The sequence below is a fragment of the Actinacidiphila sp. bgisy167 genome, from assembly GCF_057707665.1.
In genome coordinates, this window is record NZ_JBYIQP010000018.1 from 1 (window position 1) to 94485 (window position 94485).

Annotated in this window: 91 protein-coding genes, 5 tRNA genes, 1 pseudogene and 1 riboswitch; of the genes and pseudogenes, 72 read left to right on the forward strand and 25 right to left on the reverse strand. The window is 72.0% G+C overall.

From position 1 onward, the window contains the following. Positions 1–153 precede the first annotated feature (153 nt). The 12 genes from AC3ET4_RS09725 to AC3ET4_RS09780 all read right to left on the reverse strand — a co-directional run bounded on the left by AC3ET4_RS09725 (position 154) and on the right by AC3ET4_RS09780 (position 15375). Complete coding sequence (locus tag AC3ET4_RS09725; protein WP_431948075.1) at positions 154–1809, reverse strand: WD40 repeat domain-containing protein; 1656 nt, start codon at positions 1807–1809, stop codon at positions 154–156. Beyond that, positions 1806–2603 (reverse strand): nucleic acid/nucleotide deaminase domain-containing protein, encoded by a 798-nt coding sequence (locus AC3ET4_RS09730; RefSeq protein WP_431948077.1) that lies wholly within the window; start codon positions 2601–2603, stop codon positions 1806–1808. Before AC3ET4_RS09730 ends, AC3ET4_RS09725 begins: the two co-directional genes overlap by 4 nt. After that, the gene (locus tag AC3ET4_RS09735) at positions 2600–3181 is read right to left on the reverse strand and encodes an SUKH-4 family immunity protein (protein WP_431948079.1); all 582 of its coding nucleotides are present in this window, start codon (positions 3179–3181) and stop codon (positions 2600–2602) included. The genes AC3ET4_RS09730 and AC3ET4_RS09735 overlap by 4 nt, the downstream gene beginning before the upstream one ends. Before the next feature lie 35 nt (positions 3182–3216). Then, entirely contained in the window at positions 3217–4977 is a 1761-nt protein-coding gene (locus AC3ET4_RS09740; protein ID WP_488175923.1) for a WXG100-like domain-containing protein, read from the reverse strand. A gap of 161 nt (positions 4978–5138) precedes the next feature. Then, complete coding sequence (locus AC3ET4_RS09745; RefSeq protein ID WP_431948083.1) at positions 5139–5717, reverse strand: GTP-binding protein; 579 nt, start codon at positions 5715–5717, stop codon at positions 5139–5141. Further along, on the reverse strand, positions 5698–6264 hold the full coding sequence (locus AC3ET4_RS09750) for a DUF742 domain-containing protein (protein WP_431948085.1): 567 nt from the start codon (positions 6262–6264) through the stop codon (positions 5698–5700). The genes AC3ET4_RS09745 and AC3ET4_RS09750 overlap by 20 nt, the downstream gene beginning before the upstream one ends. A 71-nt stretch (positions 6265–6335) precedes the next feature. Further along, positions 6336–6749, reverse strand: coding sequence for a roadblock/LC7 domain-containing protein (locus tag AC3ET4_RS09755; RefSeq protein ID WP_018562059.1), 414 nt, complete (start codon positions 6747–6749; stop codon positions 6336–6338). Positions 6750–6758: 9 nt separating this feature from the next. Continuing rightward, positions 6759–9899, reverse strand: coding sequence for a sensor histidine kinase (locus AC3ET4_RS09760; RefSeq protein ID WP_431948225.1), 3141 nt, complete (start codon positions 9897–9899; stop codon positions 6759–6761). Between the two features lie 464 nt (positions 9900–10363). Next, positions 10364–10972 (reverse strand): GTP-binding protein, encoded by a 609-nt coding sequence (locus tag AC3ET4_RS09765; protein WP_431948087.1) that lies wholly within the window; start codon positions 10970–10972, stop codon positions 10364–10366. Then, complete coding sequence (locus AC3ET4_RS09770) at positions 10953–11360, reverse strand: DUF742 domain-containing protein (protein WP_431948089.1); 408 nt, start codon at positions 11358–11360, stop codon at positions 10953–10955. Before AC3ET4_RS09770 ends, AC3ET4_RS09765 begins: the two co-directional genes overlap by 20 nt. A 73-nt stretch (positions 11361–11433) precedes the next feature. Further along, positions 11434–11847, reverse strand: coding sequence for a roadblock/LC7 domain-containing protein (locus tag AC3ET4_RS09775; protein ID WP_431948227.1), 414 nt, complete (start codon positions 11845–11847; stop codon positions 11434–11436). Positions 11848–11856: 9 nt separating this feature from the next. Further along, positions 11857–15375, reverse strand: a complete 3519-nt coding sequence (locus AC3ET4_RS09780) for a sensor histidine kinase (protein WP_431948091.1) — start codon at positions 15373–15375, stop codon at positions 11857–11859. Positions 15376–15933: 558 nt separating this feature from the next. Here AC3ET4_RS09780 and AC3ET4_RS09785 point away from each other — a divergent pair. The 11 genes from AC3ET4_RS09785 (at position 15934) to AC3ET4_RS09835 (ending at position 21489) form a co-directional block, all read left to right on the forward strand. Next, positions 15934–16122, forward strand: coding sequence for a hypothetical protein (locus AC3ET4_RS09785; RefSeq protein ID WP_431948093.1), 189 nt, complete (start codon positions 15934–15936; stop codon positions 16120–16122). Between the two features lie 104 nt (positions 16123–16226). Then, positions 16227–17018 carry a fumarylacetoacetate hydrolase family protein gene (locus tag AC3ET4_RS09790; protein ID WP_431948095.1) on the forward strand — a complete coding sequence of 264 codons (792 nt, stop codon included), beginning with the start codon at positions 16227–16229 and terminating at the stop codon, positions 17016–17018. After that, positions 17011–18495 (forward strand): glutamate--tRNA ligase, encoded by a 1485-nt coding sequence (gene gltX, locus AC3ET4_RS09795; RefSeq protein ID WP_431948097.1) that lies wholly within the window; start codon positions 17011–17013, stop codon positions 18493–18495. Before AC3ET4_RS09790 ends, gltX begins: the two co-directional genes overlap by 8 nt. Before the next feature lie 65 nt (positions 18496–18560). After that, positions 18561–19520 (forward strand): pseudouridine synthase, encoded by a 960-nt coding sequence (locus AC3ET4_RS09800; protein ID WP_431948099.1) that lies wholly within the window; start codon positions 18561–18563, stop codon positions 19518–19520. Between the two features lie 9 nt (positions 19521–19529). Further along, a complete protein-coding gene (locus tag AC3ET4_RS09805) occupies positions 19530–20249 on the forward strand; it encodes an HAD family hydrolase (protein WP_431948101.1) in 720 nt (239 codons plus the stop codon). A gap of 87 nt (positions 20250–20336) precedes the next feature. Next, positions 20337–20408 (forward strand) — tRNA-Gln (locus AC3ET4_RS09810). Between the two features lie 17 nt (positions 20409–20425). Next, positions 20426–20498, forward strand: a tRNA-Glu gene (locus AC3ET4_RS09815). A 25-nt stretch (positions 20499–20523) separates the two neighbouring features. After that, positions 20524–20596, forward strand: a tRNA-Glu gene (locus tag AC3ET4_RS09820). Positions 20597–20608: 12 nt separating this feature from the next. Beyond that, positions 20609–20680 (forward strand) — tRNA-Gln (locus AC3ET4_RS09825). An 18-nt stretch (positions 20681–20698) separates the two neighbouring features. Further along, positions 20699–20771: transfer RNA gene (locus AC3ET4_RS09830), tRNA-Glu, on the forward strand. 211 nt (positions 20772–20982) lie between these two features. After that, positions 20983–21489 (forward strand): DUF4188 domain-containing protein, encoded by a 507-nt coding sequence (locus AC3ET4_RS09835; RefSeq protein WP_431948103.1) that lies wholly within the window; start codon positions 20983–20985, stop codon positions 21487–21489. A 16-nt stretch (positions 21490–21505) separates the two neighbouring features. Here the strand turns inward: AC3ET4_RS09835 and ndgR are convergent, their stop codons facing one another. After that, entirely contained in the window at positions 21506–22222 is a 717-nt protein-coding gene (ndgR, locus tag AC3ET4_RS09840) for an IclR family transcriptional regulator NdgR (protein WP_431948105.1), read from the reverse strand. A 160-nt stretch (positions 22223–22382) separates the two neighbouring features. On the opposite strand from ndgR, the gene leuC reads away from it, so the two are divergent. The 4 genes from leuC to AC3ET4_RS09860 all read left to right on the forward strand — a co-directional run bounded on the left by leuC (position 22383) and on the right by AC3ET4_RS09860 (position 25478). Next, positions 22383–23804, forward strand: a complete 1422-nt coding sequence (leuC, locus tag AC3ET4_RS09845; protein ID WP_431948107.1) for a 3-isopropylmalate dehydratase large subunit — start codon at positions 22383–22385, stop codon at positions 23802–23804. Between the two features lie 5 nt (positions 23805–23809). Then, positions 23810–24400, forward strand: coding sequence for a 3-isopropylmalate dehydratase small subunit (leuD, locus tag AC3ET4_RS09850; RefSeq protein WP_431948109.1), 591 nt, complete (start codon positions 23810–23812; stop codon positions 24398–24400). Positions 24401–24533: 133 nt separating this feature from the next. Then, complete coding sequence (locus AC3ET4_RS09855) at positions 24534–24767, forward strand: SCO5555 family protein (protein ID WP_431948111.1); 234 nt, start codon at positions 24534–24536, stop codon at positions 24765–24767. A 123-nt stretch (positions 24768–24890) separates the two neighbouring features. Further along, positions 24891–25478 (forward strand): HU family DNA-binding protein, encoded by a 588-nt coding sequence (locus AC3ET4_RS09860; RefSeq protein ID WP_431948113.1) that lies wholly within the window; start codon positions 24891–24893, stop codon positions 25476–25478. A 66-nt stretch (positions 25479–25544) separates the two neighbouring features. On the opposite strand, the gene AC3ET4_RS09865 is transcribed toward AC3ET4_RS09860, so the two are convergent. Next, positions 25545–25772, reverse strand: a complete 228-nt coding sequence (locus AC3ET4_RS09865; RefSeq protein WP_431948115.1) for a hypothetical protein — start codon at positions 25770–25772, stop codon at positions 25545–25547. Between the two features lie 10 nt (positions 25773–25782). After that, positions 25783–26496 carry a 2-phospho-L-lactate guanylyltransferase gene (gene cofC, locus AC3ET4_RS09870; protein WP_431948229.1) on the reverse strand — a complete coding sequence of 238 codons (714 nt, stop codon included), beginning with the start codon at positions 26494–26496 and terminating at the stop codon, positions 25783–25785. A 286-nt stretch (positions 26497–26782) separates the two neighbouring features. Here cofC and AC3ET4_RS09875 point away from each other — a divergent pair, with 286 nt between their 5' ends. The 3 genes from AC3ET4_RS09875 to AC3ET4_RS09885 are packed head-to-tail and all read left to right on the forward strand — an operon-like array spanning position 26783 to position 29670. Continuing rightward, entirely contained in the window at positions 26783–27508 is a 726-nt protein-coding gene (locus AC3ET4_RS09875) for a lysophospholipid acyltransferase family protein (RefSeq protein ID WP_431948116.1), read from the forward strand. Beyond that, positions 27505–28506, forward strand: coding sequence for an NAD(P)H-dependent glycerol-3-phosphate dehydrogenase (locus tag AC3ET4_RS09880; RefSeq protein WP_431948118.1), 1002 nt, complete (start codon positions 27505–27507; stop codon positions 28504–28506). Before AC3ET4_RS09875 ends, AC3ET4_RS09880 begins: the two co-directional genes overlap by 4 nt. 27 nt (positions 28507–28533) lie before the next feature. Next, on the forward strand, positions 28534–29670 hold the full coding sequence (locus AC3ET4_RS09885; RefSeq protein ID WP_431948120.1) for a D-alanine--D-alanine ligase family protein: 1137 nt from the start codon (positions 28534–28536) through the stop codon (positions 29668–29670). 30 nt (positions 29671–29700) lie between these two features. Here the strand turns inward: AC3ET4_RS09885 and AC3ET4_RS09890 are convergent, their stop codons facing one another. Beyond that, entirely contained in the window at positions 29701–30189 is a 489-nt protein-coding gene (locus AC3ET4_RS09890; protein WP_431948231.1) for a DUF3515 domain-containing protein, read from the reverse strand. A gap of 23 nt (positions 30190–30212) precedes the next feature. Continuing rightward, on the reverse strand, positions 30213–30446 hold the full coding sequence (locus tag AC3ET4_RS09895; protein WP_018562083.1) for an Lrp/AsnC family transcriptional regulator: 234 nt from the start codon (positions 30444–30446) through the stop codon (positions 30213–30215). 155 nt (positions 30447–30601) lie between these two features. Between AC3ET4_RS09895 and AC3ET4_RS09900 the strand changes: the two genes are divergently transcribed. Together AC3ET4_RS09900 and thiD are read left to right on the forward strand one after the other, a co-directional pair. Continuing rightward, positions 30602–31561: a thiamine-phosphate kinase gene (locus tag AC3ET4_RS09900; protein WP_431948123.1), complete on the forward strand. Its 960-nt coding sequence runs from the start codon at positions 30602–30604 to the stop codon at positions 31559–31561. A gap of 22 nt (positions 31562–31583) precedes the next feature. After that, positions 31584–32372 carry a bifunctional hydroxymethylpyrimidine kinase/phosphomethylpyrimidine kinase gene (gene thiD / locus AC3ET4_RS09905; RefSeq protein WP_431948125.1) on the forward strand — a complete coding sequence of 263 codons (789 nt, stop codon included), beginning with the start codon at positions 31584–31586 and terminating at the stop codon, positions 32370–32372. A 127-nt stretch (positions 32373–32499) separates the two neighbouring features. Here thiD and rpmB read toward each other — a convergent pair whose 3' ends face one another. Continuing rightward, positions 32500–32685: a 50S ribosomal protein L28 gene (rpmB, locus tag AC3ET4_RS09910; protein WP_014628431.1), complete on the reverse strand. Its 186-nt coding sequence runs from the start codon at positions 32683–32685 to the stop codon at positions 32500–32502. A 267-nt stretch (positions 32686–32952) separates the two neighbouring features. Here rpmB and AC3ET4_RS09915 point away from each other — a divergent pair, with 267 nt between their 5' ends. From AC3ET4_RS09915 to smc, 14 genes are all read left to right on the forward strand, one after another. Then, entirely contained in the window at positions 32953–34626 is a 1674-nt protein-coding gene (locus AC3ET4_RS09915) for a DAK2 domain-containing protein (RefSeq protein WP_431948128.1), read from the forward strand. A 588-nt stretch (positions 34627–35214) separates the two neighbouring features. Further along, entirely contained in the window at positions 35215–37413 is a 2199-nt protein-coding gene (gene recG / locus AC3ET4_RS09920; protein ID WP_431948130.1) for an ATP-dependent DNA helicase RecG, read from the forward strand. Between the two features lie 94 nt (positions 37414–37507). After that, positions 37508–38050, forward strand: coding sequence for a hypothetical protein (locus AC3ET4_RS09925; RefSeq protein WP_431948233.1), 543 nt, complete (start codon positions 37508–37510; stop codon positions 38048–38050). A 70-nt stretch (positions 38051–38120) separates the two neighbouring features. Continuing rightward, positions 38121–38702, forward strand: a complete 582-nt coding sequence (gene rsmD / locus AC3ET4_RS09930; RefSeq protein ID WP_431948132.1) for a 16S rRNA (guanine(966)-N(2))-methyltransferase RsmD — start codon at positions 38121–38123, stop codon at positions 38700–38702. A 35-nt stretch (positions 38703–38737) separates the two neighbouring features. Further along, entirely contained in the window at positions 38738–39217 is a 480-nt protein-coding gene (coaD, locus tag AC3ET4_RS09935) for a pantetheine-phosphate adenylyltransferase (RefSeq protein WP_431948235.1), read from the forward strand. Between the two features lie 10 nt (positions 39218–39227). Further along, the gene (locus AC3ET4_RS09940) at positions 39228–40310 is read left to right on the forward strand and encodes a F0F1 ATP synthase subunit B (RefSeq protein ID WP_431948134.1); all 1083 of its coding nucleotides are present in this window, start codon (positions 39228–39230) and stop codon (positions 40308–40310) included. Positions 40311–40401: 91 nt separating this feature from the next. Then, entirely contained in the window at positions 40402–41025 is a 624-nt protein-coding gene (locus AC3ET4_RS09945) for a YceD family protein (protein ID WP_431948135.1), read from the forward strand. 2 nt (positions 41026–41027) lie between these two features. Next, entirely contained in the window at positions 41028–41201 is a 174-nt protein-coding gene (gene rpmF / locus AC3ET4_RS09950) for a 50S ribosomal protein L32 (RefSeq protein ID WP_026251550.1), read from the forward strand. A 19-nt stretch (positions 41202–41220) separates the two neighbouring features. Further along, complete coding sequence (gene rnc / locus AC3ET4_RS09955; protein ID WP_431948138.1) at positions 41221–41970, forward strand: ribonuclease III; 750 nt, start codon at positions 41221–41223, stop codon at positions 41968–41970. 93 nt (positions 41971–42063) lie between these two features. After that, positions 42064–42963: a bifunctional DNA-formamidopyrimidine glycosylase/DNA-(apurinic or apyrimidinic site) lyase gene (gene mutM / locus AC3ET4_RS09960; protein ID WP_431948140.1), complete on the forward strand. Its 900-nt coding sequence runs from the start codon at positions 42064–42066 to the stop codon at positions 42961–42963. Positions 42964–43199: 236 nt separating this feature from the next. Then, positions 43200–43499 (forward strand): hypothetical protein, encoded by a 300-nt coding sequence (locus AC3ET4_RS09965; protein ID WP_431948142.1) that lies wholly within the window; start codon positions 43200–43202, stop codon positions 43497–43499. Between the two features lie 204 nt (positions 43500–43703). After that, a complete protein-coding gene (locus AC3ET4_RS09970) occupies positions 43704–43985 on the forward strand; it encodes an acylphosphatase (protein ID WP_431948144.1) in 282 nt (93 codons plus the stop codon). Between the two features lie 410 nt (positions 43986–44395). Further along, on the forward strand, positions 44396–44584 hold the full coding sequence (locus AC3ET4_RS09975) for a hypothetical protein (protein ID WP_431948146.1): 189 nt from the start codon (positions 44396–44398) through the stop codon (positions 44582–44584). 179 nt (positions 44585–44763) lie between these two features. Further along, positions 44764–48321, forward strand: coding sequence for a chromosome segregation protein SMC (gene smc / locus AC3ET4_RS09980; RefSeq protein WP_431948148.1), 3558 nt, complete (start codon positions 44764–44766; stop codon positions 48319–48321). Between the two features lie 55 nt (positions 48322–48376). On the opposite strand, the gene AC3ET4_RS09985 is transcribed toward smc, so the two are convergent. Next, positions 48377–49366 (reverse strand): LLM class flavin-dependent oxidoreductase, encoded by a 990-nt coding sequence (locus AC3ET4_RS09985; protein WP_431948150.1) that lies wholly within the window; start codon positions 49364–49366, stop codon positions 48377–48379. A gap of 100 nt (positions 49367–49466) precedes the next feature. Between AC3ET4_RS09985 and ftsY the strand changes: the two genes are divergently transcribed. Next, positions 49467–50693 (forward strand): signal recognition particle-docking protein FtsY, encoded by a 1227-nt coding sequence (gene ftsY / locus AC3ET4_RS09990; RefSeq protein WP_431948152.1) that lies wholly within the window; start codon positions 49467–49469, stop codon positions 50691–50693. An 83-nt stretch (positions 50694–50776) separates the two neighbouring features. Here the strand turns inward: ftsY and AC3ET4_RS09995 are convergent, their stop codons facing one another. Beyond that, positions 50777–51451, reverse strand: coding sequence for a bifunctional DNA primase/polymerase (locus AC3ET4_RS09995; RefSeq protein ID WP_431948154.1), 675 nt, complete (start codon positions 51449–51451; stop codon positions 50777–50779). 297 nt (positions 51452–51748) lie between these two features. On the opposite strand from AC3ET4_RS09995, the gene nsdA reads away from it, so the two are divergent. The 7 genes from nsdA to ftsH all read left to right on the forward strand — a co-directional run bounded on the left by nsdA (position 51749) and on the right by ftsH (position 62203). After that, entirely contained in the window at positions 51749–53197 is a 1449-nt protein-coding gene (gene nsdA / locus AC3ET4_RS10000) for a transcriptional repressor NsdA (RefSeq protein ID WP_431948156.1), read from the forward strand. Between the two features lie 452 nt (positions 53198–53649). Beyond that, positions 53650–55008, forward strand: a complete 1359-nt coding sequence (locus AC3ET4_RS10005) for an ammonium transporter (RefSeq protein ID WP_431948158.1) — start codon at positions 53650–53652, stop codon at positions 55006–55008. Then, a complete protein-coding gene (locus AC3ET4_RS10010; RefSeq protein WP_431948160.1) occupies positions 55005–55343 on the forward strand; it encodes a P-II family nitrogen regulator in 339 nt (112 codons plus the stop codon). The genes AC3ET4_RS10005 and AC3ET4_RS10010 overlap by 4 nt, the downstream gene beginning before the upstream one ends. A gap of 91 nt (positions 55344–55434) precedes the next feature. Then, complete coding sequence (locus AC3ET4_RS10015; RefSeq protein ID WP_431948162.1) at positions 55435–57912, forward strand: [protein-PII] uridylyltransferase; 2478 nt, start codon at positions 55435–55437, stop codon at positions 57910–57912. A gap of 83 nt (positions 57913–57995) precedes the next feature. Further along, positions 57996–59531: a signal recognition particle protein gene (gene ffh, locus AC3ET4_RS10020; RefSeq protein ID WP_431948164.1), complete on the forward strand. Its 1536-nt coding sequence runs from the start codon at positions 57996–57998 to the stop codon at positions 59529–59531. A gap of 73 nt (positions 59532–59604) precedes the next feature. Continuing rightward, entirely contained in the window at positions 59605–60153 is a 549-nt protein-coding gene (locus AC3ET4_RS10025) for a GNAT family N-acetyltransferase (RefSeq protein ID WP_431948166.1), read from the forward strand. 100 nt (positions 60154–60253) lie between these two features. Further along, positions 60254–62203 carry an ATP-dependent zinc metalloprotease FtsH gene (gene ftsH / locus AC3ET4_RS10030; RefSeq protein ID WP_431948168.1) on the forward strand — a complete coding sequence of 650 codons (1950 nt, stop codon included), beginning with the start codon at positions 60254–60256 and terminating at the stop codon, positions 62201–62203. Positions 62204–62225: 22 nt separating this feature from the next. Here the strand turns inward: ftsH and AC3ET4_RS10035 are convergent, their stop codons facing one another. Further along, positions 62226–63011 (reverse strand): class I SAM-dependent methyltransferase, encoded by a 786-nt coding sequence (locus AC3ET4_RS10035; protein ID WP_488175925.1) that lies wholly within the window; start codon positions 63009–63011, stop codon positions 62226–62228. Positions 63012–63309: 298 nt separating this feature from the next. Between AC3ET4_RS10035 and proS the strand changes: the two genes are divergently transcribed. The 18 genes and pseudogenes from proS (at position 63310) to AC3ET4_RS10125 (ending at position 77749) form a co-directional block, all read left to right on the forward strand. Continuing rightward, a complete protein-coding gene (proS, locus tag AC3ET4_RS10040; RefSeq protein WP_431948172.1) occupies positions 63310–64722 on the forward strand; it encodes a proline--tRNA ligase in 1413 nt (470 codons plus the stop codon). A 201-nt stretch (positions 64723–64923) separates the two neighbouring features. Then, positions 64924–65514 (forward strand): hypothetical protein, encoded by a 591-nt coding sequence (locus AC3ET4_RS10045; RefSeq protein ID WP_431948174.1) that lies wholly within the window; start codon positions 64924–64926, stop codon positions 65512–65514. A 293-nt stretch (positions 65515–65807) separates the two neighbouring features. Then, positions 65808–66239 (forward strand): 30S ribosomal protein S16, encoded by a 432-nt coding sequence (gene rpsP / locus AC3ET4_RS10050; RefSeq protein WP_431948176.1) that lies wholly within the window; start codon positions 65808–65810, stop codon positions 66237–66239. A 2-nt stretch (positions 66240–66241) separates the two neighbouring features. Then, positions 66242–66481 (forward strand): RNA-binding protein, encoded by a 240-nt coding sequence (locus AC3ET4_RS10055; protein ID WP_018562958.1) that lies wholly within the window; start codon positions 66242–66244, stop codon positions 66479–66481. A gap of 91 nt (positions 66482–66572) precedes the next feature. After that, positions 66573–67097, forward strand: coding sequence for a ribosome maturation factor RimM (gene rimM, locus AC3ET4_RS10060; RefSeq protein ID WP_431948178.1), 525 nt, complete (start codon positions 66573–66575; stop codon positions 67095–67097). Between the two features lie 4 nt (positions 67098–67101). Further along, positions 67102–67911 (forward strand): tRNA (guanosine(37)-N1)-methyltransferase TrmD, encoded by an 810-nt coding sequence (trmD, locus tag AC3ET4_RS10065; protein ID WP_431948180.1) that lies wholly within the window; start codon positions 67102–67104, stop codon positions 67909–67911. Positions 67912–68042: 131 nt separating this feature from the next. Then, complete coding sequence (gene rplS, locus AC3ET4_RS10070; protein ID WP_431948182.1) at positions 68043–68393, forward strand: 50S ribosomal protein L19; 351 nt, start codon at positions 68043–68045, stop codon at positions 68391–68393. Between the two features lie 42 nt (positions 68394–68435). After that, positions 68436–69074, forward strand: coding sequence for a signal peptidase I (gene lepB / locus AC3ET4_RS10075; RefSeq protein ID WP_431948184.1), 639 nt, complete (start codon positions 68436–68438; stop codon positions 69072–69074). Beyond that, positions 69067–70140: pseudogene (lepB, locus tag AC3ET4_RS10080) on the forward strand (signal peptidase I); the annotation flags it as partial. The gene lepB (AC3ET4_RS10075) and the pseudogene lepB (AC3ET4_RS10080), both read left to right, overlap by 8 nt. Then, complete coding sequence (gene lepB / locus AC3ET4_RS10085; RefSeq protein WP_431948237.1) at positions 70058–71002, forward strand: signal peptidase I; 945 nt, start codon at positions 70058–70060, stop codon at positions 71000–71002. The pseudogene lepB (AC3ET4_RS10080) and the gene lepB (AC3ET4_RS10085), both read left to right, overlap by 83 nt. A gap of 146 nt (positions 71003–71148) precedes the next feature. Continuing rightward, the gene (gene lepB, locus AC3ET4_RS10090) at positions 71149–71910 is read left to right on the forward strand and encodes a signal peptidase I (RefSeq protein WP_431948186.1); all 762 of its coding nucleotides are present in this window, start codon (positions 71149–71151) and stop codon (positions 71908–71910) included. Between the two features lie 5 nt (positions 71911–71915). Further along, entirely contained in the window at positions 71916–72395 is a 480-nt protein-coding gene (locus tag AC3ET4_RS10095) for an NUDIX hydrolase (RefSeq protein WP_431948239.1), read from the forward strand. A gap of 39 nt (positions 72396–72434) precedes the next feature. Beyond that, on the forward strand, positions 72435–72761 hold the full coding sequence (locus tag AC3ET4_RS10100; RefSeq protein WP_018562949.1) for a DUF2469 domain-containing protein: 327 nt from the start codon (positions 72435–72437) through the stop codon (positions 72759–72761). Positions 72762–72896: 135 nt separating this feature from the next. Then, positions 72897–73268, forward strand: coding sequence for a YraN family protein (locus AC3ET4_RS10105; protein ID WP_431948189.1), 372 nt, complete (start codon positions 72897–72899; stop codon positions 73266–73268). Next, entirely contained in the window at positions 73268–74875 is a 1608-nt protein-coding gene (locus AC3ET4_RS10110; RefSeq protein ID WP_431948190.1) for a YifB family Mg chelatase-like AAA ATPase, read from the forward strand. Before AC3ET4_RS10105 ends, AC3ET4_RS10110 begins: the two co-directional genes overlap by 1 nt. Beyond that, positions 74875–76107, forward strand: coding sequence for a DNA-processing protein DprA (dprA, locus tag AC3ET4_RS10115; RefSeq protein ID WP_431948192.1), 1233 nt, complete (start codon positions 74875–74877; stop codon positions 76105–76107). Before AC3ET4_RS10110 ends, dprA begins: the two co-directional genes overlap by 1 nt. 164 nt (positions 76108–76271) lie before the next feature. After that, positions 76272–77108, forward strand: coding sequence for an RNA polymerase sigma factor WhiG (gene whiG / locus AC3ET4_RS10120; protein ID WP_431948194.1), 837 nt, complete (start codon positions 76272–76274; stop codon positions 77106–77108). Positions 77109–77188: 80 nt separating this feature from the next. Then, positions 77189–77749 (forward strand): TetR/AcrR family transcriptional regulator, encoded by a 561-nt coding sequence (locus AC3ET4_RS10125; protein WP_431948241.1) that lies wholly within the window; start codon positions 77189–77191, stop codon positions 77747–77749. Here AC3ET4_RS10125 and AC3ET4_RS10130 read toward each other — a convergent pair. Beyond that, positions 77718–78206: a murein hydrolase activator EnvC family protein gene (locus AC3ET4_RS10130; protein WP_431948196.1), complete on the reverse strand. Its 489-nt coding sequence runs from the start codon at positions 78204–78206 to the stop codon at positions 77718–77720. The genes AC3ET4_RS10125 and AC3ET4_RS10130 overlap by 32 nt on opposite strands. Before the next feature lie 446 nt (positions 78207–78652). Here AC3ET4_RS10130 and rpsB point away from each other — a divergent pair, with 446 nt between their 5' ends. The 6 genes from rpsB (at position 78653) to AC3ET4_RS10160 (ending at position 83859) form a co-directional block, all read left to right on the forward strand. Beyond that, entirely contained in the window at positions 78653–79525 is an 873-nt protein-coding gene (rpsB, locus tag AC3ET4_RS10135) for a 30S ribosomal protein S2 (RefSeq protein WP_431948198.1), read from the forward strand. Between the two features lie 115 nt (positions 79526–79640). Continuing rightward, the gene (tsf, locus tag AC3ET4_RS10140; RefSeq protein WP_431948200.1) at positions 79641–80477 is read left to right on the forward strand and encodes a translation elongation factor Ts; all 837 of its coding nucleotides are present in this window, start codon (positions 79641–79643) and stop codon (positions 80475–80477) included. 163 nt (positions 80478–80640) lie between these two features. Further along, entirely contained in the window at positions 80641–81405 is a 765-nt protein-coding gene (gene pyrH / locus AC3ET4_RS10145) for a UMP kinase (RefSeq protein WP_431948202.1), read from the forward strand. Between the two features lie 134 nt (positions 81406–81539). Further along, the gene (frr, locus tag AC3ET4_RS10150) at positions 81540–82097 is read left to right on the forward strand and encodes a ribosome recycling factor (RefSeq protein ID WP_431948243.1); all 558 of its coding nucleotides are present in this window, start codon (positions 81540–81542) and stop codon (positions 82095–82097) included. 133 nt (positions 82098–82230) lie between these two features. After that, positions 82231–83232 (forward strand): phosphatidate cytidylyltransferase, encoded by a 1002-nt coding sequence (locus tag AC3ET4_RS10155; RefSeq protein ID WP_431948204.1) that lies wholly within the window; start codon positions 82231–82233, stop codon positions 83230–83232. Between the two features lie 249 nt (positions 83233–83481). Continuing rightward, a complete protein-coding gene (locus AC3ET4_RS10160) occupies positions 83482–83859 on the forward strand; it encodes a DUF6233 domain-containing protein (RefSeq protein ID WP_431948206.1) in 378 nt (125 codons plus the stop codon). Positions 83860–84119: 260 nt separating this feature from the next. Here the strand turns inward: AC3ET4_RS10160 and AC3ET4_RS10165 are convergent, their stop codons facing one another. The 3 genes from AC3ET4_RS10165 to AC3ET4_RS10175 all read right to left on the reverse strand — a co-directional run bounded on the left by AC3ET4_RS10165 (position 84120) and on the right by AC3ET4_RS10175 (position 87526). Then, entirely contained in the window at positions 84120–84830 is a 711-nt protein-coding gene (locus tag AC3ET4_RS10165; RefSeq protein ID WP_431948208.1) for a hypothetical protein, read from the reverse strand. 488 nt (positions 84831–85318) lie between these two features. Continuing rightward, positions 85319–86215 (reverse strand): RNA polymerase sigma-70 factor, encoded by an 897-nt coding sequence (locus tag AC3ET4_RS10170; protein WP_431948210.1) that lies wholly within the window; start codon positions 86213–86215, stop codon positions 85319–85321. Positions 86216–86326: 111 nt separating this feature from the next. Beyond that, positions 86327–87526 carry an NAD(P)/FAD-dependent oxidoreductase gene (locus AC3ET4_RS10175; protein ID WP_431948212.1) on the reverse strand — a complete coding sequence of 400 codons (1200 nt, stop codon included), beginning with the start codon at positions 87524–87526 and terminating at the stop codon, positions 86327–86329. 287 nt (positions 87527–87813) lie between these two features. On the opposite strand from AC3ET4_RS10175, the gene AC3ET4_RS10180 reads away from it, so the two are divergent. The 6 genes from AC3ET4_RS10180 to AC3ET4_RS10205 all read left to right on the forward strand — a co-directional run bounded on the left by AC3ET4_RS10180 (position 87814) and on the right by AC3ET4_RS10205 (position 94255). Further along, the gene (locus AC3ET4_RS10180; protein ID WP_431948214.1) at positions 87814–88251 is read left to right on the forward strand and encodes a hypothetical protein; all 438 of its coding nucleotides are present in this window, start codon (positions 87814–87816) and stop codon (positions 88249–88251) included. 252 nt (positions 88252–88503) lie between these two features. Next, on the forward strand, positions 88504–88821 hold the full coding sequence (locus tag AC3ET4_RS10185) for a hypothetical protein (protein WP_488175926.1): 318 nt from the start codon (positions 88504–88506) through the stop codon (positions 88819–88821). Positions 88822–89186: 365 nt separating this feature from the next. Beyond that, positions 89187–90293 (forward strand): dual-specificity RNA methyltransferase RlmN, encoded by a 1107-nt coding sequence (gene rlmN, locus AC3ET4_RS10190; protein WP_431948218.1) that lies wholly within the window; start codon positions 89187–89189, stop codon positions 90291–90293. Between the two features lie 67 nt (positions 90294–90360). After that, a riboswitch (TPP riboswitch) is annotated at positions 90361–90465 on the forward strand. Further along, positions 90457–91548 carry a thiamine ABC transporter substrate-binding protein gene (locus tag AC3ET4_RS10195; RefSeq protein WP_431948220.1) on the forward strand — a complete coding sequence of 364 codons (1092 nt, stop codon included), beginning with the start codon at positions 90457–90459 and terminating at the stop codon, positions 91546–91548. It overlaps the preceding riboswitch by 9 nt. A gap of 68 nt (positions 91549–91616) precedes the next feature. Then, positions 91617–93230 (forward strand): ABC transporter permease, encoded by a 1614-nt coding sequence (locus tag AC3ET4_RS10200; RefSeq protein WP_431948245.1) that lies wholly within the window; start codon positions 91617–91619, stop codon positions 93228–93230. Continuing rightward, positions 93230–94255 carry an ABC transporter ATP-binding protein gene (locus tag AC3ET4_RS10205; RefSeq protein ID WP_431948222.1) on the forward strand — a complete coding sequence of 342 codons (1026 nt, stop codon included), beginning with the start codon at positions 93230–93232 and terminating at the stop codon, positions 94253–94255. The genes AC3ET4_RS10200 and AC3ET4_RS10205 overlap by 1 nt, the downstream gene beginning before the upstream one ends. Positions 94256–94485 lie beyond the last annotated feature (230 nt).

Here is a 94485-nt window from a genome sequence, read left to right on the forward strand (position 1 = left end):
CCCCCCCCCCCCCCCCCCCCCCCCCCCCCCCCCCCCCCCCCCCCCCCCCCCGCCGTGTGAAGGGGCGGCACCGTCGCGGCGCGAGTGACGGGCGTCGTGAGGCGCTGCCCCGCGGGGCGGTGGGGCCGTGGGGCGGGAGTGGGGACCGTGCCGTTACGACGCCTCCTGTCGCGTGCGCAGCGCGGCGATCCCCGCCGTTCCGGCGACGAACAGCGTGCCGTCGCCGGCGAGGGCGAGCGCCGCGGCGCGGTGCGGCGGAGTGAGAACCCGGCGCGTCGCCTCGAACAGGTTCCACAGGTGCAGTTCACCGTCGGACCAGGCCGCGGCGACCACGGGTCCCGCGGGGGTGTCGCAGGCCGCGAGAGCGGTGACCACCGCCTCCCGCCGGTCGACGGGTTCGGGCATCGGGTCTGTCCCCGTCTCCCACAGGCGCAGTCTTCCGTCGGCTCCGCCGCTCAGACAGAAGCTCAGGTCGTGCGCGGGCACGTCCAGGAGAGCCAGAGCCGTGACCGGGGCGGGATGCAGTGTGCGACCCGAGGCGCCCCGGTCGGGGGCGTCCACGTCCCACAGATGGACCCGGCCCCCCGCGTCGCCCACGACGACGTGGCGGCCGCATGCGGCGAGGGCGGTGGGCGTGGCGGCGGCCGGGTTGTGGACGTGGGCGATCCGGGAGAAGGCGACTGAGAGGTCACCCGCAGGGTGCAGGAAGTCGTTGCCGTCCAGGAGGAGCATGCTCCCCTCACGCATGACCGCGGCGACCGGCCGCACGGCGGGATCGGCCGGGACGCCCCGGCGGACGCCGCCGGTCGCAGGGTCGAGGAGCCGCAGCCGGCCCACCGGGTCGGCGGTGAGCAACGCGTCGGCGCCCAGGGCCAACGCGGTGACCGGATCGGGTGATGCCCACCGCGCGGTCCAGGAGTGCTCGCGGGCCAGGGGCGCGAGGTAGGCGGCGAGCTTCGGGTCGCCGGCGAGCGCGGCCGCGTGCAGGACGGCGGCCCGTTCGGGGCCGGTGAGGCCCAGGCTGGTGAGGGCGGGAGCGGCGCGGCGCCACACGGCCCGCAGCCCCGGCGGGGCGGGGGTGCGGGGGTCCGCCAGCGCGGCCGTGATCGCGGGAGCGGAACCGTGGACGAGGAAGCCCGGGTCACTGGTGAGCCGGCCGGCGGTGCCCGTTGCCAGGGCGAGGGCGAGAGCCCGGGCACGCACCGCCTCCGGTGCCCGTTCCCAGTCGGGGCTGCCGGCGGGCGCGGCCGGTAGCGAGGCCGCCGGCCAAGCCGACCCCTCGCCGTCCCTCGCCGGTTCCGTCGCGGAGAGGGCGCCTGGGAGCGCCACCTCCCGGAACGGCGCGGGCCAGCCGACGGCGCCGGAGTCCGCCGCTTCCACGATCAACCGTACGTGGGGGAGGCCCAGCAGCGGTGCGAGGAGCCCGCTGACGATCTCCGCGGGAGCCGTCCCGGGCGCCTGGTGCAGGTCGGGGACCGCGAGCAGGACCGGCCGCGCGTCGCGGGCCAGCCTGCGCAGGATGCCCGGTGCGTCGAGCGGGCCGTACCCGAGTTGGCGGCCCATCTCCCAGGCGAAGACCTCGGCCGTGAGCCCCGCGGCGGGAACCAGTGCGTGTACGCGCACCGCGGGATGCGGACCGGAGCCGGTGACGTACCAGGCCAGGACCCTGCTCTTGCCGGTGCCGCGCCCACCGGTGACCAGACAGAGCCGGGGGGCCTCCCCGTCGGACGCCCAGTCGAGCAGCGCGCGCCCGGACGGCAGCAGCGCGTCGTCGAGCAGCGGCCGGGCCGAGTCGCCGGGCGTGGTCACGACTCCGCCTTCCCGCTCAGCCGGCGCAGGCCCTCCGCCCGGGACTCCGCGTCCTCGCCGTACGGGAAGGTGTGGGTGAGCCGCGCGTCCGGGAAGACGTCGCCGAGCCACATCGAGCAGTAGTGCCCGGGCAGGAAACACGCCTCCAGATCGGTGTGGATGGCCGTCACCTGTTCCGGCTCGACCCCGGCCGCCCGCAGGGACGCCCACAGCCGCTCCTCCGGGTGAACGCAGATGCCGCTCGCCTGGGTGAAGATCTTCTTCTCCCCGCCCGCGTCCACGACCTCCATCGCCGCGAACCACCGCACGCTCGCGGTGTCCCGGATGTCGTCGAGCACCAGCGGCCACCAGTTCTCCCGGTCGGCGAACGCCGCTTCGTCCAGCGCGTGCAGCCGCTCCTCCAGCCGGCCGAAGGCCGTCCGGGCCTCGGCGGGGTCGTCCGTCCCGGCGATCGCCCCCAGGGCCAGATCCAGTTCGAGGAGGCCCTCAGCGAAGGCGGCGGCCGAGCCGCCGACGAACCGGGTCGGTTCGTCGTAGCCGAGCAGGACCGCCCGCACGGCGCCCTGCGCGTCCACGCACAGTTCGTAGCCCCTGTCGTCGCCCAGCCGGGTCCAGGTCTCCTGACCGTCCCCCCGGACCTCCGCGCCGACGGCGCGCGCGAATTCGCCCAGCGGGACGGGATCGGCGGTACCGGTGCGGAAGTACGGCCCGACCTGCAAGGGCAGGACGAGCTCTCCCAGCCGGCGCACGCCCTCGGGCCCGAACCGCCCGGAGGCCCTTTCGCCCGTGCTCACCACATGCCTCCCGCGATGTCCTCGATCACCGTGTGCCACAGACCCTCGGAGCGGGCGAAGGGCAGCGGGTCGGCCTCGGAGACCTCCCGGCGCACCTGTGCGGCCGCGCGTCGTACGGCCTCCAGATCCTGGTTCGCGCCGCCCTTGGTGGTGAACTCCGGTCGCCGGGTGGCGAGGACCTGCATCGCGTACGCCATGCCCGCCAGGTCGGTGTGCACGGGCTCGGCCTCGCCGATCTCACCGTGCAGCGCGAGGACACGGCCGGACCCGCCGTCCAGGGCGAGGGCGCTCCAGGCGGCCTCGCCCAGGAAGAACCAGTGGCGCACGGCGTCCGGGCCGAGCCCGAACGCGGCGAGTTCCTCCTCGCCGTACTCGTCGAGCAGGGGGGTGAGCCCGCTGCCGAGGTCGTCGACGACCTCGAACAGAGCGCCTGCGACGAGCGGCAGGCCGATGTCCGCCAGGAAGGTGCGCGTGGGGGTGTGGGAGAGCTCCGGTGCCTGTGCCTGCTCCGGCAGGCGCACCACGGCGTCGGCGCCGAAGGTCCGCACGAGCGTGTCGTGGGTGACGGTGGTGATCATGTCTCCTCTGAGCGGCCGTCGCGGCGGCGGTGACGTCAGCGCCGGTGTCGGCCGAGCCGGTTGGTGTAGTCGTTGAGGGCGTCGTTCCCGCGGGCCTGAGAAGCCTCTCGCTGCTGCTTCAGAGCCTCGGGCGTCGCACCCGTCGCGTTCTCACCGTATTCGAAGCTGTGCGACACCTGGACATCCTCCGGGAGATGGCGTTGGAGCCATTCGCCGCAGTAGTACGGGTACGTCCGGCAGGGCGCGCGCTCGGTGTAGGCCTCGGTCACCCCGCCGCCTGTCCCGCCGCGTATGAGGGGGATGCCCAGCACGCGCTCCGAGTGCCGTGAGTCGGTGCTGTGGCCGACCAGGATGAACTCGTTGTCACCGTCCTTGATCCGGAACGCCGCGTAGTTGCGGTTGCCGTAGTCCCCGAGAGCGTGCCGCGCCATCTGCGTGGCACGGGACAGATCGGTGCTCCCGGCCTCCACCGGCTCGGAGCGCTTGCGGGGTCCCTCCTTGCCGGGGGGAGTGCGGCCCAGCGGGACCGACTTCTTGCGGTGCCCGGGGAGAGGGTTGCCCCCGTCGATGAGCCTGCCGACCAGCGGGTCGTTCGCCGAGTCCGCCTTGGTCCGGGAGATGCCGGTCGGATCGTGGTCGTCGAAGCCGAGCCGGTGCACGGTGCCGTGCTCGTCCACCAGGTACACGGGCGTCTTGTCACCGAGGTTCTGCAGTTGCCCGGCCGAATGGGTCTTGTGCAGGCCGATGAGGTCGGCGGCGGTGCGCTCGTCGTTGTCCTTGTGGTTGCTGTGCATCTGGCGCACGCCGCGCCGCATGTCCCCCGTGATGTGCGACGTCGCGTTGTCCAGGCCGTTGTGCACACCCGTGATGACGGTCTCGATGAACTGTTCGGCGGCCTGCGTCAGTTCCCCGCCCCTGCCCTTCGTCCTCGAGTGGTGCCCCCGGGCGCGGGCAATCTTGTCGCGGCCCCGGGACCTCATCTCCTCGCCGTGGTCGCCGACGGAGGCGTCGAAGTCGTCGTAAGCGCTCTCGTCGTGGCGGATCCGGCTGCCGCCTCCGCCGCCTCCGCCGCCTCCGCCCCCAGCGCCCCCGCCCCCGGCGCTGGCCAGCACGAAGCCGCCGTCCTTGCCGCCGGTCACCTGGTGCTCGGCGTCCTCCACGCCCTGCTGGAAGCCGTCCTTGCCCGCGTCGGCCGCACGGCCGAGGTCCACGCCGTGCTGGACGCCCAGCGCGTTGGCGCCGAGCTGGATGGCCAGGTCGCCCGCCATGTTCCCCAGCGCCGCGTACACCGGGCCCGTCGCCAGGCCGATGACCTGGTCGACCGCCTGCTGGGCGGCCTCCTTGAAGAGGCGCTTGACGATGATCCGGGTCGCCTGCGTGGCGCCCGCCGCGCCGAGTTCGGACAGGCCCAGGGTGAAGGGCGCGGCGGCCTGGGCGGCGATGAGCTCGGTCGCCAGGATGCCGAGCTGGACCACCGCCCCGATCTTGGCGCCCTCGATCACCAGGGCCACCCCGTCGAGCGCGGTCGCACCGAGCCGGCCGGCGTCGGCGAGGTTGCCCAGGTGCGAACCGACCTTGCTCCAGTGCGCGTCGAAGGCATCGATGGCCGGGCCTTCGGTCGCCCCGAGCAGGCCGGCCACGGCCTCGTGCAGACCGCCGCCGCCGTGGTCCACGTCATCGGCGAACTCCCGCAGGGCCGTCGCCATCTCGCGGTAGTCGTCCTCGTCGACGTTCGGCCACATGATGCCGATCAGGTCGAGGAACCAGGCCAGTTCGTCCGGCAGGACCACGCCCATGAGCAACCCCCGTCGACTCCGGCGCACAGAAGCTCTTCTTCCGCCTCCCTTTTATCAAACGCCTTACGGGTAGGGGTGGTTGCATCTCGAAGACGAAGGAAGCGCGAAGGCCCCGCACATGCCGTGCGGGGCCTTTCGCGTCGTATGGGAAGCGGGAACCGCTACCGCAGGCGCGCCATCAGGGCGTGTTCGACGAGCGTGATGAGCGCGCTCTTCGCCTCGGCGCGGTGCCGGGCGTCCGTGGTGAGGATGGGCGCCTCGGGACCGATCTGGAGGGCCTCGCGGACCTCGTCGGGCGTGTACGGCTGGTGGCCGTCGAAGCCGTTGAGGGCGATGACGAAGGGCAGGCCGCTGTTCTCGAAGTAGTCGACCGCGGGGAAGCAGTCGGCCAGTCGGCGGGTGTCGACGAGGACGACGGCGCCGATGGCGCCGCGGACCAGGTCGTCCCACATGAACCAGAAGCGGTCCTGACCCGGCGTACCGAACAGGTAGAGGATCAGGTCCTCGTCCAACGTGATACGGCCGAAGTCCATGGCCACGGTCGTCGTGGTCTTGTCCGGCGCGTGCGTCAGATCGTCGATCCCCGCGGACGCGGAGGTCATCACGGCTTCGGTACGCAGCGGGTTGATCTCCGATACGGCACCGACGAACGTGGTCTTGCCCACGCCGAAGCCGCCCGCCACCACGATCTTCGCCGAGGTGGTTGAGCGAGCTGGACCGCTAGAGCTTGCGAAGTCCACTGAGCACCCTTTCGAGCAGTGTCACGTCTGGCTGTCCGCCCGAGGCACTGTCGCCACCGGGCTGGTGAATGGCGACGAGCCCGGCCTCCGCCAGGTCGGCGACGAGGATTCGGGCGACGCCGAGGGGGATGGAGAGGAGCGCGGAGATCTCCGCGACCGACTTGATCTCCCGGCAGAGAATGCAGATCCGCTGGTGCTCCGGCAACTGGCCCCGCAGCTGCACCGGATCGGCTGTCGTACTGACCAGCGCCTCGATGGCGAGTTGGTAGCGCGGCCGGGTTCGGCCACCGGTCATGGCATAGGGGCGTACCAGACCGGACGGCTGCCTGGCCGGCCCGGTCTGCGCTGTCCGAGGCGGTGGCGCCTGCGGAGGTTCGTACGGCTGGATCCTCGGCTGCCGGTGCGGTGGCATGGGCCTGGGACCGTGATTCCCGCCGCCATGGGAGGCGGGCGGTTCCGGGCTCGGCGCCGAGGGGAAGTCAAACCGCTGGAAGGGCGGCTGCTGTTGGTGATTGCCGTACTGATCTCCGCCTGAGGGCGTTGCCACGGTTCCTCCTCCAGCTGGGTAACGCGTCTGAAAACCCTACGGGTCCCCAGACGCGCCCGCAGGCCTGTCGGTCAGTTGAGCAGGCTGCCCTGCAACTCCGCACGCAGATCAGGAGTCAGCACGTTGCCCGCCCGGTCGACCAACAGGGCCATCTCGTAGCCCACGAGGCCGATGTCGCACTCCGGGTGCGCCAGTACGGCCAGCGAGGAGCCGTCCGAGACGGACATGATGAAGAGGAAGCCGCGCTCCATCTCCACGACGGTCTGGTTCACGTGGCCGCCCTCGAAGATGCGCGAGGCACCCGCGGTCAGCGAGGTCAGACCGGAGGCCACCGCGGCCAGCTGGTCCGCACGGTCCCGCGGGAATCCTTCGGACATAGCCAGCAGCAGGCCGTCGGCAGAGACCACAACCGTATGGGAGACCCCTGGGGTCTGGTCCACGAAACTGGTGATCAACCAGTTCAGGTTCTGTGCCGCCTGGCTCATCGGACTCAACTAACGCTCCTGGTGCTTGGGGCCGAAGCCCTGGCCGTTCGTGTCAGTTCCCGCAGTGCGTCCCTGCTGGACGCCGCGCCGGAGATTGCTCAGCCGGCCGCGGACGTCCTCGGGTGCACGGGAGACCATCGGTCCGCCCTGCGGAGTCTGTTGTGCGGTCCCCGGGACCAGGTTGGCCTTGGGGACCCGCCGGGGCAGGCCGGAGGGGGTGACTCCGCCCGCCTTGGGCTTGCGGGCCTGTTCGGCCCGCTGCCAGTTGTCGTCGTTCGTGGAGTGCCACTCGGTTTCCCCGTCCGACGCCGGCGCGGAGGACGCCGGCTGCGCCGGGAAGCCGTCCGCCGGCTGGGGCTCCGGCTGTGCCGCCGCCCCCGGGCCGGACTGCTGCCGCCCGCGCTCCCGACGCGGCAGGCCCGCGTCGGTCATCGAGGAGTGCAGCGGGCCGGCGGCCGGACCCGGTCGGTCGAAGCCTACGCGCTCCGCGGCCTCGAAGGGGGCGGCAGTGGCGGAATCGGCCCCTCCCGGGGCGGGGAAGGTCTGCGGCCCGGGAGGCTGCGGCACGTCGTCGGCCGACGTCGTCCAGTGCTCCTGGGCATGGCCGTTCTGCTGCTGCCAGTCGCCCTGGGCGTAGCCGTTCTGCGGGGGGTACCCCAGCGCGGCGTAGGCGCCGTCACTGTGGACCTGCTCCTGGAAGCCGGGCCGGGTGCCGTAGCCCTGCTGCTCCTGGTACGGCTGGGCCTGCGGCTCCTGGTAACCCGGTCCGCCGTAGCCCTGCGCGGGGAAGCCTTCGCCCTGCGATCCGTCGCCCTGGAAGGTTCCGTCCCCCTGGAAGGATCCGTCCCCCTGGGAGGGGGTCTCCTGGAACGCCCCCTCGGCGCCCGGCTCCTGGTAGCCGTCCTGGAATCCCTGCTCGCGCGCTTCCCCCTCGAAGGCCGGGTGCTCCGCGGGGCGGTCGCCGGCCGCAGCCTCGAGTTGGGCGCGGCGCTGGTCACGACCGAGTGAGCGGCTGACGGGGTCGAGCGCGCGGGTGTCCTGCGGGGCCTGGGCCCGCTCGTAGCGCGAGTCGTCGAAACCGAGCTCCGCGGCGGTCGGCCCGTAGGCGGCCTCCTGCGGGGCCTCGAGCTCCGGCACGATACGGGAGACCGTGAAGTCGTTCTCCAGCGGCAGCTCCTCGCCGCCGCCTCCGTGGGTGATCGGTTCGGGAAGCATGACCAGCGAGGTCGTGCCGGCCTGCTCACCGGACGGGCGGAGCTGGACGCGGATGCCGTGCCGGTCGGCGAGGCGGCCGACCACGAACAGGCCCATGCGCTTGGAGACCGACGCGTCGACGATCGGCGGGTCGGCCAGCTTGTGGTTGATGTCCGCGAAGTCCTCGGCGGTGAGGCCGATGCCCTTGTCGTGGATCTCGACCATGACGCGGCCGTCGGGCAGCCGGGTGGCGGTGACCCGCACCCTGGTCTGCGGCGAGGAGAACGTGGTGGCGTTCTCCAGCAGCTCCGCCAGCAGGTGCACGAGGTCGGTCACGGCGGTGCCGTGGATCTCGCTCTCCGGGATGCCGACGAGCTCGATGCGCTCGTACGCCTCCACCTCGGAGGCGGCCGCGCGGAGCACGTCGACCAGCGGGACCGGCTGGTTCCAGCGGCGGCCGGGCTCCTCGCCCGCGAGGACGAGGAGGTTCTCGCCGTTGCGCCGCATACGGGTCGCCAGGTGGTCCAGCTGGAAGAGGTTCTGCAGCTGCTCCGGGTCCGCCTCGTTGTTCTCCAGGTCCGTGATCAGCGTCAGCTGGCGCTGGATCAGGCCCTGGTTGCGCCGGGAGAGGTTGGTGAAGATCGCGTTGACGTTGCCGCGGAGCAGGGCCTGCTCCGCCGCGAGCCGCACGGCCTCACGGTGGATCTGGTCGAAGGCGCGGGCGACCTCGCCGATCTCGTCGTTGGAGGTGATCGGGATCGCCTGCACGCGGGTGTCGACCTTGCCCGGGTCGGTGCGCGAGAGCTGGTCGACCAGGCCCGGCAGCCGCTGTTCGGCGACCTCGAAGGCCGAGGTGCGCAGGCGGCGCATGCTGTTGCTCATGGAGCGGGCGACCATCGCGGCCACGATGAAGGCGATGATCAGCGAGATCAGCACGACGGCGGAGTTGACGACGGCGTCGGTACGGGCGCCGGCGGCGATGTCGCTCGAGTCGGTGTACGCCTGGTCGGCCAGGTGCTGCCCGACGTTCTTGTACGCCTCGAAGGCGAGGGTGCTGGCGCCGAACCAGCTCTCCGGGGTCACGCCCTGGGCCTTGAGCTCCGCGGGGCTCTTGCCGGAGGCGATCTGCTTGATCATCTCCTCGAGGGCCGGCGGGGCCTTGAACGGCCGGTCGGCCCGCTTGGCCGCCTCGGCGGCCTGGGTGAGCTGCTCCTTGCCCTTCTGCTGGGCCGCCGCCAGCTCGTCCTGCAGCCGCTGGTGGTCCGCGGGGCTGCCACCGCCGCGGTACTCCTCGAGGGCGACCTGCTGGAGGTAGGCGTACGAGGTGAAGGCGGTGAGCTGGAGCTGCAGCTCACCGGGCGCCAGCTTGCTGCGGTCCTCGACCAGCAGGTGGGTGCCGATGGAGCGGGTCAGCGACTCGGCCGCCTTGGCCAGTTCCAGCGCGTAGAGCGTACGGCCGTAGGAGGCGACGCGGTTGGTGCCGAAGCCCAGCTCGTTCGTGAGCTCCATCAGCGGGTGCTGGACCTCGACGTACTTCTCCTCGGTCTGCACGCCGGGGAGCTGCCGGGTGAAGGCCGTCTCGCGCAGCTTCGACAAAATCTTCTCGCCCGCGCGGATGGTCGCCACGCGGCGCTGCAGCCGGTCGTTCACGGGCAGCTCGGCGACGGCCGCGTCGAACTTCGCGGCGGCCCGGTCGGTGGCGGCACGGGTGGCGACGACGTTCTTGTCCTCGGCGTCACCGGCCAGCAGGGGAACCACGCTGAGGTCGCGTTCATTGAGGACGGCGTTGGCGTAGTCCACGGCGGCGCGCACGGCGTCGGCGGTCCGCACCGCGTCGTCCGCCTGCTGCCATGTCTGGACGGAGCTCTGTACCCGGAAGCCGCCGAAGACCAGGGCGACCAGCACCGGTATGAGGAGGATGACGTTCAGGCGGGTGCCCACCCGCCAGTTGCGCATGGCGAAGCGGTTGCCCGTACTCGCCACCGGCGTCGGGGCGGTGGCGACCTCGGGAGCAGTGTCCTGCGTGTTGCCGTGTCGCGCGGGCGGCGTGAAATTGCCACGCGGATGGTCCGCGGGATCCGGCTCTGCTCGCCTCGTGTTCCTCACTCGACCAACAACCTCTCGGCGACGGCGCCGCGGCGGCACCGTTCCTACTCTCGGGTTTCGACAGATTCCAGCACGTCATGGGGGTGCTCCACAAACGTCCGGAGAGGACTGCGACCCCATGATCACGCGCCGCGTAAAACGGGCATAAGTGTAAAGCGATGGCAATTCACCGGTAAGTTGAGCGCGCAGTGAAGCCGAATGGGCGCGGGCGGTGTTCGGGTTGTTCTGATTCGCGGTCGAAACGTTATGAACAAAAGGACCGGCCATGTCGGAAGACACGGCCGGCCCCTACGCGAAGTGCCGAGCGGGAATGCCTACTTGAGACGAGCCAGCAGCGCGTGTTCGACGAGCGTGATGAGCGCGCTCTTCGCCTCGGCGCGGTGCCGGGCGTCCGTGGTGAGGATGGGCGCCTCGGGACCGATCTGGAGGGCCTCGCGGACCTCGTCGGGCGTGTACGGCTGGTGGCCGTCGAAGCCGTTGAGGGCGATGACGAAGGGCAGGCCGCTGTTCTCGAAGTAGTCGACCGCGGGGAAGCAGTCGGCCAGTCGGCGGGTGTCGACGAGGACGACGGCGCCGATGGCGCCGCGGACCAGGTCGTCCCACATGAACCAGAAGCGGTCCTGACCCGGCGTACCGAACAGGTAGAGGATCAGGTCGTCATCGAGCGTGATACGGCCGAAGTCCATGGCCACGGTGGTCGTGGTCTTGTCGGCCACGTGCGTCAGATCGTCCACACCCGCGGACGCCGAAGTCATCACGGCCTCCGTGCGGAGCGGGTTGATCTCCGAGACCGCTCCGACGAACGTGGTCTTGCCCACGCCGAAGCCACCCGCCACCACGATCTTCGCCGAGGTGGTGGACCGGGCCGCGGGCGGCGCACCGTACGCCGCCTGCTGCCCCGGCCTAGAGCTTGCGAAGTCCACTGAGCACCCTTTCGAGCAGTGTCACATCAGGCTGTCCGCCGGCCTCGCCGCTGCTCGGCTGGTGGATGGCGACCATACCGGCCTCGGCCAGGTCGGCCACCAGGATCCGGGCCACTCCCAGCGGGATCCCCAGCAGCGCCGAGATCTCGGCGACCGACTTGATCTCCATGCACAGGTGGCAGATGCGCTGGTGTTCGGGGAGCAGTCCCTGGAAGGCGCCCGGGTCCGCGGTGGTGCTGACCAGGGCCTCGATGGCGAGCTGGTAGCGCGGCCGGGTCCGACCACCGGTCATGGCGTACGGCCGCACCAGCGGCTGGTCGCCCTCGCTCCCGTACGGCGCGTGGTGAGACGCGCCGTACGGGCCGGGCGAGGCGGGCGGCGGGGTCATGAATCCTCCGGGTAAGAGCGGACGCGTGTCGCGAGTAGTCATGGGGCGTGCATTCGGCCGGGCTCCGCGGAGCTCAGCCCATCAGGCTGCCTTGGAGTTCTGCGCGCAGGTCGGGCGTGAGCACGGCACCCGCTCGGTCGACGAGCAGGGCCATCTCGTAGCCCACGAGGCCGATGTCGCACTCCGGGTGCGCCAGCACGGCCAGCGCGGACCCGTCGGAGATCGTCATCAGGAGGAGGAAGCCGCGCTCCATCTCCACGACGGTCTGGTTCACGTGGCCGCCCTCGAAGATGCGGGACGCGCCCGCGGTCAGCGAGGTCAGACCGGAGGCAACGGCTGCCAGCTGGTCGGCACGGTCCCGGGGGAACCCCTCGGACATGGCCAGCAGCAGGCCGTCGGCGGACACGACAACGGTGTGGGACACCCCGGGGGTGTTGTCCACGAAGTTGGTGATCAACCAGTTCAGATTCTGTGCCGCCTGGCTCATCTGACTCAACTAACGCTCCTGCTGGTGAGTGGTGCCAAAGCCGCGGCCGTCGGTCATTCCCGTACCGGCCTGACGGCCCTGCTGGATACCGCGACGGAGGTTGGTCAGGCGTCCGCGCACGTCGTCGGGGGCCCGGGAAACCTGCGGACCTCCCTGTGGGGCTTGCTGGGGAGCACCGGCTCCCGGGACGAGGTTGGCCTTGGGGACCCGCCGCGGCAGACCCGAAGGAGTGACCCCGCCGGCGGACGGCTCGCGAACCTGGCCGGCGCGCTCCCACACCTCGTCGTTCGGCGAGGACCGCCACGCCGCGGACTCGCGCCGCGGGGGCAGCGGCGGCTGCGCGGGCTGCGCCGACGGCGCGGGCTGCGCCGGCTGTGCGGGGTACTCGGCACGGGCCCGCTGCGGCTGCTGCGGGGCGGGGCGCTGCGGCGACCGGGTGGGCGCGGCGGCGCTCGGGACGTTGCCGTTGTTCTGCTGCGGGATGACCGGGGCGCCCTCGACGTGCACCTGCTGCATGCGCTCGGCACGGCCGGTACGGAACCAGTCCGACTCGAGCGAGTCGAAGATCGGGCTGGTCTCGTCGTTGCGCATCGGGGCCGGAGGCAGCGCCATCGGCTCGCTGGCGGCCGGCAGCGGCTGCCGCTCGCCCTGCGGGGCTGTGGGCCGCTGCCGCGGCGCGGCATCGGGTCCCTGGGCGTACGACCCGGAGTGCCGCGGGCCGGTCGGGGCCGCCGGAGCGGGCTGCCTCGGCTCCGGAGCCCGCGGGGCCTCCGCCGGCTGGGAGTACTGCGGGTACTGCGGGGCCTCCGCGGGCTGCGCGTACTGCGGTGCCTGCGGGTACTGCTGGGCCTGGGGGACATCCGCCGCCTGCGGGTACTGCTGCGCCGCGGGGCGCTGGAAGACGTCGCTGCGGGTGAACTGCTGCTGCGGCGCCTGGCCGCCGTGCTGCGGCATCTGCGGCGCGCCGTACGCCAGCGGGGTGGGCGGCATGGCGCCGAAGTCCGGGCGCTCGAACTGCGCCGTGGTCTCCAGCTCCTCGTGACCGCGCGGCATGTCGGCCTCGGGGCCGTGGGCGGCGCCCATCGGCTGCGGGGCCGCCGGGCGCTGCGGGGGAGCAGCCTGAGGCTGCTGCTGCTGCTGCGGCGGCTGCTGCGGGCGACCCTGGCCGCCGGAAGCCTGCTCGTTGGCCCAGCTCGGGCCCGAGTGCTGCGGGCCGGGGCCCGCGGGTGCGCCGGGGCCTGCCTGACGGCCGCCCTGCCGGCCCCCGCCGGGACCGGAGTTGAGCGCCGGACGCGCCGCGGCGCCGGGCACCTGGTTGCGCGGGCCGCCGCGGTGCATGCCGGCCAGGCCGGTACCGGCCCCGCCGCCCATGCCCGGTGCGGAACTGCCCGGAGCCGCGGCGGGGGCCCCGCCGGGCTGCTGGCCGCGGTTGCCCGCGCCGGGCTGCGGCTTGGCGCCGCCCTGGGTGACGTCCACCGGCAGCATGACCAGCGCGGTGGTGCCGCCCGAGTCGGACGGACGGAGCTGGATCCGGATGCCGTGGCGCAGGGACAGGCGGCCGACCACGAACAGACCCATGCGGCGGGAGACGGAGACGTCCACCGTCGGCGGGTTCGCGAGCCGCTCGTTGATGTCGGCGAGGTCCTCCGGGGAGAGGCCGATGCCGGTGTCGTGGATCTCGATCAGCACGCGGCCGTCGGGCAGCGCGTGGCCGGTGACCCGGACCTTGGTCTGCGGGGAGGAGAACGAGGTCGCGTTCTCCAGCAGCTCTGCGAGCAGGTGGACGAGGTCGTTGACGACGCGGCCGGTGACTTCGACCGCCGGTACCGATGTGAGCTCGATGCGCTCGTACTGCTCCACCTCGGATGCGGCGGCGCGCAGGACGTCGACCAGCGGAACCGGGCGGGTCCAGCGGCGGCCGGGCTCCTCGCCCGCGAGGACGAGGAGGTTTTCGCCGTTCCGGCGCATACGGGTCGCGAGGTGGTCGAGCTTGAAGAGGCTGGACAGCTGGTCCGGGTCGGCCTCGCGGGACTCCAGTTCGGAGATCAGGCTCAGCTGGCGCTGGATCAGGCCCTGGCTGCGGCGCGAGAGGTTGGTGAACATCGCGTTGACGTTCCCTCGCAGCAGCGCCTGCTCGGCGGCGAGACGGACGGCCTCGCTGTGGACCTCGTCGAACGCGCGGGCCACCTGCCCGATCTCGTCGCGGGTGTTGATACCGATCGACTCGACCGAGGTGTCGACGTCCTGCGGGTCGGACTCCGAGAGCTGCTTGACCAGTTCCGGCAGCCGCTTCTGGGCGACTTCCTGGGCGGTGTCCTGCAGCCGGCGCAGCGAGCGGACCATGGACCGGGCGACGACGAAGGCGCCGACGACCGAGATGCCGAGCACGAGGAGGATCAGCGCACCGCTGAGGATCGCTTCCTGCTGGGCCTCGTCACGCAGCGTCAGGGCCTTCTGCTGCATCTGCTGCAGCAGGGTCTGCTCGATCTGCCCCATGACCTGCAGCTTGGTCTTGGCGTCGTCATCCCAGTCCAGATAGGTGCCCTGGAAGTTCTGGATGCTCGACTCGGAGCCGATGATGCGGTCGGCCTGGTCGTCGAACTTGGTGACGATGTCGTTGCCGCCGGTGAGGCCCTTGAGGAGGTCCTTGGCGTTCGACCGGCCGTAGATCTGGGTGAACTGCTTGAGCTCCGTGCCCTCGGCGCGGTTGGCGCCCTGGAGGTAGCGGAAGTCGTTGGGGCTGAGGGTGCGGTCGTTGGCCAGGGCGGCGCTGACGACGGCGCGCTGGATGGAGTCGTACTCCTTGGCGGCCGAGAACGCCGCCAGCGCGCGGGTACTGGTGATCATCTCCGAGTTGCCGGTCGCCTCGGCCAGTTCCTGGGAGAGGTCGATCAGCGACTGGATGAGGTTGTTGTACTCGCTGACGGTCTGTGAGATGTAGCCGTCCTGGTCGTACGCGCGCTCCTGGATGCCGCTCAGGGTGCTGAGCTGCTGGTTGATCGTGCCGATCGAGGCGGCGACGCCCGTGAGGTCCGGCGAGACCTGGTTGGCGGCGTTGACAAAGGCCGTACGCGCCAGCTTGGTCTTCTGCTTGGCGTCGACGATGCCGTCGTCGCCCTCGTTACGGGACTTGCTGGACAGCGGGCCGGCCGAGACGTCCCGCTCCTCCTGGAGTGCGGCGGCCAGCTTGGTCGCCTGCTCCGTGAGGTCGGTCAGCGAGGTCATGGCGTCGAGCTGCTGCACGTTCTCCAGCGAGCTCTGGATGCGGAGCGCACCCAGTGTGGTCGCGGCGACCACCGGCAGCGCGAGCAGCGACACCAGACGGGTGCTGATGCGCCAGTTGCGCATGGCTATTCGGGAGCCGTGCTTCGGGCCGGTGCGCACACCGCTTCCCGGCGTGGTGTCGCTCTGCGCACCCGCGGTTCCGGCGTCTGCGGCTTCCTCCCGGCGGGCGGGTCCGGTATCGGCCCCACCGTGCTGCTCCGGGTCGCCCGCAGCGCCGCCATCCCTCTTGAAACGTCCCTGCACTAGCGTCGCAACCTCTGGACCAGGCGTCCCCCGCACGGGCGGCAGGACGGTGTCGAGTCTTCGGAGTCCCGCCTTCCCGGCGGATACCCATTGGCCGCCGCTCGGCGATCGCACGCTCCCCCCGCGCGCCGGTTTCTGTTGATACGGCGGTCCGGGGAATTTCAGCACAGTGCCGCACGTCCAACAAGGGCGGACAGGTTTTGAGGGGAACCCGTGACTCAACGCGTCCAGTGGATCACACGGCGTTCGCGCGCTTTTGTGAATCTTCGGGCAATCCGGGCTTTCCGGGGGCGAGTTCAAGCCTCGCGCTCGACGCCCGGCTGCTGCCGACCAAGGGTGAAGAGTCCGGATGAGCCGTGATGTCGGATTCCCCGTCATCGGCCAGCCGACCGATTCGCCCTGCTTGTCCCGTCGTTCGTGAGGAAAATCACAGGCCGTCAGTTGTATCGAGCATCCGGATCGGGGAATGGCCGCCGATAGATTGACGTTTGACACAAGCGTGCACTACGTCAACCGCGCCCGCCGGCGCCCGGGACACCACGAGGTTCTGACCGCCCCATGAAGACGACCATGATCATGCGACCCATAGCCAACCCGCGCCGCACCACCCTCGCGCACCTCACGGACGCCGAGGACACGCGGACCGCAGAGGTCGCCCCGGACGTCGAGGAAGCGGAAGCCGTCGTGCTGCCCCGGCAGACCGCCAACCCGCGCCGCACCATCCTGAAGGAACTGCCGACCGCCTGAGAGGCAGCGCGGCCTCCGAGGCGCGGCTCGGCGGCGGGTCCCGCTGGCCACCCCCGGGATAACCTGGAGCGTCAGTCTCCGGCCAGTGAGGTGAGCTGCTTCCCGTGCGCATCGCCAGGTTCTCCATCGACGGCAATGTCGCCTTCGGCGTCGTCGAGGGCGACGAGTCCGTCCCGGACGGACTCGTCCTCGACATCATCAAGGGCATCCCGTTCGCCGAGTACGAGCGCTCCGGCACGAAGGTGCCGCTGAGCAAGGTCCGGCTGCTGCCGCCCGTGCTCCCCAGCAAGGTCGTCGCGATCGGCCGGAACTACGCCGAGCACGCGGCCGAGCTGGGCAACGAGGTGCCGGAGGTCCCGGTCGCCTTCTTCAAGCCCTCCACGTCGGTGATCGGCCCCGGTGACCCGATCGTGTACCCCTCCTTCTCACAGGAGGTGCACTACGAGGCCGAGCTCGCCGTCGTCATCGGCCGGATGTGCCGCGAGGTCCCCCGCGACCGTGTGGCCGAGGTCATCCTCGGCTACACCTGCGCCAACGACGTCACCGCTCGGGACGCCCAGAAGGCGGAGAAGCAGTGGGCGCGCGCCAAGGGCTTCGACTCCTCGTGCCCCATCGGCCCCTGGATCGAGACGGACCTCGACCTCGCCACCGCCAACGACCTCGCCGTCACCGCGACGGTGGGCGGCGAACTGCGCCAGGCCGGCCGCACGAGCCAGATGATCCGCTCCATCGAGGACCTGATCGTCCACATCACCGAGGCCATGACGCTGCTCCCCGGCGACGTCGTCCTCACCGGCACCCCGGCGGGCGTCGGCCCGCTCCACGTCGGCGACGAGGTCGCCGTCACCATCGAAGGCATCGGCACTCTCACCAACAAGGTGATCAAGCGTGACTAGCGCAGCTCCCGTACGCGTACGTTTCTGCCCCTCGCCGACCGGCAACCCCCACGTGGGCCTGGTCCGAACCGCCCTGTTCAACTGGGCCTTCGCCCGCCACCACCAGGGCGCCCTGGTCTTCCGCATCGAGGACACCGACGCCGCGCGCGACTCGGAGGAGTCGTACGAGCAGCTGCTGGAGGCCATGCGCTGGCTCGGCATCGACTGGGACGAGGGTCCCGAGGTCGGCGGCCCGCACGCCCCGTACCGGCAGTCGCAGCGGATGGACGTCTACAAGGACGTCGCCGCGAAGCTGCTGGAGTCCGGCCACGCGTACCAGTGCTACTGCACCACCGAGGAGCTCGACGCGCGACGCGAGGCCGCCCGCGCCGCCGGCCGCCCCTCCGGCTACGACGGCCACTGCCGCGAACTGTCCGCCGAGCAGGTCGACGCCTACGAGCGCGAGGGCCGTGAGCCCATCGTCCGCTTCCGCATGCCCGACGAGACGATCACCTTCACCGACCTAATCCGCGGCGAGCTGACCTTCACCCCGGACAACGTGCCCGACTACGGCATCGTCCGGGCCAACGGCGCCCCGCTGTACACGCTGGTCAACCCGGTCGACGACGCGCTGATGGGCATCACGCACGTGCTGCGCGGCGAGGACCTGCTGTCCTCCACCCCGCGCCAGATCGCGCTCTACCGCGCGCTCGCCGAGATCGGCGTCGGCGGCGGCGCCACCCCCCTCTTCGGCCACCTGCCGTACGTCATGGGCGAGGGCAACAAGAAGCTCTCCAAGCGCGACCCGCAGTCCTCCCTCAACCTCTACCGGGAGCGCGGCTTCCTCCCCGAGGGCCTGCTGAACTACCTGTCGCTGCTCGGCTGGTCGCTCTCCGCCGACCGTGACGTCTTCACCATCGAGGAGATGGTGGCCGCTTTCGACATCGGCGCGGTCAACGCCAACCCGGCGCGCTTCGACCTCAAGAAGGCCGAGGCGATCAACGCCGACCACATCCGCATGCTCGACGTCAAGACGTTCGTGGAGGCCTGCGGCCCGTGGCTGAAGGCCCCGTACGCCCCCTGGGCGCCCGAGGCGTTCGACCAGGCCGCGTTCGAGGCGATCGCGCCGCACGCGCAGACCCGCCTGACCGTGCTCTCGGACATCACCGCCAACGTCGACTTCCTCTTCCTGGAGGAGCCGGTGGAGGACGAGGCGTCGTGGCAGAAGGCCATGAAGGACCCGGCCGCCGCCTCGGCACTGCTCACCACCGCCCGCGAGAACCTGGCGGCCGCCGACTGGAACGCCGAGGCGCTGAAGAACGCCGTCCTCGCCGCCGGGGAGACGCACGGCCTCAAGCTCGGCAAGGCCCAGGCGCCTCTCCGGGTCGCCGTCACCGGCCGCACCGTCGGGCTGCCGCTGTTCGAGTCCCTCGAAGTGCTCGGCCGCGAGCGCACCCTGGCCCGCGTCGACGCCGCCCTGGCGAAGCTGGCCGGCTGACCGCGGCGCCGATCCGCCCCGGACCCCGCCAGGAGCCCGGGGCGGCACGCTTCCCGCGCCACGTCATGCGCCGCCGGACCAGACCACCGAACCCCCCGCTGCCCCAGCGCCGCGGGGTCGACCCTGTGCGTGTGCGCCTGCCCGGCACCGGGAACTGGGCGACGGTCCGCGACCACCTGGTGGAGCGCCTCGGCGCGGCGGTGCCCGCGACGCACGTGGACGCCATGTTCGCGGCGGGGGAGGTGCACGGCGTCGACGGCCCGCTCGCACCCGACGCCGCCTACCGCCCGGGCGGCCACGTCTGGTTCCACCGGGAGCTGCCGGACGAGGTCCCGGTGCCCTTCGCCATCGAGGTGCTCCACCGGGACGACCGGTTGCTCGTCGTCGACAAGCCGCACTTCCTCGCCACCATGCCGCGCGGCGGGCACGTCGTGCAGACGGCGCTGAGCCGGCTGCGCCACGACCTGTCCCTGCCCGAGCTCAGCCCGGCCCACCGGCTCGACCGGCTGACGGCGGGTGTGGTGATGTTCGTGATCCGCCCCGAGCTGCGCGGCGCCTACCAGACGATCTTCCGCGACCGGCTGGTGGGCAAGGAGTACGAGGCCGTGGCCCGGTACGACCCCGACCTGGTGCTTCCCCGCACGGTGGAGAGCCGGATCGTGAAGGAACGCGGCGAGACGGCGGCCCGCGAGGTCCCCGGCGAGCCCAACGCCCGCAGTCATGTGGAGCTGCTCGAGCACCGTGACGGACTGGCCCGTTACCGCCTGCGCCCCGAGACGGGCCGCACCCACCAGCTGCGGGTGCACATGAACGCCCTGGGGGTCCCGATCCTCGGCGATCCCGTCTATCCGTACGTCCTCCCGCCTGCCGCGCCGGGCGACTTCTCCCGCCCGCTGCGGCTGCTCGCCCGGGTGCTGGAGTTCGACGACCCGGTGACGGGCGAACGGCGCCGTTTCGTCAGCCGCCGGACGCTGTTCACCGGCCCGCCGCCGGGACCCGGGCGCCCGCACGGAGCGCCGGGGTAGCGTCGGTGCATGCCGATCCGCGCCGTGCTCTGGGACATCGACGACACGCTCTTCGACTACTCGGGTGCCGAGCGGGCCGGAGCGCTGCGCCATCTCGAGGCCGAGGGACTGCTCGGTGCGTTCGGTGGGGAGGAGCGGGCGCTGCGGACGTGGCGCGAGGCGATGGAGACGCACTACGAACGCTTCGTCCGCGGGGAGCTGACCTTCACCGAGCAGCGCAGGGCGCGGGCCCGGGTCTTCCTGGGGCCGGACGCGCCCGGCGCCGTGGCCGACGCGTGGTTCGCGGCCTACTACGTGCGCTTCGAGGCCGCCTGGGCGGTCTTCCCCGACGTGGTGCCGGCGCTGAACGCCCTCACCCCCGGCTTCCGGCACGGCCTGCTGTCCAACTCCAGCGCCGCCCACCAGGAGCGCAAGCTCACCCGGCTGGGTCTGCGGGACCGCTTCGAATGCCTGGTGTGCTCCCGGGAACTGGGACACGCCAAGCCCGCCCCCCAGGCCTTCCTGGCAGCGTGCGAGGTGCTGGGGCTGCCCCCGCGGGAGGTGGCCTACGTGGGCGACAAGGCCGACACCGACGCGCGCGGAGCGGACGCGGCGGGGCTGTACGGAGTGTGGCTGGACCGTACGGGGTCGGTCCCCGCGCCGGACCTGCGGCGGATCACCGGTCTCGCGCAGCTGCCCGCGCTTCTGGCGGCGGATACTCGTTTTGGAGCCCCGTCACCGATCGGGTAATGTTCTTCCTGCGCCGCTCGGGCGGGCCGAAAGGCCGGCACGGGGCGCGAACCAAACGAAACCCCCCAGCCGGGGGTTGAGTTTTGGTGGGGTATGGTGTAATTGGCAGCACGACTGATTCTGGTTCAGTTAGTCTAGGTTCGAGTCCTGGTACCCCAGCGCAGATCTTCTGCAAAGCCCCCGTTGTGTAGCGGCCTAGCACGCTGCCCTCTCAAGGCAGTAGCGCCGGTTCGAATCCGGTCGGGGGTACTGGTCCCTTCCAGGGATCGCTAGGGCCCCCGTTGTGTAGCGGCCTAGCACGCCGCCCTCTCAAGGCGGTAGCGCCGGTTCGAATCCGGTCGGGGGTACTTGACACACCATGGGGTATGGTGTAATTGGCAGCACGAGTGATTCTGGTTCATTTAGTCTAGGTTCGAGTCCTGGTACCCCAGCGTATTTCCACGAGACTTGCCCCCGTTGTGTAGCGGCCTAGCACGCCGCCCTCTCAAGGCGGTAGCGCCGGTTCGAATCCGGTCGGGGGTACATCGGGGAGAGGCCCTCCGCTTCGGCGGGGGGCCTCTTCTTTTCTCCGACCTCTCCTGGTTCCCCCCGTCTCCGACCGCCGTTCCCCGGCTTCCCCTTCCGCCCGGCGCGCCCCCTACCCGTCACCGAACCGGCGCCGGGACTCCCCGGCCTCGGCGAGGCGGCGCAGGCTCAGCAGCACGGGCTTGCAGAGCACCGTGAGCGTCACGGCATGTCCGCTCCCGTGATTCGGGGCCGCAACACCGCCGCCGCCGAGGGCGTCGTCGTCTTCCTCACCGGTATGCGGATCAACCGCTTCCGGTCCGTGGGCGGCTGGTTCCCGGTGTTCCGGGCCATGCCGCGGATGCTGCGGGAGCTCTCGCGGGACGAGGGGAGCGGCTTTCTGGGGTACCGGCTGCTGTTCGGCGGGCCCCGGGTGATCTATGTCGTCCAGTACTGGAGGTCCACGGAGCAGCTCTTCGCCTACGCCTCCCGCGAGGACGGGCAGCACCGGCCCGCGTGGGCGGCGTTCAACCGCCGTGCGCGGACCGGCAAGGCAGGGGTCGGGCTCTGGCACGAGACGTACGCCGCGCCGGCGGGCGCCCATGAGTCCGTCTCCGTCGACATGCCCGCCTTCGGCCTGGGCGCCGCGACGGGGGTCGTCCCGGTGGGCCGCCGCGGCGAGACGGCGGCCCAGCGGCTCGCAGCCGGAGGGGAGTCGTCCGAGCCGTCCGCCTGACGGCGGTGGTGCGGGCTCAGCCGCTGCGGCGCAGCGCCTCGGACAGCCGGTTGGCGGCGTCCACGACGGCCTGTGCGTGCATGCGCCCGGGGTGGCGGGTCAGCCGCTCGATCGGGCCGGAGACGGACACCGCGGCCACCACTCGGTTGGACGGGCCGCGGACGGGGGCCGAGACGGAGGCGACGCCGGGTTCGCGCTCGCCGATCGACTGCGCCCAGCCGCGGCGCCGTACACCGGAGAGCGCGGTGGCGGTGAAGCGGGCCCCCTGCAGCCCGCGGTGGAGCCGCTCCGGTTCCTCCCAGGCGAGCAGCACCTGGGCGGCGGAGCCGGCCTTCATCGGCAGCGTGGAGCCGACCGGGACGGTGTCCCGCAGCCCGGACAGCCGCTCGGCGGCGGCCACGCAGATGCGCATGTCGCCCTGGCGGCGGTAGAGCTGGGCGCTCTCTCCGGTCATGTCGCGCAGATGTGTGAGCACCGGGCCGGCCGTGGCGAGCAGGCGGTCCTCGCCCGCCGCGGCGGCGAGTTCAGACAGCCGCGGACCGAGGATGAAGCGTCCCTGCATGTCGCGGGCCACCATCCGGTGGTGCTCGAGAGCGACGGCGAGACGGTGTGCGGTCGGGCGCGCGAGACCCGTGGCGCCCACGAGCCCGGCCAGGGTGGCCGGGCCGGACTCCAGTGCGCTGAGCACCAGAGCTGCCTTGTCGAGAACGCCGACGCCACTACTGTTGTCCATGCAACGATACTCGCGTCTCACTCTGTGAAACGCAAGTTCAATTTTCCGGTGGACGCGGCACGCTGGAACGCACAGGCCGCTGCGGCCACTCCCCACAAGGGCGCGGACACGCAGGGCAACGACGAACAGGCCGGCAGAGCGGCCGGTCGGAGGGAATGCGATGGCAAGGACACTCGCGGAAAAGGTCTGGGAGGATCACGTCGTACGGCGCGCCGAGGGCGAGCCCGACCTCCTCTTCATCGACCTGCACCTGCTCCACGAGGTCACCAGCCCGCAGGCCTTCGACGGCCTGCGGATGAACGGCCGACGGGTCCGCAGGCTGGACCTCACCATCGCGACCGAGGACCACAACACCCCCACCCTCGACATCGACAAGCCGATCGCCGACCCGGTCTCGCGCACACAGCTGGAGACGCTGCGCAAGAACTGCGCCGAGTTCGGGGTGCGGCTGCATCCGCTGGGCGACGTCGAGCAGGGTGTGGTGCACGTCGTGGGTCCGCAGCTGGGCCTGACCCAGCCGGGCATGACGGTCGTCTGCGGCGACAGCCACACCTCCACCCACGGCGCCTTCGGCGCGCTGGCGTTCGGCATCGGCACCAGCCAGGTCGAGCACGTGCTGGCCACCCAGACCCTGCCGCTGGCCCCGTTCAAGACCATGGCGATCACCGTCGACGGCGAACTGCCCGAAGGCGTCACCGCCAAGGACCTGATCCTGGCGATCATCGCCAGGATCGGCACCGGCGGCGGTCAGGGCTATGTCATCGAGTACCGCGGCTCGGCCATCGAGAAGCTGTCGATGGAGGCCCGGATGACCATCTGCAACATGTCGATCGAGGCGGGTGCCCGGGCCGGGATGATCGCCCCCGACCGCACCACCTTCGAGTACCTGCGGGGCCGTCCGCACGCCCCGCAGGGTGAGGACTGGGACGCCGCGGTCGCGTACTGGGAGACGCTGAGGACCGACGAGGACGCCGTCTTCGACCACGAGGTCGTCATCGACGCCGCCTCCCTGTCCCCGTTCGTCACCTGGGGCACCAACCCCGGCCAGGGAGCCCCGTTGAGCGCCTCCGTGCCGGACCCGGCCGAATTCGAGGACCCCAGCGACCGCCTGGCCGCCGAGAAGGCCCTGGAGTACATGGCCCTGGAGCCCGGCACACCGCTGCGCCAGGTGAAGGTCGACACCGTCTTCGTCGGCTCCTGCACCAACGGCCGCATCGAGGACCTGCGCTCCGCCGCCTCCGTCGTCAAGGGCCGCAAGGTCGCCGACGGCGTGCGGATGCTGGTCGTGCCCGGCTCGGTCCGGGTCGCGCTGCAGGCCGTGGAGGAGGGTCTGGACACGGTCTTCAAGGAGGCCGGTGCCGAGTGGCGCCACGCGGGCTGCTCGATGTGCCTGGGCATGAACCCCGACCAACTGGCCCCCGGTGAGCGCTCCGCGTCCACCTCCAACCGCAACTTCGAGGGACGGCAGGGCAAGGGCGGCCGTACCCACCTGGTGTCGCCGCAGGTCGCGGCCGCGACCGCGGTCACCGGCCACCTCTCGTCCCCCGCCGATCTGCCCGGCGCCGCCGCCCTGGAGGCCTGAGAACGATGGAAGCTTTCACCACGCACACCGGTCGCGCCGTGCCGCTGCGCCGCAGCAACGCCGACACGGACCAGATCATCCCGGCGCACTGGCTGAAGAAGGTCACCCGCAACGGCTTCGAGGACGGTCTGTTCGAGGCCTGGCGCAAGGACCCCGAGTTCGTCCTCAACCGGCCCGAGCGCCAGGGTGCGACCGTCCTGGTCGCCGGCCCCGACTTCGGCACCGGCTCCTCGCGCGAGCACGCGGTGTGGGCGCTGCAGAACTACGGTTTCAAGGCCGTCATCTCCTCCCGTTTCGCGGACATCTTCCGCGGCAACTCGTTGAAGAACGGCCTGCTCACCGTGATCCTGCCGCAGGAGACGGTCGAGAGGCTCTGGCAACTGACCGAGGCCGACCCGACGGCCGAGATCACCGTGGACCTCCAGACCCGCGAGGTCCGCGCCGAGGGGATCACCGCCCCCTTCGAGCTGGACGACAACGCCCGCTGGCGGCTGCTCAACGGCCTCGACGACATCAGCCTCACCCTGCAGTACGAGGCCGAGATCGCCGCCTACGAGGCCGAACGCCCCTCCTACAAGCCGCGCACCCTGGTCTGAGCGGTTCGGCCGCCCTCGCTGCCACCCGCCGCCCACCCCCGCAGCGCCCCCCGCCCCCACCCGGGCGGGGGGCGCTGCGGCGTGTTCGGGCCCACACCTCGTGACAACTCACCGCAGATGACACAATCGGCACATGGAACACGATGGCCAACTCGAGCTGTACGGGTTCCTCGCTGCCAGGTTGAAGCAGGCCCACACCCGGGTGGCGGGTCTGCAAGTGCCGGAGGACGTCAGGATGCAGTTGACCCGGCGGCTGCTCGTCATCACCGCGGCCGCGAAGCATGATCTCGCTGGTGCGGCAAGGCGTCTGGAGGAACTCATGAGGGACCTCGACGAAGGCCGATTCCCCGATCAAAGGCCTTCCTGAGCCCCGAGTTCGTTGCGGCACAAGGGTGATTCGCCCGTTTCGTATTTGATTTGCGGTATATATCCGCCTAGCGTGCGAAAAAGCCCGAACTTCATCGCCGGGCAAGTTTCCGAAGGGGAAGACGTGAACAAGGCGCAGCTCGTTGAAGCGATTGCCGACAAGCTCGGCGGCCGTCAGCAGGCCGCGGACGCGGTCGACGCCGTCCTGGACGCGATCGTCCGCGCGACGGTGAGCGGGGACCGTGTCTCGGTCACCGGCTTCGGCTCGTTCGAGAAGGTGGAGCGTCCCGCCCGCTACGCCCGCAACCCCCAGACCGGGGAGCGGGTCCGGGTCAAGAAGACCTCCGTTCCGCGCTTCCGCGCCGGTCAGGGCTTCAAGGACCTGGTCAGCGGGTCGAAGAAGCTCCCGAAGGCCGGAGAGGTCTCCGTCAAGAAGGCGCCGAAGGGCAGCCTGAGCGGAGGCGTCACCGCCAAGGCCACCACCAAGAAGGCCGCCGCCAAGAAGACGACGGCGAAGAAGGCCACCGCCGGCAAGGCGGCGGCGAAGAAGACCACCGCGGCCAAGACCACGGCGAAGAAGGCCACCGCGGCCAAGACCACGGCGAAGAAGGCGACCGCCAAGAAGACCACCGCGAAGACCGCCCCCGCCAAGAAGGCGCCGGCCAAGTCGGCGGCCCGCAAGACCGCCACCAAGCGGACCGCGAACCGGTGAGGACGGCGCGGACCCGCACACGCTGACGGGCCGGGTACCCCTGACGCAGGGGCACCCGGCCCGCGGTCATGCGCCCGGGGCCCCCGGATCGGCAAAGGTCTGCAGCGTCACGAACACCACCCGGCGCTCTTCGCCGCTGCCATGGGTGCGGATCCGCACCCGCTGACCGGGCCGCAGCAGTCGCAGCCCACCGGCGTCGAACGCCGCCGCGTCGAACGGCAGCGGGGTCCCGTCGTCCAGCAGCACGCTGCCGGCGCGGGTCTCGGGGTCGTAGGTGTACGCGGTGGCCTGCATGAGCCTCAGCCTATCGGCCGCCGCAGCCCCGGGCGGGTGAGCCCGCGGCCGGGCGCCCGGTGGGCCCGGTGCCGGTGTCCCCGTCCCGCGGGACGGTCCGAAGCCCGGACCGCAGCAGTGCCCGCGTGTGCGGCCCGGCCCCCAGCAGCAGGGCGGCGGCCAGGTCCTCGCCCGTATCCACGTCCCGGCGCACGGAGTCGACATCCGCCAGGACGATCTCGTGGGCGCCGGAGGCCCGGTGGCGGGCCCGCGACCGCCCCCCGAAGGCCGGTGCGAGATCGGCGCCGCCGGTGGCCGCCAGCAGCGTGGTGCCGATCCCGGCCGCGTCGGCCAGGAACGACCGTCCCGGGTGCCGCGCCGCCGCGCTGAGCACAGCCGCCAGTTCGGCGGGCCGCAGGGCCGGGAGATCGGCGTTGAGGGCCGCCACGGCCGCCGCGGGGTCCTGCCGTCGGACCGCTTCGGCGCCGTGGCGCAGCGCGGCGTTGAGACCGGCCGCCGGGGAGTCCGCCAGAACACGCGCCCCGAGGGCCGTCAGCGAGGCCCCGGCGAGCGGATCGTCGGTGACGACCGTCACGTGCCGTACGACCGGGCAGGCCAGAGCGGCGGCCACGGTGTCCTGGGCGAAGGCCAGGGCCAGCCCGCGCCGGCCGGGGCCGACGGCCTCGGCGAGGCGGCTCTTGGCGGTGGCCAGGGGCTTGAGCGGGACGACGAGCGACCATTCCACGGGTGGTGACACCGAACTATTGTGCTCGGGTCCGCCGGTCCCACCGCCACCCGGCGCGGGCCCTGCTTCCCGGCGGGCCGCCCACGGGTGCGCGATCCGGCGGGCGCCCGCCGGGGCCTTCAGGCCGGGCGATGCCGCCGGGCCCCACCCCGAGGGTCTTTCACCCTGGCGTTACGGTGGCCTACCGGCGAGACTTGTGCGGCCGCACCGGGCGCACGGTGCCGCCGACCACAGCAGGCCGCGGTCCGGTCATCCCGGGCCGGCGGCGGAACGAGGAGGAGTTCTGGTGTCCCGCCGCAGAATCGGCTTCTGGTACCGGCTCGCAGCCGCCATCGCCAAACCGCCGCTCGTCCTCCTCTTCAAGCGGGACTGGCGAGGAATGGAGCACATTCCGGCCCAGGGCGGATTCATCACGGCGGTCAACCACAACTCGTACCTCGACCCGTTGTCGTACGCGCATTTCCAGTACAACACCGGCCGGGTCCCCCGCTTCCTGGCGAAGGCGCCGCTGTTCAAGCCCGCCTTCGTCGGCGCGGTCCTGCGCGGCACCGGCCAGATCCCCGTCTACCGGGAGAGCACCGACGCCGCCAACGCCTTCCGCGCCGCGGTCGACGCCATCAACTCCGGAGAGTGCGTCGCCTTCTACCCCGAGGGCACACTGACCCGCGACCCCGACCTGTGGCCGATGGTCGGCAAGACCGGCGTCGCCCGCGTCGCGCTGATGACCAAGGCGCCCGTGATCCCGGTCGCCCAGTGGGGCGCCAACGAGGTCATGCCGCCGTACGCCAAGGAGAAGAAGGTGCGCCTCTTCCCGCGCCGGACCCTGCGGGTCGTCGCCGGGCCGCCGGTGGACCTGTCGGCCTTCTACGGCCAAGAGGCCAGCGCCGAGGTGCTCAGGGACGCCACCGACACCATCATGGCCGCGGTCAGCGAACTGCTCGGTGAACTGCGCGGCCAGAACCCGCCCGCCGAGCGCTTCGACCCCCGCAAGCAGAAGGGAACCGCCAAGTGACGACGCGCTGTGCGGTCTACGGCCCGGGCTCCTGGGGCACCGCCTTCGCGATGGTGCTCGCGGACGCGGGCGCCGAGGTGACCATGTGGGGGCGCAGCCCGGAGGTGGTCGAGGCCGTCAACACCACCCGCAGCAACCCGTACTACCTGCCCGGTGTCGAGCTGCCCGCGACGATCACCGCCACCACCGACCCCGCCGAGGCCGCCCGGGGCGCGGAGTTCGTGATCCTCTCCGTGCCGGCGCAGACGCTGCGCGGCAACCTGGCCGCGTGGCAGTCGCTGCTGCCTCGCGACGCCGTGCTGGTCAGCCTGATGAAGGGCGTCGAGCTCGGCACGGCCAAGCGGATGAGCGAGGTCATCGAGGAGGTGGCCAAGGCGGGCCCGGAGCGCGTCGCCGTGCTGTCCGGCCCCAACCTGGCCAAGGAGATCGCCGCTCGGCAGCCCGCCGCCTCCGTGGTCGCCTGCCGCGACGAGGCTGTCGCCAAGCGGCTGCAGGCCGCCAGCCACACCGCGTACTTCCGGCCGTACACCAACACCGACGTGGTGGGCTGCGAACTGGGCGGCGCGGTGAAGAACGTGATCGGGTTGGCCGTGGGCATCGCCGACGGCATGGGCCTGGGCGACAACACCAAGGGCTCGCTGATCACGCGCGGACTGGCCGAGACCACCCGGCTCGGCATCGCGCTCGGCGCCGACCCGCTGACCTTCTCCGGTCTGGCGGGGCTGGGCGACCTCGTCGCGACCTGCTCCTCGCCGCTGTCGCGCAACCACACCTTCGGCTTCAACCTGGGCAAGGGCATGACGCTGGAGGAGACCATCGCCGTCACCCGGCAGACCGCCGAGGGCGTCAAGTCCTGCGAGTCGGTGCTCGACCTGGCCCGCCGGCACGGCGTCGACATGCCCATCGCCGAGACCGTCGTCGACATCGTGCACAACGGGAAGCAGCCCGCCGTCGCGGTCAAGGAGCTGATGTCGCGGTCCGCCAAGTCGGAGCGCTGACGTCCGGAACGGTAAGGTCGACGCGACATGAGCAATCAGCCTTCTTCCCGCAAGCCGCGCGTCGCCGTCGTCTTCGGCGGACGCAGCTCCGAGCACGCCATCTCGGTGGTCACCGCAGGCGCCGTGCTGCGCGCCATCGACCGCGACAAGTACGACGTGCTGCCGATCGGCATCACCACCGACGGCCGTTGGGCGCTGACCGCCGACGACCCGTCCCGGATGGCGATCGCCGACCGCGCGCTGCCGAACGTCGCGCAGCTCACCGAGTCCTGCGACGGCACGGTGCTGCTGCCGGTCGACCCGGCCAGCCGCGAGGTCGTCTACAGCGAGCCCGGCTCGGTGCCCAAGGCTCTGGGCGACGTCGACGTCGTCTTCCCCATGCTGCACGGACCGTACGGCGAGGACGGCACCCTCCAGGGCCTGCTGGAACTGTCCGGCGTGCCCTACGTCGGCTCCGGTGTGCTCTCCTCCGCCGTCGGCATGGACAAGGAGTACATGAAGCGGGTCTTCACCTCCTTCGGCCTGCCCGTCGGTCCGTACGTCGTGGTCCGCCCCCGGGAGTGGGAGAACGACCCGGCCGCGGCCCGCGCGAAGGTCGTGGACTTCGCCGCCGCGCACGGCTGGCCGGTCTTCGTGAAGCCCGCCCGTGCCGGGTCCTCCATGGGCATCAGCAAGGTGGACGACCTCGCCGGCCTGGACGCGGCGATTGAGGAGGCCCGCCGGCACGACCCCAAGGTGCTCGTGGAGTCGCTGCTGCGCGGCCGTGAGATCGAATGCGGTGTCCTGGAGTTCGAGGACGGGCCGCGCGCCTCCGTCCCCGCGGAGATCCCGCCGGTCACGGCTCACGACTTCTACGACTTCGAGGCGAAGTACATCGACTCCGCGGAGGGCGTCGTGCCCGCTCCGCTGACCCCCGAGCAGACCGCCGAGGTGCAGCGGCTCGCTGTGGCCGCCTTCGACGCGGCCTCCTGCGAGGGCCTGGTCCGCGCGGACTTCTTCCTGCAGGACGACGGCGAGTTCGTGATCAACGAGATCAACACCATGCCGGGCTTCACGCCGATCTCCATGTACCCGCGCATGTGGCAGGAGAGCGGCGTCGGCTACGCGGAACTGGTGGACCGGCTGATCCAGGCCGCGCTGCGGCGCCCCACCGGCCTGCGCTGATCCCGCCCGGCCGGGACCGAGCCCCCTACGTCAGAGTTCGGAGGGGATCGTCGTCCGCACGGCGTGCCCGAGGTCGGTCAGCGGATTGACCTCGGGTTGGTACCGGGCGGGTACGGTCACCTCGACGAAGGCCTTGCGCCCGGTCGTCGTGAAGCGGTAGCCGTCGCCGGTCGGCTCGATGAGCCAGCTCACGCCGTTGACCTCCACCACGTCCGCGGTGGGGTTGTACACCGGATTGCCCGGGGTGAGCATCTCGGGACGCGGTACGCCGCAGCGCAGCACCACCGTAGGATCCCCCCATCCGGTGGTGAGGTCGGACACCGGGCTCAGCGACCGCTTCGACAGGCCGTCGACCTTCTCCGGCAGCGCGTCGTGGAGGGCGCCGCACAGCCGGGCGGCGGAGGCGGAGGGCGACGGCACGGCGACGCCGCCCGCGTCGCCGGAGGCGGAGATCCAGACCGCCGCCGCGGACAAGCACGCGACGGCGGACACGGAGACGAGCGCGACCCGGCGGTACATCACCCGGCGAGCCTACAGGGGGCCTACAGATGGACGACCGGACACGTCAGGGTGCGGGTGATCCCCTCCACCTGCTGCACCTTCGCCACCACGAGTCGACCCAGGTCGTCGACCGTGTCGGCCTGGGCACGCACGATCACGTCGTACGGGCCGGTGACGTCCTCGGCCTGGATGACCCCGGAAATCTTGGAGATCACCTCCGCTACCGCCGAGGCCTTTCCCACCTCGGTCTGAATCAGAATGTACGCCTGTACCACGGAACCTCCAGGGCGGCTACGAGGATCATGTGGGAGGGAACGTCACGGTACCGCGTTGCCGCACGCGGCGGGGAGACCCGCGCGGTACCGGCCGTGCCGAAGCCGCCGCACACGCGCACACAGAAGGGGACCGGCCAGGTGAAGGGGACAGTCAGATGAAGGGCACCGTGGGCGAACTGGGGGAGTTCGGGCTCATCAGGGAGTTGACGGCCCGGCTCACCACCAGCCCGGCCGTCCGGCTCGGACCGGGTGACGACGCCGCCGTGGTCGCCGCCCCCGACCGGCGGGTCGTGGCCACCACCGACGCGCTCGTGGAGGGCCGGCACTTCCGCCGCGACTGGTCCACCGCCTACGACGTGGGCCGCAAGGCCGCCGCGCAGAACCTCGCCGACATCGCAGCCATGGGAGCCGTGCCGACCGCGGTGCTGCTCGCCCTGGTCGTGCCGGCCGACCTGCCGGTGACCTGGCCGGTCGAGCTGATGGACGGCATCCGCGACGAGTGCCAGGTGGCCGGCGCGGCCGTGGTCGGCGGCGACGTCGTGCGCGGCGACACGATCATGCTCTCCATCACCGCACTGGGCGACCTCGGCGACCGCGAACCCATCACCCGATCCGGTGCCCGACCCGGTGACATCGTCGCCGTCACCGGCTGGCTGGGCTGGTCCGCGGCCGGACTCGCGGTCCTCTCCCGGGGCTTCCGCTCGCCGCGCGCCTTCGTCGAGGCGCACCGCCGCCCCGAACCTCCGTACCACGCGGGCCCCGCCGCCGCGGAACTCGGCGCGACGGCCATGACCGACGTCAGCGACGGGCTCGTCGCCGACCTCGGCCACATCGCGGCCGCCAGCGGCGTCGCCATAGACCTGTCCTCCGCGGACATCGACATCCCCGCGCAGATGGCCGACATCGGCCAGGCCGTCGGAGTCGACCCGCTGCACTGGGTGCTTACCGGGGGAGAGGACCACGCGATAGTCGCCGCCTTCCCCCCGGACACGAAACTGCCCGCCCGTTGGCGGGTCATCGGCCGGGTGGCGAAGGCCACCACGGCGCCCCAGGTCACCGTGGACGGCGCACCCTGGGACACGGCGGGCGGCTGGGACCACTTCCGGGCCGAGTAGAGGCGGCGACTAGATTCGCCGTATGACGATCCCACCGCGCGTGCTCACCGTCGCCGGCTCCGACTCCGGCGGCGGCGCCGGCATCCAGGCCGACCTGAAGACCATGCTGGCACTCGGCGTTCACGGGATGAGCGTGGTCACGGCCGTCACGGCGCAGAACTCGCTGGGCGTGCAGGGAGCCTGGGAACTGCCCGCGGAGGCCGTACGGGCCCAGTTCCGCAGCGTCGTGGACGACATCGGCGTGCAGGCCGTGAAGACCGGGATGCTCTCCTCGGCCGCGCTCGTCACCGCCGTCGCGGAACTCCTCGCCCCGCTCGACGTCCCCGTGGTCGTCGACCCCGTCGGCGTCTCCAAGCACGGCGACCCGCTGCTCGCCGCCGACGCCGCGGACGCGGTGCGGACCCGGCTGCTGCCGCTGGCCACCGTCGCCACGCCCAACCTGGACGAGGTGCGCCAGATCACAGGAGTCCTCGTGGACGGCGAGCCGGCCATGCGCGAGGCCGCGGCCGCCGTCCTCACGTGCGGTCCCCGCTGGGTCCTGATCAAGGGCGGGCACCTGAGCGGCGACGCCGTCGACCTGCTCACCGACGGCAGCACCGAGCACTGGCTGCGTGCCCCGCGCCATGACAACCGCCACACCCACGGCACCGGCTGCACCCTGGCGTCCGCCCTCGCCTCGTTCCTGGCGCGCGGGCTGGACGTCCCGGAGGCGGCCGACGCCGCCAAGGAGTACGTCACCGGCGCCATCGCCGCGGGCTTCCCCCTGGGCGGAGGCATCGGCCCCGTGGACCACGCCTGGCGGCAGCGCTGAGGGACGCCCGGCGGGTTCCCGGCAGGTTCGCCGCGGACAGGGGGCGCGGACACAGCAGAAAGCCGGTCCACCACCAGGGGTGGACCGGCTCCGGTAGCCGCAAGGCTGCGCTACGACGTCCTATGCGTCAGCGCGCGACCTTGCCGGCCTTGATGCACGAGGTGCAGACGTTGAGGCGCTTCGGCGTCCGACCGACCACGGCACGCACCGTCTGGATGTTGGGGTTCCAACGACGGCGGGTACGGCGGTGCGAGTGCGAGATGTTGTTGCCGAAGCCCGGCCCCTTGCCGCAGACGTCGCAGTTGGCAGCCACGGGTCACTCCAAAGACTTCAGATGCGCTAACGGATGAATCCCGGCGGCGCCGACGCCCGTCCAAATCATGGATGCGCGACCACTGGTGCCGAGGGATGGCCCGGGACAGCCCCGGGCAACCGGAGCAGCATACTACGTCCGCTCCTGTCCCTCGAAATTACCATGGTCAGCGGTACGGGCGGTCGCCCGGGGGAGCCCGGCCCTCAGTACGCTGCGTGCGGACACCTCCCCACCCCAGGTCCCCGGCCGCCCCGCAGGAGGAAACACGTGCCGCCGACGCTCGACCCGCCCGCGGTGCGCGCATGGTGCCGGCTGTCCCTTCAGGCACTGGGGCGGGCACGCGAGGAGATCGACGCGATCAACGTCTACCCGGTGGCCGACGGCGACACCGGCACGAACCTCTTCCTGACGGTGGAATCCGCCGCCCAGTCCGTGGACGCGGTCTTCGAGGGCCACGCCGCCTCGGGCAGCACACCGGACCTCACCTCCTGCATGCGTTCCATGGCGCACGGGGCGCTCATCGGGGCGCGCGGGAACTCCGGGACGATCCTGGCCCAACTGCTGCGCGGCATGGCCGAGGTCCTTGCCGAGGACGCCGGCGACCTGCGGCCCGCCCTGCGCCGGGCCGCCGAGTCCGCGTACCAGGCGGTCGCGCACCCGGTCGAGGGCACGATGCTGACCGTCGCCACGGCGGCCGCGGAGGCCGCCTCCGCGGCGAGCGGCGACGTCCGCGAGGTGTCCCGCGCCGCGTACGAGGCGGCGCGCCGCGCGCTGGCGGCGACCCCGCGGCAACTGGCCGTCCTCGGCGACGCCGGTGTCGTCGACGCCGGCGGGCGCGGCCTGGTGGCCGTCCTGGGCGCCCTCGCGGACGCGGTCTCGGGCCAGGCCCCGATGGGCCCGCTCGACGACGCCCTGCGGGTGCCGCTGCCCAGGAGCGCCGCCGCCCCGGTCATGCCGTACGGCTGCGCGACCGCCCGGGGGAGTGCGGAAGGCGGTGACCCGCACGCGGTGCCCGGCGGGCCGGGCTTCGAGGTCGTCTACCTCCTGGAGGCGCCCGACCGCGCCGTCCCCGAACTGCGCGCCCGCCTGGACCGGCTCGGCGACTCCCTGGTGGTCGTCGGCGGGGACGGGTTGTGGAACGTGCACGTCCACGTCGACGACGTGGGCGCCGCCATCGAGGCCGGCATCGAGGCCGGACGTCCGTACCGGATCAAGGTGACGCACTTCGGGGATCAGACGCGGACGCAGCGCGGGGCGGACGCCGAGCGGGGGGAACGCGCGCTGCGCGCCGTCGTCGCCGTGGTGCGCGGCGACGGCCTCGCCGGGCTCTGCGCCCGGGCCGGCGCCACCGTGGTGGCCGTCCGGCCCGGGGAACGGCCCGCGAGCGGAGACATCGCGGAGGCCGTCCGCCGCGCGCACGCCCACGAGGTCGTGCTCCTGCCCAACGACGCCGAACTGCTGCACACGGTGGGCGCCGCGGCCGAACAGGCCCGGGCGGAGGGCGTCCGCGTGGCCCTCATCCCCACCCGTTCCCCGGTGCAGGGCATCGCGGCCCTCGCCGTCCACGAGCCCACCCGGCGCTTCGACGAGGACGTCGTCGCCATGACCGCCGCGGCCGGCGCCACACGCTGGGCCGAGCTCGCCGTCGCGCAGGCCCGGTCCTGGACGATGGCCGGCGTCTGCCAGGCCGGTGACGTCCTCGGCCTCATCGACGGGGACGTCGCGGTGATCGGCGGCAACCTCGTCGAGACCGGCACCATCGTCCTGGACCGCATGCTCGCGGCGGGCGGGGAGATGGTCACGCTGGTCATCGGGGCCGGCGCGCCGGCGGATCTGGCGGACCGGCTCGAAGCGCACGTCCGAGACTGCCACCTCGCGGTGGACACGGTCGTGTACGAGGGGGGACAGGAGACGTGCCCCCTGCTCATCGGGGTCGAGTAGGGGTGCGTTGCGGGGGGCGGGTGCTGTTCCCCGCCCTCCCGCGCGGCGCGTTCAGCGGCCGCCTCGCGAGTCTCTTGGGGGCCGGGGCGGGGCCTTGGGGCTGGACGTCCTGGACTGGCGTGTCCACGTGCGTGCGGGCGGCACTTCTCGCACCCGGACACGGCACACGAACATGCCGCACCGTCCAGAACATCCACCCCCAGCCTTCGGCCGTACCCCACCTCCCCGCCTCTCCGTATCGCCAGGCTGCTGACCGGCTGTAGGGGTCGGTAGCGCGACGTCCGCCACCCCGCACCGCAGCCCCACCCCACGTTCGCCGAGCGGCGGACGTCCAGCGGGGTCCATGGAGGCAACCGTGGACACCGGACCGCCCCTCACCCGCCGGCCCCGTCCCGGACTATGCGGTCCGGAATGCCCACCCCCAAGTCCCCGCACCCGGCCCACCGCGCACAGTGCGCCGCCCCGCCCGACCATTCGGGGCGCCGGGAGGGAGGGCGGTGGCGAACAACCGCAACACGAACACACCCGCACACGCAGACGCGGACACGCGCCCCCACATTGTCCGTGGCGTGCGCGAAGATGGACGCGATGTCCGCTGCCCTTGACGAACCGCTCACGAAATCCGTCGGCGGCCGCACCGCGAAGGTGTTCGCCGACCACCTCGGCCTGCGCACGGTCGGCGACCTGCTGCACCACTATCCCCGCCGCTACGCCGAACGCGGCGAGCTGACCCGCCTGTCCGACCTCCCGCTGGACGAGCACGTCACCGTCGTCGCCCGCGTCGCCAAGGCGACGAAGAAGACGTACGGCGCGGGCAAGGCGCGGCTGGAGGTGGTCGTCACGGACGGCAGCGGCTCGCTGACGCTGGTCTTCTTCGGCCGAGGCGTGTTCAAGCCGGAGCACGACCTCCTGCCGGGCCGCCGGGGCATGTTCGCCGGCAAGGTGTCCGTGTTCAACCGGGTGCTTCAGCTGGCTCACCCCGAGTACCAGTTGCTGGACGCCGAGGACGGCGAGGACGCCGTGGACGCCTTCGCGAACCGGCTGATCCCGATCTACCCGGCGTGCAAGCAGGTCAACTCGTGGACGATCGCGAAGACGGTCGACACCGTGCTGACCTCGCTGGGCGCCACGCAGTGGTCCGGCACGGGGGAGCCGCTGCCTGCCGCGCTGCGTGAGTCGCGCGGGCTCGCCCCGCTGCCGGAGGCGCTGGAGAAGATCCACCGCCCCCGCTCCAAGGCCGACATCATGGTCGCCAGGGAACGCCTCAAGTGGGACGAGGCGTTCGTGCTGCAGGTCGCCCTCGCGCGGCGCCGGGCGGCGGACGACGCGCTGCCCGCCGTGCCGCGCGTGCCGGCAAAGGACGGCCTGCTGACGGCGTTCGACGCGCGGCTGCCGTTCACGCTCACCGAGGGCCAGCAGAAGGTGTCGGCGGAGATCTTCGCGGACCTGGCCACGGACCACCCGATGCACCGGCTGCTGCAGGGCGAGGTGGGTTCCGGCAAGACGATGGTGGCGCTGCGCGCCATGCTCGGTGTGGTCGACGCCGGAGGCCAGGCCGCGATGCTGGCGCCGACGGAGGTCCTGGCGCAGCAGCACCACCGGTCGATCACGCAGATGATGGGCGACCTCGCCGAGGGCGGCATGCTCGGCGGCTCGGACCTGGGCACGAAGGTCGTGCTGCTGACCGGCTCGATGGGGGCCGCCGCCCGCCGGCAGGCGCTGCTGGACCTGGTGACCGGTGAAGCCGGGATCGTCGTGGGCACGCATGCGCTGATCGAGGACAAGGTGCAGTTCCACGACCTGGGCCTGGTGGTGGTGGACGAGCAGCACCGCTTCGGAGTCGAGCAGCGCGACGCACTGCGGGGCAAGGCCAAGCAGCCGCCGCACCTGCTGGTGATGACGGCGACGCCGATCCCGCGGACCGTCGCGATGACGGTCTTCGGCGACCTGGAGACCTCCGTGCTGGACCAGCTGCCGGCCGGGCGTTCGCCCATCGCCACCCATGTCGTGCCGGCCAAGGACAAGCCCCACTTCCTGGCACGCGCCTGGGAGCGGGTGCGCGAGGAGGTGGGCAACGGGCATCAGGCGTATGTGGTGTGCCCGCGGATCGGCGACTCGGACGACGAGGCGGACGCGCCGAAGAAGAAGGCCGCGCAGGGCGAGGCGGAGCGGCGACCGCCGCTGGCAGTTCTGGAGATCGCGGAGCAGTTGGCCAAGGGGCCGCTGGCGGGGCTGCGGGTGGAGGTGCTGCACGGGCGGATGCAGCCGGAGGCGAAGGACGACGTGATGCGCCGCTTCGCCGCCGGCGAGGTCGACGTGCTCGTGGCGACCACGGTGATCGAGGTCGGCGTCAACGTGCCCAACGCCACCGCCATGGTGATCATGGACGCGGACCGTTTCGGCGTCTCCCAGCTGCACCAGCTGCGCGGCCGGGTGGGCCGGGGTTCGGCGGCCGGTCTGTGCCTGCTGGTGTCGGAGATGCCGGAGGCGACCTCGGCCCGCGCCCGGCTGGACGCCGTGGCCGGGACGCTGGACGGCTTCGAGTTGTCGCGCATCGATCTCGAACAGCGGCGGGAGGGCGACGTGCTGGGGCAGGCCCAGTCCGGGACGCGCTCGTCGCTGCGGGTGCTGACGGTGATCGACGACGAGGAGGTGATCGCGGCCGCTCGCGAGGAGGCCACGGCACTGGTCGCGGCGGACCCCGAACTGGCGGGCCAGCCGGATCTGCGCAGCGCCCTGGAGAGCCTGGTCGACGCGGACCGCGAGCAGTACCTGGACAAGGGCTGACGACCCGTCATTGTCAGTGCCCCCTGGGAGAATGGACACAGTCCGCGCCGATCCGCTCGGGAAAGGCGTCTTCGGACCCTTGGGGGCTGATTTCATGTCGTTCCGCCATCTCAACGAACTGCCGCTCGGCGAGAAGGTCTTCCGGATCGAACTGTCCAGCGACGACGACTCCACCGTCACCCTGACCCTGGCCGGCTGGTCCGAGGACGACCCGGACACCCTCCTCGCCTCCGGCTCCCTGACGCTGCCGTTGACCGACGTTCCGTCCCTGCGTATCGCCCTCAACCGCGCCCTGCGCGCTCTCGCGCTCGTGGCCGACGTCTCCGAGCCCATCCCCGACCGCGACGTGCTGCGCGAACTGTTCCCGGGGCACGGCGCGCCCTGGGTGCCGCAGCACGAGGAGGAGCTGGTCCGCCGGTTCCACGACGGCGAGTCCATCGCCCGCATAGCCGCCCGCTTCGGCCGCACCCCCGACTCCGTCCGGACGAAGCTGCGTGAACTCGGTCACGACCCGCGCCACCCCGAGCACTGCCCGCCCGACGGGTGCCTGTCCTGGTCGCGTTACGCCTCGCCGGCGCTCGTCGGGGCGGCGGAGCCGCCCCTGCCGGGGGCCGGGGGTGAGCGAGGCAGGGACTGACCTACGTATCGTGGGGGAGCGGCGTCCCGCAGGCGCCGCTCCGCCCGCCCACGAGACGAATGAGTCGCAGATGACCCGCGTGATCGCCGGATCCGCCGGTGGCCGCCGCCTGGCCGTGCCGCCGGGCAACGGAACCCGACCCACCTCGGACCGGGCAAAGGAGGGGCTGTTCTCCACCTGGGAGTCGCTGCGCGGCGCCCTGCACGGGGCGCGGGTCATCGATCTGTACGGAGGATCGGGCGCCGTCGGCCTGGAGGCGCTGTCGCGCGGCGCGGCGCACGTGCTGCTGGTCGAGGCCGACGCGCGGGCAGCCCGGGTCATCCGGGAGAACGTGCGCGTCCTCAGGCTGCCCGGGGCCGAGGTGCGGGTCGGCAAAGCCGAGAAGGTGATCGCGGAAGAGCCCCCGGCAAAGCCGTATGACCTGGTGTTCCTGGACCCGCCGTACGCGGTCACCGACGACGAGGTGCGCGAGATCCTGCTCACACTCCGCACCCGGGGCTGGCTTGACGCGGACGCCGTCGCCACCGTGGAGAGGAGCACCCGCGGCGGGGAGTTCCGCTGGCCCGAGGGGTACGAAGGGATCAGGGCCCGCCGGTACGGCGAAGGGACGCTTTGGTACGGTCGCGCCGCCGACGTCACCGACGTGTCATGAACCACCCGCAGAGCCCTCAGAGCGAGGAGTCACCGTTGCGCCGCGCCGTCTGTCCAGGGTCCTTCGACCCCGTCACCAATGGGCACCTCGACATTATCGCCCGGGCCTCGCGCCTGTACGACGAGGTCTATGTGGCCGTGATGATCAACAAGTCCAAGAAGGGCCTCTTCTCGATCGAGGAGCGCATCGCCCTCATCGAGGAGGTCACCGCCGAGTACGGCAACGTGCGCGTCGAGTCCTTCCACGGCCTGCTGGTCGACTTCTGCAAGCAGCGCGACATCCCCGCCATCGTCAAGGGCCTGCGGGCGGTCAGCGACTTCGACTACGAACTGCAGATGGCCCAGATGAACAACGGTCTGTCCGGCGTGGAGACCCTGTTCGTCCCCACGAACCCCACCTACAGCTTCCTGTCCTCCAGCCTGGTCAAGGAGGTGGCGCAATGGGGCGGCGACGTCGCGCACTTGGTGCCCCCCGTCGTGCTGGAGGCGCTCAAGAACAAGCTCGCGCGGCAGTAGAGTCGGCGACGTGGACGTCCAGAAGAAGCTCGATGAGATCGTGGCCGCCGTGGAGGCCGCCCGGTCCATGCCGATGTCGGCCTCCTGCGTGGTCAACCGAGCCGAGCTGCTCGCCATGCTCGACGACGTGCGGTCGGCGCTGCCCGACTCGCTCTCCCAGGCCCAGCAGCTGCTGGGCGGCCGGGAGCAGATGGTCGAGGAGGCCCGGGCCGAGGCCGGCCGGATCATCGAGGCCGCGCACGCGGAACGCGGTTCGCTGATCTCCGACACGGAGATCGCCCGCCGCTCCCAGCAGGAGGCCGAGCGCATCGTCACGGAGGCGCAGCGCGAGGCCGCCGAGATCCGGGCCGAGGCCGACGACTACGTCGACAGCAAGCTCGCCAACTTCGAGGTCGTGCTGACCAAGACCATCGGCTCGGTGGACCGCGGCCGCGAGAAGCTGCTGGGCCACGGCCCGGCCCTCGACGAGAACGGCTACCCGTACGAGGACGACGACGCGCCGGAGCGCAGCGCCGACCCGGAGACGCTGCGCCGCCGCGCCGACCAGTACGTGGACGCCAAGCTGAGCGCCTTCGAGGCGGTCCTCAGCAAGACCCTGGAGGCCGTCGGACGGGGCCGCCTCAAGCTCACCGGCCACCGCCCCATCGACGAACTGGGCGCCCACCTGGGCCACGACGCGGACGCCGAGGGCCAGGCCCCCGGCCAGTCCGACGCCGAGTACCTCGCGGGACTGGCCGCCCCCGCAGCCCCGGGCGACTACCAGTACGACCCGAACGCCGTGCGCCAGCCCGACTACGGCTACCAGCGGCACGACCCGTACCAGCAGGAGCAGGTAGCGCAGCAGGATCCGTACCAGCAGCAGGGCCAGTACGCCGACCCCTACGCGGCGCAGCCGCAGCAGGCCTACTACGACCCGAACTACGGCTGGCAGCAGCCGCAGCAGTCCGGCTACGAGCAGCAGCACCAGCAGTACGCACCGCAGCAGCACCAGCAGGGTCAGGGCGCCGCGCTGGACGAGACGAGCTTCTTCGACACCAGCATGATCGACCTCAACCGGCTGCGTGAGCTGGAGCAGGAGCGCGGTTTGGGCTGAGGCCGGGGGGCGGGTATCCTGATCCCTCAGCCGTGTGATCCCCGGCGATTTGGCGTGCCCGCCGCCGTACCGACGGGCACGCGCCGAACCGATGAAAGCAGGAGCCCTGAACACCCGCCTCGACCACCGCAACCCGCTCGTGTTCGACACGCATGAGCTGGGTCGTCGTCCTGGGGCGATGAAGAAGGTCTCCCGCTCGGTGCCCGCCCCCAAGGACATGGGCATCGAGGTCATCGGTGTCCGCGAGGGCACGGAGATCACGCTGGACCTCCGCCTGGAGTCGGTGATGGAAGGGGTGCTCGTCACGGGCACCGCCCGCGCACCGCTCTCGGGGGAGTGCGTAAGGTGTCTGGAGCCGATCGAGCGCGAGCTCGAGACGGACTTCCAGGAGTTGTACTCCTACCCCGACGCCGACACCCGGACCGGTGGGCACCATGCCTCCGACGCCGGTGACGACGCCGAGGAGGAGGACACACTCTTCCTCGAGGGCGACCTGCTCGACCTCGAGTCCGTGCTGCGGGACGCGGTGGTTCTCGAACTGCCGCTGCAGCCGGTGTGCCAGGACGACTGTCCCGGTCTGTGCTCCGATTGCGGGGCGCGGCTGGCGGACGACCCGGACCACCACCACGAGGTCACCGACATCCGTTGGGCGGCCCTGCAGGAAATCCAGCTGAGCGGCGCCGAGGACGGCGTCGACGAGAACCAGGAGAAGTAGCCGTGGCTGTTCCCAAGCGGAAGATGTCGCGCAGCAACACGCGCCACCGCCGTTCGCAGTGGAAGGCTGCGCCCGTGAGCCTGGTGGCGTGCGAGCGTTGCCACGAGCCGAAGCAGCAGCACATCGCGTGCCCGAGCTGCGGCACCTACAACCGTCGTCAGGTCCTCGAGGTCTGATCGGCGGGTGAGGGGCTCCATGTCGTCAGACGGCGCAACGTCGACGGACGCCGGTAAGGCAGCCTCGTCCCCCGCGGTTCTGGAAGGGCGGCTCGGGTACACACTCGAACCCGCCCTTCTGGCGCGTGCGCTGACCCATCGCTCGTACGCGTACGAGAACGGCGGTCTGCCCACCAACGAGCGCCTGGAGTTCCTCGGGGATTCCGTGCTCGGCCTGGTGGTCACGGACACGCTCTACCGCACCCACCCGGACCTGCCGGAGGGCACGCTCGCCAAGCTGCGGGCCGCGGTGGTCAACTCGCGCGCTCTCGCCGGCGTCGGCCGGGGCCTCGACCTGGGCAGCTTCATCCGCCTCGGCCGCGGCGAGGAGGGCACGGGCGGCCGGGACAAGGCGTCGATCCTCGCGGACACCCTCGAGGCGGTGATCGGCGCGGTCTACCTGGACCAGGGTCTGGACGCCGCGTCGGAGCTGGTGCACCGGCTCTTCGATCCGCTGATCGAGAAGTCGTCCAACCTCGGGGCGGGCCTGGACTGGAAGACCAGCCTCCAGGAACTCACCGCGGGCGAGGGACTCGGTGTCCCGGAGTACGTGGTCTCCGAGACCGGACCCGACCACGAGAAGACCTTCACGGCTGCCGCCCGCGTCGGTGGTGTCGAGTACGGCACCGGCACCGGCCGCAGCAAGAAGGAAGCAGAGCAGCAGGCCGCCGAGGCCGCTTGGCGCGGCATCCGCGCCAAGCGCGACGCGAACGGCACTGTCGCGAGCTGAAACCGTCAGGCCCGTCCGGCAAGGCCCGAAGCCGACCGGACGGGCCTTGCGGTTCCCCGGGCGGGGAACCGCCGTCCGAGAGGAGCGCACGGCGTGCCGGAGCTGCCCGAGGTCGAAGTCGTACGCCGCGGCCTGGACCGCTGGGTGAGCGGTCGCACGGTCGCAAGCGCCGAGGTGCTGCACGCCCGGTCCGTGCGCCGCCACCTCGCGGGCGGAGCGGACTTCGCCGCCCGGCTGGAGGCGCAGACCCTCGGTCCAGCCCTGCGCCGCGGCAAGTACCTGTGGCTGCCGCTCCAGGACTCCCCGCTGACCCTCCTCGGCCACCTCGGCATGAGCGGTCAGCTGCTCGTCCAGCCCGAGGACGCACCCGCCGAGACCCACCTGCGGATCCGGATCCGCTTCGCGGACGACCTCGGCACGGAGCTGCGCTTCGTCGATCAGCGCACCTTCGGCGGCCTGTCGCTGCACGAGTGCGTGCCCGGCGATCCCGAGCGGCTGCCGCTCCCCCTGTCCCACATCGCCCGCGACCCGCTCGACCCCCGCTTCGACGACGCGGCCTTCCACGCCGCGCTGCGCCGCCGGCGCACCACGATCAAGCGGGCGCTGCTGGACCAGTCGCTGATCAGCGGGGTCGGCAACATCTACGCCGACGAGGCCCTGTGGCGCACCAGGCTGCACTACGAGCGGCCGACCGTGACCCTGACCCGGCCGGTCACCGCCGAACTGCTCACCCACATCCGCGAGGTCATGACCGACGCCCTCGCCGTCGGCGGCACGAGCTTCGACAGCCTGTACGTCAACGTCAACGGGGAGTCCGGCTACTTCGACCGCTCCTTGGACGCCTACGGCCGCGAGGACGAACCCTGCCGCCGCTGCGGCTCACCGATACGCCGCCGCCCCTGGATGAACCGGTCGAGCTACTTCTGCCCGCGCTGCCAGCGACCGCCCCGCGGCCCCGTCGGCGTGTCCGCGCCCGTCGCCCGCCCGTCGTAGTCCGGCTTCACGCCAGGCGCACTTCCTTCACCGCAGGCCCCTCACGAGTCCCGCAGGCCCCGGCAGGTGCCCAGCATCGACCTGGCTCATCGGCGGGCGGCTGCGCCCCCGGACGTCCCCGGCACGGCCGGGCCACCAGACCAGGGTCGGCTGCCCTCGAACACGACGACGGCCGCGCTCAGGGGGCGGGCGACCCCCCAGGGTGTCCCTGGTCACTGGCCTGCTTGGATCAACGCATGACTTCCAGCAGCACCACGGGGCAGACAGGCGGCACACTGGATCTTGCGGTCTGGTTCGGTGGAATGTCCGTGGCCTTCTGGTGCTGCTGTCCGCTGTGGTTGCTGGTCTGGGTCTTCGCCCTTCCGATGGGGATAGCCGGCCTGGCACGAGGCGTCATCGAATACCGGGCGGCGGCACGTGCACAGGCGAGTAGATCTCGAGCCGTGGCCGGGATCGTGCTCGGCCTCATAGGAAGCGGAGCTGCGGTCGCGTACATGATCCTCGTCGTCGCTGCTCCGTATGACGGAATGCTGTGAACCGTCAACGGTGATCATTTCCGGATTCCGTCGAGAACGAGTTCCGGCACGTGCGATGTCGCCGGTCCGGCTCGGGCTGCGGCGGATGTACGGCCGGTCGACGTCTCTCGCCCGAACGGGTGCGTCCTGTTGCGGCGCGACGGTGGCGCATGACGGGCGGGGCCGGTGTGAAGCCCGGGAAGTCGGCGCGTTAGCGTGCTCCCCATGAAGGACGACGTCCGGCTCACGGCCTGGGTGCGGGGGCGCGTGCACCAGGTGGGTTTCCGTTGGTGGACACGAGCGACCGCGCTGGAGATCGGCGGTCTGGACGGTTATGTGAGCAATCTCTCGGACGGCCGTGTGCAGGTCGTGGCCGAGGGCGACCAGTCGCACTGCGACCGCCTGCTCGACTGGCTGCGGGCCGGCGACACGCCCGGACGCGTCGACGGCGTCACCGAGATCTGGGGCGAGCCGCGCGGCGGCTACGAGGGCTTCGCGATCCGCTGAGGCACCGCCCGTCACGGGGCCCCTTCCCCGCAGGTGAGCGACGCGGCGGCAGATCATCGGCAATCCCACCTGGCAAGAGCGGCAAGGAGGTTGCCATTTCGCGCGTCGCATGCAAGGCTGCGGACATCGAGGACGCGGCGATCTTCGGGGAGCGGTTGACGGCCCCGTCCTCCATGCCACGCGGGGCGCGGCGCCCTTCTCCGCGCCGTGTTTTCTTAGGCGCGCCTGACGGCCGGGTTGTGATCGTGTTGACCGTCCCATCATTTGGTGAGACGCTTGAAGCCCCGCGCACCGCGGCTGTACGTATGGAAAAGAGCAGCTGCGGCGCACACGGCGCGGGTGCCTCTAACCCCTCACAAACGATCCGAACCGCTCCCCGGTCGGTCACTCAGCGTGGAGGACCATCCATCATGGCAAAGGCGCTTCTCGGTTACGTCGGCGGCCCCGACCCTCGACTCCTCGCCGAGATGCGAAGGCTGCAGCAGCGTGTCCAGGACCTGGAAACCGAGCTCGTACGGATCCAGGCCGAGAACGATGCGCTGGCCGCCGCCTCGCGCGAGCTCGTCGACGTACCTCACGCGGAGCCGGTTCTCGCCTGATCCGGCCTTTCGGCCGGTCAAGTGGAAACGACTCCGTTTGGGAATGTGCAAGGGACGCCCCGGCGTCCCTTCGTCGTTTGACCGCCCCGTTGTCGCCCTCCCATGATCTCCGCCCTTGCATTGCATGTGCCCCCCGCATTCCTCGGTGAAACCGGGAGCGGAAGGTAGAGTCCAGCGGCGTGCACCTGAAGAGCCTGACCCTGCGCGGGTTCAAGTCATTCGCCTCGGCGACGACGCTGCGGTTCGAGCCCGGCATCACCTGCGTCGTCGGCCCGAACGGTTCCGGCAAGTCCAACGTCGTGGACGCGCTGTCCTGGGTCATGGGCGAACAGGGTGCCAAGTCGCTGCGCGGCGGCAAGATGGAGGACGTCATCTTCGCCGGCACGACGGGACGGCCGCCGCTCGGCCGCGCCGAGGTGTCACTCACGATCGACAACGGCGACGGCGCGCTGCCGATCGAATACGCCGAGGTCACCATCACGCGGATCATGTTCCGCAACGGCGGCAGCGAATACCAGATCAACGGCGACACCTGCCGGTTGCTGGACATCCAGGAACTGCTCTCCGATTCCGGTATCGGCCGCGAAATGCACGTGATCGTCGGTCAGGGCCAGCTGGATTCGGTTCTGCACGCCGATCCGACGGGCCGCCGCGCCTTCATCGAGGAGGCGGCCGGCGTCCTCAAGCACCGCAAGCGCAAGGAGAAGGCGCTGCGCAAGCTGGACGCCATGCAGGCCAACCTGGCCCGCGTCCAGGACCTGACGGGTGAGTTGCGCCGTCAGCTCAAGCCGCTGGGACGGCAGGCCCAGGTGGCCCGCCGGGCGGTGGCCATCCAGGCCGACCTGCGCGACGCCCGGTTGCGGCTGCTCGCCGACGACCTGGTCACGCTGCGGGAGGCGCTACGCGCCGAGGTCGCCGACGAGGCCGCGCTCAAGGAGCGCCGCGACGCCGTCGAGACGGACCTGGCGGCCGCCGTGCGGCGGGAGGCGCTGCTGGAGGAGCAGGTCAGAGCGCTCACCCCGCGGCTCGCCGACGCCCGGGCCACCTGGTACGGACTGTCGCAGCTGGCCGAGCGGGTCCGCGGCACCATCGGACTGGCCGAGCAGCGGGTACGCCATGCCACGGCGCAGCCCGCCGAGGAGCGGCGCGGCCGCGACCCGGAGGACATGGAACGCGAGGCCGCCCGCATCCGCGCCCAGGAGGCGGAGCTCACGGACGCGCTGGAAGCGGCCCAGCGGGCCCTGGACGACACGGTCCGGCACCGCGCCGAGCTGGAGCGACGCCTCGCGGAGGAGGACAAGGCCCTCAAAGTCGCCGCCCGCGCCATCGCCGACCGCCGTGAGGGCCTCGCCCGGCTGCAGGGCCAGGTCAACGCCGCGCGCTCCCGGGCCGCGTCCGCCGAGGCGGAGATCGGCCGGCTGGCCGCCGCCCGCGACGAGGCGCGTGAGCGCGCCGAGTCCGCCCAGGAGGAGTACGAGGAACTCCGGGCCCGGGTCGAGGATCTGGACGCCGACGACCTCGACCTGGACGAGCGCCTCGCGGCCGCCGAGGACGAGCAGACGCGCGCCGACGAGGCCCATTCCGCCGCCCGCGAGGCCGCCACCGCCGCCGAGCGCCGGCGGGCCGCCGTCGCCGCGCGTCACGACGCCCTCGCCCTCGGCCTGCGCCGCAAGGACGGCACCGGTGCGCTGCTCGCCGCCGGCGACCGTCTGGCCGGGCTGCTCGGCCCCGCCGCCGAACTCCTCACCGTCGCTCCGGGCCACGAGGTGCCGGTCGCCGCGGCGCTGGGCGCCGCCGCCGACGCCGTGGCCGTGACCGGACCGTCAGCCGCCGCCGAGGCCCTGCGGCTGCTGCGCAAGGACGACGCGGGCCGCGCCGCACTGCTCCTCGCCGGTGGCACCGCCCCGCAGCAGAGCGCCGAGGCGCCGCCGGGCGCGCGGGCGGCCGCCTCGCTGGTCACCGGCCCGGACGAACTGCTTCCCGCTGTGCGCCGCCTGTTGCGGGACTACGTCGTCGTGGACAGCCTCGCCGACGCCGAGGCGCTGGTCGCCGCCCGTCCGCTGCTGATCGCGGTGACCGGGGAAGGCGACGTCCTCGGCGCGCATTTCGCTCACGGCGGTTCGGCCGGAGCCCCCAGCCTGCTGGAGGTCCAGGCGGCCGTCGACGAGGCCGCCGCGGAGATGGAGGCCCTGGCCGGGCGCTGCGAGGCGCTCGCGGAGGAGCAGGCGGCGGCCGAGGAGCGCAGGGCCGCGGCCACCCGGGTGGTCGACGGGCTGACGCAGCGTCGACGGGCGGCGGAGAAGGAGAAGTCGGCAGTGGCGCAGCAGCTGGGCCGGCTCGGTGGACAGGCCCGTGCCGCGGCGGGGGAGGCGGAACGCGCCGCCGCCGCCGTGGGCCGGGCAGAGGAGTCGCTGGCGGCCGCGAGAGAGGAGCTCGAGGAGCTCTCCATCCGGCTGGGCGAGGCGGAGGCCGCTCCCGCCGACGAGGAGCCGGACACATCCGCACGGGACCGGCTGGCCGCCGACGGGGCCAACGCACGCCAGACCGAGATGGAGGCGCGGCTCCAGGTCCGTACGCACGAGGAGCGGGTCAAGGGCCTGGCCGGCCGCGCCGACGGGCTGGACCGCGCCGCCCGCGCCGAGCGCGAGGCCCGGGCCCGCGCCGCCCGTCGCAAGGCGCGCCTGGAGTACGAGGCGCAGGTCGCCTCCGCGGTGCTGAAGGGCGCGCAGGGCCTGCTGGCCCATGCCCAGGTCTCGCTGGGGCGCGCGGACGAGGAGCGGGGCGCGGCCGAGCGCGCCAAGGCCGAGCGCGAGGCGGAACTGGACACCGCGCGCCGCCTGGGCCGGGAGCTGAAGTCCGAGCTGGACCGGCTGACCGACTCCGTCCACAAGGGCGAGGTGCTGGGCGCCGAGAAGCGCCTGCGGATCGAACAGCTGGAGGGCCGGGCGCTGGAGGAGTACGGCGTCGAGCCCGAGGGCCTGGTGGCGGAGTACGGAGCCGACCAGCTCGTGCCGCCGTCGCCCCCCGCCGAGGGCGAGGTGCTGCCGGAGGACCCCGAGCACCCGCGCAACAGGCCGCGGCCCTACCACCGGGCGGAGCAGGAGAAGCGGCTGAAGGCGGCGGAGAAGGCGTACCAGCAGCTGGGCAAGGTCAACCCGCTGGCGCTGGAGGAGTTCGCGGCGCTGGAGGAACGGCACCAGTTCCTCTCGGAGCAGCTGGAGGACCTGAGGAAGACCCGGGCCGACCTGCTCCAGGTGGTCAAGGAGGTCGACGAGCGCGTCGAGCAGGTCTTCACCGCCGCCTACCACGACACGGCGCGCGAGTTCGAGGGCGTGTTCTCCCGGCTCTTCCCCGGTGGCGAGGGCCGACTGATCCTCACCGACCCCGAGAACATGCTCACCACCGGGGTGGAGGTGGAGGCCCGTCCGCCCGGCAAGAAGGTCAAGCGGCTGTCGCTGCTGTCGGGAGGGGAGCGCTCGCTGACCGCGGTGGCGCTGCTGGTGTCGATCTTCAAGGCCCGGCCGAGCCCGTTCTACGTGATGGACGAGGTCGAGGCCGCTCTGGACGACACCAACCTGCAGCGGCTCATCGGCATCATGCGGGAGCTGCAGGAGAGCTCGCAGCTGATCGTCATCACCCACCAGAAGCGGACCATGGAGGTCGCCGACGCGCTGTACGGCGTCTCCATGCAGGGCGACGGCGTGTCGAAGGTCATCAGCCAGCGACTCAAGGCCTGAGGCCGGCAGCGCCCGGCACGGCGTCCGGGGACGCTCAAGGCCCCCGGCCGTGCGGTCAGCCCGCCAGGCGCGGCAGCACCCGCTCCGCGAACAGCCGCAGACTCCGCCATCCCTCCTCGACCGGCATCCCCCCGCACAGCGGGTGCAGCACGAGGGCGGCGGCCGGGTCGGAGGTCGTCTCCGCGTAGGTGACGCACTCGTCGGGGGTGAGCACGCGGTAGAGGCCCTCGTGGCGCAGTTCCTCCGGGCAGGCCGCGGTGGAGAGCACCGCGGAGCGGTTGCCGGCCGACTGCCAGGAGGCGTAGGCGGCGGCCTCGTGGAACAGGTGCCGGCCGTACTCGGCCCAGGTGCGGTCCGGGTCCTCGGACAGGTGCAGCAGCGGCAGCCGCGGCGGGGGCATCAGGCACCAGCCCTCGGTACCGTGCTCGGCGAGCTGCCGCAGGTAGTACGTCTCCAGCTCCGGCAGGTGGGCGCTGGGGAAGAAGGGGAGGCCGAACCGCGCCGCCCGGCGTGCCGCGGCCCGCGAGCTGCCCCCGACGAGCAGCAGCGGGTGCGGGGAGCTCCGAGGTCGGGGCGTGACCCGGACGGTGCGGCCGCGGAAGGCGAAGGGCTCACCGGTCCAGGCCTTCAGGAGCGTGTCCAGCAGTTCGTCCTGCAGGGCGCCGCGCCTGCGCCAGTCGACCCCGTGGGCCGCGTACTCCTCGGGCCGGTAGCCGATGCCGGCGACGGTGACCAGCCGTCCCTCGCCGACGTGGTCGAGCACCGCGAGGTCCTCGGCCAGCCGCAGCGGGTCGTACAGCGGCCCGATCAGCGCGGAGACGGTGACGGTGATCCGGCGGGTCGCGCCGAGGACGGCCCCCGCGAAGGGGAGGGGCGAGGGCAGCCAGCCGTCGGGGGAGCCGTGGTGCTCCTCGGTCTGGACAGTGGCGACGCCGTGCTCGTCGGCGTAGGCCGCCATCTCCAGGGCCGCGCGATAGCGGTGCGCCGGCGCCCCTGACGAGGCCGCGGGGCCGGCGAGGTTGAAGCGCAGGACGGTGGCGGGCATACCCCGACGTTACCTGATGGAACGTCAGGTCGACGGAGTCGGGGAGGCCCGCCGGGTGGTACCCGGGAGGGCGGGCCGCGTGACCGATACTGGACGGGTTATGGAAACCGTCATTCTTGCCGTAGTCATCGCCCTGGTCGTGATCCTCGCGGCCGGCGGGCTGGTGGTGGGCAGCCGCCGCAGGAAGCAGCTGCCCCCCGCGCCTCCCGCCGAGCAGCCGACGATCACCGCGCCTCCCGCCGAACCGCACGTCGGCGAGGAGGCCGAGGCCCCGCGGGACGAGCCCCGCCGGACCATCGAAGAGGTCGAGCTCCCCGAGTCCGAGGACGCCTCCGCAGGCGGCGTCCTGGTCGAGGAGCGTCCGGCCGCCCCCGAGATCGAGCGGCCCGAGCCCGCCGCAGGCCGCCTGGTGCGGCTGCGCTCCCGGCTCTCCCGTTCGCAGAACGCGCTCGGCAAGGGGCTGCTCACGCTGCTCTCGCGCGAGCACCTCGACGAGGACACCTGGGAGGAGGTCGAGGACACCCTGCTCACCGCGGACGTCGGCGTCGCCCCCACCCAGGAGCTGGTGGAGCGGCTGCGCACCCGGGTGAAGGTGCTCGGCACCCGCACCCCCACCGACCTGCGGCAGCTGCTGCGCGAGGAACTGCTGACCCTGGTCGGCACCGACCTGGACCGCTCGCTGCGCACCGACGGCGTGCCGAACGCGGACGGGGCCGACCAGCCGGCGGTGCTGATGGTCGTCGGGGTCAACGGCACCGGCAAGACCACCACCTCCGGGAAGCTCGCCCGTGTCCTGGTGGCCGACGGCCGCAGCGTCGTGCTCGGCGCCGCCGACACCTTCCGGGCCGCGGCCGCGGACCAGCTGCAGACCTGGGGCGAGCGGGTGGGCGCCCGCACCGTGCGCGGGCCCGAGGGCGGCGACCCGGCGTCGGTCGCCTTCGACGCGGTCAAGGAGGGCATCGCCGAGGGCGCGGACGTCGTCCTCATCGACACCGCGGGACGGCTGCACACCAAGACGGGCCTGATGGACGAGCTCGGCAAGGTCAAGCGCGTCGTGGAGAAGCACGGCCCGGTGAACGAGGTCCTGTTGGTCCTGGACGCCACCACGGGCCAGAACGGCCTGGTGCAGGCCCGGGTCTTCGCCGAGGTGGTCGACATCACCGGCATCGTGCTCACCAAGCTCGACGGCACCGCCAAGGGCGGCATCGTCGTCGCCGTCCAGCGCGAGCTGGGCGTCCCCGTCAAGCTGATCGGCCTGGGCGAGGGACCGGACGACCTCGCGCCGTTCGAGCCCGAGGCCTTCGTGGACGCGTTGATCGGCGCGTAACCGGCGGCCGCCGGCACCCGCGCCCCGTTGCACAGGACATGACAAGGGGCGCACTCCCGGGAGTGCGCCCCTTGCTCGTGGCCTCACGCGTGCGCGCGGTCCCGTTGGCAGACGTACGCCAGTGTGCCGAGCAGCAGCCGGGCCTCCGGGGGCCGGCGGGCGGCGTCGAGAGCCGGCGGCCGCAGCCAGCGGACCGGGCCCAGTCCGCCGAGGTCGGAGGGCGGGGCGGTCACATGGTCGCCCGGCCCCAGGCAGCGCAGGTCGAGGTCGGCGTCGTCCCAGCCCATGCGGTACAGCAGGTGCGGGAGCTCGGCGGCGGCCCCCGGCGCGACGAAGAACTGCGCCCGGCCGTCCGGGGTGGCGACGACCGGACCGAGCCGCAGCCCCATCCGCTCCAGACGCACCAGAGCGCGCACGCCGGATCGTTCCGCCACGTCGATCACGTCGAAGGCGCGCCCCACGGGAAGCATCAGCGCCGCGCCCGGCACACGCTCCCAGGCGGCCACGGCCTCCTCGAGGGTGGCCCCGGCCGGCACCTCGCCGGCGAACTCCAGCACATGGGCGCCCGGCGCCCGGCACTCCGGGTCGCCGCAGGAGCACTGACCGCCCCCGCGGGTGGCGCGCGCGCCGGGCGCCACGGCCCAACCGCACAGCCCGGTGTACTCCGCCACGGTGGTGCACGCCGAGGCGTGCGTCCGGCGGCGCGCGCCGGAGCGGATGTGACGCATCTCCCGCATGCTGCCGATCGTGAAGCCCATGACACCCCCAACGGGTCGCCGTCGCCGATGGTTACGCCCCTGCCTGATCGGCATGTGTCAAGTGAATCGCGCCCCGCGCGCATCGAGTTCATTCATTGGGGTGGCGAATGGTGGCGTTTTCGCTGAAGGCGTCGCCGGACGGGTGATCGTAGGATTACTTTCGGTTCACAAGCCCCGGGAGTGTGCGCGGTCCGGCGGGTATGCCGGAGGCAAGACCCGTAGGACACTGAGGCACATGGGGCCAAGGCAACAGCCCTCATCCCCGGAGGTGTTGGGCGACGGAATGGGGGCGTCACGGTGGGCGGCACACAGGACAAGCAGCCCAACGCGCAGTTGACCTCTTGGTTTGTGCGCAGCGGCTGGTCCAAGGGCGAACTCGCCCGTCAGGTGAACCGCAGAGCGCGCCAGATGGGCGCACTGCACGTCAGCACGGACACCTCACGGGTGCGCCGCTGGCTGGACGGCGAGCAGCCGCGCGAGCCGATCCCGCGCATCCTGTCCGAGCTGTTCTCCGAGCGCTTCGGCACCGTCGTCCCGGTGGAGGACCTGGGGCTGCGCCCCACCCAGCAGCCGCCCGCGTCGACCGGGGTGGACCTGCCGTGGGCGGGGCCGCAGACCGTCCAGCTGATCCACGAGTTCTCCCGCAGCGACCTGATGCTGGGCCGCCGCGGCTTCCTCGGGACCTCCCTGGCGCTGGCCGCCGGCCCCGCACTGGTCGAGCCCATGCAGCGCTGGCTGGTGCCCACCTCCGGGTCAGGGGCCGACGTCCCCCCGCCGCGCGAGCCCGGCGCCAGGGTCCGGCTCTCCGAGCCCGAGCTGCAGCTGCTGGAGGCCACCACGGTGATGTTCCGGCAGTGGGACAACCAGTGCGGCGGCGGTCTGCGCCGCAAGGCCGTGGTGGGTCAGCTGCACGAGGTCACCGACCTGCTCCAGGAGTCCCACCCGCAGTCCGTGGCCAAGCGGCTCTACCGCGTCACCGCCGAGCTCGCGGCGCTCGCCGGCTGGATGTCGTACGACGTCGGCCTGCACCCCACGGCGCAGAAGTACCTGGTCCTGGCCCTGCACGCGGCCAAGGAGGCCGAGGACCGCCCGCTGGGCGCCTTCGTCCTGTCCAGCATGAGCCGCCAGATGATCCACCTGGACCGGCCGGACGACGCACTGGAACTCATCCACCTGGCGCAGTACGGCAGCAGGGACAGCGCGAGCGCCACCACCCAGGCGATGCTCTACGCGGTGGAAGCCCGCGCCTACGCCAACATGGGCCAGGTCGGCAAGTGCCATCGCGCCGTGCGCATGGCCGAGGAGTCCTACGCTGACTCCCGGCCCGCCGAGGACCCGGACTGGATCAGCTTCTTCAACGAGGCGGAGCTCAACGCCGAGAACGCCCACTCCTACCGCGACCTGGCGTATGTGGCCGGCCGCAGCCCCACGTACGCGTCGCTCGCCCACCCGGTGATGCAGGAGGCCGTCAGGCTGTTCGCGAAGGACACCGTCCACCAGCGCGCCTACGCCCTCAACCTGATCGGCATGGCCACCGTGCACCTGCTGCAGCGCAGCCCGGAGGAGGCCGCCCACCTCACCGTCCAGGCGATCGACGTCGCCAAGAACGTGCGCTCCGAGCGGGTGAACACCCGTATCCGCAAGACCGCCGACACCGCTCTGCGCGACTTCGGCGAGGTCGCCGAGGTCGCCCAGCTCAGCGAGCGGCTGGCGGCCGACCTTTCCGAGGTCGCCGCGACCGCCTGAGCGGGCGGTCCGCACCCCCGCACGCCGGCCGCGGCCGGCCATCCCGACAGCCCGACTCGGCTCCCCCATGCCAGGTCAACCGGGTGGCCCGCCGCGGCCGGTCCTCGTCACCGGACCGGCGCCTCGTCGCGCCGCGCCGATGCGTGCCTGTGCGCGCCGATGTGCGCCGGCGTGTCCCTTCGCCGGCGTGGCGAGGTTTGCACACCCCGGCACACGCGGCACGTATACAGCTCGTCGACCGGCCCGAGGGGCGACCGAGTCGTGACGGCGTCGTCATGGGCGGCGCCCAGCGGGGCCGCGGTTCACCGTGACGTAACACGGACGACTTCTTCGTCACGGTCACGAAACACCCAATGGCGTCGACGGTAACCCGATTGGGACAACCTCAAGGCGAAAACCGGCCCATCGAGCCCGCTTCCCGTACGGGCCGTTCGGATGACGAGGAGACGCCGATGGCAGCAGGCTTCATGACGCTTGCCGCAGACAAGCCCACGCTCGACAGCGGTAGCACGGCGTTCATGCTGCTGAGTGCAGCGCTGGTGCTCGTGATGACCCCCGGCCTCGCCTTCTTCTACGGCGGCATGGTGCGGGTCAAGAGCGTGCTGAACATGCTGATGATGAGCTTCATCGCCATCGCCATCGTCACCGTGTTGTGGACGCTCTACGGCTTCAGCGTCGCATTCGACTCCGGGAACGCGTTCTTCGGCGGCTTCGACTGGGCCGGCATGCGCAACATCGGGATCAACCAGCTGTGGGACGGCTACACCATCCCGGTCTACGTCTTCGCGGTCTTCCAGCTGATGTTCGCGATCATCACACCCGCCCTCATCAGCGGCGCCCTGGCGGACCGGGTGAAGTTCACCGCCTGGACCCTGTTCGTGGCGCTGTGGGCCACGGTCGTGTACTTCCCGGTCGCCCACATGGTCTGGGCGTCCGACGGCTTCCTCTTCACCCGCGGCGTGATCGACTTCGCCGGCGGTACGGCGGTGCACATCAACGCCGGTGCCGCCGCGCTCGGCGTGATCCTCGTCATCCGCAAGCGCGTGGGCTTCAAGAAGGACCCGTTCCGGCCGCACAACCTGCCGCTGGTCATGCTCGGCGCGGCTCTGCTGTGGTTCGGCTGGTTCGGCTTCAACGCCGGCTCCTGGCTCGCCTCGGACGGCGTCGCCGCCGTGGCCTTCACCAACACCCAGGTCGCCACGGCCGCCGCGATGCTGGGCTGGCTCGCCTACGAGAAGATCAAGCACGGCTCCTTCACCACCCTGGGCGCCGCCTCCGGCGCGGTCGCCGGCCTGGTCGCCATCACCCCGGCCTGCGGCTCGGTCAGCCCGCTCGGCGCCATCGCCGTCGGTGTCATCGCGGGTGTGGCCTGCGCCGCCGCCGTCGGCCTGAAGTTCAAGTTCGGCTACGACGACTCCCTCGACGTGGTCGGCGTCCACATGGTCGGCGGCATCGTCGGCTCCCTGCTCATCGGCTTCTTCGCCACCGGCGGGGTCGGCCAGACCGCCAAGGGCGTCTTCTACGGCGGCGGCTTCGACCAGCTGTGGAAGCAATTCCTGGGCGTCGGCGTGGTGCTGGCCTACTCGCTGGTCGCCTCGGCGATCCTTGCCAAGCTCATCGACCTGGTGATCGGATTCACCGTCAGTGAGGACACCGAGGTCGCGGGCATCGACCAGGCCGAGCACGCGGAGACCGGCTACGACTTCGCGGGTGTGGCCGGCGCGGTCCGCTCCGCCCTTTCCTCCCTGGACAGCAGCAGCGGTGCCGGCACCGAGGCGGCCGGCGCCCCGTCGAAGAAGGTGGACGCGTGAAGCTCATCACCGCGGTCGTGAAGCCGCACCGGCTGGACGAGATCAAGGAGGCCCTGCAGGCCTTCGGCGTCCAGGGCCTGACGGTCACCGAGGCCAGCGGCTACGGCCGTCAGCGGGGCCACACCGAGGTCTACCGTGGTGCGGAGTACACCGTCGACCTCGTGCCCAAGATCCGCATCGAGGTGCTCGTCGAGGACGGCGACGCCGAGCAGGTGATCGATGTGATCGTCAAGGCGGCCCGCACCGGCAAGATCGGTGACGGCAAGGTCTGGAGCCTTCCGGTCGAGACCGCCGTACGGGTCAGGACCGGGGAGCGCGGCCCGGACGCACTCTGAGGACGCGGGGGCGCGGCCGGGACTCCGGCCGCGCCCCTTCGCATCACCGAACCCGAGCGGTTCCACCGCACAGCCCGCGACTGGAGACAGTGTGACGGAGAACGTCGACGCGAAAGCCCGCGACGGACACGCCCCCGCGGGCTACGCGGCGGCCCGGCTGGCCCTCCTGAACGGCGGAGGCCCGGCCGGGCCGCCGCGGCGCAAGGCGCTGGCGGGCCTCACCGACACCTGGCTCGCCGACCTCGCCCGCGGGGCGGCCGAGCGGACCGGGACGACCGGCTGGTCCCTGGTCGCCGTCGGCGGCTACGGCCGCGGCGAGCTCTCCCCGCGCAGCGACCTCGACCTGCTGCTGCTCCACGACGGCTCCGCCGGGCCCGGGGCCATCGCGGGCCTCGCCGACGGCATCTGGTACCCGGTCTGGGACCTGGGCGTCGCCCTCGACCACTCCGTCCGCACCCCCGTCGAGGCCCGCAAGACCGCGACCGAGGACCTCAAGGTGCACCTCGGCCTGCTCGATGCCCGCCACCTCGCGGGCGACGTCGCCCTCACCGCCTCCCTGCGCTCCGCCGTCCTCGCCGACTGGCGCAACCAGGCCCCCAAACGGCTGCCCGCACTCCATGAGCTCTGCCTGGAACGCGCCGAACGCCACGGCGAGCTCTCCTACCTGCTCGAGCCCGACCTCAAGGAGGCGCGCGGCGGGTTGCGCGACGCCACCGCACTGCGCGCCGTCGCCGCCTCCTGGCTCGCCGACGCGCCCCGCGAGGGCCTGGAGGGGGCGCACACCCGGCTGCTCGACGCCCGGGACGCCCTCCACCTGGCGACCGGCCGCGCCACCGACCGGCTGGCCCTGCAGGAGCAGGACCAGGTGGCCGGCGCACTCGGCCTGCTGGACGCCGACACGCTGCTGCGCCAGGTGTACGAGGCGGCCCGCACCGTCGCCTACGCGTCCGACGTGACCTGGCGCGAGGTCCGCCGGGTGCTGCGCGCCCGCCAGACGCGGCCCCGCAGGCGCGGGCTGCTCGGCCGGTCCCGCCCCGAGCAGGGGAACACGCCGGTGCGCACCCCGCTCGCCGAGGGCGTCGTGGAGCACGAGGGCGAGGCCGTCCTCGCGCTGACCGCACGGCCCGAGCGCGACCCGGTCCTGCCGCTGCGCGCGGCCGCGGCGGCCGCCGAGCACGGTGTGCCGCTGTCACTGTATGCGGTCCGCCGACTGGCCGTGGCCCAGGCGGGCCGGCCGCTGCCGGTGCCGTGGCCCGCCGAGGCCCGCGAACAGCTCGTCACGCTGCTCGGCGCGGGCGAGTCCACCGTGCAGGTGTGGGAGGCCCTGGAGGCCGAGGGCATGATCACCCGATTCCTCCCCGACTGGGAGCGGGTCCGCTGCCGCCCGCAGCGCAACGCCGTGCACGTCTGGACCGTCGACCGGCACCTCGTCGAGTGCGCGGTGCGCGCCTCGCGCCTGACCCGCCGGGTCGGACGTCCCGACCTGCTGCTCATCGCCGCCCTACTGCACGACATGGGCAAGGGCTGGCCCGGCGACCACTCCGAGGCCGGCGAAGTCATCGCCCGGGACGTCGCGGGCCGGTTCGGCTTCGGCCAAGCCGACGTGGAGACGCTGGCCCTGCTCGTCCGCCACCACCTGCTGCTGATCGAGACCGCGACCCGGCGGGACCTGGACGACCCCGCCACCGTGCAGGGCGTCGCCGACGCCGTACGCGACACCGAGACACTGGAACTGCTGCACGCCCTGACCGAGGCGGACGCCCTCGCCACCGGCCCGGCGGCCTGGAGCGCCTGGCGCGCCTCACTCGTCGGCGACCTGGTCAAACGGGTCTCCGCGGTCCTGGCGAACGGGGCGGTGCCCGAGCCCGCCGACCGCGAGCCCACCGCGGAGGAGGAGCGCCTGGCCGTCGAGGCGGCGCGCACCGCGGGCCCGGTCATCGCGCTGCACGCCCACGCCGAGCCGGACCCCGACGGCGCCGCCCCGAGGACCGCGGAGGGCGAGCCCGAACCCGTCGGCGTCGAGCTGCTGCTCGCCGTCCCGGACCGCCCGGGGCTGCTCGCCGCGGCGGCGGGCGTGCTCGCCCTGCACCGCCTCACCGTCCGCGCCGCCGACCTGCGTGCGGTCGACCCCATCGGGGAGGGCCCGGTGACGCTGCTGCGCTGGCGGGTGGCCGCCGAGTACGGCTCGCTGCCCGAGGCGGCACGGCTGCGCAACGACTTCGCCCGGGCCTTCGCCGGCTCCCTCGACATCGAGGCACGGCTGGCCGAGCGCGAGTCGGCCTATCCCCGCCGTCGCGGGGTCACGCCCCCGCCGCCGCGCGTCACCGTCGCCCCCGGCAGTTCCAGCGCCGCCACCGTCATCGAGGTCCGCGCCCATGACGCCCCCGGGCTGCTCCACCGCATCGGCCGGGCACTGGAGTCCACGGGTGTGAACGTCCGGTCGGCCCGGATCAGCACGCTCGGAGCCAACGCGGTGGACGCGTTCTACGTCACCGACACCTCGGGCGATCCGCTTCCCGACGTCAGGGCGGCCGAGGTCGCCGACGAGGTCGAGCGGGCGCTGCGCTGACGCGGTGGAGACCATCGGCGGGTCGTGCGGATACCCTTGAGGACGACTATCACCCGCCCCCGACCTGAGGATCCGCGACCGACGTGTTCGACACCCTTTCCGACCGCCTCGCAGCGACGTTCAAGAACCTCCGGGGCAAGGGCCGCCTCTCCGAGGCGGACATCGACGCCACGGCGCGCGAGATCCGCATCGCGCTGCTGGAGGCGGATGTCGCGCTGCCGGTGGTCCGTGCCTTCATCAAGCAGGTCAAGGAGCGGGCGACCGGGGCCGAGGTGTCCCAGGCGCTCAATCCCGCCCAGCAGGTCATCAAGATCGTCAACGATGAGCTCATCGGCATCCTCGGCGGCGAGACCCGGCGGCTGCGCTTCGCCAAGCAGCCCCCGACCGTCATCATGCTCGCCGGTCTGCAGGGTGCCGGCAAGACGACCCTGGCGGGCAAGCTCGGCCGCTGGCTGAAGACCCAGGGCCACACCCCGCTGCTGGTCGCAGCCGACCTTCAGCGCCCCAACGCCGTCAACCAGCTCCAGGTCGTCGCGGAGCGCGCCGGCGTCGCGGTCTTCGCACCGGAGCCCGGCAACGGCGTGGGCGACCCGGTCCAGGTCGCCAAGGACTCCATCGACCACGCGCGCAGCAAGCAGTACGACGTGGTCGTCGTCGACACCGCGGGCCGCCTCGGCATCGACGCCGAGATGATGCAGCAGGCCGCGGACATCCGGGACGCCGTGCGGCCCGACGAGATCCTCTTCGTCGTCGACGCCATGATCGGCCAGGACGCGGTCAACACCGCCGAGGCCTTCCGCGACGGCGTCGGCTTCGACGGCGTGGTGCTCTCCAAGCTCGACGGCGACGCCCGCGGTGGTGCCGCGCTCTCCATCGCGCACGTCACCGGCCGCCAGATCATGTTCGCGTCCAACGGCGAGAAACTGGACGACTTCGACGCCTTCCACCCGGACCGGATGGCCTCGCGCATCCTGGGCATGGGCGACGTCCTCAGCCTGATCGAGAAGGCCGAGCAGACCTTCAGCCAGGCCGAGGCCCAGAAGATGGCCGAGAAGCTGGCCAAGGGTCCGAAGGAGTTCACCCTCGACGACTTCCTCCAGCAGATGGAGCAGGTCCGCAAGATGGGCTCGATCTCCAAGCTGCTCGGCATGCTCCCGGGCATGGGCCAGATCAGGGACCAGATCAACAACCTCGACGAGCGCGACGTGGACCGCACGGCCGCGATCATCAAGTCGATGACCCCGGGCGAGCGCCAGGACCCCACGATCATCAACGGTTCGCGCCGCGCCCGCATCGCGCGCGGTTCCGGTTCGGACGTGAGCGCTGTGAAGAGCCTGGTGGAGCGGTTCTTCGAGGCCCGCAAGATGATGTCGCGGATGGCTCAGGGCGGCATCCCGGGGATGCCCGGCATGCCGGGCATGGGCGGCGCACGCCAGAAGAAGCAGCAGAAGAAGGCCAAGGGCAAGCGGCAGAGCGGCAACCCGCTCAAGCGGGCAGAGCAGGCGAAGGCGGACGCCGCCCGTCGCGAGCAGCAGGCCGGCGGCGCCTTCGGCCTGCCGGCCGGCCAGGAGGGCCAGAACTTCGAACTGCCCGAGGAGTTCAAGAAGTTCATGGGCTGATCCGGGCCCGGCGAGCTTCGGCGGCGGCACCCCTCGTGAGGGGGAGCCGCCGCCGTACGTGCATGATGGACCCATGCGCGTACACATTCGCCCCCCGGAGCCTGCAGACGCTGCCGCCTACCGGGAGGCGGTGCTGCGCTCCGCCGAGCACATCGGACGCTGGAACCCGGTCGAGCCGGACGGGCTGCCCGAACTGCTGCGGCGCCAGGGGCCCGCGCTGCGGACCTTCCTCGTGCTCGACGAGGAGAGCGGCGGCATCGTCGGCAAGTGCAATGTCGCCAACATCGTCATGGGGCGCTTCCGCAACGCCAGCCTGGGCTACGACAGCTACCTGCCCTTCGCCGGCACCGGGCGGATGAGCGAGGGCCTGCGGCTGGTCGTCGACCGCTGCTTCACCCCCGAACCCCGGGGGCTGGGCCTGCACCGGCTGGAGATCAACGTGCAGCCGGAGAACGAGCGCTCGGTCGCCATGGCCAAGCGCCTCGGCTTCCGCCACGAGGGCTTCACACCGCGCATGCTCTACCTGAACGACGCCTGGCGCGACCACGAGCGCTTCGCGCTCACCGCCGAGGAGTGGCCCGGGGTTCGAGGGAGCTCGGGACCGGAGTCGCCCGGGGCCTGAGGCGCCCAAGTCCGAGGCGGCCCCGGGCCTGAGGGCCCGGAGCCCGAGGCGGCCCGAGGCCTGAGGGGCGCCGGAGCGGCACTGTCCTTATTGTCAAGTTATGGGTAATCCCGTACCGCCCCGGCAGAATCCGGACGACCCATGGCGGACGGAGGGCGCGCCGCCCTCGCCGCCCACCCGGCGACGGCGCCGCCTGGGCGGCTGGGGCGGCATGATCCTGACGGCGCTCGCCGTCTTCCTCATCACCGATCTGGTGCTCTCGTTCCTCGCCGGCGGACCCCGGCCGACCACCATCTCCTACACCGAGTTCGGCCGGCAGCTCGCCGCGGACAACATCTCGAGGATCTACTCCAAGGGCGACTCCATCGAGGGAGAGCTCAAGCGCAAGCAGGACGTGCCCGGGGCGGACGAGGGCACCTTCATCCAGTTCAAGACCCAGCGGCCGGTCTTCGCCGACGACGACCTGTGGGCGACGCTGGCCAAGAACGACGTCACCGTCACCGCCGAACCCGTGGTGCAGCAGCGCGGCCTGCTCTACAACCTGCTGCTCTCGCTCGCCCCGGTGCTGCTGCTCGTCGTGCTGTGGCTCTACGTCTCCCGCAGGATGAGCAAGCTCGCGGGCGGTCTCGGGGGCCTCGGGGGCCTCGGCGGCATCGGCCGCAAGGGCCCGCCGCGGCCGGTCGTCCCCGAGGCGGGCCGCCGTACCACCTTCGCCGACGTGGCGGGCATCGACGAGGTGGAGGCCGAACTCGACGAGGTCGTCGACTACCTCAGGCGCCCGCAGGCCTACCGGGCGCTCGGAGCCCGGATGCCGCGCGGCGTGCTGCTCGCCGGACCGCCCGGCACCGGCAAGACCCTGCTCGCCCGGGCGGTGGCCGGCGAGGCGGACGTGCCGTTCTTCTCCGCCTCCGCCTCCGAGTTCATCGAGATGATCGTGGGCGTGGGGGCCGGCCGGGTGCGCGAGCTGTTCGCCGAGGCCCGCAAGGTCGCTCCGGCGATCATCTTCATCGACGAGATCGACACCATCGGCCGCGCCCGGGGCGCCGCGGGCGGCGTCGGCGGCCACGACGAGCGCGAGCAGACCCTCAACCAGATCCTCACCGAGATGGACGGCTTCTCCGGCTCCGAAGGAGTCGTCGTCATCGCCGCCACCAACCGGCCCGACGTCCTGGACCCCGCCCTGACCCGGCCGGGCCGCTTCGACCGCGTCGTCCACGTCAGTCCTCCCGACCGCGCGGGCCGCGAGGCCATCCTCCGCATCCACCTGCGTCCGGTGCCCCTGGAGAGCGACATCGACCTGACGTCGGTGGCCCGTGCCACGCCCGGCATGACCGGCGCCGAGCTCGCCAACCTCGCCAACGAGGCGGCGCTGCTCGCCGTCAAGCGCGGCAAGCGGGCCGTCGGGCAGAGCGAGCTCACCGACGCCCTGGAGAAGGTGCAGCTGGGAGCGGCACGCCCGCTCGTCATCCCGGCCGAGGAACGCCGCCGCACGGCCTACCACGAGTCCGGGCACGCCCTGCTCGGCATGCTGCACCCGGGCGCCGACCCCGTACGCAGGATCACCATCGTGCCGCGCGGCCGCGCCCTCGGCGTCACCCTCTCCACCCCCGACTCCGACCGCTACGCGTACACCGAGGAGTACCTGCGCGGCCGGATCATCGGCGCCCTCGGCGGCATGGCCGCCGAGCACGTCGTCTTCGGGGTGGTCACCACCGGCGCCGAGAACGACCTGGAGCAGGTCACGGGCGTCGTCCGGGGCATGGTCGGCCGCTGGGGGATGAGTGAGAGGATCGGCCCGCTCTCCGCGCTCCCGGCCGACTCCCAGCAGCCCTACGGACTGTCCGCCGCCCCCGCCACCCTCGACGCGATCGACACCGAGATGCGCAGGATCGTGGACGAGTGCTACGAGACGGCCTGCCGGCTGCTGAGCCGGCACCGCGAGCAACTGGACGCCCTCGCGGAGCGGCTGCTGGAGGCGGAGACGCTGGATGAGGACGAGGCGTACGCGGCGGCGGGCATCCCGCGGCTTGCGAAGGCCGAGCAGCGGTGACCCGGCCGCGGGACGCGCCGCGCTACACCACCCGGGCCACCAGGTAACGGAACACGTTCTCCATCCGGACCGTACCGTCGGCGCGCCGGTACGCGTGCAGCGCCTCGCGCAGCTCCTTGCCCACCTGGTCCTGGTCGGTGGCCGCCACGGCGGCGTCGAAGAGCCCGGTCGAGATCAGGCCGCGCACGGCGCTGTCCATGTCGGGGTAGCCGAACGGGCAGGACACCCGTCCTGAGCCGTCCGGACGCAGCCCCGCGTCCCGCGCCAGCAACTCCAGGTCGTCCCTGCCGCTGAGCCGGACCGCGGCCCCGGCGGCCCCGGCGGCCCCGGCGGGCGCTCCGGCGGTGGCGCCGCGCGGCTCGGCCAACCGGGCCGCGACCCGCAGCACCCGCCCGCTGGCGCAGCGCTCGGGCGGCCCCCAGCCCGCCAGCACGACGGGACTGCCCCGCTCGGCCAGGCCCGCCGCGGCCCTCAGCGCCGGGACCAGCGCCTCGGGCGCCGCACCCGGGTCGAGGGCGGTGACCACGGTGAACGGCGCCCCGTCCGTCGCGGACACCGCTCGCGGGCCGCCGGACACGAGCCGGGTGCGGCCGTGCGCCCGGGCCGGCGCGCCCCACTGCGGCTCGGGCAGCAGACGCTGCCGGGCCAGTGCCAGCCGCCGTTCGTCCTCCTCGCACCCCGTGACGGCGGCGCCCCGGGCCGAGGCCATCAGCAGAGCGAGGCCCGATCCGCAGCCGATGCCGAGCAGCCGGGTGCGGGGGCCGACCTCCAGCCGCTCGTGCACCGCCTCGTAGAGCGGTACGAGCATCCGCTCCTGGATCTCCGCCCAGTCACGCGCCCTGCCGTCGGTCCGGTCTGTCCGTGGGTGCCGTGCGAGCGTAAGTGTCATCGAAGCGCCCCAATCAGCCGCGTCGCAGTCTCGCCGAAAGCCTTCCTCGTACGCCCCCCGGTTACGCCGCGCATGCCGTCCGTCACGCGGCGCGCGCCCCCGGAGTCAGCCAACTCCCCTTCCGGGCCGTAGTCCAGAGGTTTGAAGGCGGGGATCGGGCGAATTCCCCGTTCCGCCGATTCACGCCCGGCGCCGCTGGCCCCGTACCATCTGCGGCATGGCAAAGGCTCCCGTACTCACGCCCCAGGCGGACGACTTCCCGCGCTGGTACCAGGACCTGATCAACAAGGCCGAACTGGCCGACAACGGCCCGGTGCGCGGCACCATGGTGATCCGACCGTACGGGTACTCGCTGTGGGAGCGGATGCAGCAGGAGATGGACGCGCGGATCAAGGAGGCGGGCGCCCAGAACGCGTACTTCCCGCTCTTCATCCCGCAGTCCTACCTGACGCGCGAGGCCGAGCACGTCGAGGGCTTCGCGCCGGAGCTGGCCGTGGTCACCCACGGCGGAGGCAAGGAGCTGGAGGAGCCGGTCGTGGTCCGGCCCACCTCCGAGACGATCATCAACGAGTACTTCTCCAAGTGGGTGCAGAGCTACCGCGACCTCCCCCTGCTGATCAACCAGTGGGCCAACGTGGTCCGTTGGGAGATGCGCTCGCGGCTCTTCCTCCGTACGAGCGAGTTCCTGTGGCAGGAGGGGCACACCGCCCACGCCACCTACGAGGACGCCCGCGACTACGCGGCGATGATCCACCGCGACGTGTACGGCGACTTCATGACCGAGGTCCTCGGCATCGACGTCGTCCTCGGCCGCAAGACCGCCCGCGAGCGCTTCGCCGGCGCGATCAACACCCTCACTCTCGAGGGAATGATGGGCGACGGCAAGGCGCTGCAGCTGGGCACCAGCCATGAGCTCGGCACCAACTTCGCCAAGGCCTTCAACACCTCCTACCTGTCGAAGGAAGGGCAGCAGGAGCTGGTCTGGCAGACCTCCTGGGGCGTGTCGACCCGCATGGTCGGCGGACTGATCATGTCCCACGGCGACGACAACGGACTGCGCGTGCCGCCGCGGCTGGCGCCGGTGCAGGCCGTCGTCCTGGCGATCAAGGGCGACGACGCGGTCGTCGCCAAGGTCCGCGAGATCGGCGACCGGCTCAAGGCCGCGGGCGTGCGCGTCCAGGTCGACGTGCGCACCGACACCCCGTTCGGCCGGCGCGCCGTGGACTGGGAGCTCAAGGGCGTCCCCGTCCGGGTCGAGGTCGGCCCCCGAGACCTGGAGAACGGCACCGCGATGCTCGCCCGGCGCATCCCCGGGGGCAAGGAGCCGGTGGCGATCGACGAACTGGCCGCGCTGCTGCCCAAGGTGCTGGAGGAGGACCAGGCCACGCTGCTGCGCCAGTCCCGCGAGCGCCGCGAGTCCCGCACGGTCGACGTCGCGACGATCGCCGAGGCCGCCGAGGCCGCGGCCACAGGCTGGGCCCGCATCCCGTGGGCGGACCTCGGCCCGGAGGGCGAGGCCAAGCTGGCCGAGCAGGGCGTGTCCGTGCGCTGTCTGGTCACCGCGGAGGGCCAGGTGCCGGAAACGGACGACGCGCCGGGTACCGTCGCGATCGTCGCGCGGGCATACTGACCGTCAGCCGACCGCCGATTGACTGAAAAGCGACGTACGTAATCGGCGGTACGTCCGGGCTTGAGGCGGGTGCGTGACTTCTCCGCTGTCCTCCGCACCCGCCCTCGGCCGTACGCATCATCCGGAACTGACCAGTACGTGCAAAATATTTGGGATGGCCCGGAATCGGAACACTGGGCGGCCCCGGCTCGTTGTCACGACGTGAGCACGACACCACCAGTCCTCGCCGCCGAGCTGGCAGTCGCTTGGGCCGACATTCAACGGCACCACCCCGAACTGCCCGACCTGGCCGCCCCCGAGTCCCTGATCGGAGAGTCCTCGTCCGCGTGCGGCACGGAGCTCTCCTTCGAGCGCCTGCTGCACGAGGCCGTCCACGGAGTCGCCGCCGCGCGCGGCGTTCGGGACACCTCGCGGGCGGGCCGCTACCACAACCGTCGCTTCCTGGCCATCGCCGACGAGCTCGGCCTGGACCACTCCGAGGAGCCGCATCCGAGCAGCGGCTTCTCCCTGGTCCAGATGCGCCCGGAGACGAAGAAGCGCTACCGGGCGACGATCGACCGTCTGCAGCGCGCGCTCAGAGCCCACACCGCGGCGACCGCCGCCGACACCACGCGCAGCTTCCGCGGGCCCGCGGCACGGCACGGCTCCTCGGGTGGAGGCGTACGCGTGAAGGCGGTCTGCGACTGCGGGCGCAACGTCCGGGTCGTGCCGTCCGTGCTCGCGCAGGCGCCGATCGTCTGCGGGGCGTGCGGTACACCCTTCCGGATCCCGGAGGCCGCGGCGGTCGCGTGAGCGCCCGCCGCCCCGCCGCGGCGCGGTGACGCACGGTGTGACGGAGCGGCATCGGGCGGCCGAACGCACGGTGCGGCGGGACCATGGGCGCGGCGGCACGGGGGAAGCCGCCGGTGCGGTCGCCGCCGTACGGTGGCCTGCCCGCCGTATGGCAGAATGGTCAGCTGAGCACTCGGCAGCCGTGCAGGACCCCTCTCTCCTTCGGCTGACGCGTCCGTCGGGCAACCGGCTCCACAACCCCACGTGGTGTTCCGGCCTGCCCAACCACGTCAACACCAGGAGAACCCACTCCCGTGGCAGTCAAGATCAAGCTGAAGCGTCTGGGCAAGATCCGTTCGCCTCACTACCGCATCGTCGTCGCCGACTCCCGCACCCGCCGTGACGGCCGGGCCATCGAGGAGATCGGTCTGTACCACCCGGTCCAGAACCCGTCGCGCATCGAGGTCGACGCCGAGCGCGTCGCGTACTGGCTGGGTGTCGGCGCGCAGCCGACCGAGCCCGTGCTCGCCATCCTGAAGAAGACCGGCGACTGGCAGAAGTTCAAGGGCGAGCCGGCTCCGGCCCCGCTCCTGGTCGCCGAGCCCAAGGCGGACAAGCGCGCCCTCTTCGAGGCCGCCGCCAAGGACGCCGGTGACGAGCCCAAGGGTGAGGCCATCACCCAGAAGGCCAAGAAGTCCGACAAGAAGGACGAGGCCGCCGAGGCGGCCGAGTCGACCGAGGCCTGATCGTGCTCGAGGAGGCCCTCGAGCACCTGGTCAAGGGCATCGTCGACAATCCCGACGAGGTGCAGGTCGCCGCGCGCACCCTGCGCCGCGGGAAGGTCCTCGAGGTCCGGGTGCACCCCGACGACCTCGGCAAGGTGATCGGCCGCAACGGCCGCACCGCCCGCGCCCTGCGCACCGTCGTGGGCGCGATCGGCGGACGAGGCGTACGCGTCGACCTCGTCGATGTGGACAACGTCCGCTGAGGTACGCAGCACCGGCACGGGCCGGGGGTGGCACTTGGGCCGCCCCCGGCCCGCGGCCTTATCCGACACGTGAGCACAGGAGCGCGAAGAAGTGCAGCTGGTAGTGGGACGCATCGGCCGCGCCCATGGCATCAAGGGCGAGGTCTCCGTGGAGGTGCGCACCGACGAGCCCGAACTGCGGCTCGCCCCGGGCGCCGTGCTCGTCACGGACCCGGCCTCGGCCGGCCCGCTCACCGTGGAGACCGGTCGCGTGCACAGCGGCCGGCTGATGCTGCGCTTCGCGGGGGTCAAGGACCGCAACGGCGCCGAGGCGCTGCGCAACGTCCTGCTGATCGCCGAGGTCGATCCGGAGGAGACGCCCGAGGACCCCGAGGAGTTCTACGACCACCAGCTGGTCGACCTCGACGTGGTCACGGCCGACGGCACCGAGATCGGCCGGATCAAGGAGATCTCCCACCTGCCGTACCAGGACCTGCTGGTCGTCGAACGGCCGGACGGCAGCGAGGTCATGGTGCCCTTCGTCGCCGAGATCGTCCCCGAGATCGACCTCGAGCGGCAGCGGGCGGTCGTCACCCCGCCGCCCGGCCTGCTGGACGAGGCCGAGGCGGAGCAGTAGGACCATGCGCATCGACGTCGTCACGATCTTCCCCGAGTACCTGGAACCGCTCAACGTCTCCCTGGTCGGCAAGGCCCGGGCGCGCGGGCAGCTGGACGTACGCGTCCACGACCTGCGCGAGTGGACCCATGACCGGCACAACACGGTCGACGACACCCCGTACGGCGGCGGGCCCGGCATGGTCATGAAGCCCGAGCCATGGGGTGAGGCCCTGGACTCGGTCCTGGCGTCGGGCGAGGGGGAGCCCGTGCTCGTCGTCCCCACCCCGAGCGGCCGCCCGTTCACCCAGGAACTCGCGGTGGAACTGTCCGGGAAGCCCTGGCTGGTGTTCACCCCGGCCCGCTACGAGGGGATCGACCGCCGGGTCATCGAGGAGTACGGCGAGCGGCTCGACGTCCGCGAGGTCTCCATCGGCGACTATGTGCTGGCCGGCGGCGAGGCCCCGGTCCTGGTGATGGTGGAGGCGGTCGCCCGTCTGCTGCCGGGCGTGCTCGGCAACGCCGAGTCCCACCGCGACGACTCCTTCGCCCCCGGCGCCATGGCCGACCTGCTGGAGGGCCCGGTCTACACCAAACCCCCGGTCTGGCGCGACCGCGGGGTGCCGGAGGTGCTGCTCAGCGGCCACCACGGCAAGGTCGCCCGCTGGCGCCGCGACGAGGCCTTCCGCCGTACCTCGCAGAACCGCCCCTACCTGATCGAGCGCTGCGACCCGGCGAGCCTGGACAAGAAGGACCGCTCGATGCTCGCCGCACTCGGCTGGGTCGTCGGCGAGGACGGGCGATTTGGGCGTCTGCCGGAGTCCGTGGAAGAATAGGCGGCTGCTGCTGTGCGTCCGGCGTGCGCCCCTGCCACAGGGGGACATGACGCCCGTCCGACGCCGCGGCACCTGTCTCACCACCACGATCCGCCGATGACCTGTGGCATGGGCGAAGAAAGCAGACGAACATGTCCCACCTGCTCGACTCCGTCGACGCCGCGTCGCTGCGCAGCGACGTCCCGGCCTTCCGCCCGGGTGACACCGTCAACGTCCACGTCCGCGTGATCGAGGGCAACCGCTCCCGCGTTCAGCAGTTCAAGGGCGTTGTCATCCGCCGCCAGGGTTCCGGCGTCCGTGAGACCTTCACGGTGCGCAAGGTCTCCTTCAGCGTCGGCGTCGAGCGTACCTTCCCGGTGCACAGCCCGATCTTCGAGAAGATCGAGCTCGTGACCCGCGGTGACGTGCGTCGCGCGAAGCTGTACTACCTCCGTGAGCTGCGCGGCAAGGCCGCGAAGATCAAGGAGAAGCGCGAGCGCTGAGCCCGTCGGGAGTTCAGCGGAGCCCTATAGGCTCTGCGCTCGATGGACACAGAGGCACACCTTCCGGAGCGCGGCCGCGCCGATTCCGCCGAACGGCGGGACGAGTGGTCGCGCTTCGGCGCATCCACGGGGCGCTACGCGCTGCTCGTCGGGGTGGCCGCCGCGGTGGTCGCGCTGGTCGGCGCGTTCGTGGCGCAGCCCTTCGAGATCCCCAGCGGGTCGATGGAGAACACCCTGCGCGCGGGGGACCGCGTACTCGTCAACAAGCTGGCGTACCGCTTCGGCGGGGAGCCGGCCAGAGGCGACATCGTGGTCTTCGACGGCAAGGGGTCGTTCGTACAGCACTCCAGCGGGACCGACTTCGTCAAGCGGGTCATCGGGGTCGGAGGGGACCGGGTCACCTGCTGCGACGCCCAGGGCAGGATCACCGTCAACGGGCACCCGCTGGACGAGACCTATCTTCATCCCGGGGACACGCCGTCCCGGGTAGCGTTCGACATCGAGGTTCCGAAGGGGAGGCTGTGGGTGATGGGTGACCACCGTGCCGACAGCCGGGATTCCCGTGACCACCTCGGCGACCCCGGAGGGGGCACGGTTCCGGTCGACCAGGTGATCGGCCGGGCGGAGGCGACCATATGGCCGCTGGGCCGCCGCCGGACACTGGGCGGCGGCCATGGGTAGCCGCGGCCGGGCGCGCGCCGACCGGCCTGGTCGTGCCGAGCACCTGGGCGAGGAGCCCGCAGGTCCGCGCAGGAGCGGCGGCCGCGCTGAGCGGCGCAAACTGGCGCGGAAGGTCAAGCGCAGGCGGCGCCGTTCCGCCGCCAAGGAGATACCCCTGCTGATCGGGGTCGCGCTGTTGATCGCACTGGTGCTCAAGACCTTCCTGCTGCAGGCCTTCGTCATCCCGTCCGGCTCGATGGAGCAGACGATCAGGATCGGCGACCGCGTGGTCGTCGACAAGCTCACTCCGTGGTTCGGCGCCCGTCCGCAGCGCGGCGACGTGGTGGTGTTCAAGGATCCCGGCAACTGGCTCGACGGGGAGCAGGCCCAGCCGGGCGAGGACCCGGTGGTCGTCAAGCAGATCAAGGAGGTCCTCACCTTCATCGGGCTGCTGCCGTCGGCGGACGAGCAGGACCTGATCAAGAGGGTGGTCGCGGTCGGCGGAGACACGGTGAAGTGCTGCGACGACCAGGGGAGGATCACCGTCAACGGGACCCCGCTGGACGAGCCGTACGTCCATCCGGGAAATCCGCCGTCGGAGATCGACTTCTCGGTCAAGGTCCCGCCGAACCGGCTCTTCGTGATGGGGGACCACCGCTCCAGCTCGGCGGACTCCCGCCTGCACCTCCAGGATCCCGGCAACGGCACCGTGCCCGAGAACCTGGTGGTGGGCAGGGCCTTCGCCGTGGCCTGGCCGATCGCGCACTGGGCGGGACTGAGGGAGCCTGCCACCTTCTCGCATGTCGCCGCGCCGGGGGGCTCGGGCGCGTCTGACGCCCGGGCGGGCCCGGGAGTGGCAACATCCAACAATCGGCAAGGAATGGACCCGCTCCCGACTCCTGCGGAACTCCCGCTCGTTATGGGAGTCGTGGGCTTGCGCCGCATAGGGCGTGGGCGACAGCGCGTAAGCGGAGTAGGCGGAGTGAGGAGTAGATGTGGGGGACCTGGTGGTCGGCGCAAGGTCCGGACGCGGAGAGCCGGAGGATCGGGAACCCACGTCGGGCGACTCCAGGCACGAGGGCGAGGCGCCGCTCGGAAGACAGAACCCGGATGCGGGCGCGGAGACCTCCGAAGAGGCGAGTGCCGCGAACGACCGCGACGGCGGCGGTAAGAAGAAGCAGCAGCGCTCGTTCTGGAAGGAACTGCCGCTGCTGATCGTCATCGCCCTGGTGCTCGCCTGGCTGATCAAGACGTTCCTGCTGCAGGCGTTCTCGATTCCCTCGGCGTCGATGGAGGACACGCTCAAGATCGGTGACCGTGTCGTCGTCGACAAGCTGACGCCCTGGTTCGGGTCGGAGCCCGAACGCGGCGAGGTCGTCGTCTTCCACGACCCGGGCGGCTGGCTCGGCGAGACGGCCCCGGTGCAGACCAACCCCGTCACGGACGCTGTCCGAAAGGGACTGAGCTTTGTCGGCCTCATGCCGTCCGCGGAGGAGAAAGACCTGATCAAGCGGGTCATCGCGGTCGGCGGTGACACGGTGGAGTGCAAGGGCACCGGCCCGGTCAAGGTCAACGGCAAGGCGCTGGACGAGCCGTACATCTACCCGGGGAACACCCCGTGCGGCGACCGTCCCTTCGGACCGATCAAGGTCCCGGAGGGCCGCATCTGGGTCATGGGCGACCACCGGCAGGACTCCCTGGACTCCCGCTACCACCAGGACCTGCCGGGCAAGGGGACGGTCTCGGTGGACGAGGTCGTCGGCCGCGCGGTCGCCGTGGTCTGGCCCATCGGCAACTGGGCCACCCTGCCCGTGCCGAGCACCTTCGACCAGCCCGGCATCAACTCGGCGGCCGCCGCTGCGCCCGCCGCGGGGCTTCCGGCCGCCGGCGGACTGGCCGGTGCGGTGCCTCTGGTGATGTGGCGGCGGCGCCGTCTGCTCAAGCCGTGAAGCCCGGTCACCTCAACCGTGAGGCGCTCGGTCACCGGTCGGGTGGCCGGGGCCCCGCTGAGGTGACCGGCTCTCGTGAGGTGACCGGCCCCTCGTGAGGTGACCGGGCTGCCCCCGCTCCATACCCCCGGGTAGGGTGCGGACGCATGAGCACGAGCACAGGCGCGGGCGAGCGGGCGGCGACGGGGCGAGCGGGCGGCGAGGGCGGCGGACGGGCCGGACGGATGATCTCCGGTGCGGCCGTCGCCCTCGGCTGCGTTCTCTTCCTGGGCGGTTTCGGCTGGATGGCGCTTGTCTACCGGCCGTACACCGTCCCCACCGGTTCCATGACCCCGACCGTGGACGCGGGCGACAAGATCCTCGCCCAGCGGATCGACGGCTCCGAGGTGCGGCGCGGGGACATCGTCGTCTTCAGCGACCCGCTGTGGGGCGACGCGCCCATGCTGAAGCGGGTCGTGGCGGTCGGCGGGGACGAAGTGGCCTGCTGTGACAAGCAGGGACGGCTGATGGTCGACGGCAGGCCGGTCGACGAGCCGTACCGACTGAACACCCGGGACCCGGCCTCGCCGATGTCCTTCTCGGCCAGGGTGCCCCGGGGCAGCCTGTTCATGATGGGCGACAACCGGGCGACGTCCGAGGACTCCCGCCTGCGCCTCGGTGACGCCGCCAACGGCTCGGTGCCGCGCGCCGCGGTGGTGGCGCGGGTCGACGGCGTCGTCTGGCCGCTCGGCCGCGCCGCCATGGCCCCCCGGACGGGCGCCTTCGCGGCTCTGCCGGGCGGCGGTCCCTCCGCTCCCGGTCCGCTGCGCACGGGGGGCGCGGCGATAGTGGCGGGCGCGGTCCTGATCCTCGCGGGGGCGGCCTACGGTCCGGTCGCGGACCGGGCCCGGCGGCGGAGGGCGGTGTGACGACGATGCGACGGCGTGCGGCGCGGGTCGTCCTGCTCGACCCCGAGGACCGGATCCTGCTGCTGCACGGGTACGAGCCGGACGATCCGGCCGTCACCTGGTGGTTCACCCCGGGCGGCGGCGTGGAGAGCGGCGAGAGCCTTGAGGCGGCGGCGCGCCGGGAGCTGGCGGAGGAGACCGGGATCACCACGGCCCTGCTGGGGCCGGTGCTGTGGGAGCGCTCGTGCGCCTTCGCCTTCGACGGCCGGTACTGGGAACAGGACGAGTGGTACTTCCTGGCCCGGACCGACGACCTCCGGGTGCACACGCGCGGCCTCACCGAGCTGGAGCGGCGCAGCGTGGACGGCCTGCGATGGTGGACCTGCGAGGAACTGCTCGCCTCGCATGAGACGGTGTACCCGACCAGGCTCGCCGAGCTGCTGCGCAGGCTGCTCGACGAGGGCCCCCCGTTGTCCCCGATTCACCTGGGGACGGAGCGTGACTGACGCACAATGGGGGGACGTACGGCTGAAGGGGAACATGCCATGAGCGCCGAGGACCTCGAGAAGTACGAGACCGAGATGGAGCTGAAGCTCTACCGGGAGTACCGGGACGTCGTCGGCCTGTTCAAATACGTGATCGAAACGGAGCGCCGTTTCTATCTCACCAATGACTACGAGATGCAGGTGCACTCCGTCCAGGGCGAGGTGTTCTTCGAGGTCTCCATGGCTGACGCGTGGGTGTGGGACATGTACCGGCCGGCCCGCTTCGTCAAGCAAGTGCGCGTGCTGACGTTCAAGGACGTGAACATCGAGGAGCTCAACAAGGCGGACCTCGACCTGCCCTCGGACGACTCCGGCTTCAACGGCTGAGGCTGGCTGGAACCCGGCCGGAACCCGGCCGAGGCCGGCGGAGGCCTGCGAGGCCGGCCCGGTTGTCCACAGGCTCGGGACAAGATCGTCTTTCGGCTGCCACCTCCCTCACAGTGAGTGACGGAGGTGGTACGGATGAACGCCCGAGGGGCTTTCGGACGTTACGGCGAGGAACTGGCGGCACGGTCGCTGACCGAGGCCGGGATGACGGTGCTGCAGCGGAACTGGCGGTGCCGGCACCGCGAACGCCACGGCGAGATCGACATCGTCGCGGCCGACGGGGACGCACTCGTGGTGTGCGAGGTGAAGGCGCGCGCCGAGAGGTGCGGTGAGCACCCGATGGCCGCCGTCACCCCGCGCAAGACCGAGCGGCTTCGGCGACTGGCCGAATGCTGGCTCGCCGACCACGGTGGACCACCGCCGGGCGGTGTGCGGATCGACGTGGTCGGCATCGTGCTGCCCATGCGGGGCGCCGCCCGCGTCGAGCACGTGCGGGGGGTGGCGTGATGGGCTTCGCCCGCACGTGCTCGGTGGCGCTGCTGGGGGTGGAGGGCGTCGTCGTCGAGGTCCAGGCGGACCTCGAGGCGGGGGTGCCGGCGTTCACCTTGGTGGGCCTGCCGGACAAGAGCCTCAGCGAGAGCCGGGACCGGGTCCGCGCCGCCATCGTGAACAGCGGTGAGAGCTGGCCGCAGAAGAAGCTCACGGTCGGCCTCAGCCCGGCCTCCGTCCCCAAGAGCGGCAGCGGCTTCGACCTGGCGGTGGCCTGCGCCGTCCTGGCCGCGAACGACCGCGTCGCGCCACCCGACATCGCCGACCTGATGATGATCGGCGAGCTCGGCCTCGACGGCCGGGTCCGCCCCGTTCGCGGGGTGCTGCCCGCGGTGCTCGCCGCCGCCGACGCCGGGTACCGACACGTCGTGGTGCCCGAGCGCACGGTCGCCGAGGCATCGCTCGTACCGGGCGTCTCCGTGCTCGGGGTGCGCAGCCTGCGGCAGCTGATCGCCCTGCTCAACGACGAACTCGCCCCGGAGGAGGACGAGGAGCCCGCTGAAGGGCGGCCCGACCCGATGCTGGCCGGCCTCACCCTGCCCGGCGTCGGCCAGGGCGCCGGGCTCACCGACACCGGCACCCCCGATCTGGCCGAGGTCGCGGGCCAGGGAGCGGCCAGGACAGCCCTGGAGGTCGCCGCCGCCGGCGGCCATCACATCTACCTCAAGGGGCCGCCCGGCGCGGGCAAGACGATGCTGGCGGAGCGGCTTCCCGGGCTGCTGCCCCCGCTCACCCGGCAGGAGGCGGTGGAGGTCACCGCCGTTCACTCGGTGGCCGGCATCCTGCCCGCGGGCCGGCACATGGTGGACCAGCCGCCGTACTGCGCGCCGCACCACTCGGCGACCATGCAGTCCCTCGTCGGCGGCGGGAACGGGCTGCCGCGGCCGGGCGCCGTCTCGATCGCCCACCGGGGAGTGCTCTTCCTCGACGAGGCGCCCGAGTTCAACGGTCAGGTGCTCGACGCGCTGCGCCAGCCCCTCGAGTCGGGGCACGTGGTGATCGCCAGGGCCGCCGGAGTCGTCCGCCTTCCGGCGCGCTTCCTGCTCGTGCTCGCCGCCAACCCGTGCCCCTGCGGAAGGTTCGGCGCCCCCGGCGGCATGTGCGACTGCCCGCCGAGTTCGATCCGCCGCTACCAGGGGCGCCTGTCGGGACCGCTCCTGGACCGGGTCGACCTGCGGGTGGAGGTGGAGGCCGTCAGCCGCTCCGAGCTGATCGGCGGCGCCGGCACCGGCGAGTCCACCGCGGTGGTCGCCGCGCGGGTGCGGGAGGCCCGGGAGCGCGCCGCCGCCAGGTACCGGAACACACCCTGGCGGCTCAACAGCCAGGTCCCCGGTCACGAGCTGCGCACCCGCTGGGCCGTGGCGCCGGGGGCCCTGCGCTGCGCCGAACGCGACATGGAGCGCGGACTGCTCACCGCACGAGGGCTCGACCGGGTCCTGCGGGTGGCCTGGACGGTCGCCGACCTCGCCGGCCGTGACCGGCCGGCCGGCGTCGACATGGAACGCGCCCTGGAGCTGCGCACCGGGGTGCGCCGCGGCATGGCGACGGCGACGGGGGAAGCGTGATGACACCGCCGGCAACAGCGGGCATGGACGGGGCAGAGGCCGTGCCGGACCGCGGGGAGGAGCCGCCCCCGACACCCGAGGAGCGCCTGGCCCGGGCCGCCGTGACGCGGATCGCCGAGCCCGGCGACGAGCTCGTCGCGACCTGGCTGCGCGCGCTCGGCCCCGTCGAGACGGTGAGGGCGCTGACCGCCGGGGAGCAGCTGCCCGGCGCGGGGGAGCGGCGCACCGCCGGGTACACCCTGCGCGCCCGCAGAGCGGACCCGGAGCGGGACCTGGCGGCGGCCGGGGCCACGGGCACCCGTTTCGTGTGTCCTGGTGACGCGGACTGGCCGCGGCAGCTCGACGACCTGGGTGACGGGCGTCCGCACGGGCTGTGGGTGCGCGGCGGCGCCCGCTTGCGGATGTGGGCGCTGCGGTCGGTCGCCGTCGTGGGGGCCCGCGCCTGCAGCGACTACGGCTCCCACATGGCGGCGTCTCTCGGCGCCGACCTGGCGGAGGCCGGCTGGGTCACCGTCTCCGGGGCCGCCTACGGAATCGACGGCGCCGCGCACCGCGGCGCGCTGTCCGCGGCGGGGGCGACCGTCGGGGTCGTCGCCTCCGGAGTGGATGTGCCGTATCCGCCGGGTCATGCCGAGTTGATCGGACGCATCGCCGAACAGGGCCTGCTCATCGGTGAACTGCCGCCCGGGTCGCATCCCACCCGCAGCCGCTTCGTGCTCCGCAACCGGGTGATCGCCGCGCTCACCCGGGGCACCGTCGTCATCGAGGCCCAGTACCGCAGCGGCTCCCTGATCACTGCCCGCCGGGCCCGTGAGCTGGGCCGTTTCGTCATGGGAGTCCCCGGTCCCTGCACCTCGGCGCTGTCCCAGGGAGTCCACGAGCTGCTGCGCGCCGACGGGGTCCTGGTCACCGGCGCCGCCGACGTCATCGAGCTCGTGGGCCGCATCGGCGAGGACCTCGCGCCCGAGCGCCGCGGTCCGGTGCTGCCGCGGGATCTGCTGCCACCCGCCGCCGCCCGGGTGCTGGAAGCCCTGCCCGCGCGGGGCGGGGCCGGATGCGAGGAGCTGGCCGTGGCCGCGGGGAGCACCCCCGACGACACCCTCACCAGGCTCCATGAGCTGCACGCTCTCGGGTTCGTCGAACGGGACGGCCCGCGCTGGAGGTTGGCGCAGAGCCGCGGGGCGGCCCCCGAGACCGCAGGGGGGTGCCAAGCCGACACGCTCTCCCGGTGAACACACCATCAGGTGACAGGACGGTCTTGACCTGGGAACCCCTGGTGGCGAGGTTGTGGGGACGCCCGGACGTCGCCCTGAGCGACGGTTCCATCACGCTACGCTCAGGGAGGTTCGCTTCCCGCCCGCCCCTCAGGTCAACGCAGAACGGCTCAGATCGACGCATGCACCGGCACACTCCCGGGCACGAAGGCAGCACGGCGGCGACCGCCGTCACCGGAAACCCCCGGCCGCCCGCCCCCACCTCGCTCGACGCGTTGTGGCGGACCTACAAGGCCACGGGGGACGCACGTCTGCGCGAGCAGCTGATCCTGCACTACTCGCCCCTGGTGAAGTATGTGGCCGGACGTGTGAGCGTCGGCCTGCCCGCCAATGTGGAACAGGCCGACTTCGTCTCCTCCGGGGTCTTCGGGCTCATCGACGCCATCGAGAAGTTCGACCCGGAACGCGCGATCAAGTTCGAGACCTATGCGATCACCCGGATCCGGGGAGCCATGATCGACGAGCTGCGCGCCCTGGACTGGATCCCGCGCTCGGTGCGTCAGAAGGCCCGCGCCGTCGAGCGCGCCTACGCCACCCTCGAGGCCTCGCTGAGGCGCACCCCGAGCGAGTCGGAGGTCGCCGCCGAGATGGGTATCGCTCTGGAGGAGCTGCACGGGGTCTTCAGCCAGCTCTCCCTCGCCAACGTCGTCGCCCTGGAGGAACTCCTCCACGGGGGCGCCGAGGGCGGCGACCGGCTCACCCTCGTCGACACCCTGGAGGACACCGGCGCCGACAACCCCGTCGAGGTCGCCGAGGACCGCGAGCTGCGCCGGCTGCTCGCCCGCGCCGTCAACACCCTGCCCGAGCGCGAGAAGACCGTGGTCACCCTCTACTACTACGAGGGGCTCACCCTCGCCGAGATCGGACAGGTGCTCGGGGTCACCGAGAGCAGGGTGAGTCAGATCCACACCAAATCCGTTCTGCAACTGCGCGCCAAACTGGCCGACGTCGGCCGTTGACGCCGCTTTCCCGAGGGGTGCGCTCGGCGGGCGCACCCCTTCCGTACAGTGGTGAGGTGCCCAAGATTCGAGCGGCCTCGGTGGCCGAGCACCGGTCGATGCAGCGCGACGCCCTGCTGGACGCCGCGCGCAGTCTGCTCTCCGAGGGCGGGACAGAGGCCCTGACCTTCCCCGCGCTGGCTGAGCGCACCGGGCTCGCCCGGTCCTCCGTCTACGAGTACTTCCGCTCCCGTGCCGCCGTCGTCGAGGAGCTGTGCGCCGTCGACTTCCCCGTCTGGGCGGCCGAGGTCGAGGCGGCCATGGCGGGCGCCTCGACCTCGGCCGAGGCCAAGATCGAGGCCTACGTCCGCAGCCAGCTCGCGCTCGTCGGAGACCGCCGGCACCGGGCCGTGGTCGCCATCTCCGCGGGCGAACTCGACGCAGGCGCCCGCGAGAGGATCCGCGCCGCCCATGGCGGTCTGGTCGCCATGGTCGTCGAGGCGCTCGCCGCACTCGGCCACCGAGAGCCGAGGCTCACCGCGATGCTGCTCCAAGGCGTCGTCGACTCCGCCGTGCGCCGGATCGAGCTCGGCGCCGCGGAGGAGCCCGACACCATCGCCGACGCGGCCGTCACCATGGCCCTGCACGGGGTCCTGGGCTGACCCGCGCCCGGCCGGCCCGCGCCGCCGTCCGCCGGGCCGCCACCCCGTCCGGACCCTCCGGCACGGGCACCCCGAAGACCGGCAGCAGCCGCGACGGCCCGCCGTGCAGCATCGGGTCCGGCAGCAGCGACAGCGGGTCGAGGTAGAGCTCCCCGCGCAGCAGCCCCCAGTGCAGACAGCCGCCGGGGCAGTGCCACGGCCCCTCGGCGAGCGCCCCCACCACCTGTCCCGCGCCGACCTCGTCGCCCACCGCGACCGAGGGGCGCACCGGTTGGTACGTGATGCGCAAGCCGTCCGCGAGCTCGATCGCCACCACCCCGCGCCCCGCCACCTCCCCGGCGTACGACACCCTGCCGGGCGCCGCGGCGCGCACCGGTGCGCCGGGTCCCGCGCGCAGGTCCACCCCGCGGTGCCCCGCCGCCCATGGCACTGCGGGCGGATCGAAACCCCGCTCCACGACCGGTCGCCGCTCCCCACCGGACGGGGCCACGGGCCAGGCCCGGCCCGCGCCGCCGCCGTCAGGAACGACCGGTGCCCGGACAGCGGCGCCCACCGGGTGCGCAAGCCCTCCGAACCATGTCAGTACCGCCAACGCCACCACCGCACATGTCCTCATGCACCTACGGTGACGCCTTTCGCGGCGGTCGGACGATCATGGAACGGTGCCTGTGGACAACTCCGGGCGGGGTCCGGTCCCCAGGGACGATGTCGCCCGCCGCTCCGGCGGTCCCGTACACTTTCCATGGCGATCCGGGTCACCGGGTCGACTTCGCACGCCCCGCCACCGCCCTACAGGGAGCGGTGGACGCGCTCCTCGGTCCCTCGTGGCACGGCGCGTTCGGGGCGTCAGGCGTGGCCGTCGTCCGGCGGTCGCGAAAACCGAGTACCCCTAGGAGTACGGCCATGGCCGTCGTCACGATGCGGGAGCTGCTGGAAAGCGGCGTCCACTTCGGGCACCAGACCCGCCGCTGGAACCCGAAGATGAAGCGCTTCATCTTCACCGAGCGCAACGGCATCTACATCATCGACCTGCTCCAGTCGCTGTCGTACATCGACCGCGCCTACGAGTTCGTCAAGGAGACCGTCGCGCACGGCGGCACCATCCTCTTCGTCGGCACGAAGAAGCAGGCCCAGGAGGCCATCGCCGAGCAGGCGACCCGCGTCGGCATGCCCTACGTCAACCAGCGCTGGCTGGGCGGCATGCTCACCAACTTCTCGACCGTCTACAAGCGCCTGCAGCGCCTGAAGGAGCTCGAGGAGATCGACTTCGAGGACGTGGCCGCCTCCGGCCTCACCAAGAAGGAGCTCCTGGTCCTCTCCCGTGAGAAGGAGAAGCTGGAGAAGACGCTGGGCGGCATCCGCGAGATGCAGAAGGTGCCGAGCGCCGTCTGGATCGTGGACACCAAGAAGGAGCACATCGCCGTCGGTGAGGCGCGCAAGCTGCGCATCCCGGTCGTCGCGATCCTCGACACCAACTGCGACCCCGACGAGGTCGACTACAAGATCCCGGGCAACGACGACGCGATCCGCTCCGTCACCCTGCTGACCCGTGTGATCGCCGACGCCGTCGCCGAGGGCCTCATCGCCCGCTCCGGTGCCGCCACCGCCGGTGACAAGGCCGAGGGTGAGCCGCTGGCCGCCTGGGAGCGCGAGCTGCTCGAGGGCGACAAGGCGAAGGCCGAGGAGACCGCCGCCGACGCGGCTGCGGGCGACACCGCCGAGGCCGCTCCGGCCGAGGCCGCCGAGGCGCCCGCCGCCGACGCCGAGCAGGCCTGAGCCTCAGCCCGCCTTCCGATGCGTGTGAGGACGGCGGGGGCTTCGGCCCCCGCCGTCCGTCCGTAGAACCACCGCTCACCGGATCCACCGACTTCCGAGAAGAGACTGACAGACCATGGCGAACTTCACCGCCGCCGACGTCAAGAAGCTCCGCGAGCTGACCGCCGCGGGCATGATGGACTGCAAGAAGGCGCTCGAGGAGGCCGAGGGCGACCTGGACAAGGCCGTCGAGATCCTCCGCGTCAAGGGCCAGAAGGGCGTCACCAAGCGCGAGGGCCGCTCCGCCTCCAACGGCGCCGTGGTGTCCCTGATCGCCGGTGACAACAGCGAGGGTGTCCTCGTCGAGCTCAAGTGCGAGACCGACTTCGTCGCCAAGGGCGACAAGTTCGTCGCCACCGCCGACGCGATCGCCGCCCACGTCGCCGCCACCAAGCCGGCCGACCTGGAGGCGCTGCTCGCCTCCGAGATCAAGGACGGCCAGACCGTCCAGGCCTTCGTCGACGAGGCCAACGCCACCCTCGGCGAGAAGATCGTGCTGGACCGCTTCGCGCAGTTCACCGACGGCTACGTCGCCTCCTACCTGCACCGCACCAGCCCGGACCTGCCCCCGCAGGTCGGCGTCCTGGTCGAGCTGGACAAGGAGAACGCCGAGGTCGCCAAGGACGTCGCGCAGCACATCGCCGCCTTCGCCCCCACCTTCCTGTCCCGCGAGGACGTGCCGGCCGAGACCGTCGAGAACGAGCGTCGGGTCGCCGAGGCCACCGCCCGCGAGGAGGGCAAGCCTGAGGCCGCCCTGTCGAAGATCGTCGAGGGCCGCGTCAACGGCTTCTTCAAGGAGAACGTCGTTCTCGAGCAGGCCTTCGCCAAGGACAACAAGAAGACCGTCCAGAAGGTGCTCGACGAGGCCGGCGTCTCGCTGAAGCGCTTCGCCCGCTTCCGCGTCGGCGTCTGAGCGAGCAGCCGCGCAAGCGTTTGACCGACGGCCCCGCTAGGGTCGTTCGTACGCAGCCGGCCGTTCACCGGCAGGCCGCAGTTGACGAGGAGGCCATTGCCCGAAGGGAACCATCACGGACCCGCGGCAATGGCCTTCTTCGTACGTGCACGAGGAGATCTCCATGGAACAGGACGCCGACAAGGCACCCACCGCCACCGGCAGCGAGCACAAGGGCCGGTACCTGCTCAAGCTCTCCGGCGAGGCCTTCGCCGGCGGAGGGGGGCTCGGAGTCGACCCCGACGTCGTGCACACGATGGCCCGCGAGATCGCCGCGGTCGTCCGCGACGGCTACGAGATCGCCGTGGTCATCGGCGGCGGCAACTTCTTCCGCGGCGCGGAGCTGCAGCAGCGCGGCATGGACCGGGCCCGTTCCGACTACATGGGCATGCTCGGTACGGTCATGAACTGCCTCGCCCTCCAGGACTTCCTGGAGAAGGAAGGCATCCAGTCGCGTGTGCAGACGGCGATCACCATGGGCCAGGTCGCCGAGCCCTACATCCCGCTGCGCGCCGTACGGCACCTGGAGAAGGGCCGTGTGGTGATCTTCGGCGCCGGTATGGGCATGCCGTACTTCTCGACCGACACCACAGCCGCCCAGCGCGCCCTGGAGATCCACGCCGAGGCGCTGCTGATGGGCAAGAACGGGGTCGACGGGGTCTACGACGCCGACCCCCGTTCCAACCCGGACGCGGTGATGTTCGACGCCCTGGAGTACGCCGACGTCATCGCCCGCGACCTGCGCGTCGCGGACCTGACGGCGATCACGCTGTGCCAGGACAACAAACTGCCGATCCTCGTGTTCGAACTGCTCGCGGAGGGCAACATCGCGCGGGCCGTGAAGGGTGAGAAGATCGGCACGCTCGTCAACGACACGGGCTCCCGCTGACGGACGGCGCCGGCCGCGACCCGGCCGGCGATCCGCCCGGAACGGGGATGGACAAGACGCTGCCGGTCGGACACCGTGCAGGAAAGACGCGCGCAAGGGCCGAGGCTCTGCCTTCTGAAGACCAGGAGCACATGGTGATTGAAGAGACCCTCCTCGAAGCCGAGGAGAAGATGGAGAAGGCCGTCGTGGTCGCCAAGGAGGACTTCGCCGCGATCCGCACCGGCCGTGCCCACCCGGCGATGTTCAACAAGATCATGGCGGACTACTACGGCGCCCTCACCCCGATCAACCAGCTCGCCTCCTTCGCGGTGCCCGAGGCCCGGATGGCTGTGATCACCCCCTTCGACGCCGGGGCGCTGCGGAACATCGAGCAGGCGATCCGGGATTCGGACCTGGGTGTCAACCCGACGAACGACGGCCGTATCATCCGGGTGGTCTTCCCGCAGCTCACCGAGGAGCGGCGCAAGGAGTACATCAAGGTCGCCCGCGGCAAGGCGGAGGACGCGCGGATCTCGATCCGCAGCGTGCGCCGCAAGGCCAAGGAGACCCTCGACAAGCTCGTCAAGGACGGCGAGTCGGGCGAGGACGAGGTGCGCCGCGCGGAAAAGGAGCTCGACGACACCACCCACAAGTACGTGGCGCAGATCGACGAGCTGCTCAAGCACAAGGAAGCCGAGCTGCTCGAGGTCTGATCCGGCGAGCCGCCAGGCCCGCTCCACGGCGCGCCCGGCACGCCCGTCGGCGGCCGCGCCGTCGACCCGAGACCACCCGACCATCCACCCATCCGACCGACCCGGACCGGACGAAAACGCGAGGCGAAACTCCGTGAACGACTCTTCTTGGGGGCCCTCGCCACACACCGGTTCCCGGGGAGGCGAGGACGAGGCGGGCACCCGGATGGGCGGCCCTGTGTTCCGAGACGACGCCCCCGAACCGGAGCGGCACTCCGCCCGGCCCGACCGTTCCGCGCCGCAGCCCTCGGCGGCCGGTGGGAACGGCGGCCGGGCCAAGAAGAGTGCGGGGCGCGACCTGCGCGCCGCGATAGGGGTCGGCGTCGGTCTCGGCGTCGTCGTCATCGCCTCGCTCTTCATCGTCAAGGCCGTCTTCGTGGGTGTCGTCGCGGTGGCGGTCGTGGTCGGCCTGTGGGAGCTCACCTCACGGCTGAGCGAGCGCAAGCAGATCCAGGCACCGCTGGTGCCGCTGGCCGTCGGCGGCGCCGCCATGGTGGTCGCCGGCTACCTGCGCGGCGCCGAGGGCGCGTGGGTGGCCATGGCGCTCACCGCGCTGGCCGTCCTGGCGTGGCGGATGACGGAGCCGCCGGAGAACTACCTCCGCGATGTCACGGCAGGCGTCTTCGCCGCGTTCTACGTGCCCTTCCTGGCCACATTCGTGGTGATGATGCTCGCCGCGGACGACGGCCCGTGGCGGGTCTTCGTCTTCCTGCTCCTGACGGTGACCAGCGACACCGGGGCCTACGCCGTCGGGTGGCGCTTCGGCACACACAAGCTCGCCCCCCGCATCAGCCCCGGCAAGACCCGCGAGGGCCTGGTCGGCGCGATCACCTTCGCCATGGTCGCGGGCGCGCTGTCCATGCAGTTCCTGATCGACGACGGCCAGTGGTGGCAGGGACTGCTGCTGGGCCTCGCCGCGGCGGTCAGCGCCACCCTCGGCGACCTGGGCGAGTCGATGATCAAGCGCGACCTCGGCATCAAGGACATGGGCAAGCTGCTGCCCGGCCACGGCGGAATCATGGACCGCCTCGACTCGCTGCTGCCGACCGCCCCGGTGGTGTGGCTGCTGCTGGTCGTCTTCGTGGGCTCGAGCTGACGGCCCCGTCGCCACGGGCCGGCCGGGCAGGTCGGTGCTTCACGTTGCGTCCGCCAGGACGCGCGCCCGGCCTGCGCGCCGGCGATCGCCCGTTGAGAAGAACTCGCTGACCGGGTGCGTTCGTTGGGACCGTCCTCCCGGCTCTGACGGCCGTGGCTCATTCGTGAGGGATCCTCCGGCCGCTCCCGCAGAGCGCTTGCTGCCCCGCGCGGCTGGTCCGGGGCCCGCCCGCCGCTTACAATCGAACGTGTGTACGAGCTTCCTCCGGATCCGCAGCGCCTGCGGGTGATCCGCCTCTATCTGCAGATGCAGATCGCCGCGGTGGACGCCAAGATCCAGGAGGTCGAAGCCGGCGCCGTGGGTGGATCCGAAGCCGGCCCAGGCGTTCCACCGCCCTACCGCGGCCGTTCCCCGGCGATCGCCCGAGCCTGGCGGCTGCAGAGCGTGCCCGACCCGCGAGGCGGTCCGGGCCGGGGCGTCCTGCACCGGGACGACTGCCGCGTGCCCGGCGGAGGCCGCCTCAACCGGCAGGAGTTCGAGGTCGCGCTCGGCATGCCGGATGTCGCGCGCTGCGAGGTCTGCCGTCCGGAACGGGAGCCCACCCGTCGATCCGGCACGGATCCCTAACCGGGCACTGGCGTGGCGCGAGCCATGAGCGCGGGGCGGCCGCGTCGGCGTCAGGCATGGCCCGCGAGGACGCAAGCCGCCCGCGACTGCGAGACGTGGAGGGCGACGGCGGAGCTGCCCGGGCAGCAGGACACGCGGCGGGGAGCGTCACTCGCCAGGTCCGCCGGCGGTTCCTGCGACAAGCGGTGCGGCGTCCGGCGGGGGCTCCCCGTGCGGGCCGGCCGTTCGCCGGCCCGCGAGGGTTCACTCGGTGGACCCGGTCAGAAGATCAGGGGCGGCTGCGGGCCGACAACCGGGGTCCAGGATCCGCACACCACGGCGGGGGCGGGGGCGGGGGTGAGGGTGCAGCGGTTCTCAAGGACGTCGCCGCGGAAGGTGACGATCCTGACCGCCAGTTGGGCGGGGTTCGTGACGCTCAGGCTCGCGCCGCAGACACCGGTGCCGGGGTATCCGGGATTTCCGCTGAGGTTCTGCCAGCTGTAGAGGCCCCCCAGGTTGCTCTGGCCGACGTACGTCCGGCCGCGGACGACGGCGACGGAGAACTCGCGGTCGGTCACCGTGGCCGCGCTGGTCGAGTCGATGTCGCACCCCGCGAGCCTGCCCGGGCCGGGGAAAGGACCGTCGCCGGGGAAAGGACCGGGTCCGGGGAAGGGACCGGGTCCGGGGAAGGGACCGGGTCCGAGGATGGGGCCGTCGCCGAGGAGGGGCCCGAGACCGAGGCCCGGACCGATGCCGATGCCGACCTCGGGACCGAAGTACGGATCCGGGTAGCCGCCAGGGCCGGGAGGCCAGGGATAGCTGCTCGCTGACGAGGCGGCCGGGGCGGGCGCCTCCGCGGCCTGTGCCGGGGCGGCCGCGACAGCCGATATCGCGGTGGCGACGAGAGCGGCCGGCACCGCTATGCGGGTGAGGCTTCCGTAACGCCGGAGGGACCGCTTGGAGGCGGGCGGGGTCCTGTCTGCGGGACTCATGAAGAAGACTCCTCGTCGATCTCGGGCCGGCACCGCACCGAAAGGCCTTCCGGCACGGCCCGGGCCTGTGTCGACGGGATCCGTACCCACGTCAGCCGCCGCCTGCCGCCGCTTCATCCCTGTGGCGCAGCCTCTTTCGGGCATGCCGGCAGCGGTCACCCGATCGATGTCCTGTGCGTCGACAGGACCCGTCCTCCGTGCGCCGTGAAACATTGGCCACCAGGTCCTGCCGCTTGTGGCGCGGCGTCATGCTGAGGGGCAACCAGACCCCCGGCTGAGCGGCCTGGTTGCACGGCTCCGCGGGTACCCGTGCCTCCCTGGGGAGACCCCCACTGGTGGGTGAATGGTGGTCACAGGAAGCCGTGGGCCGACGCGGCAGGCCCTGACCCGCCGTCCGTTCTCCGTTTGATTCGGCGATCACGGCGGGCGCGATACGGCGCGCCGCGCCCGCCGGGCCGGAACATTCGCTTCGTATGCTTCGAGGTCGGTCAGCGGGAGGCGAGGGGGGTTTCGGACTCCACGCGGGTGAGCTTCTCGGGGTTGCGGACGTAGTAGAGGCCGGTCACGCGGGCGTTCTCCACGCGGAAGGCCAGCACACCGTCGATCTCGCCGTCCAGGCGCAGGACGAGTCCGGGATTGCCGTTCACTGTCGTGGACTCGCCTGTGAGGATGCCACCGGCCTTGTCCATGCTGCCGGCCATGTAACGGAGGACCTTCTCGGCGCCGATGACCGGCCGCAGAGCCGCCAGCTTGAGACCGCCGCCGTCACTGACGAAGACGACGTCGGGGGCGAGTACGTCGAGCAGCCCCTGGAGGTCCCCGCTCACGAGCGCGGACTGGAACGAATCCAGCGCCGCCCGCGCCTCCTCCTGGGAGGCCGGCGTGCGCGGCCGGCGGGCGTCGACGTGCCGGCGGGCGCGGTAGGCGATCTGTCGCACGGCGGCGGGGCTCTTGCCGATCGCCGCCGCGATGTCGTCGTAGCCGAAGTCGAACACCTCGCGCAGCACGAAGACGGCGCGTTCGGTCGGCGAGAGGGTTTCGAGGATGAACATCAGGGCCAGCGACAGGTTCTCGGACAGTTCGACGTTCTCGGCCACGTCCGGCGCGGTGAGCAGGGGCTCGGGCAGCCAGGGGCCGACGTAGGCCTCCTTGCGCCGGTTGAGGGTGCGCAGCCGGTTGAGTGCCTGCCGGGTGGTGATCCGCACGAGGTAGGCGCGCTGGTCCCGCACTTGTGCCAGGTCGACCTCCACCCACCGCAGCCAGGTCTCCTGGAGGACGTCCTCGGCGTCCGCCGCCGATCCGAGCATCTCGTAGGCGACGGTGAAGAGCAGGTCGCGGTGGGCGACGAATGCCTCGGTCGCGGGGTCTGACACATGGTCGTGCATGTCGTGGGCTTCGCTTTCTCGTGGTCGGCCCCTGCAGGCCGCCGTCGGGCCGTGGATGAGTACCCCGTGGCAGGGGCTATCGGCGGCATGCTCGCCGCCGAGCAGGGGAGGTCACGCCGAGCGCCGGGTGTCGGACGGCGTCGTGCGGCCGTCCGGCAGAGGTGCTCCGGGACCGTCGCTTCCGGCACCGCGCGACGCGCGGGAACCGGCCTTGCGCGCCCCGGACAGCAGCTTGCCGAGCGTGAACCGGCAGGCGATCTCCTTGACGCCGGCACCGGCCCGCCCGCTGATGCTGAGCGGGACCACCTTGTCGTTCGGGTAGGAGAACTGGGTGACGCCTGCGTGCCGGCCGAGGCTGAGGCACTGCCCGGCGAAGAACAAGTGGACCGGAGCGGGCCTCTTCCCCGCCATCCGGTGCAGGATCGTGGCGGCGGCCGCCGGGCCCAGCTGCACGGCTGCCTGGCAGCTCATCCGGAACGGGTGGTCCGGCATCACTCCCGCGTCGCCGGCGGCGACGATGCGCTCGTCGTCCACACTGGTCAGCGTCGTGTCGGTGACCAGGCGGCCTTCGGCGTCGGTGTGCAGTCCGCTGCGCGCGGCCAGGTCCGGGACGCGGAATCCCGCGGTCCAGATCGTCACCGCGCTGGGCACCTCGCGGCCGTCCTCGAGCCGTACGGCGTCCGGCGTCACTTCCGCCACCTCGGCCCCGAACCCTTCGACGACGGTGACGCCCAGCCGGGCGAGTCTGCGGGCGACCGGACGACGGACCCGGGCATGGAGGGAGGGGCCGAGCACACGGCCGCAGACCAGGGTGACCTTCCGGCCCCCTTCCGCCAGCTCGGCGGCGGTCTCCAGGCCGGTCGGGCCGGCTCCCACCACCGTCACCGGCGCCGAGGCGGGCGTCGCGGACAGGGCCGACCGCAGTCGCTCCGCCCCCTCGAGGTCCGACACCGAATGAGCGAACTCCGCCGCTCCTGGCACCCGGGGGTCGGAGGCGCCACTGCCCACCGCGTAGACGAGGTAGTCGTATGTGACCGAGTCGCCGCCCGCCAGCGACACCCGGCGCTCGGCGGGGTCGATCCGTGTCGCGGTGTCGACCACGAGCCGGACGTTCTTGCCCAGGACCTCGCCGTAGCCCTCGAGCGCGTCGTCGGAGCCGGTCACCATCTGGTGCAGGCGGATCCGCGAGACGAAGGCGGGACGTGGATTGACCAGGGTCACCGACACGCCGTCGCGGCGGGCCAGCCTGTTGGCCGCCGTCACGCCCCCGTAACCGCCGCCGACCACGACCACCTGGACATTTCCGTTCATTGCGCCTCCATGTGTGGACTCGGCATGGAGACACCGGCCGGGCGTCCGCCATAACGGCCTGCGGATGAGACGTGGCACACACCGGGCGGGGCGCGAGCGCATCCGCCTCCAGATGTCCGAGAGCACGGCAGCGCGCAGAAGTGGCGCGGGGCGTGCGTTCCGTGCTGCCGAGCGGAGGAGAGGGGGCATGAGCAGCGGACTGTCAGCGGCCGGGCCCACCGTCTGGTGATCGCGAACAGGCCCACTGCTCGTCGCACCCGCCGACCTTGATCCGTACGAGCAAGAGCGTGAAACTCATCCGTGCCGGACTCGATCGGTTTCGGCACGCACACGGCAAGGGGGAGTGGGCAGTGCCGGAGACCGTGCAAGAAGCAGCGCCGATTCGGGGGACCGTCCTCAGGTTCGTGCTGAAGGAGGTGGCTGGAATTGCCGCCGCTCTGGTCTTTCCGGCCTGGATATCGGTGGCGTTTTCTTCCGGCTGTATCGTCCCCGGTGAAGTGCCAGAAACCTCACAGGCACGCTTCGACCCCGTCGTGCCGATCGCCTGCACGGCCCTGGGTATCGTCGGCGTGACCTCCCTCATGCTCGCCTATCGGATGTCGACAGCGAAGCCACCGGTAAGGCAAAAGTTGTGTGCGGTACTCAAGGCTCAGGGCTGGCTGGCCCTCCTGACTGTCGCGGCATCCGTTGCCCTCTATGATCCGCACCGTCTGTACCACTGCTGACGTACGGGGACATCAGCGGACCGCCGCGCCCGCCGAACTGACCTCTGTGGCCCCTGCTGACCGATCTGGCTGTCAGAAGGTCGGGCGGACACCAACCGCTGGGAAGGGGGGCGGGGTCGGAGCTGCACGAGGCCCCGGAGCCGTCAAGCCATCGGCGCAGGTCATGAGCCGGACGCGACAGACCCGCCCAGGTGGGACGCTTGCCGCAGCACTCCCAGAACTGACAAGAGCATGTGAAGCCGAGGGGGCGCCATGATCCCGCTACGTTGTGTGGCGACCAGATTGACCGATGACGACTTTCCGGGATGGGTCGAGGTCACGCTGACCGACGCTCACGACCGCGCGTGGACGATCATCGACAAATGCCCGATCTTCGGCGGTCCGGACCATGGACCTGACACAACGTATCCGGTGGAGGTCACCGTGGACTGCAGGGTGCTTGCCCCCTTCACCGATCTCACAGCCGGCGGCGTGGTCAAGGTCTCTACTGACCCCCACAGCGTCGCCGCCGTGGACGGGACGGATGAGTTCGACGTCAGGACGGACGATCTGCTGAGCACCCCGCGATAGTCGTGCGTTCGTGCCAGAACGCACGGGGAGTCAGAGGGAAAGGCGCCCTAGGAGCGCCCCTTGTAGAGGTGCGCGAGGTCGATGCCCTTACCAGATGCGGTCGTCCTCGTCCAGCCGGCGATCCCAGCGGCACTCGATGAATGTGTCCGTCCCGATGACCGGAATTGTTCTTGGTCGGCGCGAAGAGTGCGAGGAGATCTCTGGTGCGTTGGCCGGCCCCTGGCGTCCTGGCCGGCGCCCGGACGAGTCCAGCTCGATGGCGTAGACGCCAGAATCCGACTGTATCCAGAAGCCACCTGAGAGTGACAGGAGCCTCACCCATCTGACCTGGGCGGCCCCAAACGATCTGCGACACTGGACGCACCATGCCTGCACCCGGAGAACTCACATTCGTCGCGCCGCGCGGAGCCAAGAAGCCGCCGCGGCACCTTGCCGATCTCTCGCCCGAGGAGCGCCGGGAGGCGGTCGCGGAGCTGGGGGAGAAGCCGTTCCGCGCCAAGCAGCTGTCGCAGCACTACTTCGCCCGGTACGCCGATGACCCCGCCGCCTGGACGGACATCCCCGCCGCGGCACGGGAGAAGCTGGCGGAAGGGCTGCTGCCGGACCTGATGTCCGTGGTGAGGCACAGCAGCACCGACAACGACACCACGCGCAAGACGCTGTGGCGGCTGTTCGACGGGACGCTGGTCGAGTCGGTGCTGATGCGCTACCCGGACCGGGTCACGATGTGCATCAGCTCGCAGGCCGGCTGCGGCATGAACTGCCCCTTCTGTGCGACCGGCCAGGCCGGGCTGGACCGGAACCTGTCGACCGGCGAGATCGTGCACCAGATCGTGGCGGGCATGCGCTCGCTGCGGGACGGGGAGATCCCGGGTGGGCCCGCGCGGCTGTCCAACATCGTGTTCATGGGCATGGGGGAGCCGCTCGCGAACTACAAGCGCGTCGTCGGCGCCATCCGCAGGCTGACCGACCCGGAACCGGACGGGCTCGGACTTTCCCAGCGGGGCATCACCGTGTCGACGGTGGGGCTGGTCCCGGCGATGCTGCGCTTCGCCGACGAGGGCTTCAAGTGCCGGCTCGCCGTGTCACTGCACGCGCCCGACGACGAGCTGCGCGACACCCTGGTGCCGGTGAACACCCGCTGGAAGGTGCGCGAGGTGCTGGACGCCGCGTGGCACTACGCGGACGTGTCCGGGCGCCGAGTCTCCATCGAGTACGCGCTGATCCGGGACATCAACGACCAGGCATGGCGGGCCGACCTGCTGGGCCGGCTGCTCAAGGGCCGCCGCGTGCACGTCAACCTGATCCCGCTGAACCCGACCCCCGGCTCGAAGTGGACGGCCTCGCGGCCGGAGGACGAGCGGGCGTTCGTGGCGGCGCTGGAGGCGCACGGCGTGCCGGTGACCGTCCGGGACACCCGGGGGCAGGAGATCGACGGCGCCTGCGGACAGCTGGCGGCTTCCGAGCGCTGATTCGCGCTTGCTATGGTGACGGTCGTTTCCGGCCATTGGCCGGGACGTCACCTAGAGCACACAAAAGAACATCCGACAGGGGAGCGCGCGAAGCGCTGAGAGTGCGGCTCGGCCGCAGACCCTCGGACCTGATCCGGGTCATACCGGCGTAGGGAGTCACCACATGAGCAGCACTCGTCGGCGTGCGGCCGGCACAGCACTGGCCGTCGCGCTGGGCGCGACCGTGCTCGCCGCCTGCGGCAGCAGCGGGGACACGGCCGGGGGCGAGAGCCGTGGCGCCGCCTCCAAGACCGTCACCCTGGTCAGCCACGACTCCTTCGCCGCGTCGAAGGGCGTGCTGAAGGCGTTCACCGACCAGACCGGCTACACCGTCAAGGTGCTGCGCGGCGGCGACGCCGGCGCCGCGGTCAACCAGGGCGTGCTGTCCAAGGGCAACCCCCAGGGCGACGTCTTCTTCGGCGTCGACAACACCCTGCTGTCCCGGGCCCTGGACAACGGCCTGTTCGCGCCGTACCGGGCCAAGGGCCTCGACAAGGTGCCCGCCGCGCTGCAGCTCGACGCCGGCAAGCACCGCGTCACCCCGATCGACTTCGGCGACGTCTGCGTCAACTACGACCGGAAGTACTTCACCGAGCACAAGCTGCCCGTGCCGCAGACCCTCGACGACCTCGTCAAGCCCGAGTACAAGGACCTGCTGGTCACCGAGAACGCCGCCACCTCCTCCCCGGGCCTCGCCTTCCTCCTCGCCACCACCGCGAAGTACGGCGACGGGGGCTGGGAGGACTACTGGAAGAAGCTCAAGGCGAACGGCGTCCAGGTCGTCGACGGCTGGGAGCAGGCGTACTACGACACCTTCTCGGGGGCCGGCGGCGGCAAGGGCGACAAGCCGCTGGTCGTCTCCTACGCCTCCAGTCCGCCCGCCGAGGTGCTCGGCCTGAAGACGCAGCCCGAACAGGGGCCGACGGGTGTCGCGACCGGCACCTGCTTCCGGCAGATCGAGTTCGCCGGGCTGCTCGAGGGCGCGAAGAACCCCGAGGGCGGCAAGGCGCTCGTGGACTTCCTGCTGAGCCGCACCTTCCAGGAGGACATGCCGCTCAACATGTTCGTCAACCCCGCCCGTGACGACGCCAAGCTGCCCGAGGTCTTCACCAAGTACGCGCCGGTCATCGCCGACCCGGCAACCGTCGCCCCGGAGAAGATCGCCGCGAACCGGGAGCAGTGGGTCACATCGTGGTCCTCGCTCGTGCTGAAGTAGCGAAGGCCGCCGAGCGGGGGAGCACCGGGGCGGCGGCCCTCCGCTCGCTCGCCGTACGGCTCGGTCTGATGGCCGTGCCGGCGGCGTTCTTCGGGCTGTTCTTCGGCTACCCGGTCGCCGCCATCGTCGCCCGCGGGCTCCGCGAGGGCGGGCGGTGGCGGTTCGGCCGGTTCACGGACGTCCTGGGCGATCCCGGCATCCTGCACGTGCTGTGGTTCACCTGCTGGCAGGCCGTCGCGTCCACCGCGCTGACCCTGGTGATCGCGCTGCCCGGCGCGTACTTCTTCGCCCGCTTCGACTTCCCCGGCAAACAGGTGCTGCGCGCGGTGGTGACCGTGCCCTTCGTGCTGCCGACCGTCGTCGTCGGCTCGGCCTTCCTGGCGCTGCTGGGGCGGGGCGGACTGCTCGACGACCTGTGGGGGGTGCGCCTGGACACCACGGTGTGGGCGATCCTCCTCGCCCACGTCTTCTTCAACTACGCCGTGGTCGTAAGGACGGTGGGCGGCCTGTGGGCGCAGCTCGACCCCCGGCAGGAGGAGGCCGCCCGTGTCCTCGGCGCCGGACGCCTCGCCGCCTGGCGCGAGGTGACGCTGCCTGCCCTGGCCCCCGCGGTCGCCGCGGCGGCGCTGATGGTCTTCCTCTTCACCTTCACCTCCTTCGGCGTCATCCAGATCCTCGGCGGTCCCACCTTCTCCACCCTGGAGGTGGAGATCTACCGCCAGACCGCGCAGTTGCTGGACCTGCCGACCGCGGCCGTGCTGACGGTCGTCCAGTTCGCCGCCGTCGCGGCGATCCTCGCCGTGCACGCCGGGACGGTCAGGCGCCGGGAGAGCGCGCTGCGGCTGGTGGACCCGGCCCGCACCGCCCGGCGGCCGCGCGGCACGGGCGAGTGGGGGCTGCTGGCGGGCGCGCTCGGCGCGGCCGCGCTGCTGATCCTGCTGCCGCTGGGCGTGCTGGCCGAGCGCTCCCTGCACGGCCCCGACGGCTACGGCCTCGGCTACTACCGGGCGCTGGGGTCGGTGACCGGCAGCGGCGGGACCTTCCTGGTGGCGCCGGTCGCCGCGGTGGGGAACTCGCTGCAGTACGCGGCCGCCGCCACCGTGATCGCCCTGGCCGTCGGAGGGCTGGCCGCGGCCGCCCTCACCCGGCGGGCCGGCCGCCTGGTGCGCGGCTTCGACGCCCTGCTCATGCTTCCGCTCGGCACCTCGGCGGTGACCATCGGCTTCGGCTTCCTCATCACCCTCGACGAGCCGCCGCTCGACCTGCGCTCCTCGTGGATCCTGGTGCCCCTCGCCCAGGCGCTGGTCGGGGTGCCCTTCGTGGTGCGCACCATGCTGCCCGTACTGCGCGCCGTGGACGACCGGCTGCGCGAGGCGGCGGCGGTCCTCGGGGCCTCCCCGCTGCGGGTGTGGCGCGAGGTCGACCTGCCGCTGGTCCGGCGGGCGCTGCTGGTGGCTGCCGGCTTCGCCTTCGCCGTCTCCCTGGGGGAGTTCGGCGCCACCGTCTTCATCGCCCGCCCGGACAACCCCACTCTGCCGGTCGCGGTCGCCCGCCTCCTCGGACGGGCCGGGGAGCTCAACTACGGACAGGCGATGGCGCTCAGCACCGTGCTGATGCTGGTGTGCGCAGGTGCGCTGCTGGCGCTGGAACGTATCCGCATCGACAGGTCGGGGGAGTTCTGATGACCCTGCTGCGACTGGACGGCGCGACCGTGCGCTTCGGCGGGCACACCGCCCTGGACGCCGTGGACCTGGAGGTCGCCGGGCACGAGACGGTCTGCGTGCTCGGGCCCAGTGGCAGCGGCAAGTCCACGCTGCTGCGGGTGGTCGCCGGGCTGCAGCCGCTGCATGCCGGACGCGTCCTGCTGGCCGGCCGCGACCAGGCAGGCGTGCCGACGCACCGGCGCGGCGTCGGCCTGATGTTCCAGGACCACCAGCTCTTCCCGCAGCGTGACGTCGCCGGCAACGTCGACTTCGGCCTGCGCATGCGGGGCGCCTCTCGTGCCGAGCGAGAGCGCACCGTCGCCGATTTGCTGGAGCTCGTCGGCCTGCCCGGGGCGCAGCGGCGCGCCGTGGCGTCCCTGTCGGGCGGTGAGCAGCAGCGCGTCGCCCTGGCCCGGGCACTGGCGCCGGGGCCGCGGTTGCTCATGCTCGACGAGCCGCTGGGGCAACTCGACCGCGGGCTGCGCGAGCGCCTGGTGGTCGAGCTGCGCGGGCTCTTCCGGCGGCTGGGCACCACGGTGCTGGCCGTCACGCACGACCAGAGCGAGGCCTTCGCGCTGGCCGACCGCGTCGTCGTCATGCGGGACGGCCGCGTCGAACAGGCAGGCACCGCGCTTGATGTGTGGCAGCGGCCGGCGTCCGAGTTCGTCGCGCGCTTCCTCGGCTACGACAACGTGGTGCCCGCCACCGTCACGGGCGACGCGGCCGACACCGTCTGGGGCAAGGTCCCCGTCCCCCCTGGCTCCCCGCAGGGCGCCGTGCGGCTGCTCGTGCGACCCGCCGGCGTACGGCTCGTCCCGGCCACGGACGGGCTGCGCTGCGATGTCCTCGCCCGGACCTTCCGGGGCGACCAGGTGACCCTCCTCCTTCGCCCTGAGGAAGGGCCGCGGCTGGAGGCGGGCTGCGCCTTGCGCGACGCCCCCGCCGAGGGCGACACGGTGGGTGTCGCCTTCTCGGCGGACGAGGTCGTCGTTCTGGGGGCGTAGCCCCGACGTCCGTCAGCAGCGCGCGCCACACCGCACTTCGGTGCGCGCGGCTGTGCTCGGCCCTCCCGCCGTCTGGCGCCCTTCGGGCGCAGAGCGCCGGCCGCGGACGGGGAGGTGGGGCCTTCCCTCCCCGGCGGTGTGCGGGTGGGGGGGGGGGGGGGGGGGAAGAGGTGGGGGGGGTAGTTCAGTGCCGGGATGTCGGTGAGGTGGATCCCGGCGATTGCCAGGGT

Bases quoted from the DNA above. Each gene is read 5' to 3' on its own strand.
- AC3ET4_RS09735 (WP_431948079.1), bottom strand. From the start codon at position 3,181: ATGATCACCACCGTCACCCACGACACGCTCGTGCGGACCTTCGGCGCC.
- AC3ET4_RS09740 (WP_488175923.1), bottom strand. From the start codon at position 4,977: ATGGGCGTGGTCCTGCCGGACGAACTGGCCTGGTTCCTCGACCTGATC.
- AC3ET4_RS09755 (WP_018562059.1), bottom strand. From the start codon at position 6,749: ATGAGCCAGGCGGCACAGAACCTGAACTGGTTGATCACCAGTTTCGTG.
- AC3ET4_RS09760 (WP_431948225.1), bottom strand. From the start codon at position 9,899: ATGCGCAACTGGCGGGTGGGCACCCGCCTGAACGTCATCCTCCTCATA.
- AC3ET4_RS09770 (WP_431948089.1), bottom strand. From the start codon at position 11,360: ATGACCCCGCCGCCCGCCTCGCCCGGCCCGTACGGCGCGTCTCACCAC.
- AC3ET4_RS09775 (WP_431948227.1), bottom strand. From the start codon at position 11,847: ATGAGCCAGGCGGCACAGAATCTGAACTGGTTGATCACCAACTTCGTG.
- AC3ET4_RS09785 (WP_431948093.1), top strand. From the start codon at position 15,934: ATGAAGACGACCATGATCATGCGACCCATAGCCAACCCGCGCCGCACC.
- AC3ET4_RS09800 (WP_431948099.1), top strand. From the start codon at position 18,561: ATGCGCCGCCGGACCAGACCACCGAACCCCCCGCTGCCCCAGCGCCGC.
- AC3ET4_RS09805 (WP_431948101.1), top strand. From the start codon at position 19,530: ATGCCGATCCGCGCCGTGCTCTGGGACATCGACGACACGCTCTTCGAC.
- AC3ET4_RS09835 (WP_431948103.1), top strand. From the start codon at position 20,983: ATGTCCGCTCCCGTGATTCGGGGCCGCAACACCGCCGCCGCCGAGGGC.
- ndgR (WP_431948105.1), bottom strand. From the start codon at position 22,222: ATGGACAACAGTAGTGGCGTCGGCGTTCTCGACAAGGCAGCTCTGGTG.
- leuC (WP_431948107.1), top strand. From the start codon at position 22,383: ATGGCAAGGACACTCGCGGAAAAGGTCTGGGAGGATCACGTCGTACGG.
- leuD (WP_431948109.1), top strand. From the start codon at position 23,810: ATGGAAGCTTTCACCACGCACACCGGTCGCGCCGTGCCGCTGCGCCGC.
- AC3ET4_RS09855 (WP_431948111.1), top strand. From the start codon at position 24,534: ATGGAACACGATGGCCAACTCGAGCTGTACGGGTTCCTCGCTGCCAGG.
- AC3ET4_RS09865 (WP_431948115.1), bottom strand. From the start codon at position 25,772: ATGCAGGCCACCGCGTACACCTACGACCCCGAGACCCGCGCCGGCAGC.
- AC3ET4_RS09885 (WP_431948120.1), top strand. From the start codon at position 28,534: ATGAGCAATCAGCCTTCTTCCCGCAAGCCGCGCGTCGCCGTCGTCTTC.
- AC3ET4_RS09890 (WP_431948231.1), bottom strand. From the start codon at position 30,189: ATGTACCGCCGGGTCGCGCTCGTCTCCGTGTCCGCCGTCGCGTGCTTG.
- AC3ET4_RS09900 (WP_431948123.1), top strand. From the start codon at position 30,602: ATGAAGGGCACCGTGGGCGAACTGGGGGAGTTCGGGCTCATCAGGGAG.
- thiD (WP_431948125.1), top strand. From the start codon at position 31,584: ATGACGATCCCACCGCGCGTGCTCACCGTCGCCGGCTCCGACTCCGGC.
- recG (WP_431948130.1), top strand. From the start codon at position 35,215: ATGTCCGCTGCCCTTGACGAACCGCTCACGAAATCCGTCGGCGGCCGC.
- AC3ET4_RS09925 (WP_431948233.1), top strand. From the start codon at position 37,508: ATGTCGTTCCGCCATCTCAACGAACTGCCGCTCGGCGAGAAGGTCTTC.
- rsmD (WP_431948132.1), top strand. From the start codon at position 38,121: ATGACCCGCGTGATCGCCGGATCCGCCGGTGGCCGCCGCCTGGCCGTG.
- AC3ET4_RS09945 (WP_431948135.1), top strand. From the start codon at position 40,402: ATGAAAGCAGGAGCCCTGAACACCCGCCTCGACCACCGCAACCCGCTC.
- rnc (WP_431948138.1), top strand. From the start codon at position 41,221: ATGTCGTCAGACGGCGCAACGTCGACGGACGCCGGTAAGGCAGCCTCG.
- AC3ET4_RS09965 (WP_431948142.1), top strand. From the start codon at position 43,200: ATGACTTCCAGCAGCACCACGGGGCAGACAGGCGGCACACTGGATCTT.
- AC3ET4_RS09970 (WP_431948144.1), top strand. From the start codon at position 43,704: ATGAAGGACGACGTCCGGCTCACGGCCTGGGTGCGGGGGCGCGTGCAC.
- AC3ET4_RS09975 (WP_431948146.1), top strand. From the start codon at position 44,396: ATGGCAAAGGCGCTTCTCGGTTACGTCGGCGGCCCCGACCCTCGACTC.
- AC3ET4_RS09985 (WP_431948150.1), bottom strand. From the start codon at position 49,366: ATGCCCGCCACCGTCCTGCGCTTCAACCTCGCCGGCCCCGCGGCCTCG.
- ftsY (WP_431948152.1), top strand. From the start codon at position 49,467: ATGGAAACCGTCATTCTTGCCGTAGTCATCGCCCTGGTCGTGATCCTC.
- AC3ET4_RS09995 (WP_431948154.1), bottom strand. From the start codon at position 51,451: ATGGGCTTCACGATCGGCAGCATGCGGGAGATGCGTCACATCCGCTCC.
- AC3ET4_RS10005 (WP_431948158.1), top strand. From the start codon at position 53,650: ATGGCAGCAGGCTTCATGACGCTTGCCGCAGACAAGCCCACGCTCGAC.
- AC3ET4_RS10025 (WP_431948166.1), top strand. From the start codon at position 59,605: ATGCGCGTACACATTCGCCCCCCGGAGCCTGCAGACGCTGCCGCCTAC.
- ftsH (WP_431948168.1), top strand. From the start codon at position 60,254: ATGGGTAATCCCGTACCGCCCCGGCAGAATCCGGACGACCCATGGCGG.
- AC3ET4_RS10035 (WP_488175925.1), bottom strand. From the start codon at position 63,011: ATGCTCGTACCGCTCTACGAGGCGGTGCACGAGCGGCTGGAGGTCGGC.
- proS (WP_431948172.1), top strand. From the start codon at position 63,310: ATGGCAAAGGCTCCCGTACTCACGCCCCAGGCGGACGACTTCCCGCGC.
- trmD (WP_431948180.1), top strand. From the start codon at position 67,102: ATGCGCATCGACGTCGTCACGATCTTCCCCGAGTACCTGGAACCGCTC.
- rplS (WP_431948182.1), top strand. From the start codon at position 68,043: ATGTCCCACCTGCTCGACTCCGTCGACGCCGCGTCGCTGCGCAGCGAC.
- lepB (WP_431948184.1), top strand. From the start codon at position 68,436: ATGGACACAGAGGCACACCTTCCGGAGCGCGGCCGCGCCGATTCCGCC.
- lepB (WP_431948186.1), top strand. From the start codon at position 71,149: ATGAGCACGAGCACAGGCGCGGGCGAGCGGGCGGCGACGGGGCGAGCG.
- AC3ET4_RS10095 (WP_431948239.1), top strand. From the start codon at position 71,916: ATGCGACGGCGTGCGGCGCGGGTCGTCCTGCTCGACCCCGAGGACCGG.
- AC3ET4_RS10100 (WP_018562949.1), top strand. From the start codon at position 72,435: ATGAGCGCCGAGGACCTCGAGAAGTACGAGACCGAGATGGAGCTGAAG.
- AC3ET4_RS10105 (WP_431948189.1), top strand. From the start codon at position 72,897: ATGAACGCCCGAGGGGCTTTCGGACGTTACGGCGAGGAACTGGCGGCA.
- AC3ET4_RS10110 (WP_431948190.1), top strand. From the start codon at position 73,268: ATGGGCTTCGCCCGCACGTGCTCGGTGGCGCTGCTGGGGGTGGAGGGC.
- dprA (WP_431948192.1), top strand. From the start codon at position 74,875: ATGACACCGCCGGCAACAGCGGGCATGGACGGGGCAGAGGCCGTGCCG.
- whiG (WP_431948194.1), top strand. From the start codon at position 76,272: ATGCACCGGCACACTCCCGGGCACGAAGGCAGCACGGCGGCGACCGCC.
- rpsB (WP_431948198.1), top strand. From the start codon at position 78,653: ATGGCCGTCGTCACGATGCGGGAGCTGCTGGAAAGCGGCGTCCACTTC.
- tsf (WP_431948200.1), top strand. From the start codon at position 79,641: ATGGCGAACTTCACCGCCGCCGACGTCAAGAAGCTCCGCGAGCTGACC.
- pyrH (WP_431948202.1), top strand. From the start codon at position 80,641: ATGGAACAGGACGCCGACAAGGCACCCACCGCCACCGGCAGCGAGCAC.
- AC3ET4_RS10165 (WP_431948208.1), bottom strand. From the start codon at position 84,830: ATGAGTCCCGCAGACAGGACCCCGCCCGCCTCCAAGCGGTCCCTCCGG.
- AC3ET4_RS10170 (WP_431948210.1), bottom strand. From the start codon at position 86,215: ATGCACGACCATGTGTCAGACCCCGCGACCGAGGCATTCGTCGCCCAC.
- AC3ET4_RS10175 (WP_431948212.1), bottom strand. From the start codon at position 87,526: ATGAACGGAAATGTCCAGGTGGTCGTGGTCGGCGGCGGTTACGGGGGC.
- AC3ET4_RS10185 (WP_488175926.1), top strand. From the start codon at position 88,504: ATGATCCCGCTACGTTGTGTGGCGACCAGATTGACCGATGACGACTTT.
- rlmN (WP_431948218.1), top strand. From the start codon at position 89,187: ATGCCTGCACCCGGAGAACTCACATTCGTCGCGCCGCGCGGAGCCAAG.
- AC3ET4_RS10195 (WP_431948220.1), top strand. From the start codon at position 90,457: ATGAGCAGCACTCGTCGGCGTGCGGCCGGCACAGCACTGGCCGTCGCG.
- AC3ET4_RS10200 (WP_431948245.1), top strand. From the start codon at position 91,617: ATGGCCGTGCCGGCGGCGTTCTTCGGGCTGTTCTTCGGCTACCCGGTC.
- AC3ET4_RS10205 (WP_431948222.1), top strand. From the start codon at position 93,230: ATGACCCTGCTGCGACTGGACGGCGCGACCGTGCGCTTCGGCGGGCAC.